This window comes from Lactobacillus johnsonii (genome assembly GCF_013487865.1).
GTDB lineage: Bacteria > Bacillota > Bacilli > Lactobacillales > Lactobacillaceae > Lactobacillus > Lactobacillus johnsonii_A.
The window spans coordinates 115,343-230,685 of the sequence record NZ_CP047409.1 but is presented as its reverse complement, the minus strand read 5'-3'; the positions used below and the strand labels follow the sequence as shown (position 1 = coordinate 230,685).

Below are 115,343 nucleotides of genomic sequence, written 5' to 3'. Positions count from 1 at the left end.
AAGGGTCTTGAAATTGATGGAAAAATGATTTTACAACTACCAATTGACTGTGATGCAGCAATTGATCAAGGAATTCAAGAATTAAAACAAAAATAATTTATGGGAGATGCTTGCTGACATAGTAAAATAAAATATTGTCAGGAGCATCTTTTATTTTAAAAATACTATCTAGGAGAATTAAAATTATGGCACAAGAAAATAGCGATAACATGCAAGTTGTAATGGGAATTATTATGCAAGCAGGTAATGCAAAAGCTGCTGCTATGCAAGCAATTCAAGCTGCTAAAAAGGGCGATTTTGACAAGGCTGACGAATTTATTAAGCAAGCAAATGAAGGCTTAGTAAATGCTCACAATGTTCAAACTGATATGCTAACTCAAGAAGCACAAGGTAACCACGTAAAAGTTGACCTTTACATGGTTCATGCTCAAGACCACTTAATGACAGCTATTACTTTTATTGATTTAGCTAAGGAAGTAGTAGCTGTTTACAAAAAAATGGCTGAAAAGTAATGACTGCTGAAGCAAAGTACTTAAAAGTTGCTCGAATTCTACAAAAAAGAATTGAAGATGGGATCTATAAACCACAGACTCCCCTTCCTGACCAAAAAACACTTGCAGAAGAATTACACGTAAGCCGTTTAACTGTTAAGAAGGCCTTAGATGGTCTACAAAGAAAAGGACTAGTCTATAAAGAATCCGGTCTTGGTACCTTTGTCTTAGGACCAGTTCCAATTCAGGATAAATTTGATTCACCAGCGAATGCTTTTAGTGGCTTAGCTAATTTACTAGGATCTGATGAGGTCACTAGCGATATTATTGAATTTAATGTTGAATTTCCAAATGAAGATATCCAACATTACTTAAAATTAAAATCTAGCGATCCAGTTTACAATATTCGGCGCCTAAGACGTCTTGAAGGTAAGCCTCTGATTCTTGAACATACCTTTATGCCAGTTAACTTGGTTCCAGATCTAAATGAAGATGTCTTACATAATTCTATCTATAACTATCTTCACCATAATCTAAAACTTAAGTTTGGGGTTGCCTATCGTAAAATCAAAGCTGCTAAAGCTGATGACTGGGATCAACAATATCTTCAAACTAAAAAAGACGATCCAATCTTAGAGCTTGAGCAAATCGTGTGGTTAAACAATGGTCAACCAGTTGAATATTCAACGAGCCGTAATCGCTACGATGAACGAAATTATGTCGTTTTAGAGACAAATAGCTTTTAAGTAAAAGTTCTAGAGCAATTCTAGAACTTTTTTATAAATTTAAACAAATTAAGAAAGGAAAAAATATGACTAAAACCTATTCAATGCCAAAGGATTTTTACTGGGGCGGCGCTAGTGCTGCAAATCAATATGAAGGTGGCTATAAAGACGGTGGAAAAGGATTAAATGCCGTTGATGTACTAACAAATGGTTCTGCTAATAAACCAAGAAGAGTTACCTGGAAAACTGCTGATGGCAAAACTGGATCTACTCCAATGGTTTGGGGAAAAGAGTTTAAACTTCCCGAAGGAGCAAAACCAGCTCCTTTAGCTGATTATTACTATCCAAGCCATGAGGGAACAGACTTCTATCACCACTATAAAGAAGATATTAAATATATGGCTGACATGGGCTTTAATATGTTCCGTCTATCACTAAATTGGTCACGTATCTTACCAAATGGCGACGATGACGAACCAAATAAAGAAGGATTAGCCTTCTATGATAAGGTCTTTGATGAATGTGCTAAATATGGCATTGAACCTTTAGTAACTCTCTCCCACTATGAAACTCCTTTATCTTTAGTTAATCGTTTTGGTGGCTGGAAAGACCGAAAAATGATTGGTATTTTTGTTCATTATGCTGATATTGTAATGAATCACTACAAAGGAAAAGTGAAATACTGGCTAACCTTTAACGAAATTAATGCTATGGACATGGCTCCTTATATGGGTGGTGGATTAATCGATGGTAGTGAACAAAATCGTGCTCAAGGAGCTCATAATCAGTTTGTAGCAAGTAGCAAAGTAGTTAAACTAGCTCATGAAATCGACAAAAACAATCAAGTAGGTCAAATGCTTGCCTACTCTGCTTACTATCCTTATACTGCTGATCCAGCTGATCAAATTTTAGTTATGAAAGCTAAACAAGAGATGCTCTTTTACTCAGATGTTCAAACTGGCGGTCGTTATCCTGAATATCGTTTAAAACAATATGAACGTGATGGCATCAAACTTGATGATAAGCCTGAAGACTATGAGCTAATTAAGAACTATCCAGCAGACTTTCTTAGCTTCTCTTGTTACACTTCTAATGTTCTTACTACACATGAAGCAGATGCAAAAGTTAATGGTAATGTTTCCGCAGGTGGCGTTAAGAACCCTTATCTTGATTATAATGCCTGGGGATGGGCAACTGACCCAGATGTATTACGAATTGCCTTAAATGATCTTTGGGATCGATACCATAAACCCCTCTTTATCGTTGAAAATGGTCTTGGTTGGGGTGATGAATTAACTGAAGATCATAAGGTTCATGATGACTATCGAATTAATTATCTTCGTGCCCAAATCAAATCAATGGAAGAAGCAGTTAATGAAGATGGCATTCCTTTGATGGGCTACACCATGTGGTCTGCAATAGATTTAGTCTCAAATGGTACTGGTGAAATGAAGAAACGCTATGGCTTTGTTTACGTCGACCGTGATGACAAAGGAAATGGATCTTTAAAGAGATATCCTAAGGATTCCTTTAACTGGTATAAAAAAGTCATTGCATCTCACGGAAAAGATTTAGACTAAAAAACAAGATAGAACCTAGCATTTCTAGGCTCTATTTTTTTGATAAGATAGATAGAGAAAGACAAACAAAATGATTACAATCAAAGAACAAGCAAACTTTAAAGCAAGAGATTTCTTTAATTACCTAGATAGACAGCTTACTGAAGCAATTAAAAAATCCCGTGGTAATGACTTACCTGTTAAAATTGCTGCAGGAACAACATATCAACAAAGAAATGTGAAAGCCGAAATCACTGAATATGAATTCGGTAAAAAACATGTTTCAGTTTTCAAATCACCTAAAATAGATGTTAAAATTGACTACTGTTTAACTAATACACCTCAAGGTTGTCAGATTATTTTTAAAGAAGATATTCTTAGTTATGATGAAAAGAAACATTCTAATATCGGTACATGGTTTTATAACTGGCAGTTAAAGCAAGGCGCAAAAAGGCAATTAAAACAAATGAAAAATAATGTCTTATCCTATACAAAATAAAAATAGTCCTAATCTCAAAGAATTTGTACTTTGAGATTAGGACTATTTTTTAAATAATGTCATCAGAACTTTGATCATAGAATTTAGAGTTTTGATAATTGTATACCAACTTAGAACTGTCAAATGGTGTTCCATTGGCTAAATAGAAAGTATCATAAACTTCTAAACACGGATCTCCTTCTTTTAATTCAAGATATTTTGCTTCATCGGCAGTCAATTTTCTAACACGCATATACTTGTCAGAAAATCGAATCTCTTTCTTTAATCCCTCTCTTATATAGTCAAAAATTGATCCTTCTGCTATTTCTTTACTCATGAAGGGAATCAGACTCTTACGATAATAAGACTCTTCTAAAACAAAAGGCTTCCCCTCTTGCCTACGCAATCTCTTAATGAAGTAGCATACTTCATCAGAATGAAGATATTCACTTAAAGGCTTGGGAGCTCTCTTGTCAGAAAACTCAATTACTTCTGTAGTAGGGGATTTTAATACATGTGCAAAACCAGCGTTATCAGTCAGTGACATGTAACCATCTTGTCCGGTAGGACGGACGAAAACTCCTGAACCTTGGACTTTATAAACAAGTCCGCGCTGGGTAAGTAATGTAATTGCCTGCAAAATAGTTGATTTTCCAACTTGATATTTTTTCATCAAGTCAGTAATAGTTGGCAATTTATCACCATGATGAAGCTGCCTTTCAGTAATATAATTTTTTATTTTGTCTGCAATTAATTCATATTTCTTCATTATTACATCCTTAAATAAAAAATCCTCATAGTTATATTTTAAACTACGAGGATTTCAAAAGCATATACTTTTTAATTATGCTTTAGTAGCATCAGCTTGTTCTTTCTTATAAATCGCTGTATCGTAGTGTCTAATAAATGGGAACCAAATTAAAAATGCTACTACAGCACATACAACTGAAAGAACGAACCCTTGCCAACTTGCAGTGGCAATCATACCACTTAATCCAACTGGAGTTGGCCATGGTTGTTGAACAATAATTTTAGGAACCATGTGAGTTGCGATTGCAACATAAGCTACAGCACCAGAAGCAAGTGGTGCACAAATAAATGGAATAAATAGACCAACATTATACACAATAGGTAATCCAAAAATTAATGGTTCATTAATATTAAAGATCGCTGGAATTAATTCAAGCTTACCTAATTCTTTTAATTGCTTCGATCTAGCCATAAACGCAATAAAGATAGCTGCACCCAAAGTAGCACCAGAACCACCAATAGTAACAAATGCATTTATGGGATCACCAGCAAACACATGGAAACCACCTTTTACATTATCTGCCATATTTGCTAAAACAATTGCTTGATAGAAACTCGATGTAATCGTAGCACCGTGGATACCAAACCACCATAAAAAGTGAATACAGAAGATAATAATCAGGAATCCCCACCAAGTATCAGCAATTGCAGAAATAAATGAGAATGGAATATATAATACTTGGAAAACATCAGTACCTAAGACAATTAAAATAATATCAATGATACCAATTGTAAATGCAACAACAAAACCAGGAATTAAAGCAGTAAATGAGTTAGCAACACCTGATGGAACAGATGCTGGCATCTTAATGCGCCAATTATGCTTAATACAGAAACGATAAATTTGAACAGTTAACCAAGCAACTACTAAACCGGTAAAAATTCCAGTTGCACCAATTCTAGTTAAACCTGAACCAGACACACCGTATCCGCCTGCTATTACATTATTATTTTTTAAAACATTTATAAAAATTGTACTGCCACTTTTCCAAACTAATTGTGGAACGGTAATGAATAAACCCATTAAAGTTAAAAAAACTGCGTTCAATGGGTCAAGCAACAAGTTTTCTTCTTTACGGTAAATATCTGCATAGTTGTAAGCAAATGACCCAGCAAAGAAAATTGCAATAATTCCCATAGTGGCATTATAAATAACTGTATACATATTATTAAACCGACCTATGGTATTATTGTAAAAATCTACAAATCCTTTAGCAGTAATAACTTGTGGTAAAACTGTTAAGACCAAAAACATTGATCCAATGATAGAAAAGGCAATAATTGAATAACCAGCACCCATAATTGCACGTACAAAACGTGAACCTGAGAACTTACCCAAAGCCTTCATCATTTTATCTTTAAATGATGGTTGTGCAGTGTCAGACATAGTACATCCCCCTCAATTTGTCCTACTGTCTATTACTTTCAAATGTCTTAATTGCTCGTGCATATTTGTCGCAGCCATTTTGAATATTGCTAATTCTTCTTAAAATCAAAATAGAACCTAAAATTCCAACAACTAGAATCGTAAAAATTACATTTGCGACATCATTTGTAGTCATAAAAGGAAATAGAATCTTTCCAAATGGTAAATAGCAACCTATAGCAAAGATTACATTTGCACCTAGCTGCAGCTGATAATACAGTTTCGTAAACTTCAAGTCAGTATTTCTAACATTCCATTTGCTTACCTGCTCTACTGAAGCTACTAATAATAAAACAAACAATAATCCCGAAATTATCGAAGCAACAATATCCTTGTAGCAAATTGCAAAAACTAACCAAAATAGATTAGTGAATAAGAACGCCGCAGAAAAATAACGAATCATTAAATAGCGGCTAAAATTTATAGATCTCACACTCATATCATGTTTCTTTTGTTCTAAACTCTGATCCCTTTTAGTCATTATTGTATCTGCCCTCCTAATATTGTTCCTGAACAATTCAGATAACATCTGTATAATACCTCATAATGAAATCGTTTGCAATAATTATCACTGTTTTATTATAAAAAATAAATTCTATACTTTTAATCTTTACAATTTAGTTTTTAATTTGTAGAATGAGTTTCGAAAACGCTTACTTTAGAAAGGACGTATTGAATATGACTGGATACACTATGCCTAAGGGCTTTTTATGGGGCGGCGCTGTTGCCGCTCACCAACTTGAAGGTGCATGGGATGAAGATGGAAAGGGAATGTCTGTAGCTGATGTTATGACAGTAGGATCAGCAACTAGGCCACGTGAAATTACTGATGGTATTATTTCTGGTAAAAACTATCCTAATCATGATGCCATTGATTTTTACCACCACTATAAAGGTGATATTAAATTAATGGCTGAAATGGGCTTTAAGGCGTTTCGTACTTCAATAGCTTGGACTAGAATTTTTCCTAAAGGCGATGAAGAAGAACCTAATGCAGCAGGTCTTAAGTTCTACGATGACTTATTTGATGAATGTCATAAGTATGGAATTGAACCTGTAATTACCCTTTCTCACTTTGAAATTCCTTATCACTTAGTCAAAGAATATGGTGGTTTTACTAACCGTAAATTAATCGATTACTTTGTTCGCTTTGCCCGTGTTTGCTTTAAGCGTTACAAGAATAAAGTTAAATACTGGATGACTTTCAACGAAATTGATAATCAATCTAGTTTTAACAATGACTTCTTAATGGCCACTAACTCTGGTATCTTGTTTAAGAATGGAATGGGCGATAAAGAAAAAGAAGCGGCTATGTATCAAGCTGCCCACTATGAATTAGTTGCTTCTGCTTTAGCAGTTAAAGAAGGCCATAAGATTAATCCAGACTTCCAAATTGGTTGTATGATTAACTACTCACCTGTTCGTCCTTTAACTCCATCATCAGATGATGTTTTACTTGCTGATAAGTTTGAACAAAGACGTGACTTCTTCTCCGATGTACACGTTAACGGTGAATATCCAAATGCTGTTGAAGATTACATTGAAAGAAATGGCTACCGTCCAGATATCACTGAAGAAGATAAAATTGCCTTAAAAGAAGGTACAGTAGACTACGTTGGCTTCTCATACTATCAATCCACTACTGTTTCAAGTAAGAAAGTTAAACCAGATGAATTAACTGACTTACAAGAAGCGATCGTAGAAAACCCTACTTTAGAGCGTAGTGACTGGGGTTGGGAAATTGATCCAGAAGGTTTGAGAATCTCTCTTAACCACCTAACTGACCGTTACCACAAGCCACTATTTATCGTTGAAAATGGTCTCGGTGCTTACGATAAGCGCGAAGCTGACGGTTCAGTTCACGATCCATATCGAATCGATTACTTGAGAAAGCACATTGAACAAATGGAAAAAGCTGTTGTTTTAGACGGCGTTGACTTGATGGGTTACCTTCCTTGGGGATGTATCGACTTAGTCTCAGCCGGAACTGGTCAAATGGATAAGCGTTATGGCTTTATCTATGTTGACAAGAACGATAAAGGAGAAGGAACGCTAGAACGCTCAAAGAAGGATTCATTTAACTGGTATAAGAAAGTTATTGAATCTAACGGTAAAGATTTAGATTAACTATTTAAAATAGGATTTAGAGCAGTTTCTAAATCCTATTTTTCATTTTATTAGCACTGTCTTACTTAGAGTGCTAAATGTTTTACTTTCCCTATGGACCTACTACAATAGAGATTGTAGAGAGCATAATGGAAGGAAGTTTTATTATGGCAAACGAAATGATGAAAAATCGTAACAACGATAATATGATGGATCAATTGAGTGATTGGTTTAGTTTTCCAAAAGACTTTTTTGACGACAGTTCCATCAAGAACATTATGCAATCTGATGTAGCAGAAACTGATAAGGACTATATTGTTAAGGTTGACATGCCAGGAATGGATAAGAAAGACATCAAAGTTTCATATAAAGATGGCGTTCTAAACGTTTCAGGTAGTCGGGATTCATTCGATAACTTAGACAATAACAATGGCAACGTTCTTCACCGTGAAAGAAGCGTTGGTCACATTCAAAGAAGTTATCGTATTCCTGATGTTGACTCTAAAGACATTTCCGCAAAAGACGTTAATGGCGTTTTAACCATTACCTTACCAAAGTTAACTGAAGAAGATAAGGAAAATACAATTAATATTGAATAAATTATTTAGAGAAGAAAAAGGCATCCCGCATAAGCGAGATGTCTTTTAATCTACCGCGATAATTTTAACATCGTAGTTTCCAGCTGGCGCTTCAATAGTTACTGTTACACCAGCTTTTTTCTTCATTAAGGCTTGTCCTAAAGGCGAATCAAAGGAAATTTTCCCCTTAGCTAAATCTGCTTCCATTCTACCAACAATCCGATACTTTTCAGCTTCATCGTCACCATCAAAAAGTAAAGTAACATTTGATCCTAAATCAATAGTTCCACTTTCATCTTTTTGAATAATTTCTGAATATCTTAATTGCTTATCTAAATAGCGCAAGCGACTTTGTAAATGCCCTAATTCCATCTTAGCTGTAGTATATTCAGAGTTTTCTGATAAGTCTCCCATACTACGAGCTTCTTGTAAGATTTTAATTCTTCGTGGCCGATCTTTTTTTAAGCGGGCTATCTCGTCTTTAATTTCCTGATAGCCTTCAGGCGTCATTTTCTGATAATAAACCATTATTTAACCTTAACATCATTTCCAGTAATCACATCTTGCTTGTAAAGATCACCATTCTTTACGGAATAATGACCGACAATTGTTCCAGTTGACTTCTCAGCTAAAGAATATTGCCCATTACCACCATCAATTAACGTAAAATTATCTGGTCCATAACTACCTGAATAGCCGTTTTCTTTAATAGTATTAGAAACCATCTTGTTAAACATAGCATCTGAAGAGTTATTAGCTGACGCAGCACTTTGACCGCTATTATTTTGAGTATTAGATGCTGAAGAATTTGATGAACCATTTGAATTATTTTGGTTTTCTGATTCATTTGAATTAGAAGAAGTATTAGAGCTTGCTGAGCCATTTTGGCTGATCTTCTTACTAGTACTACTCTTGGAATTTTCACTACTCTTATCAGTTTTTTTATCTGAACTGGTAGTTTCTGAATTATCAGTATCTATATCAGTCTTATCTTTCTTAGTTGTATGTTTTTTAGCTTTGTGGCTCTTTTTATGGCTTGTGTTAGTACTTTTAGCTTCATTATTATTGTTAGATTGGCTTGCATTATTACTGCAACCTACAGCTAAAAGCATTGTCATTAGGGTAATTCCTGATACAAAAATATTCTTTTTCATAGTTCTTCCCTCCGATATTGTTATCAATATTATACTTCAGAATCACACCTTAAATACTCATGAAAGCTACTTTCATTCACAAAATTAGTGTATTAAGTTGTGATTTGCTGTATAGTAAATATAATGAAAAACATGATAAAAAAATTAAAGGAGTGTCATTTATGGCTCACGAATTAACCCTACAAGAAATCGATCAATTCCGTAGTGACTTTGATAATTCACGTAATCAAGTAGTTTCTCGCGCAGCAATGCGATCTGGTGTGTTAGAGGCTTCATTTAATCCAGCAGTTACTAACCGTCTAAACGATGTATTCTCTGTCGAAGTAGAAACTGATAACGTTACTAACCAAATGCAGTCAGGTCGTTGCTGGTTATTTGCGACTTTAAATACTTTACGTCATGATTTTGGTAAAAAATATAAGGCTAAAAACTTCACCTTATCTCAAGCATATAACTTCTTCTGGGATAAGATTGAACGTGCTAATATTTTCTATGATGCAATTATTGATTCTGCTGATAAGCCTTTAGAGGATCGTACTGTTAAAGCCTACATGAACTTTGCTGGCTCAGATGGTGGTCAATGGGCAATGGCTGCTTCATTAGTTAAAAAATACGGTGTTGTACCAACTAATGCAATGCCTGAGAGTTTTAATACTAACCACACTGCTGGCTTAGCTGATGCTTTAGCTCGTAAGGAAAGAAAAGATGCCCTAGTTTTACGTAAATTAGTTCAAGAAGGTAAAACTGATGAAGTTGAAAAGAAGCGTAAAGAATTCTTAAGCGAAATTTACCGCATGACTGCAATTGCTGTTGGTGAACCACCTAAGACTTTTGACTTAGAATATCGAGACGATGATAAAAAGCTTCACTTAGATAAGGACTTAACTCCAGTTGAATTCTTTAATAAATACTGGGATGTTAACTTTGAAGATTATGTTTGTTTAACCAATGCACCAGATCATGAATATGGTAAGCTTTACTCTCTTCCATTTGAAGACAACGTTAATGGTGGTATTCCGATTACCTTTCTAAATGTCCCAATCGAATACTTAAAGGAAGCTTCTATTAACCAATTGAAAGACGGCGAAAGCGTTTGGTTTGGTAACGATGTCTTAAAGGAAATGGACCGCAAGACTGGTTACCTAGATACTGAATTATACAAGACCGATGAATTATTTGATGTTGATACTTATATGACTAAGGCAGAAAGATTGGCTACTGGTGAAGGCGAAGTTAGCCACGCTATGACTTTAGTCGGTGTTGACTTAGATAAGGGTGAAATTCGCAAGTGGAAAGTTGAAAACTCATGGAGTGAAAAATCTGGCCGTAAAGGTTACTTCACAATGAGTGATAAGTGGTTTGATGCATTTGTTTATGAAGTAGTTGTTAGAAAAGAATTCTTAACCGACGACCAAAAGAAACTCGCAAAAAGCAAGCCTACTCCACTTCCTGCTTGGGATTCACTAGCTTAGTAAAAACTAAAGGCTGTTTGTCAAATCCTGTTGATGAATAGTTTGTAAAGAGAGCTAAGCAACTAGAAAATAGTTGTTTGGCTCTTTTTCTTTTATAATATTTTCTTCGAGTCTAATTAATAAATGTTTGAAATTTCTATAGCCATAAGCAGTACGTTCAATTTGTTTAATCTTACGGTTAACTCCTTCAAGACAACCATTAGAATAAGTTGAGGTAATACCGTTTAGGACACCAGAATAATTACGTTTAAAAGTTAATAGAGTTTGATGCATTTGTTTACCAACACTTTGTTTTGAATGAAGTAGATGGATAACTTTCTTTTCATCGTTATCCTGAATAGCAAGTCATAAAGTCCTGCATAACCCAATAAGTATTTTCTAAGGTTTGGTCACAATCTAAACCATCTAAGACAACATGCTCCTGTGTTAGACAGTCCTTAAATGCCAGTCGTAATAAGGAGTAGTCTTATTAAGTTTGTCATATTTCATGAGATAAAGCTTCCAAGGAGACTTTAAAAGCTTATATTCATGGCTTTGCTTTTTAAATTGCTTCATGATTTGAACTCGGAAAATATTAAACGATCTAGTAAGCATTTGAACCATATGAAAACGGTCAATAACTATCTGAGCATTTGGAAATAATTCTCTAGCAACTAAAGGATAATAACAATTAAGATCCATAGTTACTGTTTTAACCATTGCACGAGCTTTAGGAGTGAACTTGTAAAAATAGCGTAGAATATCAGGTTTGAAACGAGTTCTAAGAATTTGAACAACTTTGTGAGTATCACCATCTAGACAAATAAAGTGAAGCTTTTTGCCTACACCTTTGAATTCATCAAAAGCTAAGTGTTCAGGGAGATGATCAAAGTTATCATAGAACTTAGAAGAGCAGGCTTCTAATACTCTTTGAACCGTGTTGACAGATACATTATGTTCTCTAGCAATGCTGGTCATTGAACGATCTTCAGTAAGAGCAGAAAGTATTTTTCGCTTAGAAGTGTTAGAGATATAGGAGCCTTTATTAACCAGATTAGATTGAGCCATAGATCTTTTTAAACAGTCATTGCAGAGAACACGTTGTTTTCTTAATCTGATAGTAACGGGCTTACTAGCATCAGCAGTAATGAAACGAACGTTAGAAACGTAATGACCGTTATGCTTAAGATTAGAGGAAAGACAGTAAGGACAATGGGACTGAATAAGTTCAGCTACATAGAGATTATGATATTTGCCGTTAATATATTTTTTAAAATAATCAGAAAAAATAATATTAGGATCTTCAATATTGAGATGAAATTTAATACAATCATTGTTAGAGGACATAAGCAATCACCTTTATTCTTTAGAGTGGAATCAGAAGATTTAATGCAGTGAGGCTTATGGCCTCTTTCTTTGTGCAATAAAAATCCTGTCGATAGAATATCATAGATATCCATCAACAGGAAAAAGTATAGAGCCAAACTAAAATATATACCAAAAAGAGATTTGTACCTATTGTTGATACAAATCTCTTTTTTCTTCAGCTATACATTCCATTCATTCATAAATTCTTGGACAAACTCATGCATATATTCAGTTCTCCGATGTGCTTCCTTTTTAGCAGCTGGAGTATTCATTAGACTTTCTAAATCAAATAATTTCTCATAAAAATGGTTAATTGTGGTTTCTACATGATTGCGATATTGATCATGACTAACTAGTTTTTCAGGCTTAATTTTGGGGTCATAAATCTTATTTCCGTGTTTTCCGCCATAAGTAAATGCTCTAGCAATTCCGATTGCCCCTAAACTTTCAATCCGATCAGCATCTTGCACATATTGTCCACTCAAAGGCAGTTGATAATGACGTTCAATATTAGCAGAAAAAGACATGTGTTGAATAGTAAATAAAATATCTTCTACTTCTAGATTCGTAAAACCAACCTTAGGCAATAATTCTTTGATTTCCTTTATAACTTTTTCGGGATCCTCACAAATCTTTTCATCAATCGTATCATGTAAATAACTTCCTGTCTGAATAATAGCAACGATTCTACTATCTTCATGTGCATCAGGATAATCGCTTAAATACATTTTTGTAGCTAAATTTGCTACACGCTGACCATGGTAATAATCGTGTCCTGTTTTTTCACCTTTTAGGTGATCTTTAGTAAATTGCTTAACTAATTCAATGTTCATTATCAATTTCCTAGACTAAGCCATTGAATCCCAGCAAGGAACAGGAGTTGCTTCGCCTTCAGCAATTTTCACTAGTTTCTCTGGTAAATATTGCTTCTTAACTACAACTTTAAACAAATATTCGTCAAACCATTTATCATCCATGACAAAATAGCCTTTATCGCCAACTTTTGTTCCCCATGAGTTTTCTACTTTCCACTGACGAGGTTTACCATTCACTACATCTACTCCTACAAAGGTCATTGCATGAGTTGAACCACTAGCACCAGTCTGAAGACGTTCTTTTTTATTTAACTTAGTCTCAATACCAAAAATCGTATCAGTTTCATATAAATCAGCAGCTAAAATTCCCTTTTGGCGATCACTTTGCTTACCAACATCACAGCCAAACCAGATTGTTTCTCCATCTTTTAGCTGCTTAATTGCGGCTTCCTTAAGATTTTCAATCTTTGTATTCAAAAATCTAACTGGGCTACCGCCTTCAACATTATCTTCAAATGGAAAAGCGTAAAGCTTATCATACTCATGATCTGGAGCGTTAAATAGTACTACATAATCATCTAAGTCATCTTCAAAATAATTGTGGAAAAAGTCTAATGGAGTAATATTTTGGTCTAACTTGTAATTTCCATCATCATCTTTAAATTCTAGATCAAACTTTTGCACAGGTTGTCCAAAAGCAATTACAGCCATGCGGTAAATTTCACTTAAATATTCCTGACGTTTTTGTTCAATTTCATTAGTTTTACCAGCTTGAGCAAGTTTACGCAAAACTAGTCCATCTTCACGCAATTTCATATTCAATGCTTGATTAAAGGCAGCTGTATTATTAGCTATAAAACTTTCGTCTTGTGCATAAGTTGGTACCAAGCCATATTTTCTAATTAATGAAATAGCCATGTGCCATTGTCCACCATCAGTATCAGGTGCTTGTAAGTAAAAATGCACAGTACGATCATCCACAGGTTTATTCGCAGTTTCTAGAATATGATTAAAGAAAATATTCGCTCTTTCAATTCGATCCCAGAAGAAAAGGTAGCTTTGTGAAAAAGTAAAGTTCTTTGCATGATATTGCTTGGCAAACTTATGACGTAAAACATTCAAAGCCGCAAACAACCAACAACGACCTGATTGCTTTTGATCTGTCACATTATCAGTTGGAATTTCAATTGAGAAAGTTCGATTTAAATCACGGATACCTTCACCGTTGAAACTTGCTTTTTGCACACCGTTATTCACAACATCTAACTCAGCAATTTTATTTTGCTTATTTTGTTGATAATCTTGTTGAAATTTTGAAATTTCATCTAGCGTAAGTTCATGAGCCATATTAATTCTTCTTTCATAAATTATTTATACTATTTATAACAATTATAAAAAGGGATGACCTTTTTGACCATCCCTAGAATTTTTTTGTTACTAAATTATTCACTAAGCCGTTTCCCAGATTTGAACTGGGGACCTCCTCCTTACCACGGCGGTGCTCTACCTCCTGAGCTAAAACGGCAGATATCAATTTAATTATAACAAAAAGGACCAGGAACGTTTTTACATTCCTAGTCCTTAATTTTTATTTATTACTTAATTTTAACTAAAGTATACTTTCTCTTACCCTTACGGATAATTACATATTTTCCATCAAAATCACTATCTGGTTCGATGATAAAGTCAATATTATCTTGACGTTCGCCATTTACGTAAATCGCACCATTTTTAATGTCTTCACGTGCTTGACGCTTAGATGGTTCAATCTTAGTTTCAACCAAAAATTCTACGATATTCTTAGTTTCATGAGTTGCTTCAGCGCTTGGAGCATTCTTTAAAGCTTGTTCAATTTGAGGAACTGATAAACTCTTAACATTACCTGAGAATAATGCTTCGGTAATCATTTGAGCTTCTTTCAAGCCTTCTTCACCATGGACAAACTTAGTAACTTCTTCAGCTAATTTCTTTTGAGCAGCACGTTTCCAAGGTTCTTTTTCAGTCTTTTCAGCTAAATCTTCAATTTCTTCACGAGATAAGAAAGTAAAGTACTTGAGATACTTAATAACATCCCGGTCATCTTGATTGATCCAGAATTGGTAGAATTCGTAAGGACTAGTCTTTTCTGGATCAAGCCACACAGCTCCACCAGCAGACTTACCAAACTTAGTACCATCAGCCTTAAGCATTAATGGAATAGTTAAACCAAATGCTGGCCGATCTGCACCTTCAAGTTTGTGAATCAAGTCAATACCTGCAGTAATATTACCCCATTGATCACTACCACCAATTTGGAGTTGTACGCCATTATCTTTATTCAAATGGTAGAAGTCAATTGCTTGCAAAATTTGGTATGTAAATTCAGTAAATGAAATACCATTTTCTAAACGACTAGCAACAACATCCTTATTAATCATGTTATTAACTTGGAAGAACTTACCATAATCACGTAAGAAATCGATTAAATTTAACTTACCTAACCATTCCGCATTATTCTTAATTTCAAAGTTTTCTGTACCGAATAGTTTCTTCATTTGAGCAGTTAATTTTTCTTCATTATGTTTAACTTGTTCAGCAGTTTGAAGAACACGCTCAGTCTTTCTACCTGATGGATCACCGATTGAACCAGTACCACCACCAATTAAAATTACTGGGTGGTAACCAGCCATTTGGAATCTCTTCATAATCATGAAAGGAATTAGGTGCCCAATATGAAGAGAATCTCCGGTTGGATCAGTTCCGCAGTAAAGCGCTAAATCATCATGTTCTGCTAAGTACTTGCGCAAACCTTCTTCATCAGTTTCTTGATTAATAGCTCCACGCCATTTTAAATCTTCTAAAATATCAAATTTTGCCATAAACTTTCTCCTAACAAAAACGTCCCTAGACTTCTTTCGAAATCTAGGGACGACTAAATTACTTTATTAGCCGTGGTACCACCCACGTTTACGCCTAATGCGCCTTAAAATAGTTGATACGGAAACTACCCCACTGTGTACTTCGCTCACTTAACCTGCCTAGCTCACACCAACCGCTAGTTCTCTGAACACTGAATCAAGTTGCTACTTTTATTACCTATGATCATAAGGGAGAATGGCTATTTAGTCAACTGCTTATTTATAAAAGCCCTTAATCTTTAAGCTGTATCCTTTCCCTGCAGACATATCATATTGAATTAATTGATAATCCTTTAATAACTCTTTTTGTTTCTTAGTTAATTTCTTCTCAGAAACTTGCTTACCATTTTGATCGATTAATTCAAAGCCATCATCTCCAGAATAGTTAATAGTGATAGCAGGTAATTCTTGATAACTCTTAGTAAGCAACGCTTGATAAGCGGTTACTTTTGAATTAGTTTGCTCTAAAGCCATTGGAATAAAGGAAGCTGTTGAGACATATTTATTTGGTTTGATTTTACTCTTAGCACTATGCTCACGGGCATACTTATTTGAATAGATAAAGTAGTTCGTTGCATGTAATTTTACCGGATATTTACTTAATTGTGTCTGATCAATAATTGCTGGGTAGTGGTCACCATAAAATACAAGGGTAATTGGCTTATTGATTTTATCAATCTGTTTAATGAACTTTTTCACAGCTTTATCTGTATATTCAATACCTTTAGTATATGCAGCAAAACTATTTTTAGTATTTTCGTCAGAAATTAAAGACCCACTAACATTTTCTTTATATTCATTTGGAGAGTAATAATCACCATATGGAATATGGTTTTGCATTGAAATTAAATTGATAAACTGACCATCTTTTTGACTATTAATTTGTCGCAAACCATTTTGATAAGCTGTCTCATCAGATAAATATGGATTAGTTCCAATAGTCTTTTTATCATAAATCTTATACTTAGAGCCTAAGTAGGCAAATTTATTAAACTTAAAGCGACGATAATTATCAATTCGGCCATAGAATGTACCATTAAATGGGTGCAAGGCACTACTATACTTAAAGTCCATTCCAATTGTTGGATAAAACTTGTAACGAGATGTAACTTGCGTGTATGGCGTAATTGCAGTAGAAAATACTCCCATGTTAAATCCAGTTAAGGATTCATATTCCATATTTCCAGTTCCGCCACCATAACCAGCACTAAGCATGTGGCCAGAAGTAGTTGTTGTCATCAATTTCCGAATATATTTAATTGGATCACGAACATCATTAGAAATCTTAACACTTGGGAATTCTTTTGGATCTACAAAACTTTCGCTAAGATTAAAGACAAGCGTTTGATCACTTAACTTATTCTTTCTCGTCTTATTAATACTTACAGCTTCATTTTGATATTTTTCAACAACCTTTTTTACAGAACTTTCTGAATAGTTAGTTGGCTTATCCATAATTGGTACTTTAATAAAGTCTAGAAAAGTCAGAATTGAACCATTAGCTCCTGTACTATCAGGTGGATTTCTAAAGTTAGGACTATTATCAAAACCTTTTGAAATATAATAGATCGATGAATTTTCATCATTAAACCATAATGGTGTAATTAAAACTAAGAGGCTAATAACCAACTCTATCCAACTTGATTTTTTACGCTTAAGGTTAATTGGAAACTTCTTTTCTAAAAAGACAATTAAAACGATTAGGACAGCTAATCCAATTAGAATATAGATTAAATTGTTTGTCCCCATCATTGGAATTAAAGTCTTCCAATTAACAATTTCTCCAATCTCTGTTGGATAAACGGGCTCTTCTCTCAAGCTCATTTTAATGCCATTAGCAATCGCAATTCCTAAGCCCAAAATAGTTGGAATACTTGCTGCTACCCAGAAGTGCTTGGTAATTACATAAAAGACTTCAAAACATGCTAGAAGAAAAATACTAGACAAAATAACAGTTCCAAGTCTACTGGTAAAAATATAAGTCAAGGTAACGTTAACATTACTCTTAAATGTAAAGAAACCAATAATACTTACAACCATAAAATATGCAAAGAGACATATTATTGGCCTATGCTTCTTAAGGAAATTCAAGCCGCTGTTTAATAAATTAAGAAGATCATCCAAGTCTGTGCCAGCAAATTTATCTAAGAAGTTTTGAACATGTTTGTTTGAAAGAACAAATCTATTAAAAATAAAATTAATAATAAAACTTGCGACTAATAGGGAAAGAATTAAGAGAAGAGTAACTTTTTTGCTAACAGGAGCAAGTAATAATTGAAGCTTTTCTTTCCATAAAGTCATTCCATAAGCAGTTGTCCCAAAGATAATTGCAGGAATTAAGATAGAGAAGACTTTATGCGATACCCCTACCAACCATTTTCTAAAAAGCAATCCACCAGTTACTACAAATAAGATCATTAATGGTGATGACGGACTCATTAACAAGCTCGTATTCCATGACATATTCATCTGGGTGAAGACAACAGCTTGTGGAGTCTGAATCGGTATTAATTGAATAGTGAAATAATAAACTGCTGGAAGCAAAAGTACTGTCGCAACTGTTAAACCAGCTATTAACTTTTTAGATACAGTAATTTTTGAAATAAGCATTCCCCAAGCAAAAGGCAATACCAAATAGAAACCAAAAATACTGTAACTAGTTAAAAGTGAATTACCTGCACTTAGGGTAAAGATCAAAATTGTAATTGTAGTTAACAACAAAACATTTTGCTTAGTACTCAACCTTTTTTGCAGCCTAAAGATAAAAGGCTGAAAGAAGAGAGAAATGATAATTCCACTAAATAAAGCTGAAGTACTTGTCAAAACAGGAAAGAAGATTCCCCACAGGTTCCAAGCAGAGAAAAATTGCGGCAAGGAAATAACGAACACTAGATAAAAGATGACTAAGGTAATTACTCCTTCAAGCCAACTTTTAACTGTTTCCTTAAAGCTGTATTCCTTGTCACCATAGCTCATCCCATACCAAACCATCACAGCTAGCTCTACTAAACCAATCATTAAACCAATTTTAGCTCGGCCAGCAACAGTTGCCGGATTATAGTTCCAAAAGCCTAAGGTTTGAATTAATATTCCCAGCAGTAAAACTATCAGTAAAATCCACTGGATTGTCTTTTTCAATGCTGATTTCATTTATATATCCCTAACTTTTTCTTAATTGTGACTAATACGTCCACGCGCTTACCATGACCAGTAAAGAAATCAACAATATCTTTTCTAAATTGAAAAATCATGATTAATGTGGCAATTAAAAAAATCAATCCCTGTTTCCAGCCAAAATTAATCCAAGTAAAAATACTGAATCCTAACATATAGACCAACGGTGGAATAGTAAGGTTCTTCATAATAATGACTAAAAATAGGCCAATTAATAAAGCAATCAGGCCCGCTCTCCAATCAAAAAAGACAATCCACAAAGCAGTAACTGCCACTCCTTTACCACCCTTAAAATGATTCCAAAATGGGAAGGAATGTCCTAAAACCACTCCAAGCCCGGCAAAAGACAAATCTAAACGATTACCATGATAGATAAAGTAAACAATGAGCAGAGCAGCTAAAGTTTTAGCTAAATCACCAATACAAGTCAGAATACCCCATTTTTTACCAAAAACTGCTCCAACATTAGCCGTTCCTGGATTACCAGAACCGTATTTAGTCGGATCCTTATGCAAAAATATTTTTGTAACAATCATAGCAAAAAGGATATTTCCGAGGAAATATCCTATTGCTAGCGAGACAAATTCATCCATTAGTACGCCCTATCTCCATTCCATAATTCATCCGTATACGGATCATATATGTAGTATACCTGATTAGAGTTACCACTGTTCCAATCAAATTGAGAATTCATTGAATTTTGATAAGTTTCATTATTATCAATATCCATCGAATCTAACCCAAGATCATTTCTCACAATATTTGACGTTCTTTGTAATTCCCTATCAGACATTACTTGGTACGAAGCGTCTCCAATCATTGCGCCTACACCATGCAAGTAGTCACTAGACATATTGTTAGTGCATTTACGATAGTTTTTACTAATCTTAACCATTGAATCAAAAGTTAAATTTGTCCTCAGGCTAGTAGACACTGAACCTAAAATTGAATCTAAATTTTTGAGAGTATCAAAGGATAGTGCATGCTCTAAAACTGACATAATGACCTCACGCTGTCTCAATTGACGACCGTAATCTCCCTTAGGATCGTCATAGCGCATTCTAGAATAAGCTAAAGCTTGACTACCATTTAGATGAACTGTTTTTCCTTTAGTAAAGGTATAGCCATTATAAGTAAAGGTTAGTGGCGGCGTCACGGTAACGCCACCAACACCATCAACAATCTTTTGCATGCCACCCATATTCATCGAAATATAGTACTTTATTGGCACATTGAGCACTTTACTTGTGGTCTGCATTGCCATCTTCGCACCGCCAATATTATAAGCGGCATTAATTTTATGAACACTAAAGTTTTCAGTTCCAATCATACGTGCCATTGTATCACGCGGAATAGACATTAAAGATAATTTCTTCTTGGCTGGATTAACAGTCATTAAGATCATCGTATCAGAATTACCACGAACTTCTTTTCTGCCAAAGGCTCCTGTATCAGTTCCTAATAAGAGAATGTTGAATGGCTCTTTACCATAAAAGCTATCTTGTTTTACAGCTGTTTTGGGATCATAAGTTTTATCAAAAGCATTTTTCGCTTTTAAATATACGGAACCTGCATAAATTCCAAGTCCTAAAAACAAAACTAAAATTATCCCAATAATAATTTGGAGCTTTTTTTTCTTATTATGTTTTTCTCTGTTCAACTCAACTCTTGAATGAATAGGTTCTTGGGGCTTCTTATCCATAATATTCTTTCTCAAACTTTCTTAAAACAAGGATATTATAGCAAAATTACATTCTTAAAACTTAATTATGACAAATCTTAACTAATTAGTAAAAAAAGAGGAAAACTTTATTGCTTCCCTCTTTCTATCTTATTTTAAAGTAATTGTGGTTGAAAAATGTGTGTTTTCTTCTGGTTCTAATAAGTTATTTCCTTCTTTTTTCATCCAATCAGTTAATTCATCACTTTTAATATCAGGTAGTCCTGCAAATGGTTCCATACATAAGAATTTAGCTTCTGGATCTGTCATTGTCCAAAGTGCTACATATGGAAAATCTTCTAAAGTTAAAGAAATCTGATGATCGGATTTCGCACTTGATAATTCAATTCCGGTTAATCCAGGATTGTTAATAATAATCAACCCATCATCAAATTCTGAATATGATAAAGGTAATGTACTCTTTTCTGCCTTAGGTACTGGAATAACTTTACCATTTCTAAATGGAATAGGATCAATTTGGAATTGAGTTAATTCTGTAACTTCTGGACTTAATGTCACTTCATAATCAGAAAATTCTAATTCATCTCCAGCGATTGGAACATTGAATCCCGGATGGAAACCAAGACCGAAAGGCATCGTTTCTTCTGAATTATTTTTAACTAAAAATTCTACCTTTAATTGATTAGCCTCTAACGTATAAGTAACCATTAGACTAAAGTGAAAGGGATAAACAGTTAAAGTTTCTTCATTTTCAGTTAAAGTCAAACTTACTCTGTCATCCCCCTTGTCCACAACTGTCCAAGGATAATCACGTGCAAAGCCATGTTGCTTCATTTCATATATTTTTCCATTTAAAATATATTTATTGTCATTTGATTTTCCGATTGCCGGAAAAAGAATCGGAGCATGTCTTTCCCATTCACTCCCATTCCAGATATAGTCGGCATTCGTAGTCTTATCAACTACATGAGTAAGTTGAGCGCCGACCTCATTAATTTCAACCTTTAATTGGTTGTTTTCAATTGCTAGCATCCATTGTCCTCCTAAACAATTTCGACCAATCCCGTTTTGAAAATATCACGCCACACTCAATATGTCAACTGTAAGCGATAACATATAGTTTATTATTGAATTTATTATTTCTTTATTTGTTATATAACTTGAGAAATTCTTTATTTCTTAGCACACGCTTGTATTTAACTTGACTTTTAATTTAGTTCTAATACAATTAAAAGTGTTCTAATACTAAAAATAATTTAAGAATTAGGACAAGTTGATACAAAGAAGGCATCCCAGACGTGGGATGCCTTTTTTATTCGTTAGAATAATGTAGTTAACATTGCACCGCCAATAATTAAAATTAGGCCTGCAATGGTAAAAATCAAGCCGTTGCGAGTTTTCTTTTCGTGTAAGAAAATCAAGCCACCTAAAGTAGAAATCACTACACAAAGTTGTGAAATAACGAAAGCCATGTTAACTCCGTTATCTTGAACAGAAAGAATGTAAGCTAGTGCAGCAATTGCATAAAGAATACCTGCTCCACCACTTTGAACTGTAGATTTTTCTTTCCAAACATGTAAATTCTTAGTAACCAATGTATAAATAAATACAGCTACTAACATACCAAAGGTTTGACCAAAGAAAATAGAAACGCTGTTTCCGTGTAAAGCCTTTGGAATAGAACTTGAAGTAATGTATCCAAGTGAAGTTAAAACAAGCAAGATGATAGTACTTACTTGATTAGATTTGTTTCCTTCGCTTGTTCCACGGTCAGTTAATGAAGTTAAAACAACCCCAATAATCAAAACTAAGATTCCAATAAAACCGTACAGCTTAGCTTGAGGGCTGCTCCACTCACCAAAAGCAAGCACACCAACAAGAGGAACCCCGATTAATTGCAAACCGGTAGAAATTGGCATAGTTTCAGAAACACCAATTTTTTCATAAGAAATATATTGACCAACTTGACCAATTACCCAGCAGGCTCCTCCTAATGCAGAAAGCAAAAAGAGGGACCAGCTCATTGTTGGATGCATAATTGCCATTACAATTGCTCCGAAAATAAATGAAGCGGCAACAGTACCAACAATCTGATTATAAACTGTACTATTCTTTACACTTGCAATAACTAAGGGCATAAGTCCCCAGCCAATTGCTGGTAAAAACAAATAAACATATTTCATAATTTTGTATCTCTCCTAAACTTTTAAACAATTAATTCTATCAAGGATCGATACAGTCTGACAAGAGCTAATTATGAAATCCTTTTCTTTTTCATTAAAATTCTATTACTCCGCCAAACTAAAATAAGTAAAATTACCTCTCCAATTAAAGGTAAAAAGATAATATTTAAAGACGTTGCACTTGCAAATAGCATATGCAAAACAACTGCTACTAAAATCATAATCCAGGAAGTCCATCTTCTAAACCATGGTTGCCAAATACTTCCGGCTAAGACCAAATAATATACACAAAGAACAAAGCCCAAAATAAGTAGCCAAGTTTGCCCTTGTACTGTAAAGATTTCAGCTCCCATAAGAGCTGCAAAACCGCTAATATAGGCTAAATATGCTAAAACTAGCATCATTACAAGTCTAATGATTAAAAGCTCACTATTTTTATGCTTCATGACTAAATTATTTTTGAAAATTACCATTCCAACCCAAGTTAATAAAAGCAATGCAATCACTAGACCAATAGTAAAATTCATCGCCATTTGATTAGTCATAAAAAACACAATAATTAAAATCAAACCTAATTCATAGTAAAAATTAAGTGCAAAAATACTGCTCTTTAGTTCCATTGGTAGCCACAGTAAAACTATTGCAACAATAAAAAAGATAGCACACCTACCTTTGAGTCCTTGATCAACTAGAGCATAGTTAGGTACATAGACCAAAACAGCAGCTAAAACTCCTAGAAGAGATAGAGCAATCTTTATCCAAATATCTTTTGTTAATTTTTTCATTCGTAAATTCTCCCTTGTTCAAATTATCGCACTTTTCAAATTTAGAATCTTCAAAAAAATTACTTACGAGAAAAAATTTTTTCTGTTAGTATGATCAGCGACGCTTTTTTAGAAATTAAATACAGGAGGAATTTTTTTGGAAGAAGTACAATCACAAACACGTCCTGAATTAAAGCCATTGACTTTTGTTGCCCATCCCTGGATGGCAATGGCTGCGCTAATGATTGGAGCCTTTGTAGGGATGTTATCTGAGACATCGTTAAACATTGCTTTGCCACAATTAATGGACGCTTTTCATGTCGGAAGCGGCACTATTCAATGGCTCGTTACTGGCTATATGTTAATTATTGGTATTATCTTGCCACTTTCAAGTTTACTTACTAAGTGGTTTACAACTCGACAATTGGTTATTTCTGGTCTATGTGCTTTCTTATTTGGAGCGATTATTTCTGCTTTAGCACCTAGTTTTGAAATTTTACTTTTGGGAAGAATGATTCAAGGAGTCGGAACAGGTATTGTCTTACCGTTAATGTTTACTGTCGCAATGCAAATTTTCCCGCCTAATCGTTTAGGAGCAGCAATGGGTGTTTGCGCTATGGTAATTATGTTAGCTCCCGCAATCGGACCAACAGTTACTGGTTTAATCTTAGCCAAATTATCTTGGAATTGGATTTTTTGGATGTTCGTACCATTTTTAGTAGTAGCAATTATTTTTGCTTTTACTTCATTAAAAAACACAACTGAAATTACTAAGCCTAAAATCGATTATCTTTCTATTATTGAATCTGCCATTGGTTTTGCCAGTCTAGTTGCTAGTGTTAGCTTAGCCTCTGACCTAGGTTTGACTTCACCACTTGTAATAGGATTATTTATTCTAGCAATTGTTGTTTTGGTACTTTATGTTCATCGACAACTTATGTTAGAAAATCCAATTTTGAATTTAAAAATATTTTCTATTCCACAGTTTCGAACTGGTGCCCTGTTAGTCATGATTGATTTTGGCATTATTTTGTCCGCAATGTATCTATTGCCACAATTTATCCAAAATGGGCTTTCAATTGCTGTTGCGCTTACCGGTATCATCATGCTTCCAGGCGGTATTATCAATGCTTTAACATCTGCTATCGCTGGTCGAATTTATGATAGTCAAGGTGCTAAGAAACCTACTATTTTAGGTTTTATTATTGCTTTAATCGGTGCTCTAATGCTTGCCTTAGCTACACCAACTGCTCCAGTTTGGTATATTATTTTAGCTCAGATCATTCTAATGATTGGTTGTCCCTTAGCTATGTCGCCTGCCCAAACTTATGCTCTAAACGCGATTCAAGGACCAGAATCTGCTGATGGTTCAACAATCATGAATACCCTTCAACAAATTGTAGGTGCGATTGCGACTGCCGTTGCAACTATTCTATTAGCTGCAGGCCAAAACACCATCGCTGGCTCCAGTGCTGTTAAATTCACTAATGGTACTCACTACGGCTTTTACTTCACTCTAGTTTTAATTGTAATTGGATTATTATTAAGCCTAACTATTAAAGAGGATCAACACTCTTAGATTTTAATATTTCTCATCAAAAAAAACCGAAGCTCCACGTGAACTTCGGTTTTTTGTCATATTTATTTTTTCTCTTTAATAATATAAATTGGTCGATTTTTAACTTGAATATATACCCTACCAATATATTTACCTAAAATACCAATGCAGAGAAGTTGCAGGCCACCCAGTAGCAATATAATGCATACCATTGAAGCCCAACCAAAAATGCTTGAACCTGGGTAAAGCACACGACGGATAATTACTGCTATCAATCCAATAAGTGATAAGATAAACGATCCTGTACCAATCCAGACAGCTAAGTTAAGTGGAGCTTGAGAAAAGTCAGCAATCCCATCCATGGCATATTTGAATAACTTCCAAGTGTTCCAGTCACTTTCACCAGCAACACGTTCAACGTTGTGATAGTCTAAATACTTGGTCTTAAAACCAACCCAAGAGAAAATACCTTTTGAAAAACGGTTATACTCAGGCATATCCAAAACTGCGTCTACCATTTGACGAGTCATCATTCGGTAGTCACGAGCTCCTGGTACGATTTCAGTATCAGAGATCTTATTAACTACCTTATAGAACATATCACTTAGGAATGACTTAAATTTAGCTTCTCCGGTACGATCCACTCTACGGGTTCCGATACAGTCGTATTCTCCCGTTTTAATTAGATCATACATTTGTGGTAAGAACTTAGGAGGATCTTGTAAGTCAACATCCATTACAACTACATAGTCTCCAGTTGCTGCTTGAAGTCCAGCGTAAAGAGCAGATTCCTTACCAAAGTTTCTTGAAAAGGAAACAAAGTGTACATGCTCGGGATCCTTCTTGCGTAGTTCTTTAATTTCTTTTAGGGTATTATCCTTTGATCCATCGTTAATAAACCAATATTCTGGTTCTAGATCGGGAATAGTATCCATTACTTTATTCACTGCGGGATAAAAAAGTGGTACAGATTCCTCTTCATTATAACAAGGAACTATAATTGATAATTTTTTCATACTTTAACAGTCTTTCTTATTACTTTCTAACGTCTACTTTTGGTTTAGTAGTTTTAATTTTTCTAAAGGTAAGTAACTTATTAATTACAAATTGTATCAAGGTAGCGATAAATGTAGAAACAGCCTTTACAATCAATTGATTATAACCAAGTTGAGTTACAAAAATAAATAGGCAGACAGTTGTAAACAAAGTTGTGATTTGTCCTACTAAATAATAGGAGATAAATCTTACTAATAATTTATCGTGAACCTTAAAGTTAAGAAAACTATTCCAGAAAAAGTTGTTGATCAACCCACAAGATGATGAAATAAAATTAGCTACTTCGACTTGCATCTTAAAGTGAGTTAGAATGGCAAAAATTCCAAAGTCAACACCTAATCCTAACACACCAATTAATACATAAATTATTAACTGTCGCAAGTCTTCATTATGAAGTATTCTTTTAAAAATACCCACGGCTTATTTTCCCTTCTTTAATCAATCATTACTTATTTTAAACTAATTCTTTTTAAAATACTTTCTTTTTGACAAATTATTAATAATTTAATACAATATGCTTACTTTAAGTTAGCTCAAATTAGTCATTCTTTATTCTTAATTAAACTATTTTTTATATTCTATATTCGAAAGGAAAGATATATGGCAAAAAAATCCAAAATCGTTAAAGCTGCTAAACAGCGTGAATTAATCAAGAAATACTATGAATTAAAAGAAGCTGGTGACGTAGAAGCATTAGCAAAATTACCGCTTGATGCTCACCCAACTCACTACCATAACCGTGATTTACATGATGGTAGACCACATGGTTATATGCGTAAGTTTGGTATGTCACGTTTACGCTTTAAAGAATTAGCACACAAGGGACAACTTCCTGGCGTGCGCAAAGCTAGTTGGTAAAATTATAAAACTAGTTCTTAGTTAAATCAAAATTTAAACATATAGTCACACTTTAGACATTCCTGATGGAATGTCTTTTTTTGTGTTTAATACTACAAATTCTCAATTCATATTTTGATATAATTTTTATTAGGCTTTTATAGATAGCTAATATAAGAGCTTAGTAACTTTTCATGGCTCTACACCCCTCACATATATTTTAGGTTACGGAGGTGGAAGCCATGATAATTTGGATAGGCTGGAGTGTTGGTGTGCCTTGATAATAGCTGCTATTGCTATCGGCATTGTCTTAAACGCATTGGGTATTTTCCTAATCCGTGCAGCAATTGCTTATGCAATAACAAAAAAGGCTAATCACAAGGATTAGCCACACACTCAGTCATCTTAAGTTACGATTGGAGATAGAGACTCGCACTCTCTATCTCCTTTTCTTTTACAATTATATAAGATTTTGAATGAGATGTCATCATTAATATATTTTAGCTTTGTCTGGTAAATTCAATATTTTTGAGGATACCGAAAATATCACCAGCAATTGATTTTACTTTAAAAGATTTTCGATCATCGGCTAACTTAGCACGCATAATTACTTCATCATCTTCATTTTTTATTTTTAAATCATTACCAGACAATTCATAAGTATCATTTTCTGATGTCGTACCATTTGTCATCTTTACTTTTTTATCATTAGAAAATTCTAGTTTTGTTTTTGAGGTCACTCCTAAAAATGTTGCTTGGTTGGTATAAGTTCCATCTAAATGATGCGATCTATAATTACTCCATCCAATTAAGGAGATAATTGCTACCAGAATTATTACCGCAACTACAATCCAGTTTGCTTTGTTTTTCTTTAATTTTTCGTAGTTATGCATTTAGTGACCTCTTTATTATTCTTTCTCAAAAACCATGGTTGTACTCATTCCGCTTCTCCAAAATACAATTAAGTTCTTTGAAGATGGAGCCTGTTTTTCGCCATTAATTGTAAAATCAGTAGAACCTGCTGGATAAAATGAAACTGACCAGTTAATTGGAGCATCCCCATCTAAGGCGCCCGTCAAACTATTCTGCGTTTTTTGGAAGGTTAAGGGATGTAAATCATCGTTATAACTTAATCCATCTTTATTCACGACTACTTTATCGCCACCAACCATTTGGATTGCATCTGAGGTTACAGATAAAGTAATTGGATTTTCAGTATTTACCTTGTCTTCTCCATCATCTCGAACAACAATTTTTGTGGATTTTCAGGTTCCAGCTAAGCTGCTATAGTTTCCTTGCTCAATCTGATCAAAATTCATCTTGTCATCACTGTTATTGCTTTTAGCAGTATTTTTTGTTTCTTTTTCAGATTTATTATTTGATTGCTTTACACTAGAGCTACTTTGACTCTTATTAGCCGAACTAGAGCTAGAAGATTGTGCATTATCCATTTCTTCTGTATTCTTTTTAGACTGACTGCTTTGATTCGAGCTCCTTTTAGTAGAAACTACTGAACTTTTCTTACTATCATGGTTTCCACTACTTGTATTTTGATTACTACAGCCTGCTAATAAAAGTGTCGACAATATTCCTGCTGTAATTAATGCTTTCTTTTTCATTACTTATCCAACTTTTCCCTAATTTAATTAACGTGATGGTTTATTGTTCCACTAACTTCAACTTTTCTAGGACGGGTAGAGTTAACCGCACTAACTGTTGAAGCCACTGCAGCAATTTTAGCACTTCTAGCTGTATCTTCTTGAATAGCCTTAATCTGTTCTTGGATTGCCATTTGATTTGCTCGATATTGTTGCGTTTCAAGCAGGTTAAAAGCTTCTTGCAACGTAGTTGCTCGGTTTTCACTTACTAACTTCCATAGAAGATATACATCTCCATAATTATAGAACTTTTCAGGGAAGCCGTTTTTCCCGTTTTGATACACTGGATTATTTAATTCTTCATTAAGCTTTACTTGATCTTTAACTATTTGCTCATTAAGTGGCTTAATATACTTAAAATATTTAAAAATCATTAAGCCAGCTGGTAAAATTGACCCAACCAAAGCATCTCCCCAAGAGAAAAAATCACCCGTTTGATTGTTCAAGCCTACTATAACTGCTAAAATCCAAAGAAAGATAATGGTTTTACGCCACTTTCTCTTTGCATTTTCTGGTCTATTTTTATCATCAGACAAAGTTTGTTGAGCTTGTGCAACACCAGCGGTTTCCATTCTTTTTTGGTCAAGGTAATTTAATAATTCATTTCTATCCATACTTTTATTCTTCCTATTACTCATAAAAAAAGCATATTCGATTGGGAATATGCTTTTATAGATACTAATTTTTTAACTATTAATTAGTCGTTCTTTCTCTTCTTACTTGCACCTAAAGCACCTAAGCCAAGAGAAGCAATTGACAAACCAGCTAAACTTGCAAATAAGCTAATCTTTTCGTCAGTTCCGGCTTGTGGTAATTTGTTTTCGGTAGCTTTTGCTTGTGAGCCCTTTGTTGCAGCAGCTGGTGTAGTAGAAGTAGTACCAGCGTTAACTTTGCTGTTTAAAGCAACAACATGAGCATCACTTGCTTTAGCAACTGCATCAGCAGTCTTTACTTCATTTGAAGCATTCTTTGCTGGAGCAACAACTTTAATATCAGTAGTCTTTTCAGTTGCAGCTTTAGTATCATTCTTAACTACACTTGCAGTATTTTCAGTAGCTTTGTTTTTGTTCTTAACTACGTCAGTGATCTTAGTATTTGAACCTTCATTCTTAGCTACTGGAGTCTTAGTATCAGAAGTAGTCTTTGATGAAGTAGTTGAAGACTTACTTTCAGTAGTTTGGTTAGTATTTGATGATGATGTGTTTGAAGTGCTTGTAGTTGATTGATCTTTCTTTGAAGTAGTGTCGTTTGTTACTTTTTCAGAAGATTGATCCTTCTTTGTATCAGTTGTTGATTGGTTCTTGTTGGCAGAAGTATTTTCGTCTGATTTGATATTGTTGTTTCTGTTGTAGGCATCACGATCAATTTTAATTAATTCTGGGTTTATTACATATGATGCAGCTGTTGGAACAAAAGGATTAGTATTAAATAATACCCACTCTTTGTCTTTCTTTACATTTCTTGCAACTAATTCTGCTAATTTATTTACGTAATCATTTGATTGATCTTTGTAGTCTGAATTTCCTATGGCAGATACATAGTCTCCCTCATTACCACGAAAATCAAATAAAGTTGCTAAATATGGAAATGAAACTGTGTTATAAATACCTTCAAGTGTCTCTAGGTCAATATTATAATTTGGCTTGATTTCAGATGCTGCCGGTATAGCTATATCTTTTATAGAATCACGGGCATCCTTTTTTGCAGTTGGTAAGTAAGAAGTATTTTCATTTAAAGCAGTATCAAGGTAATGATCTACTTTTTCTTTTGCATTTTTTAATTGGGTGCCAACTTTATTCCAATCCACATCCTTATCATCTAACTTTTCTGAGTTAGGATTGGTTAAATTTTCTAGGTACATGGTAGGTCGTACCTCACCCATAGACACAAATGGTGAGTCATATGTCGAAGTGGTGTTGCGCTCATTCTCATCTTTTTGATCCATATATTTTGAATATAAATCTGTCGTTTCTTGCTCAAGTGCTTCTTCGTTAGGCACCTTAATATTTGAGTCTTCACCAAAAGAATGTTTAACTGCCGCAATATTAAATTTATCAGAATCTTGGGTTAATTCTTTATTATCAGGCTCTGATTTTGTAGACGTCTCTTGATTATTTGCTTGATCATTTTGGGTTTGTGCACTAGCAACATTTAACTTACTACTATCAGCATTAACTGTGTTTTGCTTAACTTCTGTGCTATTAGCATTGTTATTATTTACTGCTTGTACATTGTCAGCTTTAGCAACATTTCCATTAAGCGCAAATGTTCCAGCTGCAAACAAAGCAGACATCAACATTGTTGTTCTTTTCTTCATTTTACATCCTCTAAACAAAGTAATAAATAACAGTTTATACAAAGGTAGTTTAACCCCCCCATTTTCAACTAAGTCAAGCCTTTTCACACAATTCGTTGTATTTTTTAGACCGCTTTAATAACTTTCCCTTTATACCAGCATTTTCCAAAAATAAAAAAATTCCAAAACTCATCATCAATTGATAGAATTTCGGAATTTTTTATTATTAATAATTCAATTTTTCTCTAAGGGCTTCTGTTAATACTTTGGAAAAATTAATTTTCTTTTTCTCAGCTTGGAGAGCTAGCTTAGCAGGTACAGTTACATTTTTTCTAACAGTTTTTTCAAAATTAGCTGCTGATTTTGTTAGATCAGTTGATACTAATGCAACAAAAGCACCAGGCTCCTCTATTTTAATTTCAGCAGGATAAGTCATTTTTGGCAATTTCTTTTCATCAAACAAAATTGTTCCCAAAGCATCTGCTGCCATTTCAAAAGCATCTTTTAGTCCATGTCCTTAAGTAATGGCTCCCTTAACATCGGGAAAACTAATAAAGTAAACATTATCTTCAATTGGTTTAAAGATTGCTGGATATGTTACAATTCTTTCTTTCATGTCTATCCCTCCCAACAAAAAAGCCCCGACTTTCGTCGGAGCTTCTTTTACTCAAGAACTAAAAATTAGTCGTCAAGTTTTTCTTTGTTAACAACATCTAACTTGTCATCAAATGTGTAAACAACTGGTTCACCAGTCTTCATTTCTAAGTCCATGATGTCATCGTCAGAGATGTTTTCAATGTACTTAGTTAAAGCACGAAGTGAGTTACCGTGTGCAGCAATAATAACGTTCTTGCCGTCAAGTAAATCTGGAGCAATGTGATCTTCCCAGAATGGCATTACACGGTCTAAAGTAACGTGTAAGTTTTCTGCCTTAGGAACGATATGTGGATCAAGATTTGCGTAACGACGGTCATGTGCTTGACTGTATTCGTTATCGTCATCAATAGCTGGTGGCAAAACATCGTATGAACGACGCCAAATGTGAACTTGTTCGTCACCGTATTTTTCAGCAGTAGCCTTCTTGTTTAAACCTTGAAGAGCACCGTAATGACGTTCGTTTAATCTCCAAGTCTTAGTTTCTGGAATCCAAAGTTGGTCACTTTCTTCAAGTGCGTAGTGCAAAGTCTTGATAGCACGAGTTAATAATGAAGTATAAGCTTGATCAAATTCAAGACCGTGTTCCTTAATTAAACGACCAGCCTTCTTAGCTTCTTCAACACCTTTTTCTGAAAGGTTTACATCAACCCAACCAGTAAATTGGTTAGAAAGGTTCCATTCACTTTGACCGTGACGAATTAAAACTAATTTCGACATGAACTGTATCTCCTTTAAAATTCAATGTTTCACTAACTATTTTACACGCTTATTCAAAATTTTCATAGGAATTACGAAAAAAAGCTTGATTAATTCACAAAATATTTAATGTTAAAATAACAATGGATATATTAATTTTGATGAATTGGAAGTATTTAATTATGGAAAATATCAAGTTAGATGGTGGGCATCTCTCACTTGAACAACTAAATGCGATTTTTAAAACAATTCCACAAGAAATGGATGTTTTAGATGAAAATGACCGCGTTGTCTGGTCCTCTATGAATGAGAATCGCCTTTTTAAGCGTACTGAAAAAGATATCGGTAAAACTGTTTTTGAAGTGCATCCCGGCCACAGTCAAAAGCATGTTAAAGAAGTCCTAGATCAAATGCACACCGGCAAGCGTAAAAGCATTTCAATCATGATTACCAAAAATAAACAACCAATTAACATTTCCTTCTATAGTCTTCATAATGAACATGGTAAATATATTGGCTGCATTGAAGTAACCCAAGCAGTAAGTAACTTACAAGTTAAAGGCGGTAAATTACGCAATATTTTAAATGTCCTTAAAAAGCACTAAAGTTAAGCTCTTAGAATGCTTTTTTCAGCCAAAAATAGAGTAAAATAAAATAAGATAGATACATTTATTGGGGGAATATATTTTTATGAAGAAAAAATTCAGCTTCCTAATTTTATTGGGAGTCATCTTAGTTTCTTTAACTACAGCTTGTTCAAATAAAAGCAGTAAACAAACAAAGAGTACTGGACCTTCTGCAAGTTCATTAATCAATGCAAAATTTAATTCTAGCTTTGCTAACGGTCACTTCACTCAAACTACTAATTCTAATGAAATGAACCAAAAGTCAAAATCAGAGGGTTTATTCAAAGACAAAGGTGATGTAACTAACCTTACTTATACTTTAACTCAAAAGAAGAAATCTCAAACTGAACAAATGTGGCTTACCAAGAACGATATGTACTTACTTTTAGAGCAAAACAAGGGTCATTGGATTAAAAACTCAATTGATGCGGATAGCTTTGATTCAGACCAAGTAAAAGAAAGATTCGATCCTGCAACTTTTAAGAAAATTAATAAAGCTTTTGCCAAAAAAGCCACTGTTCAAAGAAAAAATGGAAATTATGAAATTAGTTTCGATGGTACCGACGCCAACCTATGGAATGCTGTCAACCCTTTAATTATTGATGCCATGAACACTCCTGGTTCTCAAAACATGCAGGTAGCCCGCTTAGTAAAATCAGCTCAAGTTCAAAATCTTAAGATCACTTATTTAATTGATCCAACTACCAAAAATGTCGAATCATTGACCTTTAAAGCTCAATACACTGCTGGCGGAAAATATAACTTCACTTGGAACTTAACTTACGACCAATTAGGTCAACACAGTGATTTAGCCGTTCCTTCTGACATTCAAAAGAATGCAATTAGTGCTGAAGACATCAAGAAAGCACAAGAAGAACAAAATAATCAATAATCATTTAGAAAGATACACTGATGGAAAAAAATAAAATCAAAAATAAAAAGATTATTTTTTCTAACAATCAAGGCGGCAAAATTGCCGCTTTAATTTTAGGTATTATTATCCTAATCGTAGTAGTCTGGGGCGCAATTATTGCATTTAATAAGCCAAGCGTCAAAGATGCATCAACTACAGCAGCTGATACCCAAATTACAACTGCACGCGTTAACGTCAAAACCACTAATACAAAGTCAAAGATGTATTCAAATTACGTCGTCGGTCCAAATAATGCTATCCATATCACGATGAAAAGCGTTCCTAAATCTGATACTAATTCTGAGTTATGGGGTAACAAAGACTATGTTTACCACCGTGATGGCACCAAACAATGGAACTACATTAAACAAAATGCCATCTTTAGTGAAGTTTATTCAGGCTATAAAAAACTTTATACCGCACATGATTTCACCCAATTTTCTGATGATGCCTTTAAACATATGACACTTAAATCTAATGGATTTAACGGTTATGTTATTTCCTATAAGGGTGATAATAGTGACGTAATTAAAAGTATGCAAAAAGCGACTACTGTCGCTCTCACTAGCGATCCACAATCAACCAATATTAAAAATATTGATGTACGAATTTCGATTAATCGAAAAAAACAACTAACTGATATGTATTATAAAGTTACTTATAATACTAAGAAAGAAGGTACTCTCACCTTACATCTTTATGACATTAACAAAGTTAAAAAGTTAACCGTACCTTCCTCAGTTACTAAAAATGCTAAAAAATTAAATTTTAAACTTAATTAAGGAGGTTTTATTATGAAACTAGGTATTATTGGCTCAGGAAAAATTGTTCATGATTTTCTATCAATTGCTGATCAAATTCCAAATCTTGAACTTACTGCTCTTTCAACTACGAAAAGAAGTCATCAAATTGGTCTTGAATTGCAAGAAAAGTACAATATTTCAAAATTATATCAAGACAACACTGACCTATTTAATGATGCTAATGTCGATACTGTCTATGTAGCTGTTCCAAATAGTTTGCATTTTAGTATTGCCAAGGCCGCATTAGAAGCAGGAAAAAATGTCATTTGTGAAAAGCCATTTGTTGCTACAACTGATGAAGCACGCGAATTAAAAGAAATTGCTGATAAAAACCAAGTAATTATTGTTGAGGCGATCACTAACATTTATCTAGAAAACTTTAAATTCATCGAAGATAACTTAGCTAAAGTTGCCCCAATTCATGTTGTTAATCTTAATTACACTCAATATTCAAGTCGCTATGATGCTTTCTTAGAAGGGGATATTCAACCAGCTTTTGATCCTAAAAAAGATGGTGGAGCGCTAATGGATTTAGGTATCTACAACTTACACATTATTATTAAATTATTTGGTAAGCCAGATTCTGTTAACTACTTCCCAACTATTCAAAAAAATATTGATACTTCTGGCATCCTTCACGTGGGCTATTCTGACAAACAAGCTAGTTCAATTGCTGCTAAAGATAGCTTTTCACCTAATGTCAGCACCATTGAAGGTGAAAAAGGTGCACTCATTATTTACGGCCATCCTAATGAAATGCCAAAGGTTGGCATCCAATTACGAGGAGAAGAGCCGAAAGTTATTAACCACAACAAGCATTCTCATCGAATGATTGCTGAATTTATCGAATTCACTAAGATTATTGATCAACATGATTTTACAGCTGCTGATCAAGCCTTTACCCACAGTCTAAATACCCTAGCTATTTTACAAGAAGCAAAAAAGCAGCGTTAACAAAAATGACAGGACTAAAAATCCTGTCATTTTTTTATATTTAATTCTTTCTACCCAATTCTTCTCTAATTCTTTCTGCATCTTCACCTTTAGCTGTAAAAATTAGATGATCTCCTACTTCAATGATTGTATTTCCGTGTGGCACTAGCCATTTACCATTTCGCCAAATTCGACTAACAGTCATTTGCTCAATAAAGTCTAGATTCATCAGTTTCTGACCAGCATACTTATGATTTCTAACCGTTACTTCAAACAAACCATTCTTAGTATCGGTTAAAATTCTCAAAATGAAAGGTGATTCAATTAGAGCTCGTAATACAGAAGTCTGAACATTGAAAATATTGTAAATTTCAATTTTTTCACTGACTAATTTCTTAATAGTTTCAGGCTTTGGCCTCTCTTGACTAGCAATAACTCTTTGCACACCATGCTCTTTTGCTAAACGGGCAATTTTACGATTTAGATTATCTTCAATAAATCCAGCTACTAAAATATCACAGTCAAAGACACCGGCTTTTTCTAAACACGCCTCTTCTAAGCTATTAATTAATTTCAAATTAGCAACTTTACTCTTATAAGTATCATAGTTTTCTTTTTTATGGGTTACTAACAATACATCATACCAATTATCATGAAGCTCTTGGGCAACAGGCACCGTCATTACATTGGTTCCCATCATGACAACTCTTTGCTTAATTTTATCTTCTTTAGTTAATTTAAAGAGCGAATTAAATAGAATTGGTCCTAAAATACATACGACCACTGCTGCCAAAATAAAAGCATCTGATTGAGTTTCAGTAATTGCATTTAACTTACGAGCAACCTCTAAAGTTGGAAGTACAATCGTAATTGTAGTCATAATTAAAAACGTGCCTGCAAGACTATTACGTTTATTGAAATTTCGTGTATAAACCAAAAATATAGGCAATTTGGCTAAAAGTAAGAATAATACTAAAACTGGGATCAACATTAAAGCATTTGGATTAGCAAGAAGTGACTTCAAATCCAGCTTAACACCAGTAGTAATAAAGAAAATTGGAATGAAGAACCCATAACCAATAGAAGTTAATTTATCCATTGTTGCTTCACTTGGTTCAAGTAACTTCATAACCATCCCAGCTAAGAAGGCACCTAAAATATTTTCTGCCCCTACACGTTCTGCAACTGTTACTAGGGTGAATATTAAGAAGAAGGCCAATCGAATATCCAGTTGAGTAGTTGCTTTAGATATCTTATTAAACCATTGATATGGTTGTTTAAATCGTCTCAATAAGATAATTGCTACTAGGAAAAGCAGAACAATAAGCCATAATCTTCCAGCATTCCCACCGTTAATTGAAGCATAAATAGTCAACAGCAATAAGGGAATTACTTCCCCTAGAACGGCTGTTAATAATATAGTTTGCCCAATCGGTCGAGATAAGATTTCTTTTTCTTTTAGAGTGGCAATTACCACCCCTAAGGCTACAGTCATAAAAATAATCATAGCCAGCATGACATCATTAAATAGACCGATTAATTTTAGAATATAAGCTAAAGCAAATGCCGATATTGTAATAGTAGTAAAGGCAATAATTGCTATTCGTGCTGGATTAATTTTACTCTGTTTAGACTCAGGTAAATCCTTCTTTTTAAAAAGATCAAAATTAATTTCCATACCTGATAAAAACATCAGCAAAATCACACCTAAATCTGATAGAAGCGATACACTGCTTGTGATTTTTATGGTATCTAATAAGCTTTTTCCCAGAATTATTCCAGTCACAATCTCAGCAACTGCCGTTGGTATAGCATTAATTCTAAATCGCGCCATAACGATTGGAATTACTAAAGCTGCTAAACTAACAATAAATATAGATAGATCCACTTTTCTTCCCCTTATAGTAAATTTAGTACCATTATACTAAAAAACAACAAAAAATAAGTCGGATTTTATAAGCCAACTTATTCTATTTATTCTGCTTCTTCAAAGGTAATTCTTCTAGCAATAACTTGTTTTTGAAGTGCGGGTGTTGTTCTGAAATCAGTAAGCCATTTACTTTGAGCCGTATCACTTCCTGCAGCAATTGCATCAGCTAAATTTCTAACAGGAGTGTATCCTTTAAGCATCCCAGCTAAGAACGTTCCAAGTAAGGCATCTCCACTACCACTACTATCAACTTCTTCAATTTCAGGCGCATGTGCCATTAAAGCATCCATCATATTAACAATTGCAGCACCATTTGCACCTAAGGATAACAGAACATGTTGTGCTCCTCTAACTACTAAATTATGAGCCATATCAATTAATTCTTTTGAAGTTACTTCCTTGTCATCTTTTTCGAACCAATGCTTTAATTCAGTTTCATTTGGTTTAATTAATAATGGATTCATTGGCAAGATATCAAGTACGTTTTCATAAGGCACATCCACTACCAAGGCAGCTGCTCTTTGATCAGCAACTTTAGCCAAATCAGTTAGATAAACTGGATCTATTCCCTTAGAAAAGCTTCCGGCAATTACTAAAATGTCACCAGCTTTTAGGACTTTCAAATAATCCAATAATTTTTGTTGGTTTTTAGCAGTAATTTTAATTCCACGAGTTTGTTCAATAAATTGATTCTCAATCTCAGCTTTATCAAGCTCTTCTGCTACTTGTTCTACATTTTTGTGATTTACAATTCCAGTCGCAATGGAATCAATACCTAATTTTTTTAAAATAAGCGAAATATTAATTCCTTTACCTACTACACTTTCACTAGGATCTAGGGTTACTGTATAAATCAAAATTATATCCTCCATGCTTTTTTCATAGTTTATTATAAGACAAAAAAGACATGATTCCCATTAGGATCATGTCTTTCATGTATTTAGTCTATTTGAAAACTGTTATCAAATTATCTGTAAGTTCCCCATGCTTGGTTGTTCAAACGACCAACTAAATAACCGTATTGACCATTTGCACGTGGTTGTCTTAACCATACATAGTTACCAGAACGGTAGTATGCATCGTATTTAATTACAGTATTAATTGGTAAAGTTTCAATAATTGGGCTAATAGTACTTGCACCTGTTCTTAAGTTAATTGCTCCACCAGTAATGAAAGAACCATTTTGCTTAGTCCAACTAGCATTGTTATTAGTAGTTACTTGCTTAGGAGTAGTTTGTTGAACAGGCTTATTAGCTACTGCATTAGTGGCTTTAGCAGAACCTTCTTTGAATGTTCCCCATGCTTGACCATTATCACGTCCTACTAAGTAACCATATTCATTATTTGCACGTGGTTGTCTTAACCATGTGTATCGGCCTTCGGTACGGTAGGCATCATATTTAACTTCAGTGTTAGCTGGTAATTGGGCAATTACTTTACTGTTGGTATTTGCACCTGTTCTCAAGTTAATTGCTCCACCAGTTACAAAGACACCATTTTGCTTAGTCCAGTCACTGTTTACGTTAGTGTTTGTACTTGGCTTTTCTGCTGGCTTAGTAGTATTAGTGTTTGGCTTAGCAGTAGTTGCAGAACCTTCCTTGAATGTTCCCCATGCTTGACCATTGTTGCGTCCTACTAAGTAACCATATTGTCCATTTGCACGTGGTTGTCTTAACCATGTGTATTGACCTTCTGTACGGTAGGCATCGTACTTGATTTCTGTGTTTGTTGGAAGCATTGCAATTACTTTACTGTTAGTGCTTGCACCTGTTCTCAAGTTAATTGCGCCGCCAGTTACAAAGACACCGTTTTGCTTAGTCCAGTCACTGTTTACGTTAGTATTTGTGCTTGGCTTTTCTGCTGGCTTAGTTTCAATTGGTTGTGCTGGTTTGGTTTCTGCTGGCTTAGTAGTGGTTGCAGAACCTTCTTTGAATGTTCCCCATGCTTGACCATTGTTACGTCCTACTAAGTAACCATATTGGTTGTTTGCACGTGGTTGTCTTAACCATGTGTATTGACCAATTGTGCGATAAGCATCGTATTTAACTTCTGAGTTTGCTGGTAATTGAGCAATGACCTTACTATCAGTGCTTGCACCTGTTCTCAAGTTAATTGCACCACCAGTTACAAAGACACCATTTTGCTTAGTCCAATCACTGTTTACGTTAGTGTTTGTACTTGGCTTTTCTACTGGCTTAGTTTCAGTTGGTTGAGCTGGTTGTGTACTGTTATTACTATTTGGCTTAGCAGTATCATTACTATTATTAGTAATTGGATTTGCAGGTGCTTGACTACTGCTTTGACCGTTATTAGCATTTGAATTATTGGTATTAGCAGCGTTATTTGATGTGTTGTTATTAGTATTAGTCTTATTTGAAAGAGGAACTACATTAACATTTCCATCAACATTTTGACCACGCCAATTTTGCGTATATTGCCAAATAGCTACATTATCCATTGATGGGAAGTAATTGTAGTCAGGATTATCTTCACGACCATTAGTCTTGTACTTAGCTACCCATAATGCATTTGGATACTTTTCAGAAATCTTATTAGTATCAACCTTATTCTTTAATAACCATTCACTAGAATAAAGCATTGGGTTGTATCCACCATCATGAACAGTATCCATGAAGCTAATGATTGCCTTAGTATTAGCGGCAACACTACCGTTAGTATTATTATTAACGTCTTGTTCCCAATCAGTTGCTAAGTATGAACCTTGTGGTAAACCAGCTTGTTGTGCTGAATTAACTGCATAGTTTCCTTCTTGAACTGCGCGATTGCTGTCAGAGCCAAAATGAGTGTAGTGGTAACCCATAGTCATCATATTATTTTGTTCAGCACTCTGGATTTGGCCTTGAGCATTAGGGTTTTGATAATTTGTACCCTCAGATACTTTAACAACAGCAAATTGTGCACCAGACTTAGCTTGTTGATCCAAGTTGGTACCTTGCCAACTTGAAACATCTACACCTGTAGACTTTGCAGGCACATTATCAGTTGCAGCTTGTGCTACTTGATGAGTTTTAGTAACTCCCATAGGATCTACAATTGCTAAAGCTGTCATAGCACTAGCACAAGCTAATGCACTAATAAATTTCTTATTTGTTGAACGCATTAAAAAACTTTCTCCTCCAAAAAATTTTAATGAAACAATCTAATCTTTTATAAATTAACGAATTAGTACTGACTTGGCAGATATCCATTGATTTCCACCAAGGTCGTACCAAGTTTGTCCGTTAACATTAGCTACACGGAAGTATCTCCAACTTGAACCATCTTTCAAGAACTTACCTGAAATTTGATCTTGGCCTGGAACACGCCATACTGCTACACCGTAGTCTGGTTTAGAATTAATAGTTAATACACCAGATTTTGCAGTAATTTGTGCTTCTTGAGTAGTATATTTTGCCATAATCCATTTACCATTACTAATTTCATAATATAAGTTTCCGTTAGCATATTTTGAAGCTATAACTACAAATGCACTACCAGCTTCAACTTGTTGGTTTAATTTTTGACCATTTGGAGCTGATAAAACTTGAGTAGTCTTAGTTACTTTAACCAAAACAGTAGAAACAGCCTTTGGTGCAGTATTAGTACTAATCCATTGAGTACCATAGCTATTATTTGCAGCTGCAGTAGATACAGCACTTTGGTAACTTTGTACTGGTGCAACATTTTCAACTAAAGTAGTTGGTTTTACAACAGTTTTAGCACCAGTAGTTACTGGAGTGGTCTTAACTTCTTTAACTTCAACCTTCTTAGACTTTACTGCTGGAGCTTCAACTACTTTGGCTGATTCCTTAGTTGAAACTACTGGAGTAGTCTTAACAGTTGGAGTTGTTTCTTTCTTCACTGCTTCAACTGGTTTTACTATTGGAGTTTCAGTCTTCTTAACTTCAGCTGCTTTAACAACTGGAGTGGTCTCCTTCTTTACAGTTTCAACATTTTTAACTGTATTAGTAGTCTTAGCTTCAGTTGTTTTAACTACTGGGGCAGCAGTCTTAGTTTCTTTATTTTTAGCCTTAACATTCAAAGTCGTAGTTTGGGCTGGAGTTTTAACTTCTGCAACTTTCTTTGTTTCAACAGTGGCTGCTTTAACTGGAGCTGCAGGAGCTTGACTCTTAGCTTGTTGAGTTTGAGCTACTGGAGTCTTAACTGGTTGGCTCGCTTGGTTGTTAGTAGCCGTAGTTTGCTTATTACTATTATTAGTATTAGTAGCGGCATTGTTAGCAGTAGTGTTATTAGTAATTGGACTAAATGCAAGTGCATTAATCCAGCCGTTACCAATAAATGCACGCTTTACGCCGTTGTTATAAGTAATATACTTAGTAACATTTACGTTTTGACCTACTCTTGCAGTATCTACTTGTGTACCAACACTAGGATCAACTGGTGCACTCATAACTGGTGTCGTTTGTGCAACTGTACGATTTTCGTTAACAACTTGTGTAACGGGATCATATTTGTCAAAGCCATTAGTTGCAATCACACTATTAAGAGTCTTAGCATAATTTGGATCAGTAGCGTATTTACCTTGTAAACCATTTTGGGTTGCTTGAGCATAGTTACTTGAGTTTTCTACCCAAGTACCAGAGTAATAATTACCCATTTGGTTACGTAATAAAGAACCATTATCTTCAAATGATTCAGTATATGATGGATACTTTCTGAATCCAGCATTAGTAGTGTAGTAACCACCATTACCGTATTCGCCAGTATTCATGTTTACAGATTGGCCATTGTAAGAGCCCTTAATACCAAATAAGTTATTATTAGGTTCTTGGGCTAAACCTGATTGGCCCCAAGCTGATTCAACTGTTGCTTGAGCAAGCATAACTGAAGTATAAGTACCATACTTAGATGATGCAGTCGTAGCAGCTGGAATAGCTTTATTTAAAAATTCTTGTTGATAGGTTGCAGCTTGAACAGTACCTTCACCAGTTTTTAAAGGATTATCTGGTTTAAGGTTGTTGGTAACTGATATACCGGCAGTGGTTATAAGTGCCGCGGTAGCAATACCAGTGAATGTTCTTTTTTTCATCACTTAAACTCCCTCCAATTTACATACACCCTTTATTGTAGTTTGGCAAGTTGTCAGATACAACCGAACAAACATTCTGAAATGAAAAAGTAACATAAATTACACACTTTCATCTCAAAATAAAAAGAGTAATGCCGAAACATTACCCCCCTTCAAGAGTTTATTTAATAACTTATTCAAGTTTCTTATCTCAAAAAATATCGTCCTAATTCTTTTCACTATCATCAAACACAGAAGTAACTGTACGTTCAACGTATTGAGCAGATAAAGGAACCTGATATTGATCAACTTCTTCCTTTGCAAAAATGTTCGCTTCACACATTTCATTCATTGCATTCTTTACTTCTTCTGCAGTTAAATCTTCAGCTGCATCTGCTAAAGATAAATTCACTTTCTTGTCTTTAGCATTTTTGAATGTAAGTCTTAAAGTCTTAGTAGTAGTCATTTTTTATTTTCCTTTCCAACTATTGAGATTTATAAAATAAAATAGATAATTTTTAGTTTTGAATATCTGAATATGAGATTAATCTAGCTTTTTGAATTCCTGCATCTTTTTGAAGGCTAGATAAAGCTTTGCCCACCTTCATAATATCTTCAGCTTTAACTTGCTTTTTAACATTTTTCAAAATTTTATTTTTCTTACCATTGTTGTACTTTTCACCCATAAAAGTAAATTGAATTGATTGATCTTTTAAAACAAATTCCATTATTATGCTCCTAATTTATAAATATTTTTTGTAAGTCATCACCGGTGAATTGCCTTACACTATTACTAACGATTTATCTCAGTGATTTGTGCCAACTTTTTTCTAAAAAATTGTTATACATGAAATTTGGTATAATTTAAGTAGGATAAATTCATTTCTAATAGGAGGAAAAAATGATGAAACGATCAAAACTCGGAGTTGCCATTACGGCATTCTTCATTACCTTTTTAGCAGTTGGATGTTCAAATACATCATCAAATAATTCATCTAACAGTGGTTCAGATAAGTACACTACTTACATGAATCAAGGAAAAGATGCTGCTTCTAGTCAAAAATATGAAACAGCTGAAGAAAAATTTGAAGATGCACATGATGTAAAAGCCACTTCTGAATCAAAAGCTTACGCAGATCAAGCTGGCGACATGAAGGATGCTCAAGAAGAAATTAGAGAATATGAATTTAAAGATGCCTTAGGTGAATTAGATAAAGCAGCCAATAAGACTAATGGCTACTCAGTAATGACTAAACAAGCTTCTAAACTCTATAAGACAATTGACAAGATTCAAGATCATATCACTAATGATATTAATCCTTTGTACAAGAAGGCTAAACTAAGCTACAGAGACGGAGACTACCAAGCAGCAGTTGACTCTTGCGATCAAATTTTAGACTTACCTTACATTAATAATAAGTATTATAAGAAGGTAAAAAAGAACGTTAAACATTTACGTAAAGTTGCTAACGCAAAATTAAATGGCGAAAATGTTCACGATGACATTGATACTGAAAACTTAGATGCTAATGATGACGATGAAGCTACTACTTCAAACAAGCAAAGTTCTAACTCAAAATCTAGCTCATCAAACAGTAGTAATACTGACAATAACACTAGTTCTAACTCTAACAAGAGTTCAAGTAATTCAAATAGCTCAAATGCTCAAGACAATAATGCTGCAAGTCAAAAATCTAGTGCAACAAGCTCAAGCAGCAATACTGGAGCTAATAACAACAATTCAGATACTAATTCTTCATCAACTTCAAGTGATGATAGTATGATGATCAATGGTCAAACAGTTACTGGTAGAGTAATTTCTCAAACCCGTAATCAATTAAGTTCAATTGGTGTTGATACTAGTTCATGGTCTGATCAAAAAGTAGTTGACTTCATGAGATCAGCTGCTAATAGTGGCCATACTACAATTGATTCTTACACTAAACAAGATGTAGAAAACTTTAAATAAGCCCTATAAAATTTGCTTTTGATTGTAATTCAATGTAAGATTATATTGAATTTTTGTACAGCTAGACAGTAAAGGAGCTCTTAACTTTGACTGAAGACAAGAAGAACACCGAAGAAACTCAAGAAAAAGAAGAATTTGAAGTAGTTATGCCAGAGGCAAATCGTGTAGAAATGCCAGCTACTGAATTTAAAGAACAACCAGATTACTTAAAGACATTTGCTAACTTCTATATTTCAAAATTTGACGAAAGCGATCTTGAAATTATGGATGTTTATGATGGTAATCATGATGTTATCGAAATTAATACATACTTAACTAACAATATGGCTTTCAGCCGTCGCAACTTGGTTAAGCATGTTTTAAATATTCATGGAGACCGTTTTATGGATATGCTTAACAATATCCAAAAACAAACTGGCGTAGATCCACAAAACATGAAGACTTACGAAGATTGGGAAAAATGGTACACTGATCGTCGTAACGAAATTAAGCAAACTCTTTCATAAAAAATCACAAATTATTAGTTGCATATTGAATCCTAAAGGAACAAAATAGTGCTAATAGAAAAGAATGTATTGTTTTAATACATTCTTTTTTATTTATCTAAAATGTCATTATGTTTTATTTTATTAGGAAATTTTAATATGAATAATGGTGTACGAAAAAAGGTCACTCTAGCTGGCCTTTTAGTTTCAATTGGAATCGTCTATGGCGATATTGGTACAAGTCCTCTCTATGTTATGAAGGCAATTGTGAATGAAAATGGAGGAATTGCTAGTGTTAACAGAGAATATATAGTCGGATCTATCTCTCTTATTCTTTGGACAATAACTCTTTTAACAACAGTTAAGTATGTTCTAATTGCTCTTAAAGCGACTAACCATGGTGAGGGTGGTATTTTTTCACTTTATGCTTTAGTTAGAAAAAAGGCCAAATGGTTAGTTCTTCCGGCTTTAATTGGTGGAGCTGCCTTGCTTGCAGACGGCACACTGACACCTGCAGTTACTGTCACGACAGCAATTGAAGGTCTTAAAAACATGAAATTTGGCAATGATATTCCCGTTCCTAATCAAAACAGTGTTCTTATTATTACCATCATCATTCTTTTATTTTTATTTTCCATCCAAAGAATGGGAACTAGTATAATTGGAAAAACTTTTGGGCCAATTATGCTTATCTGGTTTACTTTTTTAGGTTTAACTGGTGCTATGAACCTAAGTCATGACTTGTCGCTCCTTGAGGCTCTCAATCCTGTGTTAGCAGTCAAAATTTTGTTTAGTCCAGCAAATAAGGTTGGTGTCTTAATCCTAGGAGCTGTCTTTTTAGCAACTACAGGGGCAGAAGCACTTTATTCAGACGTAGGCCACGTAGGAAAAGGCAATATCATGGCTTCTTGGCCTTACGTCTTTATTTGTCTAGCCTTGAACTATCTTGGTCAAGGAGTATGGATTTTAGAAAATCCCAACTATCATGCTGGTAATACCGACTTTAATCCTTTCTTTGAAGCTCTTCCAAGTCAGTGGAAATTTTTTGCCATCATTTTAGCTACCTTAGCAGCCATTATCGCTTCTCAGGCTCTAATTACCGGATCTTTCACATTAGTTTCAGAAGCAAGTGGCTTAAAATTTTTACCGAGGATGAAAATTATCTATCCCTCCACTGAACAAGGACAGATCTTCATTCCTTCTATTAATAAGATGCTATGCGTGGCTACAATCGGAATTGTTTTTTTATTTAAGACATCAGAACACATGGAGGCAGCTTATGGGTTAGCAATTACGGTCACCATGTTAATGACAACAATCTTGCTTTTTGAGTACCTATCTCTAAAAAAAGTTAACATCCTGTTACGCTTAGTTTTTCTATTTTTGTTCGGTGCAATTGAAAGCATGTTTTTAATTTCCAGTTTAGCTAAGTTTTTACACGGCGGTTATGTAACAGTAATTATTGCTGCCTTTATCGGTGCAATTATGTATATTTGGTATTTTGGTAACAAAGTTCGTGATAGACGCGAAGCTAAAAATGCTTACGTGCGCTTAGACGAATATACATCTATGCTAAGTAATTTAAGTCATGATGATAGTGTACCCTTATATGCAACAAATTTAGTTTATATGGCTAAGGTTAAGTACAATAAGTTTATCAAGCGCGATATACTCTACTCAATTTTAGACAAACGTCCAAAACGGGCCCATGCATATTGGTTTGTCACTGTTAATGTAACTAACGAACCCTTTACCGCCGAATATGCAATCAATACTTATGGCACAAAAAACGTGATTAACGTTCAACTATATTTAGGTTTTAAGCAACAGCAAAAAGTTAATGTTTATCTACGACAAATAGTTCACGATCTAATTAAAGATGGTACAATCGAATCTCAGCCACAAGAATACACCACGACTCCCGGTCGTGACGTTGGAGATTTTAAATTTGTAATTGTAAATGATGTGATTAGTCCACAAACTCAATTAAATACTTATGAAAAGTGGTTAGTTGAAAGTCGTGTCTGGCTTCAAAATTTATCTTCTAATCCTGCTGTTTGGTTTGGATTAGAATATGCTGATACAGTAGTTGAACGAGTTCCATTAATCCTAGGCTCACAAAATATTAAATCAATTCAAAAAACTAAATTGAAATAAATATTTTTAATTAATCGCCTGCAGATACTTGCAACTCTTGCGCAAATAGATGAAAATAGATATGTTTAAAAAAAGAATGTCTTTTCGGCATTCTTTTTTACGTTATTGAATATTTAGCTATTTGGCTATTTATTGGGAGAATATAATAATGAATGAAAAAACACGGAAAAATATATCAGCCGCAGGCTTGCTAATTGCCATTGGTATCGTCTACGGTGATATCGGAACAAGTCCGCTATACGTTATGAAATCAATTGTTGCCGGAAACGGCGGCATTGCGAACGTAAATCGCGACTTTATTGTAGGTTCTATTTCCTTAGTACTTTGGACGGTTACTCTGTTAACAACTTTGCAAACTGTCTTTATTGCCTTAAAAGCTACTAACCATGGTGAAGGTGGTATTTTTGCCCTCTATACCTTGGTCCGGAAACGAGCAAAATGGCTTGTCCTTCCTGCTTTAATCGGTGGGGCAGCAATCCTAGCTGATGGTACTTTAACTCCTGCAGTTACTGTTACAACTGCTATTGAAGGATTAAAAGGAATTGAATTTGGTCACGGTAACGTTCCGGTTTCTACTCAAGGAACTGTTATTGCGATTACAGTAGTAATTCTTTTGCTTTTGTTCTCAATTCAACGAATGGGAACAAGTATTATTGGTAAGGCTTTTGGTCCAATTATGTTTATCTGGTTCACCTTCTTGGGTGTAATTGGATTGATGAATATGATGGGGGACCTGTCAATTTTACAAGCTCTTAATCCATACTACGCAATCAAACTTTTATTCAGTCCTTATAACAAGGCCGGAATCTTTATTTTAGGTTCTATCTTCCTTGCTACTACTGGTGCTGAAGCTTTATACTCAGATGTTGGTCACGTTGGTAAAGGGAATATTATTGGTTCTTGGCCATATGTCTTTGTTTGTTTGTCACTTAACTACTTTGGTCAAGGTGTTTGGATTTTAAACAACCCTAACTACAATGCTGGAAACGGTGACTTCAACCCATTCTTCGAAATTATTCCACAAAACATTCGTTTAGCTGCGATTGTTTTAGCAACTATTGCAGCTGTTATTGCTTCACAAGCTTTGATTACTGGTTCATTTACTTTAGTAGCTGAAGCCAGTGGTTTGAAATTTTTACCAAGAATGAATATTATGTATCCTTCGACTAAGAAGGGACAGATTTATATTCCTTCAGTTAATAAAATGATTTGTGCAGCAACTATTGCAATTGTTCTTTTCTTCCAAACCTCAGCTCACATGGAAGCAGCTTATGGTTTGTCAATTACCATTTCAATGTTAATGACAACAATTCTGCTCTATGAATGGTTGGCAATGAAGGGCGTTCATACTATTTGGAATTGGCTCTTCTTAATTTTCTTTGGCTTCTTAGACGTAATGTTTATGTTAGCCAGCTTGAGTAAATTCATGCACGGTGGTCACGTTTCATTAGTTATTGCCGGATTCATCGGAATCATTATGTACGTTTGGTACTACGGTAATAAAATTAGAGACAAGCGTGAATCACGTAACGCTTATGTTCGTCTTGATGAATACGTGGATATGTTAACGAACTTAAGTCATGACGAAGATTATCCTACTTTTGCAACTAACTTAGTCTATATGGCAAAAGTTAAATACAATAAGTTTATTAAGAGAGAAATTCTCTATTCTATCTTAGATAAGCGTCCTAAACGGGCACGAGCATATTGGTTTGTAACAGTTAATGTAACTAACGAACCATTCACTGCTGAATATGCTGTTAACACTTATGGCACAAAGAACGTTATTAACGTTCAGCTCTTCCTTGGTTTCAAGCAGCAAACTAGTGTAAATGTTTACTTACGTCAAATTGTTCATGACTTAATTGCAGATGGAACCATTGAATCTCAACCACAAGAATACACTATTACTCCTGGTAGAGATGTTGGTGACTTCTCATTCGTTATCGTTAACGATGTAATTAGTCCACAAACACAACTTAGAAGTTATGAAAAATTCTTAGTTGAAGCACGTGTATGGCTTCAAAACCTTTCCTCAAACCCGGCTTCATGGTTTGGCTTAGATTATGCAGATACAGTCATTGAACGTGTACCATTGATTCTAGGAAATCAAAGAAGACAACACATTACTCGAATTGCTCCAAAGAAATTTGAAGTTATTAAAAAGAAACTTCAAGCTGAAGGCGAACTTAAAGAGTAATAAATAGATACGAAAAAGACATCCCAATCGGGATGTCTTTTTTAGTGTTCAAATATAAAAATTATAGAGGAATATTTAAATTATTAACTTAATTCTTTAATAATACCTTCTAAAGTTTCCTTAGCTTCAGCTTGGATTGGTTGAGTAGGATGTTCTTCATCATACTTGTTAAGCCAATCTAAACGATCTTGCATTCTCTTAGCTAAAGTCTTTTGATATTCTGGATCATCCAAGTGAACTTCATAGTCTTCGATTGGTAAGTATGATACACCCTTGAAGTTACCAAATGGTTTCCAGTCGCTATCCTTAATGCTGCCATTAGCAAGATCTTCCACTAACTTCTTAGTTACTTCCTTTGGAATATCCTTACCCATGAATGCATCTGTGTTTAAGATATAACAAGATGCTCCTCGCTTAGTAAATAATTCCTTAAAGTCGGAGTAGTCACCAGATACTGGGTAAGCGCGGAATGGATCTGCAAATGGCTCAATTACTAAGGTATTCATATCAAAGCCCTTAGGCAAGTTTTCAGCACTAGTTCTCTTAGTTGCTAAAGTAAGTCCCATGGTTGTAGCTAAAACTGGATCGTCAACCTTTAAGATTGGTGGTAATGAACCATCCTTCATAATCCAGAATAAAGCTGTAATTGGTGCACTTTCATAGTCAACTCTATGTGGTGAAGTATAACGTGTCTTAATAACACGACCATTATTGTTACGTAAGTCTTCAGTAACAATAACTTTCTTGCCATCTTCATCTTGAGTAACAGCACAGTTCATAATTGTAGTGTAGTACTTAGTCTCGTGGTGACCTGCTGGATAGTCATGCGTCTTATCAAAGTATGAAGGCTCTAATGCTACTGAAGAACCATCTTCACGAGAAATAATAAATGCATCGTCGTGCAAAACAGTAATATTATATTTACCATCATACATTTCATGAGTCAAAGTAGATTTACCTGAACCAGATAAGCCGTAGAAAGCAAATACTTTATCATCCTTATCCTTAAAGTGGAATGACTTTTCACCACCGTGACAAGCAGTATAACCGTTTCTATGAGCCATAGCCCAAGCAAGAGTTAAAGTACCCTTCTTTAATTCACCGAAGTAGCGTAAGCCAAAGACTGCAGCACAGTTATGTGGAGCATCAAAGACACCAAAGCCCTTTGGATAGTCTTCATCTTGTGTATTTGGATCAAAGTAGAAGTAAATATCTCCCTCATCATATAACTTCGATTTCTTATAGATCTTTTCTGCTTCTTCATCAAAGAAGTGGAAGTTCAAAATATATGAGAGTAAGTTAAAGGCTTGGTCTTCTGGCATCATAATATGTGCTTTAACAGTAAAGCTTGGATCTAATCCTACTAAAACTGTTGCTTTTAAGAATTTTTGATCATGACCCTTATAAATATCTTCACGTAAACTGCCAGCTAATGCTTCAGGATCCTCTTTTGGATCGTCAACAAAGTGACGTGCACTTGCTGTTCTACCCAAGATTTTACCGTGATTATAAACTAATTGCTTAGCACCTTGTGGTAAACCAAGTTCTTTAGTATGTAAAATTGGTAGGTCAGTTTCGATAACACCAGATTGTTTTTTAGCTAAATTATAAGCTTCAGCAACACTAGTTACTTCGTGTACATTGTTACCATAAAAGGCAGATTCAATAGTAGAACGAACCCGACTAAATTTTTTGTTAGCTTTTCTTAACTCATCATGAGAATAACGTTCTTGTGTACTCAACTTAAATTTCCTCCTCTGAAACCATAGAAAGCGGTTTCAATTATTACAGTTAAATAATAACATAACAAGTTAACTATAGCCATGTATTAATTTAAAAATAAATTGATATTAATCGTAAATAAACCATACAAACAAAAAACAGTTTCCTAATAAATTGAACTTGTTAAGGAACTGCTTTTGTATATGATTTAAATATCTTTTAATTGTTTTTATTATTTATAAACTTTTTCCATAGTAAAAATACAATAACTAAAAGCCAAGAAATTAATGAAATTGCACTAATTACATAGAACCAAGTTGGCACGGTAAAGTGTAGAATAGCCCGATTCAATCCAGCTTTTTGATCAACAATTGGATTTCCAATTACATTTTTAGCACCAGAGAATTTTTTACTATTTACAGTTAATTCACTTTGCTTATAAAGCACAACAGGTAAAACTATCTTTTTATTTTGGTCAGCTTTCCAAGATAAAACCAAATCACCATTTTTAGTAACTCGGTGATCAAATTTTTGGTAGCGCTCAACAACATTAACTTTATAGAGATAAGCTGCATTTTGGTCAATCGACTTGTCCTTGGTTGGTAAGTAGTCCGGTAAATAATGCCACTTCAACATTTCTAGCATCTTGTCACTGGTTGATTGTTTAGCGACAACTTGTACTTGTGTATCTTTTCTGCAAGCAACTGTGAAAATGTGGTTGGTAATTATATTTGGCACAGCTGCTTCTAAAAGCAAAATTGTTACCAAGCTAATACCAACTGCTTTTGGCTTAACTCCCTCTTTTAGTAAGTGGTTAACCGTTAAAGCCATTCCCAATAAAATCAATGGATAGGCCACGACTGTTAATCTAAATGGAAATTGAAAGTATGATTTTAAGCTAGGAAAAACTCTTTGAACTAGTCCCCAAGGAAAAACAAATGAAGATAAGCCTAATAAGATAGTACCCCAAATGGTTACAAAAGTATTTAGTTTGTCTCGTTTATAGTGCATGACAACATAGATAAATTGCGCAATAATCAATAAAACAAAAATTGGCAAAATATATGCAAATGCTGTTCCATATTCATTATGCCAAAGCATGTGTGGTCGTAATCCACCACGGGATAAATCAAATTCAGTAGTTGCAGAAAGGTGATTTGTAGGCATTAAAACTAAAAATGCACCAATTACATTTGCTGATAAAACAATGGTTCCTAGAACTGCCTTAATAAAAGGTATCCAAACTTTTCTAGAATTATTGTTAATAATTAAAGAGTAGATAAAGAACGGAATCAGCAACAAGACTGCCATTAAGGTGCTCAAGACATGAACTTGGATAAGCAGACTCATTACGAGCATTAACTGAATCCAGTTAATTGGTTGTTTTTTATTGCTAATCATGCGAACACCGCATAAAACAACTAGCGGCATTAAAGTCTGTCCCCAACCATTAAAAGAACTACGATTGATGAAGGCTGGAATCATCCCAATATTAATGTAGATAATTCCCATTACAGTAGCTAAAAGCTTATTAACACCTACCTGCTTTAGGAGGTAATACATACTGCCAGCACCCAATAAAGAAATTAGATAGGCTAAGATAACTTGATAGTTAAACCAATTACCAGCAATGAGAACTAAAATCCCGTTAAAGTAGGCAAAAAGTGGGCCATAAATGGCATTAATAATTCTACCGCTCTGCTGAAAAGTAAAATTTGTCTGAAAAATACTAAATATTCCACTTTTTAGCTGCATCCCTGCATCATAAAAACGACTATAGTGAAATAAGGTATCAGCAGTGTCATCACTCGCTAAAATAGTGTGTGAAATCAGCTGTGGTGAAATGACTATCGTTGTAGCCAAGATGATTAATAAATATGGCCAGATGAATTGGCAAAATTTATTAGTTTTTATTTTTTCTAACATGTTTAACCTTTTCTAATTAAGAATATTGTCTTAAGGGATAAGAATACCAATTCATAATATTATTAATAATTTCTTTTTGCAAACAATGAAAAAAGAACCAAACAGCTTTCGCCATTTGATTCTAAAAAATTAGTTTTTATTTTTTACCAAATCACAACACGTTTTTCTGGGTCTAGCCACATACCATCTTCTGGCTTAACATCAAATGCCTTATAGAATTCTTCTTGGCATTGTGATTGAACGTTAGCTCTTTCAGGACCAGGAGCATGAACATCAACTGAAACTTGTGTCTTAATTGATTCAGGAAGTTGCTTGTTTGCCCAAACACGAGCAAAGTTTTCAAATACTTCCTTCATGTTGCCATTTTCGCCCTTATTTGCTTCAACAGCTGCAGTTAAACCACCTTGATCAGCAATATTTTCAGAAACAATTTGCTTACCATTTAAGGTAACTGGGCCATATTCAATTCCATTAAATAAGTCAATTTCGTCTTGCGTACGTTTCTTGAATTCTGCAAAGTCTTCGTCAGTCCACCAATTTTTCAAATTACCGAATTCGTCGAACTTAGCACCGTTGTTATCGAATGCGTGTGAAATTTCGTGCGCAATAACGACACCAATACCACCATAATTCAAGCTACGTGATTGCTTCAGGTCGTAAAATGGCTTTTGTAAAATTGCTGCTGGGAAAGTAATGTCATTTCTTTGTGGATCGTAACAAGCATTTACTAAGTTACCTGGCATTAACCAAACAGTTCTATCAACTGGTTCGTTTAATTTTTCAAGGTTGTACTTAACTGATTCAACAGCTGCAGCACTTTCATTTGAATATAGACTGCCACCTTCTGATTCAGAAGTAACTTGAAGACGATCGTAAATTTTTTCGATCTTTTCTGGGTAACCAATCTTCAAAATTAAGGCACGCAACTTAACAATTGCTTTTTTCTTAGTATCTTCAGATAACCATTCATTTTCAGAAATACGTTTTTCATAAACGTCAATCATCTTATGAATCATATCTTCGACATCAGCTTTTGCTTCAGCACCAAAGTAAGTTTGACCGTAGTAAACACCAACTACTTCGCTAAACATACCATTAGCTAAACGATAAGCTTGCTTAGTACCAGAAGACAATTCTGGTTGGCCTGATAAAGCTTGACTAAATGGAAAAGCAGCTTCACGGAAGTCTTGAGAAAGATATGCAGCTACACCATTAATAAACTTAACAACCATCCAGCCTTTAATTTCATCAAAATTATCTTCGTTGATTAATTCCTCAACATGATCTAAGAATCTTGGTTCAGTGACAATAATCTTCTCAGGCTTTTGAGTAAATAAATTACTTAAGAAGTTGTCAATCTTAAAGCTATCAAACTTATCTTCAAATTCAGCTAAAGTCATTGGGTTGTACATTGCTGGATAATCTGCCCATTCTTCAGTTGACTTAAGAACTTTAGATAGCTTCTTGTCAAACTTCAATGCATCTTCTACATACTTCTTAGCATCCTCTTCGCTTACGCCAGCCATTTTAAGTAAGTTTTCAGATTGATCTTGTAATACCTTCAATAAGTCAGCTGCTGCAGGATTGTCATAAGTAGTAGTATCAGGCAAGAATAAACCAGGTCCGCCAAAGTACACAACATGAACTTTAGTATCCTTCATGTCCGCATCAACTGACACACTAATTGGTAAGTCAAAAGCATTCTTATAGAAATCAGCTGCTCTTAAGTTAAGATCAGTTAAATTACGTAAACTAGTGATTTCTTCAAGGTCAGCTTTAATTGGCTTTGCCTCATCTTCATTTCTCTTGTCAAAGTTATTAGCAATTTTGTAAAGTTCAACTGCTTTTTCAAAATTAGGAACATTTGGCAATTTCTTTTTACCATCTGCAAAATCCGCAAAATCTTGCATTAAGCTCTTTTCAATATTCAAATCAATACCATCAAAAGAACTAATTCTTGAACGGTCTGAAGGAATTTTTGCTTTTTCAATCCATTCAGAATTCACTGCTAAGTAAAGATTATCTTGTGGTCTTGCATTAAGATCGGGCTTAGTAATATCACCAGCACCGCCACGTACATTGAGTAATGCCATTAATAAAATTCCTCCTTGTAATTCATAAGTAATTAACTAAATGATATCATTATTAAAATTTTTAGTCTATTATTAAAAATATAATTTTTTATCTTTATTTTTTCTTTGGTACAAAGACAATTGTCAGAAGCAAATTAATAATTATCAGAACTAGCAAGATCATAAAAGCCCATTTGGATCCAATTGCTGTACTATTTTTATAGTTTTGATTTTGTGCCAAGGCAATCATTGTACCAGCAAGTGTCGTTCCCAGTGCGCCAGAAAACTGTTGCAGCGTATTAAAAATAGCATTACCTTGAGCATGATTATCTTTACCTAAATTAAGTAAGCCACTAGTCAATAAACTGCCAAAGCACATCCCATAGCCACCATAATAAAGAATATACAAGAAGACAATTTCTAAATTGCTAAGTGGCGCTAATAAATTCATCAAAATCAAACTAATCAAACTGGCGCACACACCAATAATAATTGGTAGTCTTGCTCCTTTTTTATCAAGTAGTTTGCCAGCTAAAGCTGCCATTAGCGCATTAATTATTGCTCCGGGAAAGGTTATCCAGCCAGCAAGAGATACTGATCCATGATTAACAGTTTGCACATAAATAGGAAAAATAAAACCTAACGCTAACGTAGCAATTTTGGCAAAACAATAGGCAATTAATTGCATACTAAAATTGAAATTTTCAAATAGTTGCGGGCTAATAAGCGCATTTTTATCCGACCAAGATATCTTTATCCAAATTAACAAACTAATAATACCTAATGCTAAAAATCCAGCAACTTGAATTGACAAAAACTGATACTTTGCTATTTGAGTAAAGCCTAACATGAGACATACTAAAGCTAGAGCTAGTGAAAACCACTGCCCATACTTAATCTTTACATTTTGCAATGAATTAATTTGTTCAATTGAATACGTTCCCGTTAGTAAACTAATTAAAATTAAAACTAATGAGATAATAAAGATCCAACGCCAATTTAAAATATCAGTTATAGTTCCGCCAAAAACTGGTCCAAAGGCAACTGCACACGCAGTAATCATTGTTCCGATTCCCATCATAAAGCCAATTCTTTCTTTAGGCACTTCCGTTAAAATAATATTGTACATTAGCGGTAATCCAATTCCAGTACCAACACCTTGTAACGCACGTCCTAGCAGTAATAAATCAAAGCGCGGCGTAATAATATCAATTATCAATCCTAAAGCAAACAATAAAACACCTAAGATAAAAATATGTTTAGTTGATATCCTTAATCTAATCTGGGAACTAATTGGTACAATTGTTGCAATTACTAATAATACAAGGGTATTTACCCATTGCACTTGATCAGTTGTAACTGCAAATTCTCTAGTTAGAATAGGAAAAGTAACCGTTGTAGCTGTTTCATCTAAAATTCCTAAAAACGATAGCATCCCTGCGGATAAGATAGCCAATACTATGCGTGGTGAAACCTTTTTAGCCATTTTTAATCTTCCTTTTTCTCATAAATAGGCTGTATCTCTCATATTTCATTCTAGTCTTTTTTTACTCATTCTTGGATAATAGAGTTATGAATTACATCACAAATAAATGGAGAAAAGATTATGAAAAAATTTATTTCACCACCCAAAATCCATATAGATAAAATATTTTATTCAATCATACTTTTGATAGCTTCTTTAAGTATATTTTCTGGTGTAACTGTATATGCTGAAGATACAAATTCAGCTCAAGAAACTCAAACATCTTCAACACACGAACGTAGCGTACAGAAGATTTATGCAAAAGTATACGATCAAGATACCAATGAATATCTAGGAAGATTTTTATTATCTACTCAAGTCGGTTATACTGATAGTCCCCATAGAATGTTTGATGAGGGTGGTATTAATCCAATTCATATTGATGGTTATACTTTTGTTGGTAATCCATCGGCTATGCTTCCAGTAGATTGGAAAAATAAAAGTGGAGTAACTGAAATTAAATGGACTATGGTTAAAACCACCTCTGAAACTTATAAAAAAAGACAAGAAGCAACAAACCATTCCAAAAATACACATACAGAAAAAGATACTTCCAATCCTAAATTTAATGAAGATGGTTTACGCATAGATGATCATGGAAATCCTGATCTTCATGATCTGTATCATACCTATATGGCTTTTCTAGGTCATCCTCTTTCTTCCGATAAAGCAATCAATTATTATCACACTCTTTATCTATTAAAAAAATACTTTGGCTATGATCCCAATAAAATAAAAGAAGAAAATTATAATCACTCAGTTGATAAGCTTTCCTCCACAAATTCTTCTTACGTAAATGAATCAAATTATCAATCACATTCAAAAAAAGTTTACCAAAATAATATAAAACATACTTCTAAAAAAATAATAAAAAACCTAAATCCAATCCTAATTTAAAATTATCTTTAATAGGATTGAGTTTAGGTTTAATTAGTCTGTTAGTTTACTTAATAGTTAAGCGTCTAAGACTCAGATACGAATAATGCCTTAATCTCTTTTGGTGTCTTAGTTTGTTTCAATTTTTCAATAAAATATTGGTAAGTAAGTAATTTAGCCGTATTAGACAAATATTGTAAATGAATTTTACTATCCTTTACCACTAATCCTAATGGACAACTTGCTTCACTTTCGACATTGACTTTTATGGGCTACATGTCAAAAACCAACTATTTTCCTGATTATGAAGTGCGCTCTCGATTACCCTTACAAATCATGATCCGTATTTTCTCAGATGCATATTCAGTTAGAACCGGTTTTGCTAGACAATAAAAAAGAGTTGAGGATCTTCGTTTTTCAACGTTGATCTATCAACTCTTTTTTATCGATCTATAATTTTATAAATTAATTATTCTTTTTTTTACGGTTAATGCCAAAGTAACTAACCAAACTAGTACCTGCGACTGCTAATCCAGAAAGAGCTGCAATTAGTTCATTCTTTGCACCAGTTTGTGGCAATTTATTAGTAGTTACATTACCAGTTACAGCAACTACATGGGCTTTATCAGCTTTAACCCAACGATTTGCACTAACTTTGTAGTAAGTAGTACCGTTAACTGTCTTTTCTCCAAAGGTCTTAACTAGAGTATTTGAATCGGTTAAGACAACTGATACGGCTGAACTATCACTATTATCAACAATCTTAACAGTAGATGATTTTTCTTCAGACTTATTGTTAGTCTTAAGATCAGCCTTAGCATTTTCTTTTACAGTATCAGTATCCTTTACATCTGATTCAGTAGCAGTTGTAGTAGTTTCAGATGAATTAGTTGTTGATGCTTCACTATTTGAATCCGGCTTATCTGTTGGCTTTACAGTACTATTTGCATCAGTTGTATCTGAAGGTTTTACAACATGACTAGTGTCAGGCTTGTTGGTTGGGGTTACAGGTTTTTCAGGATTGGAAGTTTCTTTATGGCTGTTTTCTGTTTCTTTCTTATTAAATGCGTCTAATCTTGCCTTAGCATCTTCAAGCTTACTTTGTTCAGCAGCTAATTCTGCTTCCGCCTTCTTAAGTTCTTCTGATGCGTTTGTAACTTGTACATCAGCTTTAGATCTAGATTCCTTCAAAGTATCTAAAATTAATTGTTGAGCTTTAACTGCCTTATTAGCAGCAGTTACGTCATCGTTTGCCTTATTCAAAGCTGTTTGAGCAGCAGAAAGGTTTGATTGTGCATTCTCTAAATTGTTCAAAGTTTGATTCAATGAATCCAAAGCAGCTTGAGCACTCTTTAAATTATTATCTTTAGCTTGAACATTATTTTGTGCTGCATCAACCTTGGCTTGACTTGCCTTAACAGTAGCAGTAGCTTCAGATAACACATTTTGTGCTTGAGCTACAGCTTCTGCTGCCTCAGCTTGTGCAGCTTTAGCATCTTCCAAAGCTTTTGCTTTTATACCAACTTTAGCTTGAACATCTGCTAAGGTCTGATTTGCTTGATCTAATTGTTTTTGTTCAAACTCAAGATTTTCTTGGCCTTTAGCAAGAGCAGCTTGTGTATCTGAAATTGCCTTATTGATCTTAGTAGAACCATTGTTTAATTCTGCTAGGTTAGCTTGTAAACTCTGAACGTTATTTTGTGCTGATTTAACTGCATTTTGTGCTGCAATTAGGTTTTGATTTGCAGTTGCTACGTTAGCTTTAAGGGTGTTTAACTGATCTTCTTGCTTAACATCTTTCAAGTAGGATTGAACTAAGTTTTGGTAACTATTAAAATCTATTCCATTGATTGGATTAAATATAATTTCATCCATACTATCTGCATTATTCATCATTGGTTGAATCTCATATTCATTTCCAGCCAATCCAACATAATTAGCATCTGGTTTAATCATGGAAGTATAGTGCCCAATATATACTGGTTTGTCATTCCAAAAGTCAACATCTTTTTCCCATTCATCTTGAGTTAGAGGATGGGTACTTTCAAAACTATAAGCAGCTGCATCTGGATGCTCTTTAATATATTTATCAATATCATCTTTTTCACTCATCCAATTGTCAATTGGGTTAACCTCTCCAGCTGATATATCTTCTTCGTCTTCATAGAATGGACCATATTTAGCAGTTAATAAACTAGGATGATTAAATTCATCAGAGTAATGTTGAAAGTCCGAGCTAAGCATGGCAATAGCCACAGCTGTCAAAGAAATTGATGGATGGCTTAACCCATACTTATCACGATATGTCATCCAGTGTTGATAGTATCCAAGAGCTTTTTCTATATTACTTAATGAAGTAGAGTCGTTTTCCTGGCCTAATTTAACAGCCTTCTTAGCCCATTCTACAGTAATATCTTGGTAAGCATTTGGTTGACCAGTGATGATGTTATATGCAGTTTGAGCATCTTCTCTTAAACTTTCAGAATTATCTTTATTGTCAGCAATTGCCTTAAAGAAACCAGCTGCTCCGCTTGCTTGATCTTGAGCAACTTGATCTTGTAATTCTTTCAAAGCTTGTTGAGCATCAGCCAGCGCCTTTCGTTTAGCATTAACATTGTTTTGAGCATCTACTACAACCTTGTTTGCCACTGCAAGATTATTATTAACAGTTGCTATCTTTTGATTATTTTCAGCTAAAGCAGCTTGATTCTTAGACAAAACTGATTCGTTATCCGCATTTGTCTTCTTAATATCATTTAATGCGTTTTGAACTTTTTGAACATTTTGTCTTGCTTAGATAATTTAGACATAATAAAAACCTCGAAATTCTTGTCCGAATTTCGGGGTTCATATCATTTCCTCCAAATTAACAATTCCTTTTTTATTTTATTGCGTTAAAAATACTTTTTCAAGTTATACCTAAACCCATGTATACGCAAAAAAGCAAGGCCAATTCTGACCTCGTTTTTCGATAGTTAATTCATTTATTATTCTTCGACTTCTAACTTATCTTTCCATGATTTTGCATCTTTAAGGGCATCATTCAAGTTTTCGATATTTTTCTTTCCTTCAGTTGAAAGCCATTCTCTACCTTGCTTTTCTCCTTCAGCAGCAAATGGCTTAATTGCTGGCTTCCACGTTGCACGCCCGCAAAGAACACCATTAAAGTCAGCACCAGCTTCTTCAGCCATCTTAATCTCTGCAATGAACTCTTCTGAAGTTACACCAGCTGATAAAAAGATATATGGTAAATCGGTTAAATCGGATTGTTTCTTCAATAACTTCTTTGCTTCTTCTTGAGTATAAACAACATTGTTGTCGCCATTATAGCCTTCTACAAACTTAATATTAAATGGCATCTCAACTTTAAGAACTGTTACATCATATTGAGGCTTAGAGAATTCTTGCATAGTTTTAAAAACTTTTTCAGGTTTTACCTTTGCGTATTCCTCACCTTTAGCATCATCAATTTTCCCATCATAAGTTAATAATTCAAGGAAAAATGGTAATCCATTTGCTTTAGTTTCAGCCCCTACTCTTTCAACAAAAGCCTTCTTCTTATCGTTAATTTCATCACTTTCGTCTGGATCGTAGTAAAGTAAGAACTTAACTGCATCAGCACCATCGTTTTTAATTCTTAATGCTGATTGATCGGCAATTAAATCACACATTCTACCTGGTTCAGTAGTGTCATAACCGGTCTTTTCATAAGATAATAATAAACCACAATTCTTATCTCTAACCTTAGTTGCTGGAAGACCATATTCCGGATCTGTCAAAATGGCAGAAGCATATGGAGTCAACTCACTAGAAACAGCTTCCTTAAAATCAACAATTGTTGTTTCATCAGTAGGCTTATTTGCTGCCTCCGCTAACATTCGTTTTAATGATCCTCTTTGGTCAATGTCTAATGCGCTGATTACGCCAGCATCATTAGATAAATTATCCATATATTTTGCAACTTCAGGTGAAATCTTTCTCATCGTGTATCTCCTTTTCATTTACCGCACATTTATATTATAAGATGGCGCTTTCATAAAAAAATAAGAGATCGCTTTCATTCTGTAAACCTTTTCACTTAATAAGAAAAATCATGTAAAAGTTTACCTAAATATTTTCAACTTTTCTCTTAATCTCGTATGAAGGGGAACAATAATTGCTAGCATCATAAAAATCCCAACTGCAGCAACAATAAAGAAATTGATATAGCCAAACTTATCAATAACTAATCCTCCAAATAACGGTCCAAATGCTCTCCCAACAGCCGACGTTGAAATTGTTAAGCCTTGATATTTCCCTTTACTATCGACAGGTGACAAGTCATTTACATAGGCAGGCATCGCTGGCATTGCTGTTGATTCACCGAGAGTTAAAGTAACCATTGAAAATACAAAGTGAGCATAGTCTTTTGAAAAAATTAAAGTTACAAAAGAAATAGCAAACATAGTAACTCCAAATACTACTTGATGAAATAAGTTCTTAAATGTGTTAGGAAAACGACTTAGAAATGCTTGAACAATCACAATAATACCAGCGTTAATTGTCCACAATAAACTATATAAATGAAAAGGTATTCCCAAAGAAACCATATAAACTGAAAGGTTAGATTCCCAGTTCATATACATCAACCAAATTACAGCTAGGGTAGTGAAAAAGCCAATAGTCAGCTTTAGATTGGCAGCAGGCATCGGAGTTGCCTTATTTTTACTATCTTTATTTTGCTGAGCTTTTCTTTCTAAATGAAACTTAATAATCGGGCGATAATTAATGACTGTATTCATACTTACAATCACAAAAAGACTGGCCGCAATTACAAATAAAATCGTAACTGAATAATCATAGATATAACCTACAATTAATGTCCCTAATACTACACCAAGATTTTGTGCAAAATAAATTGTATTAAAGACATACCGCCCTGGCTTAGACTTGATGCTAGTCGCAATTGAATTAATTAACGCACCATTCCAGCCGCCCAGTAAACCAGTCAAAGTCATCCAAACCCAATAAATTGGCCAGGTATGATTAGCGGCCATCCCAAATAGTACTAAGGCATCTAAGCCAGCACCGGCAATAATTAAATAGTATGGATTGAAATGATCATATGCCCAGCCAGCAATAAATGAACCAAGCATATTAGCTAAACAATTAAATAAAAGTACTATTCCAATCATAGCCAAAGAAACGTGAAGTCTTTTATTCAAATAGACTGAAGTTAGTGGCCAAATAAAACTGGCTCCAATCCAGGTAAATAACTCACCTAAAAGAAGCCAATGTAACTTTATCTCATCATCTGGTTGAATATTTCCCTTACTATGCAAATTTCTCACCCTTTTCTTCTATATTCTTACATTCAGTCTAGCAATTAATGAACATTTTTGCACGACAGTAAAAGACTCTACCTCCCCAAGGTAGAGTCTTCTAATTATCTCTTTTCAGTCTTCCAATTTCTAATATCGGTAACATCCTGAGCAACTTCTAAACAGCCCAAATATTTATTATCTTTTCTCACAGCAAAATACTGTAAGTATAGGTACCGCCCCATATGTCTTGGCTTAAACCAAAACTCATACTTATCTTTTTTCCCTTGGTGAAAATCGTCAAAAATCTTTTTAACTCGTGGTATGCTCTCAGGTAAATGACAAGAATAAACACTATTGCCAATCGCATTTTTAGAATGAGGGAAAATATTGGCTCCTCCGCCAAAATAAGCTACTTTATCATTTTCATCAATAAAAGTTATTGCAAAGGGCAATAAATCCAAAATTGCAGATAATTGCTCTAAATTTAAGCTCCCTTCTGCAAAATTTAGTGCTAAGCTACTTAATTTATCGATAGAAAGTGGTCCATCATTTTTAGTCTTTTCCTTAGGTTTCCAATTCATTGGTTTTTGAATCAAGGTGTAACCAATCTGCTCTTCCTCATTTTTGACATTACCCCAGTCTTCTTCACTAGCAACCTCATCAATCATTGGCAACATAATCTCTTCTTCTTTAAAAATCATTTCAAGAACTTCATGTGCTGTCTCTTTTATTACCTTAGCCACTTCAGCCTTATTAATATCTTTTTGGCTAATCAGTAAATTAGCTTGACTGATAAGTTTTCGGATTTTATCATCAACACCCCACATAACTTTCGGTGGTGCAGTAATTCCATATTTAGTCATGATGGGAAACATTGAAGTCTCCTTACGAGCATAATGATAATGAATTTTGGTTAGGTCTTTTAACTCCTGTCTTAATCTTGAGAGTGCACCGTTATCTCCCTTTTCCCACTTAGCTAAATCTAGCAGTAAAGCGTCATTTACTAATGACTTAAGGACAATATTCTCTAACTTGAATGTATGAACAGGATGACCTGGTTTTTCAAACTTAGAATTCTCCTTATTTTTCTTAATATTACCCTTAAAAACATCGGCATGAACATTGCATAAATATTGAATTTTTCTTGGATCAAGACCTTGTGCAATTAATTCTCTTTCTGCCGCAGTAATTTCGGCTACATCAACTTGATCAAAGGCAGCTTGAAACATTTTCTTTGCTTCTTCAAGCTCTCCACCGTCTTGAATAAAATTTAAAATTTTTAAAATAGCTTGTTGTCGTTTTTTATCTAGTTCTTTCATTAATCAATCACCTTGTAGCCTTTATCCTCGAACGCCTGCTTTACTTTATCTAAGTCAATCTTCATAGCCTGCGCACCAAGTGGAATCGTCATTACTCTTCCTACAGTAGACAACAAACCTGGGATTTTAATTCTTGTAAAGCCGCAGTCATACATAATTTGAATAAAATCTGGATATTCTTCTGCCAGCTTCTTTATTGGAACAGAGAAATCAATTATCTTCTCTTTTTCTTCTGTCTCTTCAATTTCATTTTCTTGGTCAAGTGCTTGCTCATTATCAAGCATCCCTAATTGTTTCTTAGCAGCTACTGTCATACGCTCTGGATTCCAAACTGGATACCAAACTAACTTTATATCACACTTATTTATTTCTGGCACAGACAAAACTGCTGGTTCAATTGCGTTTTGTAGATATGTAGATAAGGGACATCCCACAATAGTTAGGGTCATCTTAATTGTTGCATGATCTCCTTCAATATCGATTCCATAAATCAAGCCTAGATTGACTACGTCAATCAACAACTCTGGATCTTCGACACCTTGAAGAGCGGTCATAATTTTATCTACTAATTCCAAATTCTTTTCTTGCATCTTTTCACCTAAAAAAATAAGAGAAACTCTCTTGTTTCCCTTATTCTATCAAATTTATCTAACCAGTTTATCCCAAATAACAACCTTATTAGCCTTGATTGATTTTTGAACATCAATAATTCGCTGGTTACTTGAACCACGAAATTGTAGTGTCAAATCTTTCAAATCATCCATGAAACGTCCATCAACTAAAATATCAATCTTTGAAAGCATTTCTTTCTTATCAGGAGTTTCTTTTTGAAGCTCATCCCAGGTATAGCCTGACCAAGACCAAATATCTTTACTATGTCCAAATTCCTTACGCACCCGGTTAATTAATTTCAAGCATACCCAAGTATTTAAAAAAGGTTCTCCACCTAATAAAGTTAGCCCCTGCACATAGGATTGAGACATATCTTCAATAATTTTATCTTCCAATTCTTGAGTATAAGGACGTCCATAATTAAAATTTTGGGCTGCTAAATTATAGCAACCAGGACAGTCAAACAAGCATCCACTCACATATAAGCTGCATCTAACCCCTTCACCATCAACAAAGTTAAATGGCTTATAGTCAGCAATTTTATGCTTAGAGTATTCTTCTGACTTCCATTCTTGGGGCTTGGGATTCTTCGGTTTTCTATGTTGTTGTTTTAACTTTTTGGCATGTTCAACTTGCGGCTTATATTGATTAGAATCAACAAAGATTGTATCTCCACCAACATTAACCTTAATTAAATTTCCTCGAACATCAGGACCTTCTTGATTATTCTTATCTTTCTCTGGCATCAGTATTCGTCATTCTTTCTAACTTCATCCTTAGCCATCTTTTCTTCCATTCCCATATTCAAGTGTTTTACACGGTGGACAATTTCTTCATGACGACCATGAACCATTGGACGTTTCAAAGGATTGCCTAGATAACCACAAGTACGCTTTACACAGTCACAAGTTTCTGGATCATGATTTCCACATTGTGGACATTCAAAGCCTTTAGCGGTTGCCTTAAATTCACCCTTAAAACCACACTTGTAGCATTGATCAATTGGAGTGTTAGTTCCTAAGTATCCTACTTTATCATAAGCCCAATCCCAGACAGCCTCTAGTGCCTTCGGATTTTGCTTAAGGTTTGGATATTCACAATAATGAATGAATCCACCTGCAGCATAGAATGGATATGGAGCTTCAAAAGCTAATTTTTCAAATGGAGTTGGGTGTTTTCTTACATCATAGTGGAAAGAATTCGTGTAATATTCCTTATCCGTGATATCTTTAACCTTACCGAATTTTTTAGTATCCAGGCGACAAAATCTATCAGTCAAACTTTCACTTGGAGTTGAATATACACTGTAGTGATAGTGATTTGGATCTTCTTTTTCCCATTTAGCGCAGTAATCGTGAAGTTCTTTAACAATATTAATAGTAAATTGGTGCGCTTCCTCATTATGTTCCCAATTAGGACCATAAAAGACTGTACCAACTTCATAAAGTCCAATATAGCCTAAGGAAACTGTACAGCGTCCATTTTTGAAAAGATCATTTACATTATCTTCTGCATTTAGTCTTTTACCAAAAGCACCATATTCATAAAGAATTGGAGCATTATCAGGCATAGCATCAGTACAACGTTTAGCCTTAATTTGCAAAGCTTCATGAGCTGTTTGGACCTTTTCTCTAAAGATTTGCCAGAATAAGTCTTTATCTCCTTTTGATTCCATGGCAATTCTAGGTAGGTTTAAAGTAACAACACCTAAGTTCATACGACCGGAATTTACTTCTTTACCAGTTTCTGGATCTTTCCAACCTTGTAAGAAGGAACGGCAACCCATTGGAGCTTTAAATGATCCAGTAATTTTCTTAATCATGTCATAACTAACAATATCTGGATACATACGTTTAGTAGAACATTCCAAAGCTAATTCCTTGATATCATAGTTTGGATCTCCAGGATGTAAGTTAAGTCCCTTCTTTAGCGTAAAGACTAACTTAGGAAAGATAGCTGTTCTTTTGTCTTTTCCTAAACCTTCAATTCTAATCTTTAAGATTGCTTTTTGGATTTCACGTTCAATCCAGGATGTTCCTAATCCAAATCCTAAAGTAGTAAATGGAGTTTGCCCTTGGCTTGAAAATAGGGTATTAATTTCATATTCAAGAGCTTGCATAGCATCATAGATATCTTTTTTTGTCCGCTTAACTGCAAAAGCCTTGATCTTTTCTTCATCGTCAAAGAATTCGCTAGCTTCTTTAATATTCTTGTGATAATTCTTTTCAGCATATGGAGCCAAAACTTCATCTACTCTGTCGGCAGAACAGCCCCCATATTGACTAGAAGCAACATTAGCAATAATTTGAGACATTTGAGCAGTTGCTGTCTCGATTGAATGAGGAGATTCAATATTTGCATTTCCGATTGTAAATCCATGGCTTAGCATTTCTTTAAAGTCAATCAAACAACAGTTAGTTAGAGGACTGAGCGGTGTGTAATCTAAGTCATGCCAGTGAATGTCACCACGCAAGTGTGCCTTAGCAATATGTTCTGGCATCATCGTTAAACCAATTGTTTTACCAACTACACCGGCTGTTAAATCACGCTGAGTTGAAAAAACACGTGAGTCTTTATTAGCATTTTCATTAACAATTGTTGGATCATGATGAACTAAGCGATCCAGACGGTTAGTAGTCTCAGTTTGCTTCTTAAAATTAGCTTCGTCTTCTCTACGATAATCAACATAAGCATTTGCTTCATCACTAAAGCCGAGTTCGATTAATGTTTGAACAAATGCATCTGCTATTTTCTCAGTAGAAGTCTGCTTTGCACCATTTAATTTTTGAAGGATAGCAGGTAGAATATCTGCTTCATGTTCAGTCAGATGCAAGCTATCTAAAACCATTTCAATTTTGTAAAGAGCAAAAGGATAGATGCTACCGTCTCTTTTAATGGCTGTTTCTGGCAGCGTCATTTGAGTAATTGATTTAATTTGAGCATCTTGTTGTAACATGGTTATTCTCTTCTTTCACAATATCTATGGTTCTATTTTATCAGAAACTACATGATATTGTAGGTATTGACATTTTGAATCATATATATTGTATTAAGCAAAAGTCACGTCTAGCAAGAGAGAGGCTCATTTTCAAAATTTTCTATAATTAGTAAAGTAGTCAAAAAAATACCCCTAAAGAACCAAAGTTCCTTAGGGAGTATTTTTTAGGAAAAAGAACAAAACCTAAGATTTTCAATTTTTATACCATATACACATTTGATTTAATTCCACTTCTAGTTTTCTTTTTTGAGAAGACGTCATCTTTTTCATTTCAGCATTATGTCCTGGTACAGTAGCAATATGATTTTTTATTTTTCCGTCATGATTAATCATGATGATTAAAGGAACAACTAATCTTTTTTTATTTATATAGTGAATAAAAAATTGCTCCAAAACTATGTTATCTTTACTAGTATAAGCCGATGACCGTGTATCTACTACATATGCTTTTAATTTATTCTTTTTTAAAACGGTATTAAATACTGGTAATAATTCTTGACACCAAGGACAACTAGGAAAACCAAAATAGTATATTCCAGATTTTTTTGCTTTTAAGGATGCTAGAGTCCTAGATGGATCCTCATGAATAAATTGTGCAGTCTGATCGTTATAAGTTCCTGTTCCACCACTTTCTTTATTTACAAATTTAGTACTTATTAAAAATAAAGTAGGAAGTACAACACAAATCACAATTATACTTAATAATTTTTTCTTTTCCATAATTTTAAAATAGCATATACAGCTACTTCCCCATCTGTTGTTATAGGCAATAAATTTATAATATTTAATATACCAAGTATTTTAACTAATATAAATTCCGATATATTTGGCAAAATTGCAGTTACTGAAATTACAATTATTGGCGCACTTATTGCAACAAAAAATATTTTTATATATTCATGACTATTTTTATACCTCACAATTGGCGTTCCAGCTTTAGATATAATAAACTTGGGAGAAAGTCCTAATACTTTCGCTGTCGCAAAATGGGTAATTTCATGTAAAAATAAAACAAACGCAAATGAAGTTATAAATATAATCAAAAATTTTATCATTTTTTTATTTTTTCTCTATAAAAAACAAAGACAAATAGTTCACAAAGAAAGACAAAGATTATATATGTCAATAGTGTATACCATGTTAGAGAAAACGTTGTATTAAGATACTGAGGCGTCATTTTAGTAACTATCTTTAACCCAAATATTGTTGTTCTAACACTCGTTCCATTAATACTAAATAAAACTATAATATAATCAAGTAAAAAACAAATTAAATATATAAAACTACTTACAGTAAAAACTTTATAGTATTTCATAAGTCCTTTTTTCTCCCATTTTTTATAGTTATGTACACACATCCTATTAATAAAATGCATATTCCATATAATAGTTGAGAAACAGCTAATGATAGAGATATTAAAATAATTACGATTATAATTAAGATAGAGGACAAAGTCTCATTAAGATTTCCATATGATTTTGGTAATAAAAAACCTAATATGATAGACGATAAATATATTGTTAGGCCAAAAACAAATGCTTCTCCATTTTTCAATTGATAAAAAGACAATATTAAAGTTGGAAATAGGATTATTCCTCCTGTTAGAATAATAGCCAGTAATTCAAAAATTATCTTTACTCTAAAAAAATCAAAATATGATCGTACTTTTAAGCTAGAATTAGCATAATTAATTCCTACCACACCAATTAACGGAAAAATAAATAACATATTAGAGAAAGTGATTGTCAGAGAATTATAAAGTAAGGAGTATAAAAATACTGTTACTATAACTAGACTTGTATATATATAATTAGGTGTTCTGAGAATAGCGGCAAAAACTAGTTTAAATTCGCTCAGTAGATTTGGAAGATATATATTTATATATTTATTATTTTTAAAAATCATACTTTGAAACTTTAATTTATCAGTAATAAATATCATTATTCCTAATATAGTTATTGCACAAATCAAAATAATTAACATTAAAAGCAACATAGACGATTTTGCATGTCCAATCTGATAATCAATTTTAAATCTAATAACGAAGAAATATATGGAATCCATTAGGACTAAAAATATGTCCGTAAATCTGATAAGAAACTTTAGATTGTTTTCATAGCTAAATGAGGAAATAATCTCGTAAATAAAATCTATAACTAAAAATGTATCAACATATATTAAATGAAATTCTAAGAGCAAGACAATCCAACCTATAAAGTTAACTCTAATTAACCTAACTGTTGGCATTACAATAATTAAAATTAATTCAAAAATTATCAATGCAAGAAATAATTTTAATATCTTATTAGCTATACGTATTTCATCATCCGAATAAGGAAGCACCTTAGCAATAAACAATGATGTGGTAGTTAGATTAAGCGTAGAGTTTACTAAAACACATATTAAAACTCCAAAAATAATACACATATTGCACAAACTACTTACCGTCATTTTCGCCGCAATTACATAATTCTTATTATCAATTAACGCCGCCATATTTGAAATAGATGATAATTGGTACATATTAATTAAGAAATAAAAATAATATATACCAGTTAAACACACAGCAAACACAATTAAATTTATCTTTTTTTTTAAAAATGGTCTATTTAAAATCCCATGCAATGAATCATTGAGAAAAAATTTAAATAGATCAAAAATATTTTTCCATTTTTTGTAGTTTTGAATATAAATTTCCTTCCTTCTTGATTTTCTCCACAATTTCTTCTGCTGTTCCACTTACCTCAACAATCTTTCCATTTTTCATAAGTCGAATATCAGTAGGAAAAGTTTTAAGTATACTAGGTTCATGAGAAACAATAATAACTTTTTTCTTTTTTCCTAATTCACTCAGCATTTTTTGAACTAAAATAGATGTCTCAAAATCTAGTCCATTAAAAACCTCATCCACTAATATTAGAGATACATCAGACGCAGCCATAATTGCTAACTGTATCTTTTTTTTCATTCCATAAGAATAAGTTTCAATAGTTTTATTTAAATATTTATCTATTTCCAACCATTTAGCACATTGTAAAAAAATGGAATACTTACTGTTTGGATAATGATTTAAAATAAACTTCGAATATTCTTTAGCGGTCATGTATTCAGGTAAGTAAAAATCAGAAGGAATATAGAAAACCTGTTCTTTAAATTTTTTATTCTCAGGAGTAAAACCATTTAATTCTATTGAACCCCCATCTTTTTTTAAAATTCCAACAATAGTATCTAAAAAGGTCGTTTTACCTGCTCCATTTATTCCTACAATAACACTGACTCCATTATCATAAAAAGTAGTAGTAATACCGTTCAAAATTTCTCTTTTACCTAGTTTTTTATATAACCTATTTACTTTAAACATAATTTCATGAAAAAGTTGAAAGCAATATTGCTTTCAACTTTATCCTATCGTTTACATCCTATACCCATTTCCCATACTTTTGGCCAGCCCAGTTTTACATTACCAGTAAAACTGTATCCTCTACTAGTGCAGTAAAATGCATAGGAGAACACACTTACAAAAACAACAAGAGCAACAATTATCCAAATCCATTTATTTTGAATATATTTTTCATATCTGCTCTCAAGCATAGTAGAATATAATTCTATTGCATTATTCATAGTTATTCAGTCCTTTCTTTATTTACTTTTGATTTTAAATCTAAAAATAAAAATTAAAGCTAATTTGTAATAAATTTATAACAAATTTTCAAAAACTAAATATCAATTTATGCAAAAAGACTGATATACCCATGTTATTTTAAAACAAGATAATATCAGTCTTTATAGTAAACAAAGTTTTTCTCAATAAGTACTCTTTATTCTCTATTTAAATAATTTGTTGAAAATAATTGTTAATTGCCACCAAGTCATGACTATCACCGAACCTTTCTTTTTTATTTTTTCATCTTAGCATAAGCAACGCTCATATTTATTGCATTGTATTATATTTATTACAGCTATGTCGGCCAGCTACCTATAAGATCTTCATATCCATATTCTATTAAAATTTTTTGAATATTAGCTAATTCCTGTTGATCATTTTCAAATAATGCCAACATATAATACGCATGAAATCTATATATCATAAAATGAAACGATGTTACGTTATTTAAAATATAATCAATAATTTCTTTAATAAAGCAGGCATCTTCCGCACTTTTATACTTTTTTTGATCGTAACAAGTTACTAGATAGTTTTCGAAAATTCTAACATATCTTTCTAGCATTAATTCCGACTCTACTTTTTTTCTCTGTACTGTATGCAATAAATGTTTTATACGAGAAGATAAGATTTCATGTTTCCATAAAGGCATTGTATTAGCTAATAATCTTAAAAGTGCTGGTGATTTAATCCAATTCTCTTTATCAAATTCTTTATATATTTTTTGACATATTTCGTCATTTATATCATCCAGTTGATTATTAAAGTAAGCAGCTGTTACTTGCGCTCTAAGTTTTAGTATTTCATCAGAAGATGACCGAATAATTTTATTTTTGTAATAATTTATACTCTTAATATTTTTAGAATTAACAGCATACTCCATTTTATTTTGTAGCATTCTATCTATTTGAGTTTCTGACGTTACATAAGAGTCCATTACCAAATTATAAAAATAATTTATATCTACTTCATGCTTAATTAAAAGCATTATTAAGCTTTCGGCTCTAATTCCACTTTTTCCACTTTCAACAAGTGCATAAAAAGGTCTCTGTACTATTCCCTCACACATTTTAGCTTGACTTAATCCTAAATTAAGTCGAACTTCTCGCAAAGCTTCTCCAATTTTCAAATTACTCTCCTTCTTAATCAATACAAATTAATCAATTTTTCTGTTAGTATAATATATGCAATCTAAAAATAACAGTTTCTATTTTAAAAAATATAAAAAATACCTCTAAAGAGCAAAAACTCCTTAGAGGTATTTTTCTAATTAAATTTCATTTTCATGGTTTTCTTGTTGACCATCACGAAGAGCTTGTTTTTCTAATTTTTTAGCTTCTTCTTCAAAATATTGGCCCTTATTTACTTGGTAGTACTTCTTATATCTAGCATAGTAGTTATGGAACATGTAGTGCATCAATAACCAACGTTTTAAACTACGATCTTTATCATAGAAGACAGTTGTACCGTAGTGACCCTCATCAATTAACTTTTCAGCTAGGCGTTTTGAACCGTTGTCATAAGCATATTCCTTAAAGATCTTCTTTGGAACACCAAGCCACAACATATAGTTAGCCCCATCTTTATTTCCATAAACTGTTGGCTTGTCCTTTAAATTATCTTCAACATAGTCATCTACATACCACTTGGCTAAGTTATAACCATTTAAAGTTACGTAGAAACTTGAACGACCTTGACGGAGGTTGATCTCAAAGAATTTGTATTCTCCATCTCTTGGATCGTACTTAATGTCAAAGTTAGCCATACCAGTATAGTTCAATTTTTCAAGGAATGATTGAACAGTATCGTAAAGCTTTTGACTGAAGGCTGGCAAAATTGCCATGTAATTACCGATAGATTGAGGAGTTGGGTCTTCAAGAAGTGGGTGACCTAAGCACATCATCTTAACCTTGTGATCTTTATCAACATAAGCATTAAGAACACGCATGTTAGAATCATCGCCTGGAATGAAATCTTGTAAAATCAAGTCTTCAGTATAACCATTAGTATAGATTTTACCAACGATATCTACTAATTCTGCCTCATCGTGAATAGTAAAGGCTTTTTTACGGCCTTCAAATTGACAATTCAACCATGAAACTGGATCTTCTGGCTTCAATTCAACTGGATAATCAAACGGTAAATTCAAATAATTTTCAGCCTTATAGTCATCCATAGTCACAATCTTAGTGTGTGGATATGGAAGACCATACTTTTCAGCAATTTCGTAGAAACCTTCTTTAGAAATTAGCTTCTCTAACAAATCATAATCAATGTAAGGAACAACAAAAGTATCCTTCAATTCATCCTTATGCTTAGCTAATAATTCTGCGTATCCATCTCCGCAAGCAATTAAAATGACTGGTTCTGGATGATTCTTGTATTCTTCAATTTTTTGCTTCATAACGTTCATAAAGCCTGGATCTTCTTCAAAACCTTCATGAACTTCTACATCAACAATTTTAGAATAGCGCGTTGCTGCTAATTGACTAGCAGCCCAAGCTTGAACCTTAATTCCATAAGCTTCGTTGAAGGAGCGAGCCATTCCGTAAACATTGATGTCACTACCGAGTAAAATAGGAGTAAATTTTGCTTGTACCATTCTGTATCCGTACTTCTCTCTAACTTTAATTAAACAAGTCTGCCACTTTCGATTAATTCTGCTACTTCTGGTTGAACATGTTGATACTTCTTAACAGTTTCATCATAGTCAACAAAGAATAACTTGTACCAAACTAAAAAAGTGTAAATAGCCCAAATTTGACGACGAGCTGAACCGTCGCCCTTGTAGTTATCATCAAGCAATTTAACAATCTTCTTTTGGTCAAAAATATCATCTACAAAGTCTTCAGTAAACAATTCTCTAACTTGTTTGTAAAATCTTGGTTCTTTAAGCCATTGCTTAATTGGAGTTGGGAAACCAAGCTTAGGTCTTTGAGCCCATTCTTCTGGTAAGACCTTCTCAGATGCTTTACGAAGAGCATATTTAGTATCGTGACGGTTAACTAAATATTTAGTTGGAATTGAGTTAGCAAGTTCTGCAATCTTCTTATCAAGATATGGCACACGTAATTCTAGAGAGTGAGCCATTGAGATCTTATCTGCTTTTTGCTCAATATCATTAAGCATAAAGTGGTGAAGATCAATATATTGCATTTGCTTAACTTCATCAATATTTTTAACTTTCTTAAAGTCTTCTTGATAAATACCGTTAACTGTCAGATCATTCTTATATTTATCACGCAAAATACCATTAGCATCTTTAGAAGTAAAGATAGTTGGATAGTCCATATCATAAATGACAGATTGTCCAACATAAAATTCACTTGGCTCTGCCAAGTTAGTGTACATATGTACTTTACCTGGGAAGTTAGGCATCTTCTTAATCTTATGAGCTAAACGAACACGACTCTTCTTAGGTAATTTCTTAAGGCCAGCAGTAAAGACCTTAATTACATCATTATGGGTATGCATTCCATAGTTAACGTAGCCTGCAAATAATTCATCAGCACCTTCACCAGAAAGTGCAACAGTAACATGCTTTCTAGCTAATTTACACAAGTACCATAATGGAATAATAGATGGGTTAGCATCTGGTTCGTCCATGTGATATTGCATTTCTGGGAAGTCGCGCATTGCTTCATCTGCATCAACTTTATCTGCAAAGAATTTCCAGCCGTGTAAGTCAGAAAGTGCCTTAGCCTTTGATGCTTCATTATATGTAGAATCATCAAAAGAAACTGAGAAGACATCTTCAGGATCAAGTAAACTAGTTAAGTAAGAAGAATCAATACCTTCAGACAAGAATGCACCAACTGGTACGTCCGCATTTCTGTATAAATCAACAGTTTCTTTTAAATCTTCATTGATTTTGTCTAAGGTTTCTTCAAAACTTAGACTATTTTCAACATACTTAGCATCCCAGTATTGATGAGTCTTCATTTTGCCATCTTTATATTCAAACCAGTGACCTGCTGGGAAGCGGTAAACAGCCTTAAAGAAAGTTTCCTTTAAGTCATTATATTGGTTCATTAAGTATGGCTTAACTGCTTCAGTATTTAATTCCTTTTTAAATCCTGGGTAAGCTAAGAAGCTCTTCAATTCACTCCCAACAATTAACTTACCATTTTGGTCTGAGTAGTACATTGGCTTAATTCCGAAGAAGTCACGAGCCCCATATAAAGTCTTGGTATTATCGTCCCAAATTACAAAGGCAAACATACCACGAACTTTCTTCAATAAGCCATCCATTCCCCATTCTTCATAGCCGTGAAGCAAAACTTCAGTATCAGCCTTAGTAGTAAAGGTATGACCTGCATCAATTAATTCTTTTCTTAATGGTTTAAAATTATAAATTTCCCCATTAAAAATAATTGCTCTACTTTTATCTTCATTAAAAATTGGTTGACTTCCACCACGAAGGTCAATAATTGACAAACGTCTAAAACCTAAAGCCACCTGATCATTAGTATATTTTCCATCAGAAGACGGACCACGGTGTTTAATTGTATCCATCATTCCTTGAATAGCACAGTCTTTATCCTTTAATTCAGGATCAAAAAACGCACAAATTCCACACATAAGTAACTTTCACCTCAAAATAAACAGTAGTCTTATTATAAGCTATTTACATTTCAAAAATTAAATTCGATAGAATCGTCTCTTAGAAGCAGCCCCATATCCAAATACTTGTAATAAATGTCTTTGAACATCAACATTTACTATATATCCAGCTGCTTCATTAGCATGATCCATCTGTCTATTCCAGCGCTTATTATATTGCGTAGTAAGCGCATGGTTAGGGCCCATTAGAGCCGAGCAATTAAAAAATATATATTGTATACCGTTAATGCGATATTGGTCTTCAGTATGACGGTGTCCACATAAATATGCAACTATTTTTGCATTTTTTATCTTTGTGAAATCAAAGCTGTTAGCTAGGGTAAATTCAGGAGGAACATCCCTTGAATTAAGGTATCCTTTTTCATGTTGATTAAAGGCAACCATTAATTCATGTAGAGAACGCCCATTAAATTTCAAGGCATTTGTTCCCTTGCGAGTAATAGGGTTTGCATGACTCATGAAAATAATTGTTTTACCATTTGAATTTTCAAGAATTTCGATAATTTCTTGCATCTGATCTTCACGAATCGCTAAAGCAAGTTTAGCATCGTATTTTTTCTTTCCTTGATCATCAAGCTCATAAGGTAAATCAGATGTATTGACTGTAATGATTCTGACGTCATCTTTATCAAAATATGCAACCCCGTGCTTGCGCGTGATATAGTGAATACCATCTTGTGCATACATACTTGGCCACATTATATCCTCAAATTCATTTTCTGGAAAACTAGCTCTCAGATCATGATGCTCATCAAATTTATCATTTTCATCGTGGTTACCCTTGATGACAGCAAAGTTAGTTTTTTTAGATCTAAACGTTCTAGACAAAGATATCAACTCTGCTTCGCCAACTAATCCTGGATCGGATCCATCCATCCAATCACCTAAATGAGCTTTTAAATCTAAAACATCTTTATCTTCAAGATAATTAAACTCTTTTATATGACGAAGTCCGTTATGTCCATAAAAATCAATACTGTCCGCATCTTTATAGTGTGTATCGGTTAAAACACCGATATTAATTGAATTATAGCCATTTCGGCTATGCTTTTTTACATAATCTACTAACTGATCTAATTGATCTTCAACGATATAACGACGCCCTGTTTGCTTATTAACAAATGCAGTATAACGGTTTAATCTTTTATCAAATTTTCGAACATAAGCTGGTGCTAAATCAGACGCATTAATCGAACGTAAAGCTTGGTGCAAAACATTGTCAGTATCTTTATAAACAATAAGCTTATATTCTTCACCATGTGGAGTTCCTTCAGGCGCTCCAACGTTATACTCACCAACAGTCATATACTTTTGCATTCCATCAAATGGAATATTATTTTTCTTTCGCATCATCTTCCGGGTTACACCGGAAAATTTATCAATCATACCCTTGGTTTTCTTGATAATTTTCATGATACTCTTCCCCACTCATCACACAAAAAAAGGCCTTTAGTTGGCCTTGGGGTTAATTATTTGCCAAAGCATTTGCGGCAAGACCCAATGATAAAACCGCATCTTTAGACAAAACCTTTTTCAAATCATTCGGAGCAATAGCTCTCACAGCGCCAATGACTTTTAAACTATATAAAAGTACATGTAAATCAGTGGCACGATCATAGCTACCATCTTGCAATGGATCCTCATGATTATAGGTCAAATTAATCTCATCTTGATCTACATATCCATCTACGTGGTTAGTTAAAATACGATCACTTAATTCACGCAATGGTTTATCTAAATGCAGTAAAGTTAATTTACCATCAGATTCACTATTGTAGTATTCATCTTGAGTCATATCAAAGTATTCTTCGATTGGCTTATCAAGAATATCCAAACTGTTAATTTCATTATAAATTCTCTTGGTATTCAGGTCTTGTTGGCCGTTGATAATTTTTTCTTGTGATAAAGCCATATCGTCAGCCAATGTCATGGTAGTTAAATTATCCATATTGTCCTCCTTGAAATACAACTTCCATTATAACAAAAAAGTTCTTTTTTTCCTGTACTTATCCATATTATAGGCAGATATTACAAAAAATTTTATAATTTGCCAAAATAAAAACGAGTAGTTCTGATCTTACTACTCGTTTTACTAATTAATTAAACTAATTTCTTTCGAATCCAGCCAGAAATCCAGTCAATAACAACAACCATGACAATAATACCAACTAGAATTACACCAACGCGATTCCATTGACGGTATTGCAAGGCAATGATTAATGGATAACCAATACCACCGGCACCAACTAAACCTAGAATAGATGCTGAACGAATTGAAACATCAAATCGATACAAAGTATTAGAAATCAAGGCCGGCATTAAGTTAGGCATTGTAGCAAATATAATAATGTTAAACTTAGATCCACCAGCTGCAGTAACGGCTTCATTTGCACCTTCTTCAAGGTTTTCAATTGCTTCTGAGAACAATTTAGCAAGCATACCAACTGAGTGGAAACCTAAAGCTAGTACACCGGCTGCAGAACCTGGTCCTACTGCCTTAATAAACATCAAAGCTAAAACAATTTCTGGGAATGAACGAATAACGGCTAATACAACTTTTCCTGAACGGGATGTATACCATTTCTTATGACGAGTATTAGCTGCCCAAAAGGCGAAAGGTAAAGAAATAATTGCAGAAATAAAAGTACCCAAGAAAGCAATACAGATTGTTTCCCATAATTGAGAAATTAAATCTTCACCACTTCCGTTATATACATATGACCAATCTGGATGAAAAATTCCGGCAACAATAGCTCCTGCGATTTGACCTGCACTTGCTTTTATTCCACCAAAATCCATTCCTACAAATGACCAAATAATTAAAATGATAGTAACAATGGCAATTGTCCAGTGTTGAACCTTCTTCTTAGTATCCACTGGTTTAGGAGGTAATTTTTTCATTGTAGTATCCATTATTTCATCAACGCCTCCCGAGATTTAGTAGAAATGTAGTCGATAATAACTACGACAACGATAATAACTAAGATAATCATACCGGTCTTAGCATAGTCAAAGACTTGAAGAGTTTGTTGTAAGTACAAACCAATACCACCGGCACCAATATATCCAAGAACTGTTGAAGCTCTGACATTAATTTCAAATGCATATAAAACATAAGAAATAAAGTAAGTAAGTATTTGTGGCATCACAGCAAAATGAATAATTTGTAGTTTATTTGCACCAACGGCTGTTAAAGCTTCGATTGGACCTGGGTCAATTGTTTCAATTGCTTCATAGAATAATTTAACAACCACACCAAATGTAAATACAGTTAAGGCTAGAACACCGGCAACTGGACCAATACCTACAACGGCAACAAAGATTGCACCTAAGAGTAGGTCTGGAATAGTTCTAACAATATTCATAATTATTCTTAGAATTCCAGTAACGGCCTTATTCTTAACAATATTTCTAGCGATTAAAAGAGAATAAACAAAGGCGATGGCTGATCCCATTACAGTTCCTAAAATTGCCATTTTAATTGTTTCAATTAAAAGTGGAACTGCCGTAGCGGCATATCCCCAATCGGGGTGACACATTTGAACAAAAATATCAGTGAATTGACTAAAGTTATTAAATAAAACACTAATATGGGTATTTGTTACATCTACTGAAAGAAAGAGACCTAAAACCATAATTACGACCCATACAAGGTTCATAATTTTGAATTTCTTTTTAGGCAATTCAGCTAAATGCTGTTCCTTAGATTTAGGCATCTTCTTCCCCTTTCTTGCCATTTCCACCATTGTAAATATCGTCAAAGACAGCTTGAGAAGTTTCACTCATCTTACCATCATAAACAATTTGACCTGCACGAACACCGATTACTCGATCTCCAAATTCCTTAGCAAGTTCTACGCTGTGAAGGTTAGCAACTACAGTCATCCCGTATTCTTCATTAAGCATCTTCAAATCATGCATAACTCGACGTGAAGTTTGAGGATCAAGTGAAGCTGTTGGTTCATCAGCTAAAATAATCTTAGGATTTTGAGTAAGCACACGGGCAATAGCAACACGTTGCTGTTGTCCACCGGAAAGTTGATCCGCACGAGTATAAACTTTATCTGCTAAGTCAACACGTTGCAATGCTTCATATGCTTTTTGCTTATCTTCCTTAGTAAATAAGTTAAAAGTTGTTTTCCAAGTTGGATAGTAACCTACTCGGCCAGTTAAAACATTGCGTAAAACACTTGAACGTTTAACTAAGTTAAAGCTTTGGAAAATCATTCCAATATCACGACGAATTTCGCGTAAGTCTTTACCCTTAGCAGAGGTAATTGACTTGCCATCAATTATAATATCTCCTTCTGAGACATCTTGTAGACGGTTAATTGAACGAAGTAAAGTAGATTTACCTGCACCAGATAGACCTACTACTACTATAAATTCTCCCTTATCAATATTTAAGTTAATATCCTTTAAACCAACTGTTCCGTTATCATAAATTTTACTAACGTTTTTTAGTTGAATCATCGGCTGATTAGTAGCTGCCATTTAATTTAAAAATCTCCTTAACATTATTTAAATTGACTACAGTGCATAAAAAGATAATCGTCTTTTAGAGACAATTATCTTTTACTAACTAAGCTTTATTTAATTGACTATTTCTTGTCCTTGGCAATAATCTTGTCATACTTACGAACAATATCGAAGTTACTGTCCTTAGACTTAGTGTAGCCTTCGTGACTATAAATTGATTCGATAATCTTCTTACCTTCTTTAGATTCACCAACTTCAATAAATGCCTTTGCAAGTTTCTTTTGGAAGGACTTAGACATATCACTTCTAACAGAAATAGTATCGTTAGGAATTGGCTTAGTGAAGTAAATTGGGACAACTTGGTCCATAATCTTAGGATTGTCTTTTTTAACAGTGTTACGAGCATCTTCAAACACAAATGCTGCGTCAGTATCACCATTTAATACATTCAAAACTGCTTGGTCTTGGCCAGTAACAGTAACTAACTTACAATCCTTTGGCACATCCAAACCTTTTTCTCCAAGTTCAGCAATTGGGAAAACATAACCTGCTGAAGAAGTTGGGTTTTGAACTGAAATACTCTTGCCTTTTAGATCCTTCCAAGATTTAATTTTAGAACCCTTCTTAACAAGAATTTCTGCTCTATAGTAATCAACTAATTTATTAGTTGCCTTACCACCAGGTTGCTTAACGCCGTAACGTTGAGATTGGAGTAAAACGTCAGCAGCTCCTTGTTTATGAGCTAATACATAACCATCAGGTGGTAAGAAACCAACATCAACTTTTTTAGATTTCATAGCTTCAACAACTGTGTTGTAATCAGTTGACATTGAAACATGAACTGGGATTCCAAGCTTTTTAGAAAGCATTTTTTCTAAAGGCTTAGCACGAGCTTCAAGCTTATTAGCAGCTTGACTAGGTACAAATTGGATAGTTAATGATTTTGGTGTATAACCATCCTTTGAACTGTTTGACTTGTTAGAACAAGCAGTTGCAACAACAGCAAGTAAAATTGCAAAAAGGCCTACTAAGACTTTTTTGAACTTTTTCATCATTTCCTCCTAATGAAAAACATTAAATGACAAATACAAAAAAAGACCCAATATGATGAGCTGACAAAAAGAGCTAATCACATTGAGCCAGAAAAGTCGCTAAAAAAACAACGAAAGCGCCAACACCAATGAAGACTGATTCACCAAAGGAATCAGCCCAAGAACGAGCCACTGAATTTTGGTTACGATTTATAATGTTGTAATCGAAATTCGCCATTATCGTTCTTCCTTTCCCTAGTACTAACGTTCGTTCTTAAGTATCATACCAAAAATATTCGTACTTGGGTACTATTATTTTAATGTAAGCGCTCGTAAATATTAATTTATTGAATTGGATCGATCCACTTTATAAAAAAACACTCTATCACTAATGATAGAGTGTTTTTTTATAATGTTCGTTTTTTAAAAGTACTTTTTCTTAGGCTTTGCAACCTTGTTATTATCAAGATCAGTCTTAACAATTAACACATCGGATAAAGCATGTTGGTTAACATAAGCAGTAACACTACCCATTAACATTCTTTCAACTGCGTTCATACCAGTTGCACCCATAATAATTAAATCGTTGTGGTGATCTTTAATAAAATCAACAGCAATAATTCTCTTAGGGGAGCCATAACGAATATGGTAAGAAACATCAGTAAAATTAAAGTGTTCCTTAGCCCATTCTTTTAGACTCTTTAAATACTCTTCGGAATCCTGCGTCATTTGATAAATGGTATCCCCAGAAATCAAAGTATCCTGCATTTCCCCCATAAATTGACGAGTATCAATAACATTCAATACATCCAGATGAGCATTGTTATCAAGAGCAATCTTTACTGCTTTATCAAACGCACGCTCTGCAGTTTCAGAACCATCAACAGGAACTAAAATGTTGTCATAATCTTCTACCATAAGAAATCATCTCCGCATGGAATTTGCATCTTTACATTGTAATTTTACCATTAATTATACCAATTAATAAGTTTGTTTTCTTTTTATAGATCTGAGAAAAATAAAATATCTAAGAAAAAATATGTTAAAGTAATAATACTGTATTTAAATAACTATAGTAAGGAAAAATACTAATGAGCGAAAATTATGAGACGAAATTAATTGGCATCCAAAATGGTCGCAATTTCCGCGAACTTGGAGGCTATAAGACTGTATCCGGTCAAACAATTAAATATAATAAATTACTTAGAACTGGTAATTTAGCTGATCTTTCTTCATCAGACTTAGAATTATTGCAAAAGCATGGCGTTAAGTATGACGTTGACTTTAGAACAGAAAAAGAAAAAAATGATCATCCTGATCGTGTTCCAGAAGGCGCTAAATATGTTTTTGATCCAGTTTTTAGTGATGATTTAACTAATGCATCTAAGGGGATCTTTGCTTTAGAAGAGAATGCCGAAAAAGATCCTAAATTTGGCTTTAAGCATATGTTCTTTGCTTATGAAGATATGATCAATGGACAAACTGCTCAAAAAGCTTACCGTAAATTCTTTGACATTTTGCTTACAAATGATAAAGACAAGAATGCTCTTCTTTTCCACTGTACTGCAGGAAAAGATCGGACAGGGTTTGGAGCTTTGTTAATCTTATCAGCATTAGGAGTACCTTTTACTACTATCAAATATGACTATACTCTGACTAATATCACAACAAAAAGTTTTGTTGATGCAATGCTTAAGCAAGCAGCCGCTGACGGCTCTAGCAAGCGTGTATTGCAGTCTATTAAGGATATTCAGTCAGTATATCCAGAATACTTAGACCATGCTGTACATGTCCTAAACCAGCAATACGGAGGAATTAATGAATATCTTCGTTCTACCATGAAACTCTCAAGCAGTGATATCATGGATCTTAGGAGAATCTATCTTGAGGATTGATATAGATTATGGATATTCCAAAATATTTACAAATTGAAAATGAGCTAAAGCAAGAAATTATCTCTGGCAAATTTAAATATGGAGATAAATTTTATAGTGAAGCTCAATTAAAAGATAAGTTTAATGTTTCTTCAATTACTGTTATCCGAGCTGTAAAAGATCTCGTTAAGGCAGGCTACTTAGTTCGTCATCAAGGAAAAGGCACTTTTATTTCACGATCAAGAAAAGATAAATTAGTTCGTCTTAGTGATAATGAAGTCTTCTCAAACAAACAAGAAGAAGATACAGTTAAAGTTTTGAAACTCCAAGAAGAAAAACAGAGTGAAATATTAAAAAAACTCGGCTTACCCAAATATGATAGTTACTACTATATTGAACGTTTACGCTTAATTGGTGACACGCCATTTATGGTGCACCGTTCATTTATACCAGCTAAATTTATTAATCGAAATTTAGCTAAAGATCCGAATAATTATCATAGTATCTATGAAACCTTGCAAAGCGATAAGCAATTGTATCTATTTGATGAGCCCTTTACTGAAACAGACACAATTGTAAAAGCTGATAGCGAAATTAGTAAGCAACTAAAAATAGCTAAAGATTATCCTGTTGTACGACAAGTCAAAAAAACCATTTTATCTACTACAAGTGAAGTAGTTGAACTAGTTGTTGGCTATAAACGGTGTGATTACTTTTCACTTTCATTTTCAAGTACTGATTATCCGGAAGTTTAATAATTTAATCTGGAGACAAAAAGAAGCTGCAAAGCAGCTTCTTTTTATTTTTCAATTTCAAAATTATTCTCTAAAAAATCATAAATTTCTTCATTTGAATCTGAATTAAATAATTCATTTAAATCATCAACTGAAGTTCCAGCTAGAAAGTCCATAATTTTAGCCAAAATAGTTGAATGCATATCTGGATCATTATTTAAAATCAAAAATAAGAACTTAACTTCCAATGCTTCGCTTGGATTAACCATATTATTAAAAGTTGCTGAATTTCTAAGAGCAATCGGTACAATTAATTGTGCGCTAACATAATCCCCTTCAGTATGAGGAACTGCAACATCTGGAAGTTCTCTAGATAAAGGTCTCATTGAAATTCCAGTTGGATACTTATCTTCACGTTCAATAATATCGCCTAAAAAATCTTCTTTAACATAGCCTAAGTCATATAATTTTTGAGAAACGGTCTTGAATATTTCGTTTCGATCAGTTAAGTCTGTCACAAAGACAGCTTCTGGATCGAAAAGACTTTTTTTAGTATTCGTAGTAGGTTCCGCCTTTCCTAAGCAAAAATTTCTAGTTTCATTATATAAAACCGATTTCAAAAACACAAAAGTAGGTGTTTCTTTTGGGCAAATTTTGTTAAAGTTAGTTAATGTAAAAAATATTCCACCGATAAGAAAGAAAGGTTTTTTTCCATGACAAAACAAAAAACAGTTTATTTTGGTGCTGGTTGGTTTACTGAAACTCAAAACAAGGCTTACAAAGATGCAATGAGTGCTCTCAATGCTAATCCAACGGTTGATTTAGAAAATAGCTATGTTCCTCTTCAAAATCAATATAAAGATATTCGTGTTGACGAACATCCCGAATACTTACATGATAAAGAATGGGCTCAAGCAACTTACAACGGTGACTTAGTTGGTATTAAAACTAGCGACGTTATGCTTGGCGTTTACGTTCCTAAAGAAGAAGACGTTGGTTTAGGGATGGAATTAGGTTACGCTATGTCTCAAGGAAAGTATGTTTTACTTGTAATTCCTGATGAATTATATGGTGAATCAATCAACTTGATGAGTTGGGGCGTTGCTGACAACGTAATTAAAATGAGTGAATTAGCTACATTTGATTTCAACCGTCCTAAATATAACTTTTACGATGGTGCTGTATATTAATTTAAATAAAACATTCTAAGCTAAATAGTGAATCGATTATCCGACGGGATAGCTGATTCACTATTTTTTTGTTTTAGCCGTAAAATTTAAAATAGTAGTAAAACCTTTCACAACCTGTTAATCCTAATAATACACCTGCCACTGACATATAAATAATTATCTTCCTTTTCATTTTACTTTCCCATCTAACTATCTATTAATATTATTTAAATTACCAAAAACGGCTTTGCGAACTATTGCAAAGCCATTTTTATCCTACTTTTTTACTGGTATCTTCTCCGCACGAGTCAAGGCACCCTTAATGCAGTCTAGATACAATTTACTAATATCGTCTCGACCTCCAAAGTGTGTTCCATCAGTACCTGCAAATAGATTCTGATGTGCCCGAGCCACCTTGTCCCAATCACCAATTGTAATGAACTTGTACTTCTTAGGAAGAGTTCGTTCCCAAACGGCTAACTTATAGGAATTATATGATGAATCGGCATGACCATCATGCGGAGTAATAAAGATTAAATGATGGCCTGGTTTTAGATCTTTAATAACCTTCTCAGTCTGCTGTTGATAATCATCTAAAGAATTGGTCCCAATACAAATTACAACATTGCGTTTTAATCGACCTGAATTTTGCGCGTTCATCAACACATCGTAGGCCTTATCCATAGTACGATTACCTTCTGCATCAATATCAACATTTTTCATATGATCTAAGAGATATTTTCTACTTCCTAAAGTCACACTATCACCAATAATAGTTGCTCCATCATCTTGTACACTATTTTGCGCATTTTCTTTCTTAGGAGGCTTAGGTGCTGCTTGAACATAGGTAGTACTTAATTGATCTGCGTCCTGCTGAATTCCGCCAAGCAGTAGATTTTTTTCTAAAGAAGAAATTGAAGGTGCCTGCAGGCATAAATACACCCCAAGACCGATAGCAAGTGTTAAGCCTAGTCCTAATGGAGCCACAATATGCTTGAAAGTAATTTTATGTTCTCCAATTGAAACAGCTTTTCCTCTGATTAAAGGTTCTAAGAAATAAAACGATACACTTGCAAAAAGAACTGAAAGAATTGTCGTAATTAAAGCTGCTAGCCAAGTTGGATAAATTTTTGAAAAAATTACAAACAAAGGCCAGTGGAATAAGTAGACACTGTAACTAATGTCTGCAATATAAGTAAAAATAAACGGTTCCTTAGTGTTAGGTGTTTTACGGTGTAAAATATTAGCTCCTAAGATTGCACAAGCCGCAAATAAACTTGCTAACAAAAAGCCAAACATATAAGTCTTACGTTGATCAAAGCGTAAAACATAAGCTAAAGCAAATAAACACGCTAAATTTAGCACCATAAAAGTAACGGCACCAGCTTTATTCCAATGTTTTGCTACACTATTACTAAACGCAGGCAATAAATCTTGAATTCCTGCAATCGAACCGAGCATACTTCCAATAAAGAATGGGAAAATATGCGCAATACTTGAGAAATAAATTGGTGAAAATTCGCTTAAACTTTGTGCACGTAAATACATTACCGTCGCACTTACAGCCGCTAAAACTGCAGATGCAAAAAATACACGTATTCTGAACTTTTTAACATTAGGTGTAATCTTGGTTAAAAGATATAAAATAAAGCCCCAAACTAAGTAAAATTGGACTTCAATAGCTAATGACCACGTATGCACAAATAGATGTGGTATAAAGCGCGATTCATAAGTTCCACCAGTATTAATTTCAAAAATATTAGTTGAAAAACCAACTGCGGCTGCTAATTGTTTAGGAAGATCAGTAATATAGTCTTTACCTACCAAAAGCGTAAAAGGTAAGACAAAGGCTATCATTAACAATAAAGGCGGCAAGATCCTCATTATTCGACGATAATAAAAATCTCCTAACCTAAATTTATTAGACCGGCTAAACTCATCTAAGGCTAAAGCAGTAATCAAATATCCAGAAAATGTGAAAAAGATATCTACACCAATAAAGCCACCAGTGTAGCGCATCTGGAAGAAGTGATAAAGAAGCACACAAATTAAACCCGTGACTCGGATTAAACTAAACCATTTAATTCTCATTGTTTAACATATACTCCCCTCTCATACTTCCCAGACTGAATTACTTTTCCTTTCTTCATTAACTGTCCATTTCCTTGGGCAACTCCGTGATGAAATTGTCCTTTAAATGTCCAACCTTCATGCGATTTATAAGTACCTAAGCCTTCAAAATGGCCGTTTTTAAACGCACCAGTATAAGTATCGCCATTGTTAAAATGCATTACGCCAGAACGAAGTTCTCTATTTTCAGTTGTGCCTTGATAGACTGTACCATCTTGGAATTTAACAGTATCCTTTTGTAGACCATTAGCATAATAAAATGTAAACCAAATACATCCTAGAATTAAAATAACAGATACGATTAAAGTCCATATCTTACGTTTAGTCATTGTCATCTCCTTGTTTTATAACACATTAACATTTTATGATACCACCCTTATCTTATTTAAATATTTCAGTCTGCAATAATACTCTTTGACCTATTTTCTCTACGAAAAAAGTGTCTGGAAAAAAGTCCGTTTTTAGTTAATTTTGGACTTTTACTCAAAAGAAAAATCTTATTAAATCAAAGTTTATCAATACCAAGATTTAGCATAATTTCTTAATTTCTGAGTTTTTTCCAGACACAGACACTTTATGAAATACTAAAATTAATTATTCTCCGCGATTTCGTTAAAGTGAGAAGCTAAATCTTGGTTAGCAGTTGGATGAACTACCACATATCCTCCATTTGTCGTCTGATCAACCAAGGCAACTGGTTCTCCATGATAAAAACAGAACAGATACGTTATATGATCTTCTGCACTTTTACCATTATGATTAAAAATAGCAACTACATTATATGTATCACTGTCATTATCTTTATTAGTTACTTGCGGATTCCATTTCAACTTAATAGTTTCCATATCTTTAGGATCCCTACTATCGTGATCTCCAGAGCTCAATTTAAATGGGTAAGTATCTTCACTAATATCGCGTGGGAAATGCTCTCCAGCTAATGTTACCAGATCATCTTCTCCTTCATTATAATGTTCATAAGATTGATGCATCTTATTGCCGAATTCATCCATATAACTAATTAATTCATCATTTTGGTTATTTGACCATAGCCGGTCTTTAGATGTAGTCTTCTTAGATTTTGTGTTAGTTTTAGAACTCCGATCATTAGCTTTTTCATCCGACTTACCAGCAACAATCGATAGATTATCATTCCAAATATTTACATTTTTCTCCGTGTTTTCAGATTTAATTTCTGGATAAATCTGAGTTAAAACACTTCTATTACTGTAGCCAGACTTATTTCCAATATAAGTTATCTCTTTATTATCCTTAGAAACTAAATAGCCAACCTGATCATTTATAACATATAATCTACTTCTGTCAGTAGCACTGATCTCATAATCTCCAAAACGATATTTTGAATAACTTTCTATTGTTAAGTGACCGCTTCCTAAATCATCAGCTGCTTCTCCCCATTTTTTGCCATATTTTTTATCGGCATAAAGGATTGCCCAAGCAGCTAGTTGCTTACTTGGAATCTTTTTAATCTCAGCACTAGTTAATTTTCCATTACCACCAATCACAGTGCTATTAGTCGAATTTCGACCATGTTGATACAATCCCCAGCCACCAAAAATAAGGATAAATGCGGCGATAATTGATCCAATAATAATATTTCTTTTTTTGGATTTTAATCTATTGCGGTGAATTTCACTTCTTTTAGGCATTTCTGAATTGGAATATATAACTGACCTTCCGCAATGTGGACAGAATCGGTCCGTAGGCTTAATTGATTTCCCACAATGGGGACAAAATTTATTCATACTTTGACCTTTCTAAAAGGGTAAAGTATAGCACTGTCATTAAATTATTTATATTGTAACAAATTAATCAACAAAAAAAGCTGATAGAAACGAAATGAAGTGCCTCATAATTGTTAGACATAAATCTAATGATTGTGCGGCACTTTTTTATGGCCAAATATTCAACTGAATTAAAAATTAAAGTTATTTCTAAATATTTAAATCATGTTAATTCACTATTAGGATTAGAAAAAGGAATATTTGAAGAGATGTCCAATAGTTTATTACGCAGTAATTTATACATTTTTCATTATAAAAAACGACCCACGTATGGTTTTACCAACGCAAGTCGTTTTCGACATCTATATAAATAAGCTATTTCTTCATACTAGCAAGCATTTGATTAATATCTACAATACCTGCCTTACCCGCATTCACAGAATCTGCATCATTACCAATCATTTGACTATTGAGCCAATCAATTACCATTGCCAGATTCATTCCTGCAATTAGGTGAATATCTTGACCACTCATAATCAAGCGACTAACTGTGTTAGCTGGTGTGCCGCCCATTAAGTCAGCAAATACTGTTAGATCTTCTTCAGGAATACCGTTAATGGTATCTTGAAACTTCTTTTCAAAATCTTCTGGTCCTTCTTCTGGAAGTAAACATACTACATGAATATATTCTTGAGGACCCATAATTAACTCTGCACTTTTTTTAACTTCTTCAGCCATCTTACCATGACTGATTAGCACTAATTCTTTTGTCATAATATTTTTCCTTTAATTTACTGCTAAATCTTAGCAAGAACACCAACACCGCCAAGAATAACTGAAAGAACTAAAACAATTAAGATAGCTTTAGTTGAAGTCATCTTCTTCTTTCCAAGTAACCAGTAAACAAAGCCAACAATCAAAGCAGGCAAGAGTTTAGGAATGATCATATCTAAGTTATTTTGGATATCCATGGTAACTTTACCAATTTGTGGTACCCAAGCAAACTTAACGTTAACCATCGTAGCTACTGAAGCACCAACCATAAATACACCAAGTACTGTAGCAGCATCAGTTAAAGCATTCAAACGGTCTCTCATATCAGTAACAAGAGTCACTCCTTTATCATAAGCAAACCGTAGTTGCTTCCATCTGAAGAAACAGATAGCAATTTGAGCAGCAATCCAGATAAATACACCAACTGGGTTTCCTTGAGAAGCCATCGAAGCAGCCAAGGCACCGAAGATTGTTGGAATTAATGCAGCAAAGATTGAGTCACCAATTGCGGCAAAAGGTCCCCATTAATCCAACCTTCAAACCAGTAACAGTATCTTTACCTTCAACGCCTTCATTTTCTTCAATAGCTAAGTCAATACCAGTAATAATAGTGTTGAAGAAGTTAGAAGTGTTAAAGAACTGAACATGCGTCTTCATCATTTCTTGTAATTCTGGAGTATTATCACCATAAATCTTACGAAGTTGTGGCAAGATTAAGAATAAATATCCAGTATTCTGCATTCTTTCATAGTTCCAACCTAGTTGGAAACCGAATAGAGAACGTCTGTTAATTTGATTAAAGTCTTTATCTGTTAATTTATAAGTTGGTTTAGAGTTCATCATCGGTGATTTCCCCCTCCGAAGCTACATTAGTGGATTCTGTAGTAGTTGTGGCTTCTTTTGTTCCGCCTTTACCACTACCACCTTTGCCACTAATTTCATCCTTGTAGTGTAAGATTGCGAATGCCAATCCAATTAAAGCCATTGCAAGCATTGGTAGACCATTGAAAGTTGCAGTAAATGATTTAATTGCTGCTTGAAGACCTGTACCTAAGGTTTGAATGCTTGTAAATAAAACTGAGAATAAAGTAGTAAATGTGAATCCCATAATTAAGTAAGCGGTATGCTTCTTAACTGGTAAGTAACGAAGCAAAATAGCAAAACCAACTGCAGGAAGGACAGCACCGGCTACTGTTAAACCAGTACCTAACCACTTTAAGTTTCCATTCAATGAGTTAGCAATTGTTTGAACCAAGCCGCGTCCAAATGCTAAAGCAATAAAGACAGGGATTGCACGAGATAAAGCCCATGGAATCGCACCGTAAAGGAAGTTTCTCTCGATTCCCTTATAATTGTTTTCTTCAATTAAGTGATCAATTCTGTGAGCAAAATAAGTGTTAGCAAATCTTGCCAAAACGTCCAATTGAACCATGATTGCAGCTACAGGAACCGCAATTGAAGAAATAGCTACTTGTGGGCTCATTCCTTTAATACTTACAGAAAATGCTGTTGCTAAAACTATACCAGTAGTTGCATCAATCTTAGAAGCACCACCGAAAGTACCAACACCTAAAACTGTAAGTTGCATGGCACCACCAATAATTAAACCGGTTTTTAAGTCACCCATGATTAAACCAGCAATCAAGCCAGCTCCAACTGGTGTATTCAATGATGAATAAATTTGTAATTCATCAAGAATTTCATATCCAGCATAGAGGGTAAGTAGTAATATTTGCCACCAAGCCATAATTAAACCTCCTATTTAATCTTTTCGTTCATTAATTTCATAAAGTCATGAGAATCATCGCTTGGAGTTAACTGAGCTGTGATCTTCACACCCTTATCCGCTATTTTCTTAAAGTCTTCAACGTCTTTTTCCTCAACATTGATCTGCTTAGTCACTTGCTTAGTAGTATCAGTTTGAGACATAGTACCTACATTCAAGGTATCAAGTTTAAGACCTAAGTTAATTAAATCTAAGAAGGCTGCTGGCTTTTTAGCGACAATAAATACTCGCTGATTACCATAACGATCATGAATTAAGTGATCGGCTGCAACCTTTGCTGGTAAAAACACTAAGACGAGTAGTAAGAGGTGTAGCCATTCTTAACCCACTTTTTTGAATGTCGCTTTTTGCTGCTTCTTCATCAACAACAATAATACGATCAGCTTGAAGTTTTGGAGTCCAAAGATTAGCTACTTGACCATGGACAAGCCGTCCATCAATTCTAGCTCCCACAATATTCATAGAGATTCCTCCATTGTTTGTAAATACTTTGTAAGCGCTTTCCGCAATTTCAATCTTAGTATATTAAGTTTTGCTAGTCAACTGGTTACAACCACTTTTTTAAGATTTTCTAAAGTTACTTGTAAAGGTATAAACTTTTAAGCTTTGTAACGTGATTCACCATTTAAATAAGTTTCACTTACAGTCATGTCATGATTTAATACAACAAAATCAGCTGGGTGATCTGGCTTAATCACTCCACACTTATCAAGTAAATGACAGCTCTTAGCTGGCACATAACTCGCCATCATAACTGCATCTTCAGGTGTTGCAACATTCCAATCAACTACATTCTTAACTGCATCCTTTAAGAGCAAAATACTACCTGCCAAATTATTAGTTTCTTTTAGGCGTGCCATTCCGTCTTTAACATAAACTGGCAACTCACCTAAAACATAGTCCCCATCTGGCATTAAACCTGCTTGCATACAATCTGTAATCAAAGCAATATGTTCTGGTCCACGTGCATTTACCAAAGCACGAACAGCTGGTTCTTCAACATGGTGACCATCGCAGATTAATTCATCAGTTGTTAAACGTGAAGAAAAAGCAGCACCAATAATATTAGGTGAGTGTTGTGACAAACTGTTCATCCCATTAAATGTATGAGTAAATACGCTAGCACCAGCTTCAACACAACCAATAGCATCTTCAAAATCAGAATCTGAATGGCCTAAAGCAACGACTAATCCCATTTTTACTGCTTCACGTACAAACTGACGAGCATTTTTTCTTTCAGGTGCCATTGAAATCTTAATTAGCAGGTCATCTGAAGCCTTACGCCATTTTTTCAAAAGCATAATTGATGGATCAGTCATGTACTTTGGATTTTCTGCTCCACCATGCTTTGGAGTAAAGAAAGGTCCTTCAAAGTGTAAGCCTTGAATTTTAGCACCAGTTTCTTCACCCTTATGTGCAGCAAACTTTTCACAAGTTTCTGTTAATTCTTTGTCACTAGCAGTAATAGTTGTTGGTAGCCAGCTAGTTACACCAGCTTGCAGCAAACCGTTTGAAATCTTGTCAATGCCCTCCCAGTCACTCTTCATCGTATCTTCATCAAGCAAACCATGAATATGTGTATCTACATAACCAGGGGCAATCCATTGATCGCCATATTCTTTAATTAAGCCATGGCTCGGCTTTTCATCTTCTCGATAATATAAACCAAAGTTGCCATCATCTTGAACTTCAAGATAACCGCCCTTTTCAGTTCTATTTTCTAAAAAGAATTTTCCTGCATGGATGTAATATGACATAATAGTTAACTCCTTAAATTAATTTATATTTTAGTCTGAAACTGTTTTCAAAATTTGAATTTTATTTGATGAATTTGTGAATTGTTACTCCCTTAACCACACGGTTAACAGTGCCTGTTGGGGATGGAGTATCTGGGGTATTTCCTACTTTGATTGAAGTAAGCAATGCAATTGTTTGTCCAAACATAATATCAGGTAAGGCTAAATATGCATCAGGCACTTCTTTTCCAGCAAAGGCAAAGAATTTCCCATCAAAATCTTGACCCTTTTTAAGCTGACCTACTCCCATTACTAAAGGAACAATTTGATCGGCCTTAATCTCATCTAAAATATCCAAATCATATTTTCTGGTATAAGTGTTGTTAGAAACAAAATCAAAAACAATCGTCTTCTTATCTAAAAACGACTTAGGACCATGTCTCAATCCCATCGAAGTATCAAATAAGGCTGCTACTTTTCCAGCTGTTAATTCCAAAATTTTAAGTCGTGCTTCTTCAGCTAATCCACCTAAAGCACCACTACCAATATAAGTAATTCGATCAAAATCAATATCAACTAGCTTTTGAATTTCATCTTCACGGTCAATTACACTTTGGCCCATTTCAGCAATTTCATTAACAATTGCTTCTTTTTCAGCATCACTTCTAGTATCAAAAACTAATAAAGTAGCTAAACTCATACATGAAAACGAACCAGTCATCGCAAAACCTTGGTCTAATGATTTAGCAGGCATTAAAAGAACTAAGCCATTTGGATCATCTTTTAAGTCTTGAGCCAAATGTCCTTCTGGAGCACAGGTAATAGCAATTTGATATAAATTAGTAACTAATTGCTTAGCAAGTTCAACAGTTGCAACTGACTCAGGAGAATTACCGCTACGAGCAAAAGAAACCAAAATTGTTGGTGTATCTGCTTCAAGATAATCTTCCGGTGTTGAAACAATTTTAGTTGTATCAATTGCTTCAAAGTCATATTTAGTACGGTCTCCATGCTTTCTCAAATAAGGCATTACTGTATTGCCTACATAAGCGCTAGTTCCTGCACCAGTAAAAATCACTTTTACCTTATCGAATTTTTTAGTAATTTTAGCTAAAAAATCATCGATTTCTGTTTTCTTTTCTTTATATATCTTAAAAGTTTCTTTCCATAAAGAAGGCTGTTGTTGAATTTCTCTAGTAGTAATATCTGCACCCATCTTTTTTAGTTCTGCATCGGTTTTAGTAAACATGAGCCTATTCCTTTCAATAATTAAACTAAATGATTGTATTGACGTGATCGATATATGAATCTATCTCCTCTAGCAAGAGAAATAGTGAACTCGATCGGTACATTTTTATCATTGATTGCCCGTCTAAAAATCTTCAAACTTGCATCCCCAGGCTTAACACCCAAGATTTTGCTGTCTTTTTCGTCCAGGTTAACTGCTTGTACATCTTCAAAAGCAAGAATACTTTGTTCATTATATTTTTGCTTCATCACTGTATATAAGTTCTCCTCTAGGTCAGACATTTTTAGATCGGGGAAAATTTTTTCAGGTAAATAAGTTTCTCCATACATTAGTGGTACTCCATCAGCTAGACGTAACCTAACTAATTTGTATGCCTTCTCACCAGTTTTTAAATTAAGCTGATTTGCAACATCTTCTTCAGGTGTCACAAGTTCTAATGTGCGGTTTTGTGTTGTTGGCTTGTGACCTGCTTCAGACATTTGCTCACTAAAAGAATACATACTTCCCAAGTTGGTTTGATCTAGATAAATTGTCGAAACAAATGTACCTTTCCCATGCAATCGATAAATAATGCCGCGCTCTTCTAAATCATTTAATGCCAATCGAATCGTATTTCGACTAACACCATACTCTTTCAAAAGTTGTCGTTCACTCGGTAATCGATCATTTGGCTTCATTTCAGTCTTAATTTTCTTTTCGAGATCTGAAATAACTTGCTGATAAAGTGGTTTTTTCATCTTCTAACCCCATCCAATCTTCAACTGGTTAGTACCACCTTCTACAGAATATTCCAGAAAGCGCTTTATGTCAAATCTAAAAAAACACGAAACACATTTTTTCGTTATAATATGAACTATACGTAAATGAAAAATTTAATTTAAAGAAGAAAACTAATTATGTCTGAAATTACTAACAAACAACAACCTCAACATTTAAGTCGTTTAGTCCACGTGGCTAAGGGTACTCGCTACTATGATTTGCAATTTGCAGATGGAACAAGAGCGCGTCTATACATTATTGCTAAAGGTATCTTTCGTTTAATCGTTGATCCAGCAGCAGAATTTAAGCCTTTAACTCCATCATTAACCATCGCAGCAAGTAACTTTAGTTTGCGTCCATTTGAAGATTCTCAGCTTTTAGTAACCGATGAGACTTTCACCATTAAAAGCGGTCAATTTTCACTTCGCTTGCAAAAGAATCCAGCTATCTTCAGTATTTTCGATGATCAACTACATCGCTACCGCATGATGCAAAGTAGTCCAATTGAACTGGGGAGCGATCATTCTAGCGAATTCTTACGTCAGAACAAAAACGAATTCTACTACGGTGGCGGGATGCAAAATGGAAGCTTCAGCCACAAAGGAAAAATTATCGAGATTAAAAATACTAATTTAACTGGTCCCGGTGCTGTTGCTTGTCCAGAAGGATTTTTCTGGTCAAATGCTGGTTTTGCAGAGTTGAGAAACACATGGAAAGATGGCATCTACAACTTTAAGAGTGATGACGGGACTACAGCAGTTATTACCCATCAAACTCCTATTTTTGATAATTTCTATCTTTTAGGAGATTCTCCAGCGGGAATATTGCGTCAGTACTATAAAATTACGGGGTCTCCTCTTTTCTTGCCAAAATATGCACTCGGTCTGGGTTATCTTGGTAACTACCTTGATACTTGTTGGACAGCAGCTAAACCTCAAGAAAATAGTGCAATTAAATTTGAAGACGGCAATACTTATAAAATTGCGCATAGCAATGATGATATTGTGGCCAAGTCCTCTCTTAATGGAGAAGAACAGTACCAATTTTCTGCTCGGGCAATGATTGAAAGGTACAATTCATATCATCTTCCACTTAGTTGGTTTGTTCCTAACTATGAAAGCAAACAAGACTTAAACGAAGATGAAATGAATAATTTAGTTGATTTTGCAAAAGATCAAAATGTAAAAATAGGATTCTATGGATCCCTGCCTACTGATGCACCAGCTAATTTTTTAAAGTTCAAGACTGATCCTGCTAATTTTCCTAATGAAAAAATAATGCAGGACTTTGCTATCGCTAGTGAACCTCTAATTGATAAAAATCAAACCAATCGTCCTTGGGCAATGGCAAGTAATGGCTGGAGTGCTATTCAAACTTTGGCTACTACTGCAAATGAAGGTGTTGGTGGTGAATGGGAACAAATTGCTACTGAAATTGCTAGCTTTTTAAGTATGTCTCTTTCTGGGCAGCCAAATGTAGGAAGTGCTATTGATGGAAAAGAAGGCGGCGGTAATGCACAAGTAAATATCCGTGACTTACAATGGAAAGTCTTTACTCCACTTCTTTATTCAATTGATAATTATGGTAATATCCAAAAAACACCATTTGCATTTAATTCAAAAATGACTAGAATTACTCGCGCCTATCTTAAACTTAGAGAAAAAATCACTCCATATCTCTATACTCTTACGCGCGCGGCTCAAGATGGAATGCCAATTGTTAGACCGCTCTTCTTAGCTTTCCCTCATGAACGAGTTAACTATACTAACCAAGTTAAACATGAATTTATGCTAGGAAATAACCTACTAATCGCTCCAATCACTAACGGGCGAGAAGATCCAAGTGGCGCTTCCCTAAAGGATAACCTCTACTTACCTAATCATCGAACAATGTGGATTGACCTCTTCACTGGTAAAAAACTAATTGGTGGTCGAATTTACGATAAGTTGCATTACCCACTCTGGCATCTTCCTGTATATGTACGCGGCGGTGCAATTTTACAAGAGTCATTAAGAAGTGCCCTTGTTTACCCACAAAGTAAAAGCTCAGCTATTTTATATGAAGATGACAATCAAACTAATGATTATGAAAAGGGTCATGCAGCTACCACACAAATCACTAGCTCTGTTAGCGGATCAAACCTTCATATTACTGTCTACCCAACTGAAGGCAGCTACACTGGTCTTGAAGAGAAACAAATTACTAATTTAACTATTATGTCTGATCGTTATCCTGGTAAAGTTTCTCTTAAACTAAACGATCAATTTGTTCCACTAACTGAATATAACGATCTTGATAGCTTTAACAAAGCTGAAGAAGGTATCTTCTACCAACAAGACTATATGCCATGCAAAGAATTTGGTTACTTTACTGGTCAACTGCAACCAGCTCTTAGAGTGAAGATGCCTGCTGTTGATATTCATGATAATAAGTTCGAGCTAATGATTGAAAACTTTAGCTACGGTAGTGAAGTAGAACAACATGCGATTATCGATTCAGCAATGGCTTCTCCAAGAAGTGCAGCAATTTTAACTGATCGCTTAACTTCAAAGAGCATTACTATTACCTGGACTAATCCAACTAATTTAGCAGATAAAAATATAATGGCCGATATCGAAGTTAACGGAATTGTTCATACTAATATTGACGGTAATACTTTTACTTTCCATGAGCTTGAACCTAATACACGCTACCGCTTCAGAATTAGAAATAAGTTCGGTAATAAAGTATCTGATTGGTCAGAATACTTTGGCACCCATACAAAGCGTGATCAGATGGATTATGCCATTTCAAATGTTACAGTTTCTAGTACGGGAGAAAGCGAAGAGGATTTACCAGTCGAAAATCTAACTGATCTTAAATTAGCTAGTGAGTGGCTTTCTAAAGATCAAATCACTAAAGATAGTCCTTTAGACTTAACTTTTAATTTCAACCATATTTATAAACTCAGCCGCATGGTTTATGTTCCTCGTTCACGTGATCGCATCGGTCATGTTTTACGTGTTCAAGTTGCTATTTCCAAAGACGGAGAAAACTTCAGCGACTTTAGTAAAGAAATTAATTGGCCAAATGATGCTAAAAACAAGGTAATTGGCTTAAGAGATGTAGTTGCTAAATCAATTAAACTTAGAATTTTGGCAACTTCCGATAATTTAGCCTCTGGAAAAGAAGTTCTATTCTTTATGGCAAAAGAATAAAATTAAAAAGTCCGAAAAGAAAATGTATAGTCATTTCATCTTTTCGGACTTTTTCTATATATGTTTTTGTTTCACGTGAAACCAAACGTAAATTTTTCTATCTTTCAACCATTCAAGGCTCAATTCAAACCAATGAGCAAGATGCGCGTCAGCTTTACGTTCTTTAGTAGCTAACTCAGGAGTAGCAAGAGAAAAACCATGTCCACCCTTATTAAACAAATGGGCCTCAAAGCGAACTCTATTTTTTCTTAATGCAGTAATATATTCAATCGTATTATCAATTAAGACAACCGGATCATCTACTGCCTGAAAAATAAAAGTAGGTGGGGTTTGGGGAGTAACTCCGACCGCTGTATCGAGTAAATCTTTTGCACTTGGCATTTTTTCCTTAGCATAAGAAGGTAAAGGAAAACCAATGTCTTTAATATTAATTAACGGATAACCTAAAATAGTCGCATTTGGTGATACTTTATCATGCTCAAAATGATATTCAGACTGCCATTTTTGACTTTCTGCCATTACATTCATCGAACTAACAACATGGCCGCCGGCTGAGAAACCAATTGTCATAATTCTATCTTTAGCAAGCCCTAACTTCTCACTGTTTTTTCTAAAGTATGCAACAGCAGTTAAACCAGATAAAGCCGCGTCAGGATAAATTCTGCCAGGATCGGTAGTTAAATTATATGACACTATTGCTGCATCAAATCCATGAGCTGCATAAGCTAGTGCAACTGGTTCTCCCTCTCTTAATGATAAATGATCAAAACTACCACCTGGAAAGACTAACATTAGTGGTCTTTTCTTTAGGAGAAGTTGCGGATTATCTTGCAAACTATAATAAGTAACGTTAAATTCACGACCATTAAAATTTGTTAACGTTAAATTCTCTATTTTCATCTTACAATGCCTCTATTTATCTCTACTTTTTATTTTCTTTATTTGTTAAAGTATGTGCTAAGAATATTGTAGTTAATGGTACCGTTAAAAGCACACCAATAAACGAATATACAATAATTAAAAACTCATCCACAAAAAGTTTATCATTTAAAATTTCAAATAAGGAATAATTTAGTCTTATATACCAAATAAATATTGGTAAAAAACTGCCAAATAAACCAAATAAAATGGTATTCATGGCCGTTCCTAGTACATCCGCTCCAACTTCATTCCCGCTTCTAATTAATTGCTTTTGTGTAATGCTAGGATCATGTCGCTTTAACTCAAGCAAGCCCGCACTCATTGCAACACTAGCTTCCGCAATTGCTCCTAGCATTGAAAAGATTGCAACTAAAATTGCAATTTGAGAAAAACTAATTCCTACATTTAATGATAAACCAATTAATTCTTCCCCTGCCTGGTCTCCAAAGCCTTGAGTTTGCGCTAAATTTTCAAACAAGATAATTATCAACATCACAATTAAACTCACGCACAGAGCAGTTAAAAAGGCATTTTTAGCCACAGTATAATCATGTGTTCCTAAATAAATAATCGTTAATAACTTTAAAGGAATAAATATTGCTCCAACCAATACTATATTTACTCCCCAGGAAATAAGTAGTGCAACTAAAATCAGTAAACAGGCATTGATAACGACACTTAGATAACTCTTAAAGCCAGTTTTTCCTCCAACTATAATCATTAATACTAGAAGAATTAATAAAAGAGCAGTTAAAGTTGTCATTTTTCTACCACCTCTGCTTTTTTGTTTTTTAAAAAGACAGCACTAGATAGAGTAGCAAAAATCACTGTCAGTACAATTCCGATTGCCGAGCTTAAACTCTGGATGACTCCTAAGGAAAGGGTATATTTAAAGGTATAGACTAAAGTATTATTATCTCTCAAATACAAAATTGTCATAGGTAAGGCCTCGGCCATAAAAATTAAAACTAGTACATTTATTAATGGCCCCATAATCTCTTGACCTAGAGTTCGTCCGCTAATAAATAGCTCTTTAAATGTTAGCTCTGACTTATGTTTTGCTAATGCATAAAGACTAGAAACAATATCAGTAGCTTCATCCATTACTGCTCCTAGAACTCCTAGAATTGTCTGAGATAAAAATAAAGCTCGAGGATCTTGAGTAGCATAATCTACTGCTTCATAGTCAATTCCACGCTCATGAGTTACTCTCATAACTAAATAAAAGATGCCAAAAGAGACAAACACTCCTAACAAAGTAGCAGTTAAAGTCACCAGCATTTTTTGATTAAAGCCTTGTACTATTACCAGAGAAATAAAAGTAAACAGAATTGCTGCAATACTATAAATTAAGAAAATTCTTGTTCCATTTTCCTTTACATCACTTTTAATTACAAAATAAAAAATTATACTATTTAAGATCATTGAAATTAAAAGTAAACTAGCCTGTTTTCCTGTAATTAAAACAATTACACTAATCGTCAAAAACATGCTTAAAACAACAACCCAGTCACGTTTTGGTTCAACTAATTTAGGTTTGCCTTTAATAAATGAAACAATTACACGTTGATGAGGTCGATACTTTTGTGAAACAGCTTGAGACGGCGAATAAGTATTAGTAACTAAAAATGTCTTTCCCTTATATTTTCCAGACAAAATTTTTAAATGTAGATTTTGTTGCCGTACCTCGTCTTTGTTTTCATAGTTGTCTTTTGTCTTATCGACTAATGTATCTGTTATTTGCCTATCAGTAATGACCGCAATTGGCTTACTTGCAAAAGCAGTTGAAAAATAGGTAATTAGAGTAAAAAATATTCCCACAAATAAGACTGCTAAACTAAGCCAAATTTTCGCATTCTTCTTCACTTTTTTGCCTTCCCTAAATAATTCAATAGTTAGTATGCTACTATAGTAGCATTAAAAGTTTTTACTAATTATTAAAAAATAGTAATTTATCTGAGGTAGATTTAATGGAACTTATGATTTCAACTTTTACCCTAGCAATTGCTGCAGCAATTAGTATTATCATTGCCCAAGCAATTGATAAGGTATCTGTTAACTATGTGAGCATGATCATTGGGATAATTATTGGTCTTATTCCCTTATTAAATAGCCAAGTTGCTAGCTTTGATTCAGAAATTTTTATGGAATTGATCGTAGCTCCACTTTTATTTTTTGAAGGTCAAAAAACTAGAATTCATAATATTGGTAGAAGAATTAAGGAAATCATCGGATTAACTGTAATTATGGTTCTTCTGGCCTTAATAATCAGTGGATTCAGTATTTATTTATTCACTAGCATTAGTCTTCCACTAGCCTTTATCATTGGTAGTATCAGTACTCCAACGGACGCAACGGCAAGTGAAGCCGTAACTAATGGTTTACGAATGCCTAGACGGGTAACTTCCTCCCTAAAAGCTGAGTCACTTTTTAATGATGCTTCGGGAATCATTTTACTGAATATGAGCTTGCTATGGTTTGCCAATGGTTACATCAATTATGGGCAAACCATTCATGACTTCTTTGTTTCTTCATTAGGTGGAGCAGTATTAGGTTTTGCAGTCGCTTGGATAATCATTATTTTTCGTCAAAGTCTCATCAGATCACGATTTAATTCTTTAAATGCACAGAATTTAATTTATATCCTTACCCCGCTAGCACTTTATGCGTTAGCAGAAGATTTACATGTTTCGGGAATTATTGCCGTTGTGGTTGCTGGCTTATTACATAATGCAGAATCTCAGCAAAGTTTACTTCTTAATTCAAGACAAATCCATATGGGACGAGACTTGCAAAATCTTATTTCAGATATTTTCAACAGTATGGTTTTTATCATTTTGGGACTAATGATGGTCAGAATATCCCGAAATAAATTATTTAATGGTGACTTAGCCAAGTGGATTCTTGTTGGCTTCATTGTTTATCTCGCAAATTTACTTGTTCGTTATGTCTATGGACGTTTAGTTATTCGCTATGATCGACGAGAAAGTACTGTATTTTCACTTGGAGGTATTCATGGTGCTGTTACTCTTGCTCTAGCCTTAACAATTAGTGCTAACTTTTTAGGAACTAAAAACTACAATCTAGTTATTATGTCTGAAGCAGTTTTAATTATTTTGAGCATGCTTGTACCCACGATTGTATTTCAATTTATTCTTCCCCATGAAGTTAGTGATGAAGAAGCACACATTGTTATGGAGAAGATCCGTAATGAAATGGTTAAACGAGCTCTAATTTCAGTCCATAAAATGTACCTACCTAAAAGAGTTAAGCGCCATGTTATCTATACTTTACTCAATCAAAAAAGAGTTGTTAAAACACGAGAATACATGCGTGTGTTGCTAAAAACAATTGATCAGCCTAATCTAACTAAATCAGAACAGTATTTACAGCGTTTAGCATTTTTTAGAGCATTTGCTATTGAGCGTGAATATTTAGAAATGATTGGACAAAAAGAGAGTAAATATAGAACGTATATCTTAAGTCTGTATAACGACGTATTACTAGCTGAATCATTAATTATTGAATCTGATGATGAATAAAAAAATAGGATGCCGCATTTCGGCATCCTATTTTACTTGAAAAAGCGATCCCACCAATGGTGTTTTTTCTTAGGACGAATTTGCATTTGAGCTAGGGTACGATGAATATTTTCTTCTACCTGTTGCTTACGACGCTTTTCTTCGTTCTCTCTAGCTTTTTTTAAAATTTCTTCATGAGCCTCTTGCTCACTTTTTTGTTCTTCAGTAATCTCTTTGGCAGCTTCCTGATCTTTATTATTAGCTTTTTCTTTAGAATCTTCTGATTCCGGCTCAGCTAATTGGTGTGAACGATCAATTAATTTTCTATTTTGAGCTTCAACACGCGCTACCTGCTTCTGCAAATCTTCAATTGCTTTATTCTGACTTGCAATAGTATTTTGTAGCATTGTTAAAAGTTTTACTACTTGATCAGCATCAACAGTGGCAGTATTAGTAGCAACTGATTTTTGCATTTTTGCTGCTTTTTTAACTTCTTCAGTTTTCTTATCGCTTACTGCAAAGATTTGTCTAGCTGCTTCTTGCAAGGTTAAATCCGCATTTTTAGACAATGTTCTAAAAGCTTTTAAATCTTCAATATCCTTTGCCGAGTACAAGCGAGACTTTTGCTTGGTTCTTTCATAGTAATCTTTATTTCCAGTAACCTTTTCCACGATTAAAGAATACTTTCTTAATGTTGCTACGCTAATATGAAGTTCTTCTGCCGTTTTTGCTGGGGCCTCAAGTTCTTCAAAATTATGGTCGCTTGCCATCCTAAATTCTCCCTTTACTTAAACTAAGTTTAATCATGTTTATGTAACAAAGTCTTCTTATGATCGTAGCGTTCCATTGCGTAATCAATTAATTTAGTAATTAAGTCAGTGTATGGAATTCCAATTTCTTCAAATAACTTAGGATACATACTAATATTAGTGAAACCAGGAAGAGCATTTACTTCTGTTAGAACAACTTCATTATCTTCACTACGAAGCATCGAATCGATACGAGCCAAGCCGCTACATTCAGTTGCTTGGAACACCTTTAAGGCATTCTTTCTAACTGTTTCAACAATTCCCTCAGGAAGCTTAGCAGGAATTTCTAAAGTTGATGTTGAGTCATCATCATACTTATTTTCATAGGTATAGAATGAATCTTTTGCGTTAATAATTTGACCAACACCAGCAACGATTGGTTTATCATTGCCTAAAACAGCAGTTTCTACTTCAGTACCATGAACAGTTTCTTCAACTAAAACCTTATCATCGTATTTAAAGGCTTCAGCTAAAGCAATCTTATATTCTTTTTCGTTAGTAACATGACTTACACCAACTGAAGATCCTTGGTTTGAAGGCTTAACAAATAAATCTGATCCCAATTGGCTAGCTACGTATTCATAGTCTAACTTCTCGTTATCTGGATCGTTATATTCAAAACGCTTAACTGCAATCCATTTTGCTACAGGAACACCAGCACGTTGAGCGAGGATCTTAGTCATTTCCTTATCCATCGTTACAGCTGCTGCTAAAACATCGTCTCCAACAAATGGCTTATCTAAAACTCTAAATAGTCCTTGTAAACAACCATCTTCACCTAAGTTTCCGTGTACAATTGGGAAAAATACGTCAATTTCAGGACGATCTTTTAATTCAATAATGTTAGAAATATTAGCTACTTTATGAGGATTAGCTACTTCCATTTTAGGATTATCTAATACTTTGCGAGAATCTGCATCATCAGCTAAGTATCCATCGTTAGTAATCCACATTGGATAAACATCAAATTTATTAGTATCAATTTCTTCATAAATGTTGTGGGCAGACATGATAGAAACTTCATATTCTGAAGAATTTCCACCGAAGATCAAACCTACCTTAATTTTGTCAGTCATATTTTTATCTCCTTTTTGTCCTCGAAACCTTATTATAAACAATCGTGACGCTATAATGCATCAATTTCGAAAAAAAGTCTAAAAAGAATGCAATTTTTTTATAATTACGTTATATATATTACTATCATGCTACTATATGATTCGCTAAAAGGAGTAATTATGACTTTTACTAAAAAAGCAGCCACTTTTTTAGCAACTATTGTGTTAAGTACAACTACTTCTACCGTTATAGTTACTAACGCACAGGCTGCAACCTTTACTAAAGATGAAATTCAAGAAGTTCATCAAATTCAAAATCAATATAAAAATTTACCTAAAGAAAATTTCAATGCAGATAATCTTTATGCCAGCACTCCTCATCTCACGGCTCCCTTTTCACCCGGTTCTGTTACAAATTCTTATATCAATTCTCAATTAGATTATATTAATTTTTACCGAGCTTTATTTGACTTACCAAGTATTTCAACAAATAAAACCGATAATGATAACGCTCAAATCACGGCAAGCGTTATGGCCGCAATCAAAGCTAACCCATTCACTAACCAACATGGCCTCCCTAGTGAAACTAAACCTGATTATATTAATGAGACATACTGGACAATTGCCAAAAACGTCTCTGCAAGTTCAAACCTTAACTTTAACGTAAGTAATCAATCCGCTGGGGACGTAATCACAGATTTATTAACTGATACCTATAATCTTGATGGTTCAGACACGGGACACCGCGCATGGCTTTTATCTAGTCGACTTACAACTACAGGTATTGGCGCAGCTTATGGTGAAAATAATTATCGCTATTCTGTTCAACAAGTTGCCTATCCAAGTGATGGCTACAAAGCAGCTGCAAAAAGTACAGTTGCTTATCCAAATAGTGGCGTTTTTCCAATCGAATTACTTCAGGGAAATAATATCGCCTGGTCCCTCTATTTATCGGACAAAACTATTTCTGGTACTCCCAAAATTACAATTACTGATCTTGATACCGGTCAAACAAGTCAAGCAACAAAAGTTAATAACTTTAGTAACAAAGGATACGGTTATTTCGACACTATTCTGACCTATTTTCCTGGAGATATTAAGTTAGTCTCAGGACATGAATATAACGTAAATATTTCTAATGTCTATCAGTACAGCTTTAAGCTTTTTAATCAAGTAGCAGCCAATCAACCAGAATTAGAAGTTTCGGAAGATAGCACTAAGACTAAAAACAAGGTTAAAAATTCATCTACTATCTCATCCTCTCAAAATATTAAAGAGGCTACTGATGAAACAACCCGCAATATCTTAAAACAAGCTGATGATCCTTCTTCAAATACAACCATTAAATCTGCTCTTTTACTTCAAGCAGAAGAGTTACGTGATTCTTTAAATAAAAATCGTCGCATGAACCCGATAATTTTTGGTCGTTCTTATCAAGACGGTTACTCTTACTACAATTTAGGTGAAGATCAATGGTTCCATAATTTCTATGTTTACGGTAATCCAGACCTAACTGCCGGCGTAGTAAATATTGATAATAGTTCTCTTGATACTCATATTTACACTAGCCCTTATCCTAGTTTACAAAAAACAACTTCTAATCACGTTACCCCTGGAAAAAGCTATGCTTACGGTCAATCTATTACAACCAACCATACAACTTGGTATTATCTTGGTAAAAAGCAATGGATTAGGCAATTTAATTAATAAACTAATACTTTAAAAGCTCTTTTAAAGTAACTAATTTGTAATTTAAGAATATTCTTTTGGTACAATCCAAACATATTATATTATTTAAGAATAATTAATGGTTTCAACTTGATTTAAAGCTTAATTACTGTAAAAATAAGTATTGAGAAATGGTTGAGGACCCTTACAAGAGCCATTATGGCTGTTGCATATTACAATTATTTTATACCCTAACTACTTTACACTTACTTGAATACAATTAAGATCATCCAATCCGGCGCCATTTCACACAAAAAGGTCTCAGGTTAAAATCTGAGACCTTTTTGTGTGCTTATTCAATTTCTCTATTTAGCACTAGTAATCTGCCACGTTATAGTACTAATTACAAATAAAGCTACACCAACAATTACTAATTCCAAGAAAATACCACTAGCTATTTCTAAAAAATAACCGATATTTAAAATAAAGCCTTCAACATCAAAAATTGTTGGAATAAATGCTAGTAATCCAAAGATCACAATCATACAAGTTGATGCTCTCATCCCTCCAGCAGCAACCATATGAATTAAACGTCTAGTTGAAACAATTTCTTGTAATCTTTTAATTTGCTGATAACCTAGGATACCTACAAAAATAATTATCAAAATGCTCAAAACTAATAATACTATCTCAATGTTTGCCATTAAGGTAACATTTGCTAAGCCAAAACTAGTGATAATTGCATAAAGACCGCTATTTTTATTCTTCCTGAGCTTTTCTTGTACTGATTTTGCTTCCATAGAAGAATTATCATCTATCTTTGTTAATATAATTTTTCTAATTTGATCAGCTAAACTAGAATTTTCAGCTCTAAATAGGTGGATGCCTACGGTATAATTAATTATCACATCTGCAATTGGTCTTGTTTGTTCAACGGTAAGAAGATTATTAGTGCTATTATTACTACTTCTATCAGCACCAATTGCCGCAGCAAAATTATCAAATTTCTGATTAATATATCGTTCCGCTACTACTCCGTTGCTTTCCTTTGAAATTTGACTCTTCATAAAAATTGGATTCATAAAAGTTACTAAGCCAAAAAATAAGACCACAATTGTAAAGATTGCAATTCCAAAGGATCTTTTATCATGCACAGTTTGAGCTTGATCAATTCTCCGTAGCTCACTGCGTGTGCGTACTGTCATTTTCTAGACCTTCCTTAAAAATTAATTGTCAAACATCTCATTGATCATTTGGGTCAAAGTAGCTAATTCATATTTTTGTAAAGCAGATTTTGCTTCATCAATTGTTTGATCTATCTTAGACTCATCTATTGATAGAAATGTTGACATAAAAGTTTTTACCATTATATCAGAAATTTCATCTGCATCTAAATCCAATTCAGTACGTTTTATGTATAAACTTCCCCCACCTGTGACAATGAAGTTTAAGCCAATCTGAACTTGACGATCACTCCCAAGATCATGCTTAACGCCTTCATTTCTAAGCCAATCGTCAAGAATTTGACTCCAGCGATCTAGGGAATCACTATCACTTAAAATGCTCTTAACTACACGTTCTACTCCTTCATCTTGAATACCTTGCTCTAAAATTAAATAAATAAAAATTTTCATTTTAGAATATGTATTTAAGTCTTTAAAGTCAGTCGCATTTAAACTTTTTAAAACAGCCGTCATAAAGTTAGTAACAATTTCTGTAATTAACAGATTTTTATGTGGGTAGTAAGATTGGAGCAATGATTTAGAAATCCCCGACTTATCCGCAATCATTTGCAGCGATACATTTTCCATCCCTCTCTTTTTTAGCAGGATAAAAGTATTGCGTAATATTTCATGCCGTCTTACTAAATTTTTTTGTCGTGCCATATCCTTTTCCTCGTACTATTTATTCTATTCCTATACAGTATAGCGTTTTCACGATGTTAATTACAATTATTATACCAACTGCTATTACTAATAACGAGTTAGGATTCATTTTTTAAAGATTAATCCCATATAAAAAAGCTGACGATTTAATTCGTCAGCTTTTCTCGCTATTTGCTTTTTCTTCTTTCTAAAAGAGTATAACTTAAGGCTAAAGCTAAAATAAAAATAATTGAAATAATTAATGGTAGTCTAGTCGCTGGAATTAGGGCTAATATTACTAAAATTACTAAATAAAAAATTATTGTAATCCAGCTAGTTATTGGAAAACCGGGCATTCTAAACTTACCAAGGTTCTCCTTATTTTCTGCTCGATACTTCAAGTGAGTCCACATAATGATTATCCAAACCATAATAAAGTTAATTGTTGAAACACTAGAAATAATATCAAAAACTTGAGCCGGCATAATATAGTTAAGAATTACCACAATAAATAAAATTAAAGATGAAAATGTTAAGGCATTATTCGGAACGGCCTTTTTACTTAACTTGCCGAATCTCTTAGGTGCATTATTGCCTCGAGATAAAGCATATAAGGATCTACTAGTTGAAAAAATTGCACTATTTGTCGCTGACATTGCTGCTGTTAAAACAACAAAGTTTAAAATTCCGGCAGCTGCTGGAATACCAATTGCTCCAAAAACTTGTACAAAAGGACTGGTTGTAGTAACAATCTTATTCCATGGATAAACTGCCATAATAGCAATCATCGAGCCAACATAAAACAATCCAATTCTAACTGGCAAAGTATTTATTGCCTTGGGAATATCTTTGTCAGGATTAGCTGTTTCACCAGCTGTCAGTCCCACAATTTCAATTCCTACAAATGCAAAAACTACCATCTGAAATGACTTCAGAAAGCCCCAGGATCCTGTTGGGAAAAAGCCACCATAGTTTACCAAGTTACTTAGTGAAACAGTTCTAGAATCGATTTTAGTATGCATAATTAAAAGAATTAGTCCCGTAATGATCAAAGCTAAGATAGCTAAAACTTTAATCATTGAAAACCAACTCTCAAGCTCTCCAAATAGGCCCACATTAACCATGTTAACTAGCATTAACAAAATGACAATCACTAATGGTCCGACCCATTGAGGCAGATTTTTAAACCAATATTTCAAATAAATTCCCGTTGCAGTTAAGTCAGCCATAGCTAAACTAAGCCAGCATAGCCAGTAAGTCCAGCCTGCAACAAATTCCATTCGATTTCCAAGATATTTTTTCACTGATTCAATAAATGAGTGTTGCTCAGGATCCGCTAAAATTAATTCTCCTAAGGCCCTCATCATAAAAAAGCTAATAATACCAACGATCAAATAAGATAAGATAATTGATGGACCAGCACTTTGAATAGCTGTACCAGACCCTAAAAATAATCCAGTACCGATGGCTCCACCAATTGCAATCATTGTTACATGACGACTCTTAAGTGATCTTTTTAACTTTAGCTTCTCCTTTTCATCCAATTTTATAGTCCTCCCTTAAAGACAAAAATGCCTCTAGTATTTAACATATACTAGAGACATTTCTTTTTATGAAATTAAAATTCTTGTATAGTCAATTAATTGGCTATTTTATTTGTTTGTATTATAACTTGCATGAGAAAATTGTCAAATTATGTCTGGAAGGCTAGTCATGATTTTAAGGATAGATTTAATTAGATTTTACTCTTAATTAAATATAAAATGTTCAAACACAAAAAGACTGATCTAAACTTTAAACCAAGATCAGTCTTTTCTTAAATATTAAATTTTAATGTGAATTATCCTTGAATTCTGTTTTGTTCATCAAAAATTTGGTGAATTGACTTATCGTTGTAAATATAATCAATACCTTTAGCAAGTAAACGTGCTACAGATAAACGAACCATTCTATCTGGGTACTTCTTGTGCTTAATAGTATCAGTTACTACGATTTGTTCTACTGGCAATTCGTTCAATACATCGATCGCATTTTGAGAAAGTAGTGCGTGAGTTGCAGCAACATAAACTTTCTTAGCACCGGCAGCTAAGACTGATCTAGTTGAAGAAGCAATTCTAGAACCAGTATCAATCAAGTCATCAACGATAATGACTGTCTTGTCTTTGACGTCCCCAATCATATCGTGAGCTTCTGCGTCATAACGTGCACCGCGTTGATCAACAATAGCAATTGGAGCATCGAAGTATGAACCAAAAGTACGTGCAAGTTTTGCACCAGAGTGATCAGGAGAAACAACTACTACATCATCATTATCCTTGCTTGCAATACCATTATCTAAGAAGTATTGAGCTAAAATTGGCATCGCATGTAAGTGATCAACTGGGATATTGTAGAATCCTTGAATTTGAGATGCATGTAAATCAACTGCAATTAAATCATCAATATCAGTCAATTGAAGCAAGTTAGCCAATAATTTTGCAGTAATTGGTTCACGTGAACGATTCTTAGTATCTTGACGAGAATATGCCATATAAGGAATTACTACGTTAACAGAGTGAGCAGATGCACGATGTAAAGCATCCAATACAATCATTAATTCCATGAAGTTTTCATTCACAGGATCTTGAATAGATTGAATTACGTAGACATCACAACCTCTAACACTTTCTGTAATGTTTACTTGAATTTCTCCATCACTAAAGTGTTGAACAGCAGTTTCAAGTAATGGCTTATCTAAAGCAGCCGCAATTCTTTCTGCTAGAGCTTGGTTTCCACCAAGTCCGATTAATTTCATTGGGTGCAACATTTCGTGCAATTCTTCTTTTTTCATTAATTTGCCCTTCCTTGTAAAATTAACAGCTATTCTTATTATAACGAAAAATTCCTATTTTGCTCTACTTTTCAGCTGTAGATTATAAATGATTCTTTTCAGCTGCCTTAATTTGATCTAAACGACCAACAACATAAGTATAAAAATCTTCCGCATCTTGTGGATTTGTATTTTCAAAAGCACGTAAAATAATAGCGAACTCGTCTTTTCCCATTTGATGTAAGGTGGCTGTTTGATAAAGCATAGGATTATCTCCCTTAGGTACTAATTTTAGAAAACCATTAATCAATAGATGTGCTTTTTTATAAACTACTGCTTGCAGACTATGAATATCTAACACTACTTCACGCTTACCTAAAAATAAAGGTCCTGTATGCTTCACAGTAATCTTATCTCCCTCTACTACCATTTCTCCATTCATTCCCTGCACTACTATTTCTTTCATAATCCTTATCCTCTGCCTCGTTAATTTATACTTTATATATTAATTCTATCTGATTTAAGTACAAAAAGAAAAAGAGGACTAGTAAACTAGTCCTCTTTACAAAAATCTTTAATTAAATCTAATAATTTTAAGCTATGAACAACATAACTGTAATGAGTTTGACGCGGCATTAAGACTAAGCGACAATTAGGTAATAATTGACTATACCAGCGAACATGTTCAACTTTAACCCAATCTCTTTCTCCAACTACACATAGAGTAGGAGTTTTTATTCGCTTTAGCGTTTCAACAGGGATATGACTTTCTCTTAAGGCCACCTTACTATCGCGATCCCCTTTAAAAAATCCACGAATTGTATTAGCAGCAATATGTTTTGCGTTCACACCATTTCCATTAACATAAGTACCTGCAACTATTACTTTAGAAACTAATTCTGGAGCTTGCGCAGCTAAAGAAAGGGCTACCAAGCCACCAGAACCAAAGCCTAAAATATATGGTTTATCTAACTTAAGCGCGTTAATAAAGGCTCGTAAGTCTTCTACCTCTGTTTGATAGTGCTCACTTGCCTCTCCTTCACTTAGTCCATGACCACGCATATCAGGAACTACCACAGTATAGTATAGAGAAAGAGGTGCAACTAGCTTATCAAAGATCCCACCATCTTGACGATGTCCATGCAATAAAATTAAGGGATGTCCTTTACCTAATTTTTGATAGTAAATCTTTACCCCATTAACTTTTACTTTCATATTTATTCCTTTAGTTGTAAGTTCTTATAAATCTTGATGGTCAAAATCACTTAAAGATGCCTTTTTGGCGATTTTTTTACTTTCTTTTTGGGACTCACGCTCTGCCATCAGACTTTTAATAATTTGACGCCAAACTCGATAATTTGCTCTAAAATTATCTGGTATTTTCTTTGGATTAAGGTCGTGAACCATACTATCTGCTCTCTGCCAATAATGATAATAAGGCGTTGAGCTATAGTAAAAACCATTAGTCAAAGACACATATTTTACATTAAAAATCTGATCTTCCATAAATGCCAGATCTTCCACAAAACGCAAATGATATTTTTTAATGATGCTAATTTTGTATCCCTTATTCCAGGTGTAGCCCTTAACAGGTGAGCCAAATACATTAGTCATCTTTAAATAAGCTTCTCTTTTATCAATTAAGCCACCGCTTTGCTTATTTCCTACAGGATGACTTTCATGGCGTTTTTCTGAATCAATCCAAAAACCACAAGAAACAATATCAACATCTGGGTGCTCATCAAAGGCTCTGACAAAGTAAGCAGTATAGCCTGAGTCTACCCAATCATCCCCATCATGAAAAGTAAAATATGGTGTAGTTACATGAGCCATTCCAACATTTCTAGCGTCAGAAAGCCCCCCATTTTTCTTATTAATAATATCAAAATAAAGGAACCGATCACGATAGGACTCGGCTACTTCACGAGTTCTATCCTTTGATCCGTCATTAACAATTAGCAATTTGAAATTTCTATCTTTTTGTTTAGCTAAAGCGTCAAGTGCCCTGCCTAAATATTTTTCCATATTGTAGACCGGCATAATTACCGTTAACATTGGCTGGCGTAACACGGCGTCTGCCTCCTTTTGCTTATGATTATAGCATCTTAATACTTATTTACATAATTCAGTTAACTATTTAGGTTATAATATAGCCATCAAATGAGTATATTTCATAGGAGAAAATTTTATTATGAAAAAAATACTAACTACACTTGTTGCTATCTTATCGAGTGGAATCTTAGGGCTAAGTGCCATTACTAATACTAAAACTGCTAAAGCCGATGATAATGACACTCCTGTTGTAACATTAGGTACATCCCTGACTGCCTCTCAAAAACAGGGCACGATTGATACCTTAACCCAGTCATTAAATGGCGCTAATTATACTACCATTACCATTACTGGATCTGATCTTGTAAAATACCTTAATCCGTCTGGTTATGACTTTACTGATAACTCCGGCGTTTGGTCTAGTGCCATGGTTCAAAAGACTAACTCCGGTAGTGGTATTAATGTTCATATTTTACCTTATAACGGTCATAATAACATTACAACTATTACAGCTAACCAATATAAAAATGCAGCCCTAACTGCCGGAATATCTGATGCAGATATTTATGTAACTTCTGCTACTCCAATTGATGGATCAGGTGCTTTAGCCGGTGTTTATGCAGCTTACGCTAAAAATGGGGATTCTTTGAACCAAAAGCAAATTAATGCGGCACAAACTGAAATGAACACTTTGAGCAAAATTACTAGCCAAAATAAAGGTAAAGATGGCTACTCGGATGCTCAATTAAATAATGCAGTTGCTGGTGCTAAAAAAGAAATGGCTAAGCAAGGTCAAAATATTTCTGATAGCCGAGTTAGAGATATTGTTAATAATCAAATTAACATTAACCACCTTGGTGATACTATTACTAACAATCAAAAAGAACAAATTATCAATGTTCTAATCAAAGTTAAAAATTCCGGTGCCTTAAAGGATAAGAATTTCCAACAACAAGCTAGCCAATTAACTGATCAAATTCAATCAGGGGCTAAAAACATTTTTTCTAAATTCAATACTCCAGAAACTAGAAACTGGTTCCAAAAACTAATCGATTCTATCGTTAGTTGGTTCAGAGGTATCTTTGGCGGTGCAATTATCTTAAACTAAAATCTAAGAAAAAAGACGGCTACTTTGTAGTCGTCTCCGTCGTCAAAACTAGTACCTGCGTGCGTTCTAGTCTTTCACTTATTATTATAGCAACTACTAAAAAAAGTGCATCAAAAAAGTCTGCAAAATTGCAGACTTTTTTGATTTAGCAAGCGGATTTTTTAATAATTAGTTTGTTTCAGTTGACTCAGTAGTCTCAGTCGAATTTTCAGTACTATCATCAGATTCTCCATCTTCAAACTCTGGTTCTTCGTCTTCAACTACATCTTCGCCACTATTATTGTTTTTATCTATAAGCTTCTTGGTTACAGCAGCTGCCGCACCAATGCCAGTACAAATAGCTGCACCAATACCAACTACTTTAAAGAACTTTTTCATAATATCACCTCATTTAAATTGGTTTATGCGCTTTCACTTCTAATTATAGTCTCTCTTAGTGATATTACGAATTTTTGAACTTTCTATTTCATTTGATCCATATATTTATTTAGCTCGTGATCAACGAAATTATTTCCTCGGTTGTCAGCATGTCCCTTGGTCCAGCTAAATTCACTGTCAGAAAAGTGTCCCAATAAACTATCTAGTTTCTTCCATTCAGAAGCATTAATTAAAGGTCCATTTGATCTCTTCCAGCCGCGCTTCTTCCATCCTTCAATCCAGTGTTTATTGATTCCGTTTAAAACATATTGTGAATCTAAAACAAACAATAAATGCTTGTCATTGAATTTTAGCGCAATTAATTTTTCCAGTGCATTAATTAGTCCGAGCAGCT

At 34.0% G+C, this 115,343-nt stretch carries 106 protein-coding genes, 1 tRNA gene and 4 pseudogenes (2 of these 111 running past the window's edge); 27 read left to right on the top strand and 84 right to left on the bottom strand.

Features of this window, described 5'->3' with window-relative positions:
• From GTO82_RS01090 to GTO82_RS01070, 5 genes are all read left to right on the top strand, one after another.
• Positions 1 to 96: the end of a hypothetical protein gene (locus GTO82_RS01090; RefSeq protein WP_180873474.1), read on the top strand. The gene continues 153 nt to the left of window position 1, outside the view; only the last 96 of its 249 coding nucleotides appear in the window; its start codon lies off the left edge, out of view; it ends in the stop codon at positions 94 to 96.
• An 89-nt stretch (positions 97 to 185) separates the two neighbouring features.
• The gene (locus GTO82_RS01085; protein ID WP_003647909.1) at positions 186 to 512 is read left to right on the top strand and encodes a PTS lactose/cellobiose transporter subunit IIA; all 327 of its coding nucleotides are present in this window, start codon (positions 186 to 188) and stop codon (positions 510 to 512) included.
• Positions 512 to 1,237 carry a GntR family transcriptional regulator gene (locus GTO82_RS01080; RefSeq protein WP_180873473.1) on the top strand — a complete coding sequence of 242 codons (726 nt, stop codon included), beginning with the start codon at positions 512 to 514 and terminating at the stop codon, positions 1,235 to 1,237. The genes GTO82_RS01085 and GTO82_RS01080 overlap by 1 nt, the downstream gene beginning before the upstream one ends.
• Positions 1,238 to 1,302: 65 nt before the next feature.
• Positions 1,303 to 2,796, top strand: coding sequence for a glycoside hydrolase family 1 protein (locus tag GTO82_RS01075; protein ID WP_180873472.1), 1,494 nt, complete (start codon positions 1,303 to 1,305; stop codon positions 2,794 to 2,796).
• A gap of 70 nt (positions 2,797 to 2,866) precedes the next feature.
• Positions 2,867 to 3,274: a DUF3284 domain-containing protein gene (locus GTO82_RS01070; protein ID WP_180873471.1), complete on the top strand. Its 408-nt coding sequence runs from the start codon at positions 2,867 to 2,869 to the stop codon at positions 3,272 to 3,274.
• A gap of 49 nt (positions 3,275 to 3,323) precedes the next feature.
• Here GTO82_RS01070 and GTO82_RS01065 read toward each other — a convergent pair whose 3' ends face one another.
• From GTO82_RS01065 to GTO82_RS01055, 3 genes are all read right to left on the bottom strand, one after another.
• Positions 3,324 to 4,022: a GntR family transcriptional regulator gene (locus tag GTO82_RS01065; RefSeq protein ID WP_180873470.1), complete on the bottom strand. Its 699-nt coding sequence runs from the start codon at positions 4,020 to 4,022 to the stop codon at positions 3,324 to 3,326.
• 75 nt (positions 4,023 to 4,097) lie between these two features.
• Positions 4,098 to 5,450: a PTS cellobiose transporter subunit IIC gene (gene celB, locus GTO82_RS01060; protein ID WP_180873469.1), complete on the bottom strand. Its 1,353-nt coding sequence runs from the start codon at positions 5,448 to 5,450 to the stop codon at positions 4,098 to 4,100.
• A gap of 22 nt (positions 5,451 to 5,472) precedes the next feature.
• Positions 5,473 to 5,970, bottom strand: coding sequence for a PTS cellobiose transporter subunit IIA (locus tag GTO82_RS01055; protein WP_180873468.1), 498 nt, complete (start codon positions 5,968 to 5,970; stop codon positions 5,473 to 5,475).
• Between the two features lie 197 nt (positions 5,971 to 6,167).
• Here GTO82_RS01055 and GTO82_RS01050 point away from each other — a divergent pair, with 197 nt between their 5' ends.
• Together GTO82_RS01050 and GTO82_RS01045 are read left to right on the top strand one after the other, a co-directional pair.
• On the top strand, positions 6,168 to 7,616 hold the full coding sequence (locus tag GTO82_RS01050) for a 6-phospho-beta-glucosidase (RefSeq protein ID WP_180873467.1): 1,449 nt from the start codon (positions 6,168 to 6,170) through the stop codon (positions 7,614 to 7,616).
• 146 nt (positions 7,617 to 7,762) lie between these two features.
• Positions 7,763 to 8,194, top strand: coding sequence for an Hsp20/alpha crystallin family protein (locus tag GTO82_RS01045; protein ID WP_034525285.1), 432 nt, complete (start codon positions 7,763 to 7,765; stop codon positions 8,192 to 8,194).
• A gap of 45 nt (positions 8,195 to 8,239) precedes the next feature.
• On the opposite strand, the gene greA is transcribed toward GTO82_RS01045, so the two are convergent.
• Both greA and GTO82_RS01035 read right to left on the bottom strand, forming a co-directional pair.
• Positions 8,240 to 8,701, bottom strand: coding sequence for a transcription elongation factor GreA (gene greA, locus GTO82_RS01040; RefSeq protein WP_180873466.1), 462 nt, complete (start codon positions 8,699 to 8,701; stop codon positions 8,240 to 8,242).
• Positions 8,701 to 9,327, bottom strand: a complete 627-nt coding sequence (locus tag GTO82_RS01035; protein WP_180873465.1) for a hypothetical protein — start codon at positions 9,325 to 9,327, stop codon at positions 8,701 to 8,703. The genes greA and GTO82_RS01035 overlap by 1 nt, the downstream gene beginning before the upstream one ends.
• A gap of 161 nt (positions 9,328 to 9,488) precedes the next feature.
• Between GTO82_RS01035 and GTO82_RS01030 the strand changes: the two genes are divergently transcribed.
• Entirely contained in the window at positions 9,489 to 10,799 is a 1,311-nt protein-coding gene (locus GTO82_RS01030) for a C1 family peptidase (protein ID WP_180873464.1), read from the top strand.
• A 54-nt stretch (positions 10,800 to 10,853) separates the two neighbouring features.
• Here the strand turns inward: GTO82_RS01030 and GTO82_RS01025 are convergent.
• The 11 genes and pseudogenes from GTO82_RS01025 to GTO82_RS00975 form a co-directional block, all read right to left on the bottom strand.
• Positions 10,854 to 12,125: pseudogene (locus GTO82_RS01025) on the bottom strand (ISL3 family transposase).
• Between the two features lie 200 nt (positions 12,126 to 12,325).
• Positions 12,326 to 12,979: an HD domain-containing protein gene (locus tag GTO82_RS01020; RefSeq protein ID WP_180873463.1), complete on the bottom strand. Its 654-nt coding sequence runs from the start codon at positions 12,977 to 12,979 to the stop codon at positions 12,326 to 12,328.
• A gap of 15 nt (positions 12,980 to 12,994) precedes the next feature.
• Positions 12,995 to 14,308, bottom strand: a complete 1,314-nt coding sequence (locus tag GTO82_RS01015) for a C1 family peptidase (RefSeq protein ID WP_180873462.1) — start codon at positions 14,306 to 14,308, stop codon at positions 12,995 to 12,997.
• A 105-nt stretch (positions 14,309 to 14,413) separates the two neighbouring features.
• A tRNA-Thr gene (locus tag GTO82_RS01010) sits at positions 14,414 to 14,486 on the bottom strand.
• A gap of 70 nt (positions 14,487 to 14,556) precedes the next feature.
• Complete coding sequence (gene tyrS / locus GTO82_RS01005; protein ID WP_180873461.1) at positions 14,557 to 15,819, bottom strand: tyrosine--tRNA ligase; 1,263 nt, start codon at positions 15,817 to 15,819, stop codon at positions 14,557 to 14,559.
• 255 nt (positions 15,820 to 16,074) lie between these two features.
• The gene (locus GTO82_RS01000; protein ID WP_180873460.1) at positions 16,075 to 19,008 is read right to left on the bottom strand and encodes an LTA synthase family protein; all 2,934 of its coding nucleotides are present in this window, start codon (positions 19,006 to 19,008) and stop codon (positions 16,075 to 16,077) included.
• Positions 19,005 to 19,625 carry a glycerol-3-phosphate acyltransferase gene (locus GTO82_RS00995; RefSeq protein WP_180873459.1) on the bottom strand — a complete coding sequence of 207 codons (621 nt, stop codon included), beginning with the start codon at positions 19,623 to 19,625 and terminating at the stop codon, positions 19,005 to 19,007. The genes GTO82_RS01000 and GTO82_RS00995 overlap by 4 nt, the downstream gene beginning before the upstream one ends.
• The gene (locus tag GTO82_RS00990; protein ID WP_180873458.1) at positions 19,625 to 20,734 is read right to left on the bottom strand and encodes an LCP family protein; all 1,110 of its coding nucleotides are present in this window, start codon (positions 20,732 to 20,734) and stop codon (positions 19,625 to 19,627) included. Before GTO82_RS00990 ends, GTO82_RS00995 begins: the two co-directional genes overlap by 1 nt.
• 129 nt (positions 20,735 to 20,863) lie before the next feature.
• Positions 20,864 to 21,745: an aldose 1-epimerase family protein gene (locus tag GTO82_RS00985; protein ID WP_180873457.1), complete on the bottom strand. Its 882-nt coding sequence runs from the start codon at positions 21,743 to 21,745 to the stop codon at positions 20,864 to 20,866.
• A gap of 287 nt (positions 21,746 to 22,032) precedes the next feature.
• Positions 22,033 to 22,896 carry a GRP family sugar transporter gene (locus GTO82_RS00980; protein WP_180873456.1) on the bottom strand — a complete coding sequence of 288 codons (864 nt, stop codon included), beginning with the start codon at positions 22,894 to 22,896 and terminating at the stop codon, positions 22,033 to 22,035.
• Positions 22,897 to 22,967: 71 nt separating this feature from the next.
• Positions 22,968 to 23,681, bottom strand: a complete 714-nt coding sequence (locus GTO82_RS00975; RefSeq protein ID WP_180873455.1) for a hypothetical protein — start codon at positions 23,679 to 23,681, stop codon at positions 22,968 to 22,970.
• 202 nt (positions 23,682 to 23,883) lie between these two features.
• On the opposite strand from GTO82_RS00975, the gene GTO82_RS00970 reads away from it, so the two are divergent.
• Positions 23,884 to 25,239: a DHA2 family efflux MFS transporter permease subunit gene (locus GTO82_RS00970; protein WP_180874063.1), complete on the top strand. Its 1,356-nt coding sequence runs from the start codon at positions 23,884 to 23,886 to the stop codon at positions 25,237 to 25,239.
• Between the two features lie 62 nt (positions 25,240 to 25,301).
• Here the strand turns inward: GTO82_RS00970 and GTO82_RS00965 are convergent, their stop codons facing one another.
• Together GTO82_RS00965 and GTO82_RS00960 are read right to left on the bottom strand one after the other, a co-directional pair.
• Complete coding sequence (locus GTO82_RS00965) at positions 25,302 to 26,234, bottom strand: glycosyltransferase family 2 protein (protein WP_180873454.1); 933 nt, start codon at positions 26,232 to 26,234, stop codon at positions 25,302 to 25,304.
• A gap of 19 nt (positions 26,235 to 26,253) precedes the next feature.
• A complete protein-coding gene (locus tag GTO82_RS00960) occupies positions 26,254 to 26,691 on the bottom strand; it encodes a GtrA family protein (RefSeq protein WP_004896037.1) in 438 nt (145 codons plus the stop codon).
• A 183-nt stretch (positions 26,692 to 26,874) separates the two neighbouring features.
• Here GTO82_RS00960 and rpsN point away from each other — a divergent pair, with 183 nt between their 5' ends.
• A complete protein-coding gene (rpsN, locus tag GTO82_RS00955; RefSeq protein ID WP_003649568.1) occupies positions 26,875 to 27,132 on the top strand; it encodes a 30S ribosomal protein S14 in 258 nt (85 codons plus the stop codon).
• A gap of 479 nt (positions 27,133 to 27,611) precedes the next feature.
• On the opposite strand, the gene GTO82_RS00950 is transcribed toward rpsN, so the two are convergent.
• The 8 genes from GTO82_RS00950 to GTO82_RS00925 form a co-directional block, all read right to left on the bottom strand.
• On the bottom strand, positions 27,612 to 28,004 hold the full coding sequence (locus GTO82_RS00950; protein WP_180873453.1) for a hypothetical protein: 393 nt from the start codon (positions 28,002 to 28,004) through the stop codon (positions 27,612 to 27,614).
• A 15-nt stretch (positions 28,005 to 28,019) separates the two neighbouring features.
• The gene (locus GTO82_RS09690; protein WP_260983166.1) at positions 28,020 to 28,283 is read right to left on the bottom strand and encodes a hypothetical protein; all 264 of its coding nucleotides are present in this window, start codon (positions 28,281 to 28,283) and stop codon (positions 28,020 to 28,022) included.
• Positions 28,284 to 28,376: 93 nt separating this feature from the next.
• Positions 28,377 to 28,730, bottom strand: coding sequence for a DUF6287 domain-containing protein (locus tag GTO82_RS09685; RefSeq protein WP_260983165.1), 354 nt, complete (start codon positions 28,728 to 28,730; stop codon positions 28,377 to 28,379).
• Positions 28,731 to 28,753: 23 nt separating this feature from the next.
• Positions 28,754 to 29,383, bottom strand: a complete 630-nt coding sequence (locus tag GTO82_RS00940) for a hypothetical protein (RefSeq protein WP_180873452.1) — start codon at positions 29,381 to 29,383, stop codon at positions 28,754 to 28,756.
• An 83-nt stretch (positions 29,384 to 29,466) separates the two neighbouring features.
• Positions 29,467 to 31,086: a hypothetical protein gene (locus tag GTO82_RS00935; RefSeq protein WP_180873451.1), complete on the bottom strand. Its 1,620-nt coding sequence runs from the start codon at positions 31,084 to 31,086 to the stop codon at positions 29,467 to 29,469.
• Positions 31,087 to 31,291: 205 nt separating this feature from the next.
• Entirely contained in the window at positions 31,292 to 31,555 is a 264-nt protein-coding gene (locus GTO82_RS00930) for a hypothetical protein (RefSeq protein WP_260983164.1), read from the bottom strand.
• A gap of 27 nt (positions 31,556 to 31,582) precedes the next feature.
• Positions 31,583 to 31,681, bottom strand: coding sequence for a type II toxin-antitoxin system HicB family antitoxin (locus GTO82_RS09855; protein WP_432759955.1), 99 nt, complete (start codon positions 31,679 to 31,681; stop codon positions 31,583 to 31,585).
• A gap of 65 nt (positions 31,682 to 31,746) precedes the next feature.
• On the bottom strand, positions 31,747 to 32,439 hold the full coding sequence (locus GTO82_RS00925; protein WP_014567005.1) for a 2,3-diphosphoglycerate-dependent phosphoglycerate mutase: 693 nt from the start codon (positions 32,437 to 32,439) through the stop codon (positions 31,747 to 31,749).
• Between the two features lie 161 nt (positions 32,440 to 32,600).
• On the opposite strand from GTO82_RS00925, the gene GTO82_RS00920 reads away from it, so the two are divergent.
• The 4 genes from GTO82_RS00920 to GTO82_RS00905 all read left to right on the top strand — a co-directional run bounded on the left by GTO82_RS00920 (position 32,601) and on the right by GTO82_RS00905 (position 35,714).
• The gene (locus GTO82_RS00920; protein WP_180873450.1) at positions 32,601 to 33,023 is read left to right on the top strand and encodes a PAS domain-containing protein; all 423 of its coding nucleotides are present in this window, start codon (positions 32,601 to 32,603) and stop codon (positions 33,021 to 33,023) included.
• Positions 33,024 to 33,108: 85 nt separating this feature from the next.
• A complete protein-coding gene (locus GTO82_RS00915; RefSeq protein ID WP_180873449.1) occupies positions 33,109 to 33,936 on the top strand; it encodes a DUF6612 family protein in 828 nt (275 codons plus the stop codon).
• 20 nt (positions 33,937 to 33,956) lie between these two features.
• Positions 33,957 to 34,739, top strand: a complete 783-nt coding sequence (locus tag GTO82_RS00910; protein WP_180873448.1) for a DUF6612 family protein — start codon at positions 33,957 to 33,959, stop codon at positions 34,737 to 34,739.
• A 12-nt stretch (positions 34,740 to 34,751) separates the two neighbouring features.
• Positions 34,752 to 35,714 carry a Gfo/Idh/MocA family protein gene (locus GTO82_RS00905; protein WP_180873447.1) on the top strand — a complete coding sequence of 321 codons (963 nt, stop codon included), beginning with the start codon at positions 34,752 to 34,754 and terminating at the stop codon, positions 35,712 to 35,714.
• A 40-nt stretch (positions 35,715 to 35,754) separates the two neighbouring features.
• Here GTO82_RS00905 and GTO82_RS00900 read toward each other — a convergent pair whose 3' ends face one another.
• The 6 genes from GTO82_RS00900 to GTO82_RS00875 form a co-directional block, all read right to left on the bottom strand.
• Positions 35,755 to 37,581 (bottom strand): monovalent cation:proton antiporter family protein, encoded by a 1,827-nt coding sequence (locus tag GTO82_RS00900; RefSeq protein WP_180873446.1) that lies wholly within the window; start codon positions 37,579 to 37,581, stop codon positions 35,755 to 35,757.
• An 86-nt stretch (positions 37,582 to 37,667) separates the two neighbouring features.
• Positions 37,668 to 38,495, bottom strand: a complete 828-nt coding sequence (locus GTO82_RS00895; RefSeq protein WP_180873445.1) for a PfkB family carbohydrate kinase — start codon at positions 38,493 to 38,495, stop codon at positions 37,668 to 37,670.
• A 95-nt stretch (positions 38,496 to 38,590) separates the two neighbouring features.
• On the bottom strand, positions 38,591 to 40,744 hold the full coding sequence (locus tag GTO82_RS00890; RefSeq protein WP_180873444.1) for a GH25 family lysozyme: 2,154 nt from the start codon (positions 40,742 to 40,744) through the stop codon (positions 38,591 to 38,593).
• A gap of 54 nt (positions 40,745 to 40,798) precedes the next feature.
• Positions 40,799 to 42,673: a glycoside hydrolase family 73 protein gene (locus tag GTO82_RS00885; protein WP_180873443.1), complete on the bottom strand. Its 1,875-nt coding sequence runs from the start codon at positions 42,671 to 42,673 to the stop codon at positions 40,799 to 40,801.
• A gap of 205 nt (positions 42,674 to 42,878) precedes the next feature.
• Positions 42,879 to 43,118: a DUF2922 domain-containing protein gene (locus tag GTO82_RS00880; RefSeq protein ID WP_180873442.1), complete on the bottom strand. Its 240-nt coding sequence runs from the start codon at positions 43,116 to 43,118 to the stop codon at positions 42,879 to 42,881.
• Between the two features lie 52 nt (positions 43,119 to 43,170).
• Positions 43,171 to 43,380, bottom strand: a complete 210-nt coding sequence (locus tag GTO82_RS00875) for a hypothetical protein (RefSeq protein ID WP_180873441.1) — start codon at positions 43,378 to 43,380, stop codon at positions 43,171 to 43,173.
• Positions 43,381 to 43,556: 176 nt separating this feature from the next.
• Between GTO82_RS00875 and GTO82_RS00870 the strand changes: the two genes are divergently transcribed.
• From GTO82_RS00870 to GTO82_RS00855, 4 genes are all read left to right on the top strand, one after another.
• Complete coding sequence (locus tag GTO82_RS00870) at positions 43,557 to 44,621, top strand: hypothetical protein (protein WP_180874061.1); 1,065 nt, start codon at positions 43,557 to 43,559, stop codon at positions 44,619 to 44,621.
• 86 nt (positions 44,622 to 44,707) lie between these two features.
• Entirely contained in the window at positions 44,708 to 45,127 is a 420-nt protein-coding gene (locus tag GTO82_RS00865) for a hypothetical protein (protein WP_004898622.1), read from the top strand.
• Positions 45,128 to 45,265: 138 nt separating this feature from the next.
• A complete protein-coding gene (locus tag GTO82_RS00860; protein ID WP_180873440.1) occupies positions 45,266 to 47,263 on the top strand; it encodes a KUP/HAK/KT family potassium transporter in 1,998 nt (665 codons plus the stop codon).
• A 148-nt stretch (positions 47,264 to 47,411) separates the two neighbouring features.
• Positions 47,412 to 49,463 (top strand): KUP/HAK/KT family potassium transporter, encoded by a 2,052-nt coding sequence (locus GTO82_RS00855; RefSeq protein ID WP_180873439.1) that lies wholly within the window; start codon positions 47,412 to 47,414, stop codon positions 49,461 to 49,463.
• An 83-nt stretch (positions 49,464 to 49,546) separates the two neighbouring features.
• Here GTO82_RS00855 and GTO82_RS00850 read toward each other — a convergent pair whose 3' ends face one another.
• The 4 genes from GTO82_RS00850 to GTO82_RS00835 form a co-directional block, all read right to left on the bottom strand.
• Positions 49,547 to 51,205, bottom strand: a complete 1,659-nt coding sequence (locus GTO82_RS00850) for a phosphoenolpyruvate carboxykinase (ATP) (protein ID WP_180873438.1) — start codon at positions 51,203 to 51,205, stop codon at positions 49,547 to 49,549.
• Positions 51,206 to 51,404: 199 nt separating this feature from the next.
• Positions 51,405 to 53,111 (bottom strand): cell division protein, encoded by a 1,707-nt coding sequence (locus GTO82_RS00845; protein ID WP_180873437.1) that lies wholly within the window; start codon positions 53,109 to 53,111, stop codon positions 51,405 to 51,407.
• Between the two features lie 143 nt (positions 53,112 to 53,254).
• Complete coding sequence (locus GTO82_RS00840; protein WP_180873436.1) at positions 53,255 to 55,204, bottom strand: M13 family metallopeptidase; 1,950 nt, start codon at positions 55,202 to 55,204, stop codon at positions 53,255 to 53,257.
• 94 nt (positions 55,205 to 55,298) lie between these two features.
• Entirely contained in the window at positions 55,299 to 56,669 is a 1,371-nt protein-coding gene (locus tag GTO82_RS00835) for an MFS transporter (RefSeq protein ID WP_180873435.1), read from the bottom strand.
• 120 nt (positions 56,670 to 56,789) lie between these two features.
• Here GTO82_RS00835 and GTO82_RS00830 point away from each other — a divergent pair, with 120 nt between their 5' ends.
• On the top strand, positions 56,790 to 57,605 hold the full coding sequence (locus GTO82_RS00830; RefSeq protein WP_180873434.1) for a hypothetical protein: 816 nt from the start codon (positions 56,790 to 56,792) through the stop codon (positions 57,603 to 57,605).
• A 189-nt stretch (positions 57,606 to 57,794) separates the two neighbouring features.
• A pseudogene (locus tag GTO82_RS09845) lies at positions 57,795 to 57,977 on the top strand (MurR/RpiR family transcriptional regulator); the annotation flags it as partial.
• Between the two features lie 72 nt (positions 57,978 to 58,049).
• Here the strand turns inward: GTO82_RS09845 and GTO82_RS00820 are convergent.
• From GTO82_RS00820 to GTO82_RS00710, 23 genes are all read right to left on the bottom strand, one after another.
• On the bottom strand, positions 58,050 to 60,302 hold the full coding sequence (locus tag GTO82_RS00820) for an LPXTG cell wall anchor domain-containing protein (RefSeq protein ID WP_260983163.1): 2,253 nt from the start codon (positions 60,300 to 60,302) through the stop codon (positions 58,050 to 58,052).
• Positions 60,303 to 60,571: 269 nt separating this feature from the next.
• Complete coding sequence (locus tag GTO82_RS00815) at positions 60,572 to 61,567, bottom strand: tagatose 1,6-diphosphate aldolase (RefSeq protein WP_180873433.1); 996 nt, start codon at positions 61,565 to 61,567, stop codon at positions 60,572 to 60,574.
• 120 nt (positions 61,568 to 61,687) lie between these two features.
• A complete protein-coding gene (locus tag GTO82_RS00810; RefSeq protein ID WP_180874057.1) occupies positions 61,688 to 62,905 on the bottom strand; it encodes an MDR family MFS transporter in 1,218 nt (405 codons plus the stop codon).
• Between the two features lie 104 nt (positions 62,906 to 63,009).
• On the bottom strand, positions 63,010 to 64,206 hold the full coding sequence (locus GTO82_RS00805; RefSeq protein WP_180873432.1) for a DUF438 domain-containing protein: 1,197 nt from the start codon (positions 64,204 to 64,206) through the stop codon (positions 63,010 to 63,012).
• On the bottom strand, positions 64,206 to 64,796 hold the full coding sequence (locus tag GTO82_RS00800) for an iron-sulfur cluster assembly protein (protein WP_180873431.1): 591 nt from the start codon (positions 64,794 to 64,796) through the stop codon (positions 64,206 to 64,208). Before GTO82_RS00800 ends, GTO82_RS00805 begins: the two co-directional genes overlap by 1 nt.
• A gap of 54 nt (positions 64,797 to 64,850) precedes the next feature.
• Entirely contained in the window at positions 64,851 to 65,564 is a 714-nt protein-coding gene (nrdG, locus tag GTO82_RS00795; RefSeq protein ID WP_004898590.1) for an anaerobic ribonucleoside-triphosphate reductase activating protein, read from the bottom strand.
• Positions 65,564 to 67,774 (bottom strand): anaerobic ribonucleoside-triphosphate reductase, encoded by a 2,211-nt coding sequence (gene nrdD / locus GTO82_RS00790; protein WP_180873430.1) that lies wholly within the window; start codon positions 67,772 to 67,774, stop codon positions 65,564 to 65,566. The genes nrdG and nrdD overlap by 1 nt, the downstream gene beginning before the upstream one ends.
• 234 nt (positions 67,775 to 68,008) lie before the next feature.
• Entirely contained in the window at positions 68,009 to 68,536 is a 528-nt protein-coding gene (locus GTO82_RS00785) for a hypothetical protein (protein ID WP_180873429.1), read from the bottom strand.
• Positions 68,515 to 68,871 carry a hypothetical protein gene (locus tag GTO82_RS00780; RefSeq protein WP_180873428.1) on the bottom strand — a complete coding sequence of 119 codons (357 nt, stop codon included), beginning with the start codon at positions 68,869 to 68,871 and terminating at the stop codon, positions 68,515 to 68,517. The genes GTO82_RS00785 and GTO82_RS00780 overlap by 22 nt, the downstream gene beginning before the upstream one ends.
• 256 nt (positions 68,872 to 69,127) lie before the next feature.
• A complete protein-coding gene (locus GTO82_RS00775) occupies positions 69,128 to 70,555 on the bottom strand; it encodes a hypothetical protein (RefSeq protein ID WP_180873427.1) in 1,428 nt (475 codons plus the stop codon).
• Positions 70,470 to 71,177 (bottom strand): ATP-binding cassette domain-containing protein, encoded by a 708-nt coding sequence (locus GTO82_RS00770; RefSeq protein ID WP_180873426.1) that lies wholly within the window; start codon positions 71,175 to 71,177, stop codon positions 70,470 to 70,472. The genes GTO82_RS00775 and GTO82_RS00770 overlap by 86 nt, the downstream gene beginning before the upstream one ends.
• A gap of 44 nt (positions 71,178 to 71,221) precedes the next feature.
• Complete coding sequence (locus GTO82_RS00765; RefSeq protein WP_180873425.1) at positions 71,222 to 71,437, bottom strand: hypothetical protein; 216 nt, start codon at positions 71,435 to 71,437, stop codon at positions 71,222 to 71,224.
• 338 nt (positions 71,438 to 71,775) lie between these two features.
• Positions 71,776 to 72,609 carry a helix-turn-helix domain-containing protein gene (locus GTO82_RS00760; protein WP_180873424.1) on the bottom strand — a complete coding sequence of 278 codons (834 nt, stop codon included), beginning with the start codon at positions 72,607 to 72,609 and terminating at the stop codon, positions 71,776 to 71,778.
• 141 nt (positions 72,610 to 72,750) lie between these two features.
• Complete coding sequence (locus GTO82_RS00755; RefSeq protein ID WP_014566985.1) at positions 72,751 to 74,082, bottom strand: carboxylate--amine ligase; 1,332 nt, start codon at positions 74,080 to 74,082, stop codon at positions 72,751 to 72,753.
• Between the two features lie 29 nt (positions 74,083 to 74,111).
• The gene (gene asnB, locus GTO82_RS00750; protein ID WP_180873423.1) at positions 74,112 to 76,061 is read right to left on the bottom strand and encodes an asparagine synthase (glutamine-hydrolyzing); all 1,950 of its coding nucleotides are present in this window, start codon (positions 76,059 to 76,061) and stop codon (positions 74,112 to 74,114) included.
• A gap of 60 nt (positions 76,062 to 76,121) precedes the next feature.
• Positions 76,122 to 77,516, bottom strand: coding sequence for a metallophosphoesterase family protein (locus GTO82_RS00745; protein ID WP_180873422.1), 1,395 nt, complete (start codon positions 77,514 to 77,516; stop codon positions 76,122 to 76,124).
• 52 nt (positions 77,517 to 77,568) lie between these two features.
• Positions 77,569 to 78,051, bottom strand: a complete 483-nt coding sequence (locus GTO82_RS00740) for a hypothetical protein (protein ID WP_004896098.1) — start codon at positions 78,049 to 78,051, stop codon at positions 77,569 to 77,571.
• Positions 78,052 to 78,203: 152 nt separating this feature from the next.
• Positions 78,204 to 79,016, bottom strand: a complete 813-nt coding sequence (gene phnE / locus GTO82_RS00735) for a phosphonate ABC transporter, permease protein PhnE (RefSeq protein ID WP_180873421.1) — start codon at positions 79,014 to 79,016, stop codon at positions 78,204 to 78,206.
• A complete protein-coding gene (gene phnE, locus GTO82_RS00730; protein WP_011161351.1) occupies positions 79,016 to 79,819 on the bottom strand; it encodes a phosphonate ABC transporter, permease protein PhnE in 804 nt (267 codons plus the stop codon). The genes phnE (GTO82_RS00735) and phnE (GTO82_RS00730) overlap by 1 nt, the downstream gene beginning before the upstream one ends.
• On the bottom strand, positions 79,812 to 80,597 hold the full coding sequence (gene phnC, locus GTO82_RS00725; protein WP_011161350.1) for a phosphonate ABC transporter ATP-binding protein: 786 nt from the start codon (positions 80,595 to 80,597) through the stop codon (positions 79,812 to 79,814). Before phnC ends, phnE (GTO82_RS00730) begins: the two co-directional genes overlap by 8 nt.
• Before the next feature lie 107 nt (positions 80,598 to 80,704).
• A complete protein-coding gene (locus tag GTO82_RS00720; RefSeq protein ID WP_004898580.1) occupies positions 80,705 to 81,634 on the bottom strand; it encodes a phosphate/phosphite/phosphonate ABC transporter substrate-binding protein in 930 nt (309 codons plus the stop codon).
• Positions 81,635 to 81,707: 73 nt separating this feature from the next.
• Positions 81,708 to 81,851: a hypothetical protein gene (locus GTO82_RS00715; protein WP_180873420.1), complete on the bottom strand. Its 144-nt coding sequence runs from the start codon at positions 81,849 to 81,851 to the stop codon at positions 81,708 to 81,710.
• Between the two features lie 185 nt (positions 81,852 to 82,036).
• On the bottom strand, positions 82,037 to 82,531 hold the full coding sequence (locus GTO82_RS00710) for a universal stress protein (RefSeq protein WP_004896111.1): 495 nt from the start codon (positions 82,529 to 82,531) through the stop codon (positions 82,037 to 82,039).
• A gap of 173 nt (positions 82,532 to 82,704) precedes the next feature.
• On the opposite strand from GTO82_RS00710, the gene GTO82_RS00705 reads away from it, so the two are divergent.
• Complete coding sequence (locus GTO82_RS00705; RefSeq protein WP_180873419.1) at positions 82,705 to 83,508, top strand: tyrosine-protein phosphatase; 804 nt, start codon at positions 82,705 to 82,707, stop codon at positions 83,506 to 83,508.
• Between the two features lie 8 nt (positions 83,509 to 83,516).
• Complete coding sequence (locus tag GTO82_RS00700; RefSeq protein ID WP_180873418.1) at positions 83,517 to 84,242, top strand: GntR family transcriptional regulator; 726 nt, start codon at positions 83,517 to 83,519, stop codon at positions 84,240 to 84,242.
• Between the two features lie 44 nt (positions 84,243 to 84,286).
• On the opposite strand, the gene GTO82_RS00695 is transcribed toward GTO82_RS00700, so the two are convergent.
• Positions 84,287 to 84,847, bottom strand: a complete 561-nt coding sequence (locus GTO82_RS00695) for a PTS sugar transporter subunit IIA (protein ID WP_127795724.1) — start codon at positions 84,845 to 84,847, stop codon at positions 84,287 to 84,289.
• A gap of 87 nt (positions 84,848 to 84,934) precedes the next feature.
• On the opposite strand from GTO82_RS00695, the gene GTO82_RS00690 reads away from it, so the two are divergent.
• Complete coding sequence (locus tag GTO82_RS00690) at positions 84,935 to 85,411, top strand: nucleoside 2-deoxyribosyltransferase (protein WP_094497594.1); 477 nt, start codon at positions 84,935 to 84,937, stop codon at positions 85,409 to 85,411.
• Positions 85,412 to 85,666: 255 nt separating this feature from the next.
• Here the strand turns inward: GTO82_RS00690 and GTO82_RS00685 are convergent, their stop codons facing one another.
• From GTO82_RS00685 to GTO82_RS00640, 10 genes and pseudogenes are all read right to left on the bottom strand, one after another.
• Positions 85,667 to 87,481: an acyltransferase family protein gene (locus tag GTO82_RS00685; RefSeq protein ID WP_180873417.1), complete on the bottom strand. Its 1,815-nt coding sequence runs from the start codon at positions 87,479 to 87,481 to the stop codon at positions 85,667 to 85,669.
• Complete coding sequence (locus GTO82_RS00680) at positions 87,478 to 87,849, bottom strand: membrane-binding protein (RefSeq protein ID WP_180873416.1); 372 nt, start codon at positions 87,847 to 87,849, stop codon at positions 87,478 to 87,480. The genes GTO82_RS00685 and GTO82_RS00680 overlap by 4 nt, the downstream gene beginning before the upstream one ends.
• A 261-nt stretch (positions 87,850 to 88,110) precedes the next feature.
• Positions 88,111 to 89,283 carry a zinc ribbon domain-containing protein gene (locus GTO82_RS00675; protein WP_180873415.1) on the bottom strand — a complete coding sequence of 391 codons (1,173 nt, stop codon included), beginning with the start codon at positions 89,281 to 89,283 and terminating at the stop codon, positions 88,111 to 88,113.
• A gap of 354 nt (positions 89,284 to 89,637) precedes the next feature.
• On the bottom strand, positions 89,638 to 90,036 hold the full coding sequence (locus tag GTO82_RS00670; RefSeq protein WP_180873414.1) for a PTS sugar transporter subunit IIA: 399 nt from the start codon (positions 90,034 to 90,036) through the stop codon (positions 89,638 to 89,640).
• 23 nt (positions 90,037 to 90,059) lie between these two features.
• Positions 90,060 to 90,879, bottom strand: a pseudogene (locus tag GTO82_RS00665) (PTS system mannose/fructose/sorbose family transporter subunit IID).
• Entirely contained in the window at positions 90,866 to 91,783 is a 918-nt protein-coding gene (locus tag GTO82_RS00660) for a PTS mannose/fructose/sorbose/N-acetylgalactosamine transporter subunit IIC (protein WP_180873413.1), read from the bottom strand. Before GTO82_RS00660 ends, GTO82_RS00665 begins: the two are co-directional and overlap by 14 nt.
• Positions 91,784 to 91,794: 11 nt before the next feature.
• Positions 91,795 to 92,284: pseudogene (locus tag GTO82_RS00655) on the bottom strand (PTS system mannose/fructose/N-acetylgalactosamine-transporter subunit IIB).
• Positions 92,285 to 92,421: 137 nt separating this feature from the next.
• Positions 92,422 to 93,579, bottom strand: a complete 1,158-nt coding sequence (gene nagA, locus GTO82_RS00650; RefSeq protein ID WP_180873412.1) for an N-acetylglucosamine-6-phosphate deacetylase — start codon at positions 93,577 to 93,579, stop codon at positions 92,422 to 92,424.
• A gap of 61 nt (positions 93,580 to 93,640) precedes the next feature.
• Entirely contained in the window at positions 93,641 to 94,807 is a 1,167-nt protein-coding gene (locus tag GTO82_RS00645) for an SIS domain-containing protein (RefSeq protein WP_014566975.1), read from the bottom strand.
• A gap of 20 nt (positions 94,808 to 94,827) precedes the next feature.
• Positions 94,828 to 95,544, bottom strand: coding sequence for a GntR family transcriptional regulator (locus tag GTO82_RS00640; protein WP_004898564.1), 717 nt, complete (start codon positions 95,542 to 95,544; stop codon positions 94,828 to 94,830).
• Positions 95,545 to 95,703: 159 nt separating this feature from the next.
• Between GTO82_RS00640 and GTO82_RS00635 the strand changes: the two genes are divergently transcribed.
• The gene (locus GTO82_RS00635; protein ID WP_180873411.1) at positions 95,704 to 98,763 is read left to right on the top strand and encodes a DUF5110 domain-containing protein; all 3,060 of its coding nucleotides are present in this window, start codon (positions 95,704 to 95,706) and stop codon (positions 98,761 to 98,763) included.
• 54 nt (positions 98,764 to 98,817) lie between these two features.
• On the opposite strand, the gene GTO82_RS00630 is transcribed toward GTO82_RS00635, so the two are convergent.
• From GTO82_RS00630 to GTO82_RS00620, 3 genes are read right to left on the bottom strand one after another with little or no spacing between them, the layout of a single operon-like run.
• On the bottom strand, positions 98,818 to 99,663 hold the full coding sequence (locus GTO82_RS00630) for an alpha/beta hydrolase (protein WP_180873410.1): 846 nt from the start codon (positions 99,661 to 99,663) through the stop codon (positions 98,818 to 98,820).
• 22 nt (positions 99,664 to 99,685) lie between these two features.
• Complete coding sequence (locus tag GTO82_RS00625; RefSeq protein ID WP_180873409.1) at positions 99,686 to 100,447, bottom strand: YibE/F family protein; 762 nt, start codon at positions 100,445 to 100,447, stop codon at positions 99,686 to 99,688.
• On the bottom strand, positions 100,444 to 101,550 hold the full coding sequence (locus GTO82_RS00620; protein WP_069168823.1) for a YibE/F family protein: 1,107 nt from the start codon (positions 101,548 to 101,550) through the stop codon (positions 100,444 to 100,446). Before GTO82_RS00620 ends, GTO82_RS00625 begins: the two co-directional genes overlap by 4 nt.
• Positions 101,551 to 101,654: 104 nt before the next feature.
• Here GTO82_RS00620 and GTO82_RS00615 point away from each other — a divergent pair, with 104 nt between their 5' ends.
• The gene (locus GTO82_RS00615) at positions 101,655 to 103,226 is read left to right on the top strand and encodes a cation:proton antiporter (protein ID WP_069168822.1); all 1,572 of its coding nucleotides are present in this window, start codon (positions 101,655 to 101,657) and stop codon (positions 103,224 to 103,226) included.
• A 32-nt stretch (positions 103,227 to 103,258) separates the two neighbouring features.
• On the opposite strand, the gene GTO82_RS00610 is transcribed toward GTO82_RS00615, so the two are convergent.
• Positions 103,259 to 103,975, bottom strand: coding sequence for a transcriptional regulator (locus tag GTO82_RS00610; RefSeq protein ID WP_180873408.1), 717 nt, complete (start codon positions 103,973 to 103,975; stop codon positions 103,259 to 103,261).
• A 29-nt stretch (positions 103,976 to 104,004) separates the two neighbouring features.
• A complete protein-coding gene (locus tag GTO82_RS00605) occupies positions 104,005 to 105,090 on the bottom strand; it encodes a D-alanine--D-alanine ligase family protein (protein ID WP_061400859.1) in 1,086 nt (361 codons plus the stop codon).
• A 159-nt stretch (positions 105,091 to 105,249) separates the two neighbouring features.
• Between GTO82_RS00605 and GTO82_RS00600 the strand changes: the two genes are divergently transcribed.
• Positions 105,250 to 106,776, top strand: a complete 1,527-nt coding sequence (locus tag GTO82_RS00600) for a CAP domain-containing protein (protein WP_180873407.1) — start codon at positions 105,250 to 105,252, stop codon at positions 106,774 to 106,776.
• Positions 106,777 to 107,102: 326 nt separating this feature from the next.
• On the opposite strand, the gene GTO82_RS00595 is transcribed toward GTO82_RS00600, so the two are convergent.
• The 7 genes from GTO82_RS00595 to GTO82_RS00565 form a co-directional block, all read right to left on the bottom strand.
• Positions 107,103 to 107,942, bottom strand: a complete 840-nt coding sequence (locus GTO82_RS00595; protein WP_180873406.1) for a hypothetical protein — start codon at positions 107,940 to 107,942, stop codon at positions 107,103 to 107,105.
• A gap of 21 nt (positions 107,943 to 107,963) precedes the next feature.
• Positions 107,964 to 108,623, bottom strand: a complete 660-nt coding sequence (locus tag GTO82_RS00590) for a TetR/AcrR family transcriptional regulator (RefSeq protein ID WP_180873405.1) — start codon at positions 108,621 to 108,623, stop codon at positions 107,964 to 107,966.
• Between the two features lie 167 nt (positions 108,624 to 108,790).
• On the bottom strand, positions 108,791 to 110,146 hold the full coding sequence (locus tag GTO82_RS00585) for an amino acid permease (RefSeq protein ID WP_180873404.1): 1,356 nt from the start codon (positions 110,144 to 110,146) through the stop codon (positions 108,791 to 108,793).
• Positions 110,147 to 110,442: 296 nt separating this feature from the next.
• On the bottom strand, positions 110,443 to 111,432 hold the full coding sequence (locus GTO82_RS00580; RefSeq protein ID WP_004898541.1) for a ribose-phosphate diphosphokinase: 990 nt from the start codon (positions 111,430 to 111,432) through the stop codon (positions 110,443 to 110,445).
• 82 nt (positions 111,433 to 111,514) lie between these two features.
• Positions 111,515 to 111,877, bottom strand: coding sequence for a hypothetical protein (locus tag GTO82_RS00575; RefSeq protein ID WP_135352421.1), 363 nt, complete (start codon positions 111,875 to 111,877; stop codon positions 111,515 to 111,517).
• 86 nt (positions 111,878 to 111,963) lie between these two features.
• Positions 111,964 to 112,626, bottom strand: a complete 663-nt coding sequence (locus GTO82_RS00570; protein WP_180873403.1) for an alpha/beta fold hydrolase — start codon at positions 112,624 to 112,626, stop codon at positions 111,964 to 111,966.
• A 24-nt stretch (positions 112,627 to 112,650) separates the two neighbouring features.
• The gene (locus GTO82_RS00565) at positions 112,651 to 113,481 is read right to left on the bottom strand and encodes a glycosyltransferase family 2 protein (RefSeq protein ID WP_180873402.1); all 831 of its coding nucleotides are present in this window, start codon (positions 113,479 to 113,481) and stop codon (positions 112,651 to 112,653) included.
• A gap of 121 nt (positions 113,482 to 113,602) precedes the next feature.
• On the opposite strand from GTO82_RS00565, the gene GTO82_RS00560 reads away from it, so the two are divergent.
• The gene (locus GTO82_RS00560; RefSeq protein ID WP_180873401.1) at positions 113,603 to 114,571 is read left to right on the top strand and encodes a DUF1002 domain-containing protein; all 969 of its coding nucleotides are present in this window, start codon (positions 113,603 to 113,605) and stop codon (positions 114,569 to 114,571) included.
• Positions 114,572 to 114,739: 168 nt separating this feature from the next.
• Here GTO82_RS00560 and GTO82_RS00555 read toward each other — a convergent pair whose 3' ends face one another.
• Both GTO82_RS00555 and GTO82_RS00550 read right to left on the bottom strand, forming a co-directional pair.
• Entirely contained in the window at positions 114,740 to 114,949 is a 210-nt protein-coding gene (locus GTO82_RS00555) for a hypothetical protein (RefSeq protein ID WP_180873400.1), read from the bottom strand.
• 83 nt (positions 114,950 to 115,032) lie between these two features.
• Positions 115,033 to 115,343, bottom strand: partial view of a ribonuclease H family protein gene (locus GTO82_RS00550; protein ID WP_180873399.1) — the 3' end only. 421 nt of this gene lie beyond the right edge of the window; 311 of the gene's 732 nt are visible here — the last part of the coding sequence; its start codon lies beyond the right edge, outside the window — the gene reads right to left on this strand; it ends in the stop codon at positions 115,033 to 115,035.

Coding starts and splice junctions, on each gene's coding strand:
- GTO82_RS00925 (WP_014567005.1), bottom strand. CDS start 32,439: ATGTCGAAATTAGTTTTAATTCGTCACGGTCAAAGTGAATGGAACCTT.
- GTO82_RS00670 (WP_180873414.1), bottom strand. CDS start 90,036: ATGACAAAAGAATTAGTGCTAATCAGTCATGGTAAGATGGCTGAAGAA.
- GTO82_RS00630 (WP_180873410.1), bottom strand. CDS start 99,663: ATGAAAATAGAGAATTTAACGTTAACAAATTTTAATGGTCGTGAATTT.
- GTO82_RS00840 (WP_180873436.1), bottom strand. CDS start 55,204: ATGGCATTACTCAATGTACGTGGCGGTGCTGGTGATATTACTAAGCCC.
- GTO82_RS00950 (WP_180873453.1), bottom strand. CDS start 28,004: ATGCATAACTACGAAAAATTAAAGAAAAACAAAGCAAACTGGATTGTA.
- GTO82_RS01000 (WP_180873460.1), bottom strand. CDS start 19,008: ATGAAATCAGCATTGAAAAAGACAATCCAGTGGATTTTACTGATAGTT.
- GTO82_RS01080 (WP_180873473.1), top strand. CDS start 512: ATGACTGCTGAAGCAAAGTACTTAAAAGTTGCTCGAATTCTACAAAAA.
- GTO82_RS00605 (WP_061400859.1), bottom strand. CDS start 105,090: ATGACTGACAAAATTAAGGTAGGTTTGATCTTCGGTGGAAATTCTTCA.
- GTO82_RS00815 (WP_180873433.1), bottom strand. CDS start 61,567: ATGAGAAAGATTTCACCTGAAGTTGCAAAATATATGGATAATTTATCT.
- GTO82_RS01020 (WP_180873463.1), bottom strand. CDS start 12,979: ATGAACATTGAATTAGTTAAGCAATTTACTAAAGATCACCTAAAAGGT.
- GTO82_RS00635 (WP_180873411.1), top strand. CDS start 95,704: ATGTCTGAAATTACTAACAAACAACAACCTCAACATTTAAGTCGTTTA.
- GTO82_RS00895 (WP_180873445.1), bottom strand. CDS start 38,495: ATGGAGGATATAATTTTGATTTATACAGTAACCCTAGATCCTAGTGAA.
- GTO82_RS01055 (WP_180873468.1), bottom strand. CDS start 5,970: ATGACTAAAAGGGATCAGAGTTTAGAACAAAAGAAACATGATATGAGT.
- GTO82_RS00965 (WP_180873454.1), bottom strand. CDS start 26,234: ATGAAAAAATTATCAATTATAGTTCCTTGTTATAATGAAGAGGAATCT.
- GTO82_RS00560 (WP_180873401.1), top strand. CDS start 113,603: ATGAAAAAAATACTAACTACACTTGTTGCTATCTTATCGAGTGGAATC.
- nagA (WP_180873412.1), bottom strand. CDS start 93,579: ATGTCATATTACATCCATGCAGGAAAATTCTTTTTAGAAAATAGAACT.
- GTO82_RS00740 (WP_004896098.1), bottom strand. CDS start 78,051: ATGGATAATTTAACTACCATGACATTGGCTGACGATATGGCTTTATCA.
- phnE (WP_011161351.1), bottom strand. CDS start 79,819: ATGCCTAAATCTAAGGAACAGCATTTAGCTGAATTGCCTAAAAAGAAA.
- GTO82_RS00915 (WP_180873449.1), top strand. CDS start 33,109: ATGAAGAAAAAATTCAGCTTCCTAATTTTATTGGGAGTCATCTTAGTT.
- GTO82_RS00765 (WP_180873425.1), bottom strand. CDS start 71,437: ATGAATAATGCAATAGAATTATATTCTACTATGCTTGAGAGCAGATAT.
- GTO82_RS00610 (WP_180873408.1), bottom strand. CDS start 103,975: ATGGCAAGCGACCATAATTTTGAAGAACTTGAGGCCCCAGCAAAAACG.
- GTO82_RS00570 (WP_180873403.1), bottom strand. CDS start 112,626: ATGAAAGTAAAAGTTAATGGGGTAAAGATTTACTATCAAAAATTAGGT.
- GTO82_RS00970 (WP_180874063.1), top strand. CDS start 23,884: ATGGCAATGGCTGCGCTAATGATTGGAGCCTTTGTAGGGATGTTATCT.
- GTO82_RS00870 (WP_180874061.1), top strand. CDS start 43,557: ATGAAACGATCAAAACTCGGAGTTGCCATTACGGCATTCTTCATTACC.
- GTO82_RS00615 (WP_069168822.1), top strand. CDS start 101,655: ATGGAACTTATGATTTCAACTTTTACCCTAGCAATTGCTGCAGCAATT.
- GTO82_RS01070 (WP_180873471.1), top strand. CDS start 2,867: ATGATTACAATCAAAGAACAAGCAAACTTTAAAGCAAGAGATTTCTTT.
- GTO82_RS09685 (WP_260983165.1), bottom strand. CDS start 28,730: ATGAAAAAGAAAGCATTAATTACAGCAGGAATATTGTCGACACTTTTA.
- GTO82_RS00835 (WP_180873435.1), bottom strand. CDS start 56,669: ATGGCTAAAAAGGTTTCACCACGCATAGTATTGGCTATCTTATCCGCA.
- nrdD (WP_180873430.1), bottom strand. CDS start 67,774: ATGTTACAACAAGATGCTCAAATTAAATCAATTACTCAAATGACGCTG.
- GTO82_RS00745 (WP_180873422.1), bottom strand. CDS start 77,516: ATGAAAATTATCAAGAAAACCAAGGGTATGATTGATAAATTTTCCGGT.
- GTO82_RS01045 (WP_034525285.1), top strand. CDS start 7,763: ATGGCAAACGAAATGATGAAAAATCGTAACAACGATAATATGATGGAT.
- GTO82_RS00785 (WP_180873429.1), bottom strand. CDS start 68,536: ATGGAAAAGAAAAAATTATTAAGTATAATTGTGATTTGTGTTGTACTT.
- GTO82_RS00680 (WP_180873416.1), bottom strand. CDS start 87,849: ATGACTAAACGTAAGATATGGACTTTAATCGTATCTGTTATTTTAATT.
- nrdG (WP_004898590.1), bottom strand. CDS start 65,564: ATGCCAGAGAAAGATAAGAATAATCAAGAAGGTCCTGATGTTCGAGGA.
- GTO82_RS00575 (WP_135352421.1), bottom strand. CDS start 111,877: ATGAAAGAAATAGTAGTGCAGGGAATGAATGGAGAAATGGTAGTAGAG.
- GTO82_RS00640 (WP_004898564.1), bottom strand. CDS start 95,544: ATGAAAAAACCACTTTATCAGCAAGTTATTTCAGATCTCGAAAAGAAA.
- GTO82_RS00885 (WP_180873443.1), bottom strand. CDS start 42,673: ATGAAAAAAAGAACATTCACTGGTATTGCTACCGCGGCACTTATAACC.
- GTO82_RS00855 (WP_180873439.1), top strand. CDS start 47,412: ATGAATGAAAAAACACGGAAAAATATATCAGCCGCAGGCTTGCTAATT.
- GTO82_RS00985 (WP_180873457.1), bottom strand. CDS start 21,745: ATGCTAGCAATTGAAAACAACCAATTAAAGGTTGAAATTAATGAGGTC.
- GTO82_RS01075 (WP_180873472.1), top strand. CDS start 1,303: ATGACTAAAACCTATTCAATGCCAAAGGATTTTTACTGGGGCGGCGCT.
- GTO82_RS00625 (WP_180873409.1), bottom strand. CDS start 100,447: ATGACAACTTTAACTGCTCTTTTATTAATTCTTCTAGTATTAATGATT.
- phnC (WP_011161350.1), bottom strand. CDS start 80,597: ATGGCAGCTACTAATCAGCCGATGATTCAACTAAAAAACGTTAGTAAA.
- GTO82_RS00880 (WP_180873442.1), bottom strand. CDS start 43,118: ATGACTACTACTAAGACTTTAAGACTTACATTCAAAAATGCTAAAGAC.
- GTO82_RS00845 (WP_180873437.1), bottom strand. CDS start 53,111: ATGTTAGAAAAAATAAAAACTAATAAATTTTGCCAATTCATCTGGCCA.
- GTO82_RS00805 (WP_180873432.1), bottom strand. CDS start 64,206: ATGAAAGAACTAGATAAAAAACGACAACAAGCTATTTTAAAAATTTTA.
- GTO82_RS09690 (WP_260983166.1), bottom strand. CDS start 28,283: ATGGTTGGTGGCGATAAAGTAGTCGTGAATAAAGATGGATTAAGTTAT.
- GTO82_RS00720 (WP_004898580.1), bottom strand. CDS start 81,634: ATGAAAAAGTTCAAAAAAGTCTTAGTAGGCCTTTTTGCAATTTTACTT.
- GTO82_RS00875 (WP_180873441.1), bottom strand. CDS start 43,380: ATGGAATTTGTTTTAAAAGATCAATCAATTCAATTTACTTTTATGGGT.
- GTO82_RS00555 (WP_180873400.1), bottom strand. CDS start 114,949: ATGAAAAAGTTCTTTAAAGTAGTTGGTATTGGTGCAGCTATTTGTACT.
- GTO82_RS00935 (WP_180873451.1), bottom strand. CDS start 31,086: ATGAAGAAAAGAACAACAATGTTGATGTCTGCTTTGTTTGCAGCTGGA.
- GTO82_RS00800 (WP_180873431.1), bottom strand. CDS start 64,796: ATGCAAGAAAAGAATTTGGAATTAGTAGATAAAATTATGACCGCTCTT.
- asnB (WP_180873423.1), bottom strand. CDS start 76,061: ATGTGTGGAATTTGTGCGTTTTTTGATCCTGAATTAAAGGATAAAGAC.
- GTO82_RS00675 (WP_180873415.1), bottom strand. CDS start 89,283: ATGAATAAATTTTGTCCCCATTGTGGGAAATCAATTAAGCCTACGGAC.
- GTO82_RS00905 (WP_180873447.1), top strand. CDS start 34,752: ATGAAACTAGGTATTATTGGCTCAGGAAAAATTGTTCATGATTTTCTA.
- GTO82_RS00930 (WP_260983164.1), bottom strand. CDS start 31,555: ATGGCAGCAGATGCTTTGGGAACAATTTTGTTTGATGAAAAGAAATTG.
- GTO82_RS00580 (WP_004898541.1), bottom strand. CDS start 111,432: ATGAAAAAAGAAGAATTGCACGAAATGTTGCACCCAATGAAATTAATC.
- GTO82_RS00940 (WP_180873452.1), bottom strand. CDS start 29,383: ATGGATAGAAATGAATTATTAAATTACCTTGACCAAAAAAGAATGGAA.
- GTO82_RS00595 (WP_180873406.1), bottom strand. CDS start 107,942: ATGACAGTACGCACACGCAGTGAGCTACGGAGAATTGATCAAGCTCAA.
- greA (WP_180873466.1), bottom strand. CDS start 8,701: ATGGTTTATTATCAGAAAATGACGCCTGAAGGCTATCAGGAAATTAAA.
- GTO82_RS00975 (WP_180873455.1), bottom strand. CDS start 23,681: ATGAAAAAATTAACAAAAGATATTTGGATAAAGATTGCTCTATCTCTT.
- GTO82_RS00995 (WP_180873459.1), bottom strand. CDS start 19,625: ATGGATGAATTTGTCTCGCTAGCAATAGGATATTTCCTCGGAAATATC.
- GTO82_RS00920 (WP_180873450.1), top strand. CDS start 32,601: ATGGAAAATATCAAGTTAGATGGTGGGCATCTCTCACTTGAACAACTA.
- GTO82_RS01030 (WP_180873464.1), top strand. CDS start 9,489: ATGGCTCACGAATTAACCCTACAAGAAATCGATCAATTCCGTAGTGAC.
- GTO82_RS01035 (WP_180873465.1), bottom strand. CDS start 9,327: ATGAAAAAGAATATTTTTGTATCAGGAATTACCCTAATGACAATGCTT.
- GTO82_RS01015 (WP_180873462.1), bottom strand. CDS start 14,308: ATGGCTCATGAACTTACGCTAGATGAAATTTCAAAATTTCAACAAGAT.
- celB (WP_180873469.1), bottom strand. CDS start 5,450: ATGTCTGACACTGCACAACCATCATTTAAAGATAAAATGATGAAGGCT.
- GTO82_RS00860 (WP_180873440.1), top strand. CDS start 45,266: ATGAATAATGGTGTACGAAAAAAGGTCACTCTAGCTGGCCTTTTAGTT.
- GTO82_RS01050 (WP_180873467.1), top strand. CDS start 6,168: ATGACTGGATACACTATGCCTAAGGGCTTTTTATGGGGCGGCGCTGTT.
- GTO82_RS00590 (WP_180873405.1), bottom strand. CDS start 108,623: ATGGCACGACAAAAAAATTTAGTAAGACGGCATGAAATATTACGCAAT.
- tyrS (WP_180873461.1), bottom strand. CDS start 15,819: ATGGCAAAATTTGATATTTTAGAAGATTTAAAATGGCGTGGAGCTATT.
- GTO82_RS00660 (WP_180873413.1), bottom strand. CDS start 91,783: ATGGCTTGGTGGCAAATATTACTACTTACCCTCTATGCTGGATATGAA.
- phnE (WP_180873421.1), bottom strand. CDS start 79,016: ATGGATACTACAATGAAAAAATTACCTCCTAAACCAGTGGATACTAAG.
- GTO82_RS00705 (WP_180873419.1), top strand. CDS start 82,705: ATGAGCGAAAATTATGAGACGAAATTAATTGGCATCCAAAATGGTCGC.
- GTO82_RS00755 (WP_014566985.1), bottom strand. CDS start 74,082: ATGGTACAAGCAAAATTTACTCCTATTTTACTCGGTAGTGACATCAAT.
- GTO82_RS00685 (WP_180873417.1), bottom strand. CDS start 87,481: ATGAGAATTAAATGGTTTAGTTTAATCCGAGTCACGGGTTTAATTTGT.
- GTO82_RS00980 (WP_180873456.1), bottom strand. CDS start 22,896: ATGAAATATGTTTATTTGTTTTTACCAGCAATTGGCTGGGGACTTATG.
- GTO82_RS09855 (WP_432759955.1), bottom strand. CDS start 31,681: ATGAAAGAAAGAATTGTAACATATCCAGCAATCTTTAAACCAATTGAA.
- GTO82_RS00710 (WP_004896111.1), bottom strand. CDS start 82,531: ATGGTAGAAGATTATGACAACATTTTAGTTCCTGTTGATGGTTCTGAA.
- GTO82_RS00780 (WP_180873428.1), bottom strand. CDS start 68,871: ATGATAAAATTTTTGATTATATTTATAACTTCATTTGCGTTTGTTTTA.
- GTO82_RS00990 (WP_180873458.1), bottom strand. CDS start 20,734: ATGGATAAGAAGCCCCAAGAACCTATTCATTCAAGAGTTGAGTTGAAC.
- GTO82_RS00910 (WP_180873448.1), top strand. CDS start 33,957: ATGGAAAAAAATAAAATCAAAAATAAAAAGATTATTTTTTCTAACAAT.
- GTO82_RS00770 (WP_180873426.1), bottom strand. CDS start 71,177: ATGTTTAAAGTAAATAGGTTATATAAAAAACTAGGTAAAAGAGAAATT.
- GTO82_RS00700 (WP_180873418.1), top strand. CDS start 83,517: ATGGATATTCCAAAATATTTACAAATTGAAAATGAGCTAAAGCAAGAA.
- GTO82_RS00715 (WP_180873420.1), bottom strand. CDS start 81,851: ATGGCGAATTTCGATTACAACATTATAAATCGTAACCAAAATTCAGTG.
- GTO82_RS00830 (WP_180873434.1), top strand. CDS start 56,790: ATGAAAAAATTTATTTCACCACCCAAAATCCATATAGATAAAATATTT.
- GTO82_RS01065 (WP_180873470.1), bottom strand. CDS start 4,022: ATGAAGAAATATGAATTAATTGCAGACAAAATAAAAAATTATATTACT.
- GTO82_RS00600 (WP_180873407.1), top strand. CDS start 105,250: ATGACTTTTACTAAAAAAGCAGCCACTTTTTTAGCAACTATTGTGTTA.
- GTO82_RS00890 (WP_180873444.1), bottom strand. CDS start 40,744: ATGCGTTCAACAAATAAGAAATTTATTAGTGCATTAGCTTGTGCTAGT.
- rpsN (WP_003649568.1), top strand. CDS start 26,875: ATGGCAAAAAAATCCAAAATCGTTAAAGCTGCTAAACAGCGTGAATTA.
- GTO82_RS00645 (WP_014566975.1), bottom strand. CDS start 94,807: ATGTTTACTAAAACCGATGCAGAACTAAAAAAGATGGGTGCAGATATT.
- GTO82_RS00690 (WP_094497594.1), top strand. CDS start 84,935: ATGACAAAACAAAAAACAGTTTATTTTGGTGCTGGTTGGTTTACTGAA.
- GTO82_RS01085 (WP_003647909.1), top strand. CDS start 186: ATGGCACAAGAAAATAGCGATAACATGCAAGTTGTAATGGGAATTATT.